This window comes from Microbacterium sp. YJN-G (assembly GCF_015040615.1).
GTDB lineage: Bacteria > Actinomycetota > Actinomycetes > Actinomycetales > Microbacteriaceae > Microbacterium.
The window spans coordinates 979435-1092093 of sequence record NZ_CP060402.1; the positions used below are offsets into that span (position 1 = coordinate 979435).

Here is a 112659-nt window from a genome sequence, read left to right on the forward strand (position 1 = left end):
CGAGCACACCCAGCTGGCCCTGGACACGCTGCGTGCGGCGGGATTCGACCCGCAGATCGTCCCGGACTGATCCGCGCGGTCGCGCGCGATCACGCAGACAGACGAGAACGGCGGGATGCTCCGGTGTGGAGCATTCCGCCGTTCTGTGTCGTGGTGACCGGAGGGCCGTGGGGATCAACCGGTGTAGGTCTCGACTCCGGTGACCTCGACCGAGATGGCGCGGCCGTTGGGTGCCTCGTAGCTGGTCTTCTCGCCGACCTTCAGGCCGATGATGGCCTGGCCGAGCGGGCTCGCCTCGCTGTACACGTCCAGGTCGCCGCCGGCGGCGATCTCACGCGAGCCGAGCAGGAACACCTCTTGGTCGCCGGCCACGAGCGCGGTCACGACGGTGCCGGGCTCGACGATGCCGCGGCTGGTGGGTGCCTCGCCGACCTTCGCGGTCTTCAGCAGCTGCTGCAGGGTGCGGATGCGCGCCTCCTGCTTGCCCTGCTCGTCCTTGGCCGCGTGATAGCCGCCGTTCTCCTTGAGGTCGCCCTCTTCGCGAGCGGCCTCGATGCGCTCCGCGATCTCGTCTCGGCCGACCGTTGAGAGGTGCTCGAGCTCTTCGACGAGCCGGTCGTAGGCCTCCTGAGTGAGGAACGGTACCTGAGCGTCTGTGGACACAGCGTGCTCCTTCGATGCGAGCCCCTTCAGGGGCTTGGGGGAATCCGGGCCGTCGTACCTGGCTCGGGGGATATGCCAAGACGCCCCGGCGTGGGCCGGGGCGTCGGTCATCTTGCGCAAGAGTCTAGGCGACCCAGCAGGTTCTCACCAAACTCGTCGTCGCCCTTGACACTGTCGGGATACGCACATCGACGGCCTGCGTGTGACTCTCGGTCGCCGGGATCTCGAGGATCTTCCAGCCCACGATCCCGAACTCCTGGTCCAGCGCCTCCAGCACGCAGACAACGTCGGATCCACGCGGAGCGGTGTACTGGAAGCGCAGGTCGACGCTGTGTTCGTCGGTCACGGTGAAGCCCAGATCATCGGCATCCACCGCATTCATCTGGGTCGTGACGGTCATCCATCCGAACACCCCCACGACGGCGACCGCGAGGATGCCGCCGATGATCCACGGCAGCCGGCGACGGCCGGTGCGGCCGTAGCGCTCATCGAGTTCGCGCGCGGTGGTCACGGCACTCCTGGTTCTCGGTCGGCGGATAGGCTGGTACTCCCAGGTTATGCGACCTGCGGAGGAAAGGCGGACCGATGCTCCCGTTCGGCGATCAGACCCCGATGCCGACCCCGGTGATGACCGTGGATCCCGATTCGGTGACCCCCGGTTTCGAGGGATTCGCGTTCATCGTCGTCATCGTCGCCGCCGTCGCGCTGCTCATCTGGGACATGAACCGCCGCATCCGCCGCGTGCGGTACCGGGAAGAGGTGCGCGCCGAACTGGATGCCGAGGAGGCCTCCGCGAAGGATGCGGGCGACGGCACCGCGGCGGGCGAGGGCACCGCGTCGGACGCGGGCACCGCATCCGACGAAGGCACGCAGGGCGACTCCCCGCGCGCCTGACGCTGAGCGGCGAGGCTCAGACGCCGACGCGCTTGAACGCGTCGAGGCTGATGCCCTGATCGAGGATCCGCTTCGACCACTCCTTGGCGCTGTGCAGGCTGTGGTCGCGGTAGTTGCCGCACTCCACGGCCGAGACGCCTGGCACGTCCTTCCATTCGGCGGGACCGGCGATGAACTCCAGACCGGCGCGCACGGCGGCGACGACATCGGCGACGGCCGGTTCGCCCCACATGATCAGGTGGAAGCCCGTGCGGCATCCGAACGGCGAGATGTCGATGACGCCGTCGATGTGATCGCGCAGCACGCTGGCCAGCGTGTGCTCGATCGTGTGCAGGCCTGCCGTGGGGATCTCACCCTCGTTGGGCTGCACGAAGCGCACGTCGAAGTTCGAGATCGCGTCGCCCTTGGGCCCGTGCTCGACGCCGATCAGGCGCACGTACGGCGCCTTGACGGCGGTGTGATCCAGGGTGAAGCTCTCGACATCGGCCATGGTGGTCCTCCAGTTCGTCGACAGTCAGGATGCCACGGAAGCGCGCCGCCGCGCGCCGGGATGACGCCGGATGCCGGTCAGCCGGGCAGGCCCAGCGAAGGGGAGTACGGGGCGAGCGAGATGAGCAGGCATGCCGTCCAGTGGCACAGGAACGCCAGCACTGTGCAGACGTGGAAGATCTCGTGGAAGCCGAAGTGCCCGGGCCACGGGTTCGGGCGCTTCATGGCGTAGATCACGGCGCCGATCGTGTACAGCACTCCGCCCACGCACACGAGCACCATCATCGCGACGTTGGCGATGACGAGATCGACCATGTACATCACAGCCGCCCAGCCGAGCACCAGGTAGAGCGCGACGTACAGCCAGCGCGGTGCGTTGATCCAGAACACCCGGAACAGGATGCCGAGCAGCGCACCGCTCCATACCAGGCCCAGCAGCAGCGCGCCCTTGCCCGGTTCGAGCGCGAGGACGGCGATCGGCGTGTAGGTGCCGGCGATCAGCAGCAGGATGTTCGCGTGGTCTATGCGCTTGAGCACCGCCTTGACCGTCGGGCCCCAGTTGAAGCGGTGATACACGGCGGAGTTGCCGAACAGCAGCAGCGAGGTCGCCATGAAGACCGCGGCTGCCCACTTCGCCGGCGTCCCCTGGGCGAGCACGATGAGCACGATTCCTGCGGCGACCGCGACGGGGAAGGTGCCCGCGTGGATCCAGCCCCGCCAACTGGGTTTGATCTCGACAGCGGCATCCTTCGCGGCCGCATCGAGCAGGGGGAGCTGGGGGACTTCGGGACCGTCGTCGGCTCGGGTGCTCACGTGCTCACTCTAGGCTCCGCCACATTCCGCGAGCCGTACATATGCTGGGCGCAGCCGGTGCCTTCGAGCCGGGGGAGGTAGCGTAGGCACGTGAGTGCACGAGAGAGCTCGGGGCGGGGGCCCCTCTATCGGCTGTACGGCAACCGTCTTCGTCGCCGGATCGATCCCGCATCCGTCCCGCACCACGTCGCCATGATGATCGACGGGAACCGGCGCTGGGCGCGTCAGCTCGGCTACGAGTCCGCCGCCGACGGGCACCGGGCCGGTGCGGCCAAGATGCGCGAGTTCCTCGGCTGGTGCGACGAGCTCGGCGTGCCCGTGGTCTCGCTCTACCTGCTCTCGGCCGACAACCTCACCAAGCGCGACTCGAAGGAGATCGGCGACCTCATCGAGATCATCGCCGAACTGGCCGACACCCTCGCCCGGCACGGCAACTGGCGCGTGCAGCGGGTGGGGCGGGCCGACATCCTCCCGCCCGAGCTGTCGCGCGTGCTCGATGACGCCCAGCAGCGCACGGCCGGGCACACCGGTCTGCACGTGAACCTCGCCGTCGGCTACGGCGGCCGCAACGAGATCGTCGACGCGGTGCGCAGCATCATCGCCCAGCACAACGCCTCCGGCGGCACCCTGGAAGACCTGGCAGCCCAGCTCACCCCCGAGATGATCGGCGAGCACCTCTACACGGGCGGTCAGCCCGACCCCGACCTCGTCATCCGCACCAGCGGCGAGCAGCGGCTCAGCGACTTCCTGCTGTGGCAGAGCGCGCACAGCGAGTTCTACTTCGTCGAGGCGCTCGGTCCTGACCTGCGCGAGGTCGACTTCCTGCGTGCGATCCGCGACTACGCCGACCGAGACCGCCGATTCGGGCGCTGATCGGAGAGACTGGTCGGATGAGCGCGCTGGATGACTACGTCGCCACGTTCCGCGGCGAGACCGGATACCTGAACTGGGCGGCCTTCGGGCCGCTGTCGCCGGTGGTGCGCGAGAGCATGCACGAGGCGGTCGAGACGCTCGGCGGCTGGCGTGCGCGCGAGCATCTGAGCGTGTACGGGCGAGCCGCCGACGCCCTCGAATCGCTGGCGCTGCTGCTGGGCGCGGAGCGGTCCGAGGTGGTGCTGCGCCCCAGCTCGACCGACGTCCTGCAGCACGCGTTCTACGGGCTTTCGGGCACGGTGATCGCATCTGCGTCGGAGTTCCCCAGCATCAGCCTGACGCTGCAGCGCGCGGCCGACGCCTCGCGCGGTGAGCTGACCGCACGCTGGATCGAGCCGGCCGATGGCCGGGTGACGACGGATGCCGTGGCCGCAGCGCTCGACGACGAGGTCACGGCCGTCGCGGTCAGCCATGTCGACTACCGCACCGGCTACCGGGCAGACCTGGCGGCGCTGCGCGAGCTGATCGGCCCCGAGCGGCTGCTGATCGTCGACGCCGTGCAGTCCTTCGGCGTGGTCGAGGAGGACTGGCAGTCCGCCGATGTCATCGCAGGGCACGGATACAAGTGGCTTCGCGCCGGACGCGGCACCGGCTTCGCCCGGTTCTCCGCACGGGCGCAGGAGCGGCTCCGCCCCGTGCTCAGCGGCATCACCGGCCTCGAGGCCGACGGACCGTTCAGCGGTCCGGTGCCGCCGCCTGCCCACAACGCCCGCGCGTTCAGCACGAGCGTTCCCGACCATCTCGCCGTCGCCCGGCTGGCGGCCGCGCTCGACGAGCTGCGCGCCGTCGGCATCCCGGGCATCGCACGACAGGTCGCCACACAGACCGACGAGCTGCTTGCGATCGCCGAGCGGCACAGCATCCGCGTGGCCGCCCCGCACGACCCGGGAAGCCGGGCCGGCATAGTCTCGCTGCTGCCCGACGACTCGGATGCCGTCGGCGCCGCTCTCGCGGCCGGCGGCGTGACAGCGACGGTGCGTGCCGGGGCCGTGCGCGTCGCGGCGCACGCGGGAACCAGCGCCGAGACGCTGCGGATGCTCGACGAGGCCCTCGCGCAGCGCTGACGTTCACCTGAGGTTGGGGCGAAGTTAAGCCGACACGCCCGCGTGTCGCATCCCGCGTCCTGGCCGCCGAGCCGTACGGTCAAGGCATCGGGCACCGCGCCCGATCGAGTCGGCCTCAGGTTCGCGACTCGTGGCCCTGGTCGACTCGCTGCAGAGCCGGGATTCTCCCGGGTAGGAGTGGATCGTGACCACACGTTCAGCGCAGCAGCAGTCCACCCGCAGGGCCGTCAGGACCGGAGCCGTGTCACAGGATGACACGGCTCTTCGCACATATGTGCTCGACACATCCGTGCTGCTCAGCGACCCGCAGGCCCTGTTCCGATTCGCGGAGCACTCCATCGTCCTCCCGGTCGTGGTGATCACCGAACTCGAGGCCAAGCGCCACGACCCCGAGCTCGGCTACTTCGCGCGCCGCGCGCTGCGTCACCTCGACGAGCTGCGCATCGAGCACGGGCGACTCGACTTCCCCGTCGAGGTGGGCGAGGGCGGCACCCTGCGTGTCGAGCTCGGACACGCCGACATGTCGATCCTGCCGGCCGGCATCCGCCTCAGCGACAACGACAGCCGCATCCTCGCCACCGCCGCCCAGCTCGCGCAGGACGGCCAGGACGTCACGATCGTGTCGAAGGACCTGCCGATGCGGGTCAAGGCCGCGTCGCTCGGCCTGACCGCCGAGGAGTACCTGGCCGAGCAGGCCGTCGACTCGGGCTGGACCGGGATCGCCTCAGTCGACCTGTCGGGAGACGACATGGCCGACCTGTACGAGAGCGAGGTCGGCCTGAGCGACGACGTGCGCGGCGTACCCGTGAACACCGGCCTCATCATCCACTCCGAGCGCGGATCGGCGCTGGGCCGGGTCGTCGGCGACGGCGAGTTCCGCCTGGTGCGCGGCGACCGCGAGGTGTTCGGCCTGCACGGCCGCTCGGCCGAGCAGCGCATCGCCATCGACCTGCTGCTCGATCCCGAGGTCGGCATCGTGTCGCTGGGCGGACGCGCCGGCACCGGAAAGTCGGCACTGGCGTTGTGTGCCGGACTCGAGGCGGTGCTCGAGCGGCAGCAGCAGAAGAAGATCATCGTCTTCCGGCCGCTGTTCGCCGTCGGCGGGCAGGAGCTCGGCTATCTGCCCGGCGACCAGGGCGAGAAGATGGGGCCCTGGGGGCAGGCGGTCTACGACACGCTCGGCTCGGTCGTCTCGGGCAACGTCCTCGACGAGGTCGTGGAGCGCGGGATGCTCGAGGTGCTGCCGCTCACGCACATCCGCGGCCGCTCGCTGCACGACGCGTTCGTGATCGTGGATGAGGCGCAGTCGCTCGAACGCAACGTGCTGCTGACGGTGCTCAGCCGCATGGGCCAGAACTCGCGGGTGGTGCTGGCCCACGACGTCGGCCAGCGCGACAACCTGCGGGTCGGCCGCCACGACGGCATCGCCAGTGTGATCGAGACGCTCAAGGGCCACGAGCTGTTCGGCCACGTCACCCTCACCCGGTCCGAGCGCTCGGCGATCGCCGCGCTGGTGACCCAGCTGCTGGAGGGCGGAGAGCTCAGCTGACCGCATCCGCCCTTCCCCGGTCTGCGGAGGTTGACCCGATCTGCTGAAGTATTTGCGAGAAACATCAGCAGATCGGGTCGAACTCAGCAGATCGGGTCAGGGGCGAGCTGTGATTCGACGCAGCGCGCTCATGATCGCCGACTGGACCGACGGCCAGTCGTAGACGATCTGCGCGTAGTCGAAGCGGAGTGTCTCGTATCCGAGGCGTGATGCGGCGGCGTCGCGCACCAGATCCTTGTGCCGCATCGACTCGCCGTCGTGGTTCTCCTTGCCGTCCGCCTCGAGGATCAGCCGTCCGCCGATCACGAAATCGACCTTCCCCACTCCGGTGATGACGACCTGGCATTCGAGCCGGATGCCGAGGATGTGAAGTCGCAGACGGAGAAGGGACTCCAGTCCGCTGTCGGCATCCGGCCTGGCCAAATCGACGAGCCAGCGAGCGGATGCCGGCAGACCGTCGCGAACTCTCGCCCGGGCGGTCTTCGAGAGCAGCCGCTTGCGCCACGCCGACTCGTACGCGGCGAAGAAGGCCTCGTCGCCCTGGCAGCGACGCAGATGCAGCAGGGCCGTGATCACGCCGGTGCGTCCGAGCGGTGGCCGGCCACGATAGAAGTGCGAGACGCACACGCACGCGTCGTGGGGGTGGGCGTGGCGATCGGCCCCGAGCCATACGTGCGGCACGGTCACCGGCTCGAGCACCCACACCCCCAGCAGTTGCAGCACACTCGCGCAGCTCAGTGCGCCACCGTGCGCGGTGGCGGCCCTGATATCGGCATGCAGCGGCGCGACGGCGAAGACACCATCGCGGATCCGCTCGATCTCTCCGCGCTGCACACACGACGACAGTGCCCGGCGGGTGAAGCCGAGCGTCTGGAGGTGTGCTCCGCGGGCGATGCCGCCGAGGATTCGGATGGTGTCAGAGGCTGAGAGCATGCCCAACAGCATGCTGAGTGCTGGGGCATCCGTCGGGCCCACATCCCAGGTGTTGTGAAGAACTCGGCGGATTCCGACGTCTGTGCAGAAAGAACGACGCCCCGATCTGCTGACCTTCGCCCGATCTGCTGACGAATCAGGTGAGAAGGTCAGCAGATCGGGACGGGCTCAGCAAATCGGGGCGCGGACGCGCGGCGGGTCAGCCGGCGTGCGTCATCGACAGCAGGTCGAGCTTCTGGTCGAGCACCTCTTCGGTGATCTCGCCGCGCTCGACGTAGCCGAGGTCGATCACGGCGTCACGCACGGTGATGCCCTTGGCGACGGCGTGCTTGGCGATCTTCGCGGCGGCCTCGTAGCCGATCACCTTGTTCAGCGGGGTCACGATCGACGGGCTCATGCCGGCGAAGGCGGCGGCGCGCTCGACGTTGGCCTCCAGGCCGTCGATGGTCTTGTCGGCGAGCACGCGCACGGCGTTCGAGATCAGGCGGATCGACTCGAGCAGCGCGGTGCCCATCACGGGGATGGCGACGTTGAGCTCGAAGGAGCCGGATGCTCCCGCCCAGGCGACCGTGGCGTCGTTGCCGATGACACGGGCGCAGACCATGAGCACGGCCTCCGGCACGACCGGGTTGACCTTGCCCGGCATGATCGACGAACCCGGCTGCAGGTCGGGGATGTGCAGCTCGCCGAGGCCGGTGTTCGGGCCCGAGCCCATCCAGCGCAGGTCGTTGTTGATCTTCGTGAGCGAGACGGCGATCGTGCGGAGCGCACCGGATGCCTCGACGAGGCCGTCGCGGTTGGCCTGCGCCTCGAAGTGGTCCTTCGCCTCGGTGATCGGCAGCTCGGTCTCGGCGGCGAGCAGCGCGATGACCTTCTGCGGGAAGCCCAGCGGGGTGTTGATGCCGGTGCCGACGGCCGTGCCGCCCAGTGGCACCTCGGCGACGCGGGGGAGCGCCGCCTGCACGCGCTCGATGCCCAGGCGCAGCTGGCGGGCGTACCCGCCGAACTCCTGGCCGAGGGTGACGGGGGTGGCATCCATCAGGTGCGTACGGCCCGACTTGACGACCTCCTTCCACAGCTCGGCCTTGGCCTCCAGCGCCACGGCGAGGTGGTCGAGCGAGGGGATGAGGGTGTCGATCAGCGCCTGCGTGACGGCGATGTGCACTGACGTCGGGAAGACGTCGTTCGACGACTGCGACGCGTTGACGTGGTCGTTCGGGTGCACGGCCGAACCGAGGATGCCGGTGGCGAGGTTCGCGAGCACCTCGTTCATGTTCATGTTCGACGACGTACCCGAACCGGTCTGGTACGTGTCGACGGGGAACTCGCGGTCGTGCTTGCCCGAGGCCACCTCGTCGGCGGCCTGCGCGATCGCGTCGGCGATCGCACCGTCGAGGGTGCCGAGCTCCTTGTTCGCGAGAGCCGCGGCCTTCTTGATGCGCGCGAGCGCGGCGATCTGCGCCGACTCGAGGCCCTTGCCCGAGATCGGGAAGTTCTCCACGGCACGCTGGGTCTGCGCGCTGTACAAGGCGTTCACGGGCACACGCACTTCACCCATGGTGTCGTGCTCGATGCGGAATTCGGTCTCGGTCACTTCTGCTCCTTTGAGAGTGAGGGGATGTCGGAATCGGCGAGGCCGACCTGTGCGATCGGGACGGCGCTGCCGTCGGTCAGACGGTACTTGGCGCCCACGATGGCCAGCCGGCCTTCGGCGACGGCGTCGCTGATGATCTCGGACGACGCCAGCAGCCCCAGGATGGTTCCGCGCAGGTGCTCGCGTCCGACCTCTTCGGGGTCGATGTCGTCGACGGATGTGCCGCCACCGTCCTTCAGGACGCGGCGTGCCGCCGGGACGATCGGCGCGATCAGCTTCCAGATCTTCGGCGGGATCGGCTCGGCGTCGATCGCCGTGCCGCGCACGGCCGCGGCGACCGCGCCGCACGAGTCGTGCGCGAGCACGATCAGCAGCGGCACGTCGAGCAGCGCGACGGCAAACTCGATGCTCGCCACGGCGGAGTCCGTCACCATCTGGCCGGCGTTGCGGGTGGTGAACAGGTCGCCCAGCCCGACATCGAAGAGGGTCTCTGCGGCGACGCGCGAGTCGGAGCAGCCCAGGAAGGTGGCGAAGGGGTTCTGCCCGTTCGCGATCTCGGCTCGGCGGTGCGCGTCCTGGTTGGGGTGCTGGGAGATGCCGGCGACGAATCGCCTGTTCCCCTCGATCAGCTTCGTCCAGGCCTCAGCGGGTGTGAGTGTCGTGGTCATCCGGCCTCCTTCAGGTCGCTCAACTGCGCGGTGAGTGATTCAGCAAGTTCCTTGGTGGAGTCCGCGGAGCGGGAGCCGTAGAGCAGCACGTAGTCGGGCCCGGCCTGGGTGCCGAGCGCATAGGTGACGTTCGCGGTACCGCGGTCACCCATGTCGAACACGTCCCAGGTGACGCCGTCGATCTCGGTCGTGCCCGTCGGTGCCATGCCGCCGGTGACCTGCGGGGCCCAGGTCACGTCGGCGTCGAACGCCTGCGCGACGCGGATGAACCCGCGCTCGCGCTCGCCGGAGGGCGCGAGCGTGATGTTCCACACCGTCACCGCTCCGCCTTCGAGGCCCGCGGCGTTGACCCGCCAGAAGTCGCCGAGCTCGGGCACGACGACGGGTCGCTCAGACGTCGACTCGACGTCGGCGGCGATCTTCGCCACGTCGATCAGCGGGCGCTCGGTCGGCTCGCCCCTCGGCACGGCGAAGACGATGACGGCGACCACGGCCACGGTGGCGATCAGCGCGGCGATGAGGTTGCGAAAGGTCTGGCTCGAGCGGTAGACCCGGCTGGACTCGGCCTTGCGATCGGCGGTCTCCTGCGGAGTCTCGGGGCGGCCGAGTCCGGCGACGACGCGGGGCTTCCTGCTCATTCCCCGTCTCCGGCGGATGCCGCATCACGGGCGGCGTCCAGACGGCGCTTCGCGCCCAGCAGCCACTCCTCGCAGCGGGCGGCGAGGGCTTCGCCCCGCTCCCACAGCGCCAGGGAGTGCTCGAGCGTCGGAGAACCCTGTTCGAGCTCGGCGACCACGCGCACGAGCTCATCACGGGCGGCCTCGAACGACAGCGATTCGACGGGGGAGTCGTTGGACGCAGTCACGCCTGCCATCCTACCGGCGCACGGAGAGAGCCCCCGCCGGGCCCCGAAGGCGCCCACTTCGCACGCCCCAGACCAGGTGCGGATGCCGTCGGCGGTGCTACTGCGCTTCCGGGACCTCTCCTTCGGAGCGGGCGCGCAGCGAGCCGTGCTCGACGGTCACTGTGAGCGCCGTCCCGGCCGGCGCCGTTGCGGCGTCGCGCAGGATGCGGCCGTCGTCGAGGTGCGCGATGGCGTAGCCGCGGGCCAGCGTGGCCGCAGGCGACAGAGCCCGCAGCGAGGCGCGCAGCTCGGCGGTCGCGCGCTGCGCGGCATCCATCCGCCGGCCGAGGGTGTCGCGTCCGCGGGAGGCCAGCAGGAAGATCTCCTGCGCCCGGTCGTCGATGATCGGATCGGGAGAGCGCAGCACCGGGCGCGAGCGCAGCTGTTCGAGCTGCGCGATGTCGTGACTGATGCGCTGGGTGAGCCGGCTCGTGGCGCGGGCGCGCAGCTGCGCGATCACGGCACGCTGCTCGCCGACATCGGGGACCACACGCTTGGCGGCATCCGTCGGGGTCGAGGCGCGCAGATCGGCGACGTCGTCGAGCAGCGGATGGTCGTTCTCGTGCCCGATGGCGCTCACCACCGGAGTGGTCGCCGCGGCGACCGCCCGCACCAGGCGCTCGTCGCTGAACCCGAGCAGGGTCTGCGGGTCGCCGCCACCACGGGCGATGATGATCACGTCGACCTCGGGATCGGCATCCAGCCGTGCCAGAGCCGCGAGCACCTCGGGCACGCACCGGTCGCCCTGCACGGCGACATGCTCGGTGCGGAAGCGCACCTGCGGCCAGCGCAGCTCGGCGTTGCGGTGCACGTCCTTCTCGGCATCCGACCGCTCGCCGGTGATGAGTCCGATGCAGTGCGGCAGGAACGGCAGAGTCTTCTTGCGCGCCGGATCGAACAGCCCCTCCTGGCGCAGCTGCGCGCGCAGGCGCTCGAGGCGCTCGAGCTGATCGCCGAGGCCCACGTGCTTCATGGCCGAGACGATGAAGCTGAAGTCGCCGCCCTTGACGAAGTAATCGGCCTTCACCGCCGCGACCACGTGGTCGCCCACGGCGAGGTCGCCCGGGATGCGGGGGCGCACGCTCGACCACACCCGGATCGAGATCTGCGCGTCGGAGCGGGTGTCCTTCAGCCGCGCGAACACGTTGCCGGCGCGCACGTTCCACGAGGTGATCTCGCCCTCGACCCAGACGGTGTTCCAGCGGGCGATGAAGTCGCGGATGGTGCCGTTCAGGCGTGCCACCGAGGTCGGAGCGTCGGCCGTCGAGTCGCGTGGCGCGACCGAGTCCGCGGGTGGCGGCTCACCGGGGATCGCGGATGCTTCGAAGACGGTCACGCTCTCCATTGTCGACGATGCCCCCGACGCCGACGGCATCCCGACCGCTCCCGACGGCATCCCGGCCACTCCCGGCCTTCGGACAGGTGCGATCGGTAGACTCGAGGGGTGACTTCCGCACCCGTCTCCCTCCCGCTTCCGCAGGTTCCCGGCCGCCGTCGCGCCGTCGAGCGCGCGCGTCTGGAGAACCGTCCCGTCGACGGTGACAAGCGGGTGCTGCTGGCGGCGCCGCGCGGATACTGCGCGGGTGTCGACCGGGCCGTCGTCGCCGTCGAGAAGGCGCTGGAGCGCTACGGGGCGCCGGTGTACGTGCGCAAGCAGATCGTGCACAACATCCACGTCGTCACCGAGCTCGAGCAGAAGGGCGCGATCTTCGTCGAAGAGGTCGACGAGGTCCCCGAAGGCGCGCACGTCGTCTTCAGCGCGCACGGCGTCTCGCCGGCTGTCGTGAACGCCGCCGCCGACCGCGGCCTGCACGCGATCGACGCGACCTGCCCGCTGGTGACCAAGGTGCACCGCGAGGCCGTGCGCTTCGCCCGCGACGACTACGAGATCCTGCTCATCGGCCACGACGGTCATGAGGAGGTCGAGGGCACCGCCGGTGAGGCGCCCGAGCACGTCACGATCGTGAACTCGCCCGACGAGGCCGACACCGTGCAGGTGAAGGACCCGTCGAAGGTCGTCTGGCTGTCGCAGACCACGCTCTCGGTGGACGAGACGATGGAGACGGTCAACCGGCTGCGCGCCCGGTTCCCCGAGCTGCACAATCCGCCGTCGGATGACATCTGCTACGCCACCCAGAACCGCCAGGTCGCGATCAAGAAGGTCGCGAAGGATGCCGATCTGGTGATCGTGGTCGGCTCGGCGAACTCGTCGAACAGCGTGCGCCTGGTCGAGGTCGCCCTGGAGTACGGCGCCAAGGCCGCCTACCGCGTCGACTACGCCGACGAGGTGCAGCAGGAGTGGCTCGACGGCGTGCGCACCGTCGGCGTCACCAGTGGCGCCTCCGTGCCCGAGGTGCTCGTGCGGGAGGTGCTAGAGGCGCTCAGCGAGGCCGGGTACGGCGACGTCGAAGAGGTGCGCACGGCCGAGGAGGACCTCATGTTCTCGCTGCCGAAGGAGCTTCGCCAGGATTCCGCCGGCAAGCGCGACGAGCGTGCGCTCGGCGGGCGCTCGTCACGCTGACGCGCGGCTAGCCGAAGCATCCGCTCCTCACGGCGTGGCCCAAGGCGCGGCCGCTAACGTGGATGCCATGAGCACCGACCGGCCGCAGTACGGCGAGTACGCGACTCCCGACGAGCAGAGGATCCGCGCGGGCCTGCCGCCCCTGGGAGCCGACCCCGCGCCTCCCGCCCCGCCGGCGCCCGTGCCTGCCCCGAGCGCAGCGCGGCCCGCGACGAGCGGAGCCGGTCGCCTCGTCACCTTCGCTCTGCTCGGCTTCGGCCTGTTCAACGTGCTCTCCTCCATCCCCGGGTTCCTCGATCTGCCGCGCACCCTCACCGAGTCGATGCGGATCCTCGGACTCGAGGGCGAGTTCACGAACGTCGCCGCCGCCCGCAACTGGGGCGTCATCGCCCTGATCGTGCTGATGGCCGGCTACGCCGCCACCGTCTGGCTCTCGGTGCGCAGGATGAGGGCCGGTGCATCGTCGTGGTGGGTGCCGCTGGTCGGATTCGTCGTGACGATGTTCGCCGTCTCGCTGTGCCTCTCGGTGCCCATGTTCGGCGATCCCGCCTTCACCCAGGGGATGCTCACGCCGCCGGCCGGATAGCTGCCATGTCGCGCACACCGTCGCCGGGTAGCCTCGAGGTGTGCCAGCAGATCAGATCGCGTTCCATGTGACCTACGCATCCGTCGACTCCGGCGACGGATCGGATCCGAGCGCCGACACCGAGCGCATCCTGCGCGATCAGCGCGTGCTCGCCGCCGTGCGCGGCTTCGACGGCGATGAGATGACCGTGCTCATCCCGGTCACCGAGAGCGGCGCGGTCGTCGCCCTCGACGACGGTGACCGGCTGCGCTTCGACCTCAGCGCGTCCGAGTTGGGCGGACTGTTCGCGGACCAGGGACTCGCCCTGCAGCTCGGCCTCACCGACGACGAGTTCGACGAGTTCGACGAAGAGGCTCTCGAAGCCGTCGACGCGGAACTCGAGCAGGAGTACGGCGAGGCGTTCGAACACCTCGACGACCCGGCCGACTCCCCGCACGAGCTGACCGGGTTCGGGATGCCGGAGGATGCCGACGACGCCGATGGCGACCTGTTCGCCCCCGAGCCGGTGCGCGTGGTGGAGTTCTCGCGGAGGGGGCCCTGGGCAGCGCGTGTGACTGCCCAGCTGCTGGACACCGAGGTGGCCTACCTCGAAGCCGGCACGTGGTCGGCGTACCGGTATCGCACGGACCGCGCACGCGGCGCCGTCACCGGCGGGAGCGACGACGCGCCCGTGATCGAGGTCAACATCCCGCAGCACGGCGAGCCATGGGTCGAGGTGACCGGTGAGCACGGCCTCGCCGCCGGGTTCTGGCCGAACGCCGAGCGCCTCACGCGCCCCGTGCTCGACATCGACGCGATCACCGTGCCCGAGAGCGCCGCACTGTACCGGCGGATGCTGAGTGAGGCGGACGGCGCCCGCGACGACCTCACCGCGCTGGGAATGGGCCAGGCGGTCGACGCCGAGGCGGCGCTGCAGGCCTGCCTGCCCGAGGCGCTCGGCGGCATCGCCGGTGAGGATGCCCGACTGCGCGCCTTCGTCGCCGCCTTCGGCGTGCCCGTCTCGCTCATCGACGCGGGATTCGACGAGAACGGGGCGGGGCGTCGCTTCGCCCCGCGCGGCTGGGCGCGCACAGCCGGCGACCTGCTGCTCGGAGGGATCATCGAGACGATCCCGCTGACCCGTCGCGACCGGCCGGTCGCGCGGATCGCCCGGTTCCTGCGCAAGCGCCCCGTGGTGGGCGCTGCCGTCAGCACCGCCGAACTCGCCGCGGGCGTGGCGCTCAGCGGCGGCCGGTCACGGCTCGGCCGCGGCATCGGCATCCTGCTGATCATCGATGCGATCGCCGACCTCGTCATCTGGACCATCCGGATGCGGCGGCGCTGAGCCGGTCGCAGGACTGAACCGGTCGCGGTACTGACCGACCGGCGGACGGATGCAGTCGGAGCGTGGCGGCTCAGCCGCCCCACACCGAGCGGGCACCGGCGTCGCCGGTCAGCACGGTCACCACGATCGTGCCGCCCGCCGCAACCACCGCGGCCGCCGCGACCGCCACCCCGACGGCCCTGGCGGCTGCGGGCTTCGTGCGGCGCAGCCGCGGCAGCATCCGGTCGGCGGCCTGCACCGCGACGGCGGCGACGAGCAGTGCGATCGTCCACGGGATCAGCATCAGCCCCAGTGCCTCGTGGGTGACGACGGACGGCGTTCGGCCGACCGTGTCGGCCAGCGCCTCACCGGCCAAAACGGTCAGCGGCACCAGACCCGCCACCAGCAGCGCGGCGATCGGCGGGGCGTAGCCGAGCCGGCGGCGCGCCACCGGCCACAGTGCGGCCAGCGCGACAGCGACGGCCGTGAGCGGCGTCAGCACGACTGCGGCGTGCACGAGCAGCGGATGCAGCGGCAGCCCGGCGATGCGGAACGCGTCGGTGTCGGCGAAGATGTCCATACGAGAAGAACGCGGTCCGCGCCTGTCCGGTTCACCGGTGAACCGAAGACCTCTCCGCCTCGTGCTCATCGTGAGGAGGCGTTCTGTGACCGAAGAGGACGATGAGCGGCTGACGGCCCTCTACGAGCTGCATGCGGGGCCGATCCGGCGGTATGTAGTGAGCATCACCGGCAGCACCGGGTCGGCGGACGACATCGTGCAGGAGACACTGCTGCGTGCGTGGCGCACGCCGCGGATCCTCGCGCAGGATCCGACGACGTCGCGGGCGTGGATGATCACGGTGGCCAGGCACATCGTGATCGACGAGGCCCGCAGTGCCCGGCGGCGGCATGAGCATCCGGTGGCCGAGATCCCCGAGCGTGCGACCGACGATCAGACCGACCGGTTGTTCGACGCGCTGCTGATCCAGGACGCGCTGGCCACGCTCAGCGCCGATCATCGGGACGTGGTGGTCTCGGCCTACTACCGGGGTCGCAGCGTCGCCGAGATCGCATCGGGACTGGGAATCCCCGAGGGCACGGTCAAATCGAGAATGCACTACGGGCTGCGGGCGCTGCGTCTCGCGCTGCAGGAGAGAGGGGTGACCCGATGAACCGGGATCACGAGCGGTACGCCTCATGGGATGCCGCCTACGCGCTGGGGGCGCTGTCAGGGGCCGAGCGCGCCGAATTCGAAGAGCACCTGGCCGGATGCGCACTCTGCCGCGAGGCCGTCGCAGAGCTGGGTCCGACAGTCTCCCTGCTGTCGCGGCTGAGTGCCGCCGATGCTGAGCAGGCCGGCGAGGTCACCGACTCGGGGTCGGTGCGCGTGCTGGCCGCCGCCCGCGAGAAGCGCCGTGCACGCCGGCGACTGGTGGTGTGGGCATCCGGGATCGCCGCGGCGGTCGTCGTCGCGACCGTCGTCTCGGTGTCGCTGCTCGCACCGCGCCCGCCGGTGGCGCTCGCCATGCAGCCGGTGGACGGCGCACCCGTCACCGCGTCGGTGGCGGTGACGACGGTGCCGTGGGGCACCAAGCTCGACATCGTCTGCGAGTACGACGGGTATCAGGCCGCCGGGGCGAAGGGACAGTACGTGCTGGCCGTGGTGAGCACCGACGGCACGACGACCATGCTGTCGACCTGGAACGTCGTGCCGGGCGCGACGGCCCGCCTCTCGGCCGGAACGGCGCTGCCCGAATCCGACATCCGCTCGATCGAGATCCGCGACGCATCCGGCACCGCGGTGGTGCGTCACGCGCTCGGCTGAACCGTTCGCCGCCCGGTCTCGTGTCACGGGGGCGGGCACGAACACGCGGCCCGCCTGACGAAAGGACGGCATCATGCGCAAGGCATTCGCGATCGGCGGCCTCGCCCTCGCACTCGTGCTCGCCGGCTGCGGAGGTGGCACGGCCGACACCGATCCGGGGATGGGTGATGACGGCGGATCCGGCTACGGTGCGCCGTCGTCCGAGTCCTCGTCCGAGGCGTCGGAGCCGGCGGCATCCGGGAGTGATCTCATGGTCGCCGACAGCTCGCTCGGCGAGATCGTCGTGACCGGCGACAGGATGACGGCGTACATGTTCGACAACGACACCCAGGGTGCGGACGCCAGCTCGTGCACGGGCGACTGCCTGACCAAGTGGCCGCCGATCCTCACCGAATCCGAGATGCCCGAAGTGGAGGGCGTGACCGGCGAGCTGGGCACGATCGAGACCCCTGAGGGCGACCTGCAGATCACGCTCGACGGCTGGCCGCTGTACACCTTCGCCGGTGACGCGGCCGCGGGCGACGTGAACGGCCAGGGCGTCGGCGGCATCTGGTGGGTGCTCACCCCGGCGGGGGAGAAGATCGAGGGCTGAGGTCCCGCCGATCCGGTGATCCGCCCCGTGCGGTCCGCAACGGGGCCGGCCGCACGGGGCCCGGTCACGAGTTCAGCGCACTCCCGGTCAGCGCACAGCCGGTCAGAGAACGGCGGCGAGGAAGTCCTTGGTGCGCTGCTCCTGCGGGGCCGTGAAGATCTGCTCGGGAGAACCCTCCTCGACGATGCGGCCGCCGTCGAACATCAGCACCCGGTTCGACACGTCCCGGGCGAACTGCATCTCGTGTGTGACGATCAGCATCGTCACATCCGTGTCGCGGGCGACGTCGCGCAGGATGTTCAGCACCTCGCCGACCACCTCGGGGTCGAGTGCGCTGGTGACCTCGTCGAGCAGCAGGATCTCGGGCTCCATGGCCAGGGCCCTGGCGATGGCCACCCGCTGCTGCTGACCGCCCGAGAGCTGCGTCGGGTGCGCGTCGGCCTTGTCGGGCAGCCCGACCATCTCGAGCAGTTCGCGGGCACGGGCGACGGCCTGCGCCTTCGGCACCCTCAGCACGTGCACGGGGGCCTCGATGATGTTCTCGAGCACGGTCATGTTGGGGAACAGGTTGAACTGCTGGAAGACCATGCCGATGCGCTTGCGCATCTCGTTGCGGTGCTTCTCCTTCAGCTCGACGCGCTTACCGCCGCGCTCGACGTGCGTGAGCGGCTGCCCGTCAATGAGGATGTAACCGCCGTTCGCCTCTTCGAGCGTCATCACCAGGCGCAGGATCGTCGTCTTCCCCGAACCGCTGGGGCCGATCAGGGTGACGCGGTCGCCCTTGCGCACGGTGAAGTCGAGGTCGTGCAGCACGGTCTGCTCGCCGAAGCGCTTCTCGACCCTGTCGAAGCGGATGGCTGGCACGACGCCGTCTGCGAGGGCGATGGCTCCGGTGTGGGTGTCAGGTCGTGTAGGCAAGGCGCTTCTCCAATCGCCCGATGAGCAGCGAGGTCGGGTAGCTCGCGACGAGGAACAGGATCCCCGCCATGGTGATGGCTTCGATGAACCGGAAGTGCGATCCGCCGTACAGCTGGGCGGCGCGCACCATGTCGGTGACGGTGATGACCGCGAGGAACGGGGTCTCCTTGAACATCGAGATGACATAGTTGCCGAGTGCAGGCAGCGTCGAGCGCAGCGCCTGCGGGATGACGACCGCCGACCAGGTGCGGCGGCGCGACATCGACAGGGCGGTCGCGGCCTCCCACTGCCCGCGGGGCACCGCATCGATCCCGGCGCGGTACACCTCGGCCATGTAGGTGGCGTAGTGGATGCCGAAGATGATGATGCCCAGCGTCAGCGGCGGCACGGTGACGAAGGCGTAGTACGCGAACAGCAGCTGCACGACCAGCGGGGTCATGCGGATGAAGTTCATCACGAAAGTCAGAAGCCCGGCGACGGGGCGGGGGGTGCTCTTGCGTGCCAGCGCGATGATGAGCCCCAGCACCGCGGCGATGAGGCTTCCGAGCACGGTCACGTAGAGGGTGACGGTGAGGAAGGCCCACAGCATGTCGGGGAGCGCGGCGAAGACGTGGTCCCAGTTCCAGATGACGCGTTCGTCGTTCATGCGCGATCCCCTTCCGCGTCGACGGTGGGCGCCGCGACCGCTTCACGCAGCCGGGTGCCCTGACCGAGGCGGTGCTTGGCGCGTGCTTCGAGGGCGTTCATGGCGAGCGTGAGGATGTAGGCGATCACGAAGTAGACGACCAGTCCCAGGGAGTAGGCGAAGAACACGTCGGTGTCGACGCGCAGCCGGTTCAGCTCGGCGGTGAGGTCGACGATGGTGATCAGGTAGACCACGGCGGTGCCCTTGAGCAGCTGGATCAGCAGGTTGGTCAGCGACGGGATCATCAGTGCCCACGCCTGCGGGAAGACCACGCGCCACATGCGCTGGGCGCGCGACAGGCTGAGCGCCGTCGTCGCCTCCCACTGCCCGCGCGGCACGGCGTTGATCGAACCGCGCACCACCTCGGCGCCGTAGGCGCCGTAGTTCAGACCCAGGCCGAGGATGCCGACCAGCACGGGCGGCAGTTCGAGGTTGAAGGGCGGCAGCGGAAGCACGAAGAACAGGAAGAACAGCTGCACCAGCAGTGAGGTGCCGCGGAACACCTCGATCACGATGCGCGCGAAGCCGCGCAGCACGATGTTCTCGAACCGGGCCAGCAGGCCCAGTGCGATGGCGATGGCGAACGCCAGCAGGGCGCCGCCCACCGTGAGCTCGACGGTGATCAGCAGACCGTCGAACAGGTAGGGCAGCGCCCGCTGGAGCGCCTCGAGATTCTCTGTCACGTCAGGGGAGGGGTGTCAGCCGAGGTCGCCCGCGCAGAGCTGCTCGGTGGTGAGGTCGGCGGGCGGCAGGTTCTCGGCGGTGAATCCGAACGGCTCGACCAGGTCGAGGTAGGCCTGCTCGTCGCCGGTGATCTTCGCCAGCTCCTCGTTGTAGGCCTTGAGCAGCTCGGTGTCCTCCTTGCGGAAGACGGTCGCTCCTGCGCCGATCTGCTCGACGCCGTCGATCTCCTGCACGAACGCCCCGGTGGTCTCGAGGTCGTCGCTGTCCTTGGTCATCCAGTTCAGCGACACGGCGGTCAGGGCGAAGGCATCCGCCCGGCCCGACTGCACCGCCTCGAGACCGGCGGTGGCGCTGTCGACCTTGATGACGTCGGTGATGCCGAGATCCTCGGCGTAGCCCTCTTCGATGGCTCCCGACTGCACGGCCAGGGTGACCTCGCCGTTCGCGGCGACCGAGTCGAGGTCGCTGAGGTTCTGCGGGTTGCCCTTCGGCACCGCCAGCGTGGTGGTGTACATGATCTCGGGGTCGCTGAAGGCGGCCTGCTTGCAGCGATCGGGCAGGATCGACATGCCCGCGCTGATGACATCCCAGCGGCCGGCGTTCAGGCCCGGGATGAGCGAGTTCCAGTCGACCTCCTCGACCTTGATGTCGTCGATGCCGAGGTTGCTGAAGATCTCCTTGTGCAGGGCGACGGTGGCGCCGGTCGGCTCGCCGTCCTCGACCCACGAGTAGGGGCGCTCGGATGCCACGGCGAGCGTGATGGTGCCGGACTCCTGCGCCTTCTCGAGCGTCGTCTGGGCGCCCTCGGCGGCGTCGCCTCCGCCGTTGCCGCCGTCGGCTGCCGAGCAGCCGGCGAGGGCGAGTGTGATCACTCCCAGTGCGGCGAGTGCGATTCGGGGCGTGCGCGTGCTCATGTTGCTCCTCCTGGTGACCGTGGGTCGCGGCCAGGGTGGGTCGCGACCGCGGAACACGATACGGGAGATTGTCTACCTGCGTACAATCGGACGTGCAGATTGTCGACAATGAGACAAAAATGTTGCCCCGGGTGCTGAGATGATCGCGGCAGTGCACAGGGGACAATTGAGAGACGACGCAACAGGCGTCCAGCGGATGAGGAGATCCATATGCCCCGTGACCTGCCGCGCTCCGTCGGCCGGGCGGCCGTGCTGCGCGTGCCGCGGCTGTCGACCGTCGACCTCATCGCGATCGAGTTGCGCAAGGCGATCTTCTCCGGAGCGCTCGCCGTGGGCGCATCACTCGGCGAGGTCGAGATCGCCGCACAGCTGGGGGTGAGCCGCGGGCCGCTGCGCGAGGCCGCGCAGCGGCTGGTGCAGGAGGGCATCCTGGTCGCCGTGCCCGGACGCGGCATGAGTGTCGCCTCGATCGAGGGCGACGACATCGCGGATGTCTACGAGATGCGGCTGGCCATCGAGGCCCAGGCGGCGCGACGCGTCGCGCGCACCGCGGATGTCGAGGCGCTGGGCCGGGTCAGGCAGGCTTTCGACGATCTGGCCGCAGCCAGCGAGGGCGACGATGCGCGCGCGATCGGCGATGCGGATCTGGAGTTCCACCAGGTGCTCGTCGATGCGGCCGGAAGCGAGCGGATGACCCGGGCGATGGCGACGCTGGTGATGCAGACCCGCATCGTGAGCTTCAGCGTCGTCGACGGCTACTCGGTGCGCCGATCGATCTCGCCGACGTACCAGGTGCTGCTGGACGCGCTGGGCGCAGGAGACGCTGAGGCGGCCATCGCGGCACTGGAGAAGCAGTTCTCGGATGCCGTGTCACGCCTGCGCGGCGATGTCGAGGTCGACACGGTCGAGGTCGACGTCGAGGAGTCCGGCCAGGTCTTCCAACCGATCGGCTCCGCTGAGCTGTCTCCCGGGTCCTGAGCGAGGCGTTCGGGACAACGACGAAGGCGCCGCCGGATGACATCCGACGGCGCCTTCGTCGTTCCGGATCACTGACGGCCGGGGAAGAGCACGGCGTGTCGAGCCTGCGACACGCCGTGCTCTCTTGGGGCTCGTCAGTAATAACGAATGTTCAGGCGAGACCGAGCTGGGTCAGCTCTTGGACTGGCCGTATGAGCCGAGCTGGCGGGTCGAGGCGACCACGCGGGCGGCCATCGCCGACTCGGCGATCTTGCCCCAGGCGCGCGGGTCGTACAGCTTCTTGTTGCCGACCTCGCCGTCCACCTTCAGGACGCCTTCGTAGTTCTTGAACATGTAGTCGGCGATCGCACGCGTGTACGCGTACTGCGTGTCGGTGTCGATGTTCATCTTGATGACGCCGTTGGCGACCGCGGTCGCGATCTCGTCGTCGCTCGAGCCCGAGCCGCCGTGGAAGACGAGGTCGAGCGGCTTCGCGCCGGTGTTGTACTTCTCGGCGACCTGCGCCTGGATCTCGCCCAGCAGCTCGGGGCGCAGCTTGACGCCGCCCGGCTTGTACACGCCGTGCACGTTGCCGAAGGTGAGCGCTGCGATGTAGCGGCCCTGCTCGCCCAGGCCCAGTGCCTGAACGGCCTGGTCGACGTCGGCGAAGGTCGTGTAGAGGGCCTCGTTCGAGCCCTCGTGCGCGACGCCGTCCTCCTCGCCGCCGACGACACCGATCTCGACCTCGAGGATCGCGTTGATGTTCTTCATGCGGGGGAGCAGCGTGCGGGCGATCTCGATGTTCTCGTCGAGCGGCACGGCCGATCCGTCCCACATGTGCGACTGGAAGATCGGGTTGCGGCCGGCCTTGACCTCTTCCTCGCTGGCCGCGATGAGCGGCTCGACGAAGCCGGGCAGGGCGTCCTTGGGGCAGTGGTCGGTGTGCAGTGCGACGGTGATCGGGTAGCTCTTGGCGACCTCGGTCGCGTAGCGGGCGAAGGCGAGCGCGCCGGTGGCGCGGGCCTTGACCGTGTGGCCGGCGAAGTAGTCGGCACCACCCGTGGTGACCTGGATGATGCCGTCCGAGCCGGCGTCGGTCAGACCCTGCAGCACGGAGTTGATCGTCTGCGAGCTGGAGACGTTGAAAGCGGGGTACGCGAAGCCACCGGCCTTCGCGCGGTCGAGCATCTCTGCGTACTGATCCGGAGTGGCGACGGGCATGGGTTCTCCTGCTTCTGTGTGCGGGGGTCATGCTCACTTTAGCCGCGCGGATGCAGGTTCTTCTCGGCTGTTGCGCGCGCCCCGGATCTCGTTCTTGAGATGCTGTAAAGAACGGCGAATCCTTCACTCGGAAAGCGGGAAAACTCGCCGATTCCGACCCTCGCGATGGTTAGGCTGACCGGCATGGTGAGCCTTACAGCCGATCTCAGCCCCCTTCGTCCCGACCGCAACCTCGCACTCGAGCTCGTCCGAGCCACCGAGGCCGCAGCGATCCGGGCCGTGCCGTTCATCGGCCGCGGTGCGAAGGAGGCCGCTGACGGCGCGGCCGTCGACGCGATGCGCGCGTTCCTCGGCACCGTCGACTTCCAGGGTCGCGTGGTGATCGGCGAGGGCGAGAAGGACAACGCCCCGATGCTGTTCAACGGCGAGGAGGTCGGCACCGGGCGCGGCCCCGAGTGCGACATCGCCGTCGACCCCATCGACGGCACCTCGCTGACCGCGGCGGGACGCCAGAACGCGCTGTCGGTGCTGGCGGTCTCGGATCGCGGCACGATGCTCGACGCCTCGAGCGTCTTCTACATGGACAAGCTCGTCACCGGCCCCGCGGGTGTCGGCGTGGTCGACATCCGGCTGCCGATCGGCGAGAACATCCGCCGCCTGGCCAAGGCCCTCGGCAAGCCGGTGGAGGAGATGGTGGTCTCGGTGCTGCACCGGCCCCGTCACGAGCAGCTCATCCAGGAGATCCGGGATGCCGGTGCCGGCACCCGCCTGATGAGCGACGGCGACGTCGCCGGCGGCATCAACGCGGCCCGGCACACCGCGCGCACCGACATGTGCGTCGGCATCGGCGGCAGTCCAGAGGGCATCGTCACCGCCTGCGCCATCAAGGCGCTCGGCGGTCACATCCAGGGCATCCTGTGGCCCCGCGACGACGAAGAGCGCCAGCGCGGCATCGATGCCGGGCTCAAGATGGACACGGTCTACGAGGCCGACGACCTCGTCAAGGGCAACAACACGATCTTCGTCGCCACCGGTGTGACCGACGGCCAGCTCGTGCGCGGCGTGAGCCGAGAGGGCGACTACCTCTACACCGAGAGCGTCGTGCTGCGCAGCGCCTCGGGCACCCTGCGTCGCATCGTCTCGGATCACCTCGTCTCGAAGTGGCTCTGAGCGACGCCTGAGCCGGCGCCGGGCGCCGCACGCGGCACTGACCGGGGCTACTGGCATTCACAGCCACGCCTGGCACAATGTAGGCGTACCGGCGCGCCTTCGCGCCGGCAGGCCAGGAACAGGAGATCGCGGGATGTCATCTCAGGAGCAGACCGGGACGTCGAGCCGCGCTCAGCACATCACCACGAAGACCGGTCGCATCCTGCGCATCACCGACGCGCAGATCGCCGCGATCGCGGCGCAGAAGTCGGCACCGACCGCTCAGCCCGGGTTCGATCCGGCCCGCCGCAAGGACGTCCTGTTCCGCGTGCGTCGTGCCGAGGGGCACGAGATCAGTTCGTGGTGGATGATCGGCGCCTTCCTGCTGACATCCGGGATCGTCGTCGCCCTGCTCTCGGGCGTGCCCGGCGGCGCCTGAGCATCCGGCGCAGCATCCGACAGCGCATCCGCCGCGGCATTCGTCGTTGAGGCGACCCGTACGGGTCGCCGGCGCCGGTCAGGCGACGGCGCGCTCGGGAGTGGACGCCAGGGGAGCCGTCAGCGGCACACTCAGGGCGGAGCCCAGGGCGTCGACGTCGCTCACGCCCGCACGGCGGGCAGCGTCGATGATGATCTGCGCGCACGCGCGGGCATCGGCGAGGGCGTCGTGGTGAGAGAACTCCCCGAAACCGGCGGCCGCGGCCGCCTTCGGCAGCCGGTACGAATCGAGATCGTAGGTCTTGCGGGCGACCGCCAGCGAGCACAGCGAACGATACGGCGGAGCCGCGATGCCGGTCGCCTCGCAGGCACGGCGCAGCACGTTGATGTCGAAGCCGGCGTTGTGGGCGACGAGCACGTCGCCCCCGGCGAAGCCGCACAGCCGGTCGAGCTGCTGCACCCAGGTGGCGGCGCCGATCACATCGTGCGCGCGGATGCCGTGGATGCGCGTGTTCCACTCGTTGAAGACGTCGTGGCCCGCGGGCGGACGGATCAGCCAGCCGGTCTGCGCGACGACCTCGCCGTCGCGGACGCGGACGAGCCCGACAGAGCACGCCGACGCAGGACTGGAGTTCGCTGTCTCGAAGTCGATGGCGGTGAAATCCAGTGGCACGACACCACTCTCGTGCGTGCGGGCGGGCCCAGCCGCCAGGCGCGCCGGGATCGCCGCATCCGCGACCTGCCGGTCACGCCCGTTCGGCGCCGACGATGCACCAGACCCGCTCGGTGTGCCGGTAGCGTGGCACGAGCCCGTGACTCTCGAGCACGGCGACCATCTCGGCCGGTGAGTGCGCGAAAGCCCGGTACTCGTGCCCGACCATCCGGCACCAGCTGTTCACCACGGCCACGCCGGTACGTGTGAACCAGTTCCGCGGCGGGTGGCTGAACACGATCGCCCGGCGCGCGTGATCCGCCGCCGCACCCAGCAGCCGGACGTAGTCCGGATAGCAGCAGACGACGCGGTTGAGCACCACGATGTCGGCGGGGTCGACGGCATCCGGGGTGGCGGCCAGGTCGACGCCCAGCACCCGCTCGGCCCGGGCGAGGAGCCCGGCATTCCGCAGCATCCGCCGCGCTTCGCTCTCGTACGCACCCGACAGCTCGAGGTTCGTCGCCTTCGCCGCCCCGCGCTTGAGGAGCTCGAGCTGGATGTCGCCGATCCCGCCGCCGACCTCGAGGACGGTCGCCCCCTCGACGCCGCCCCGGGAGACGAAGTCGACCATCCGCCGTGCCGTCGGCGTGAGGCCGTTGCGGTCGTAATCGCGCGCGAGCCTGCGCGCGAAGCGGTCACCGAACTCGCGATCGTATCCGCCGGGCGTGTGAGGTGCGCAGCAGTCGTCCACGGCTCCAGTATGAGCCGGGCGCGCGCCTTCCGACAGGGCTGCGTGTCGCAACGTGACGCGGGCGTTCCGGGCGCTGCGGTCGTAGCCGTTCGCCGGGGGAGGGCATCCGTCACCGGTAGACTCTTGCCCCGTGGCTCTCACCATCGGAATCGTAGGACTGCCCAACGTCGGCAAGTCCACCCTCTTCAACGCGCTGACCAAGAACGACGTGCTCGCGGCGAACTACCCGTTCGCGACGATCGAGCCGAACGTCGGGGTGGTCAGCCTGCCGGATGCGCGCCTGAACGTGCTCGCGGGCATCTTCGGCAGCGAGCGCATCCTGCCCGCGACGGTGTCGTTCGTTGACATCGCCGGCATCGTGCGCGGGGCGAGCGAGGGGGAGGGACTGGGCAACCAGTTCCTCGCGAACATCCGCGAGGCCGACGCGATCGCACAGGTCGTCCGCGGCTTCGCCGATGACGACGTCGTGCACGTCGAGGGCGCCATCAACCCGCAGAACGACCTCGAGACCATCAACGCCGAGCTGATGCTCGCCGATCTGCAGACCCTCGAGAAGGCCATCGTGCGTCTTGAGAAGGAGGTCCGCGGCAAGAAGACCGACCCGGTCGTCCTCGAGACCGCGAAGGCTGCGCAGGATGCTCTCGAGCGCGGAATCCTGCTGTCGGTGAGCGGGATCGACCTCGCGCCGGTCCGCGAGCTGGGTCTGCTCACCGCGAAGCCGGTGATCTTCGTCTTCAACGTCGACGAGTCGGTGCTGACGGATGCCGCGCGCAAGGCGGAGCTGGCGGCGCTGGTCGCGCCGGCGAAGGCGATCTTCCTCGACGCGAAGATCGAGTCGGAACTCATCGACCTCGACCCGGAGGATGCCGCCGAGCTGCTCGCCTCGACCGGGCAGGACGAGTCGGGCCTCGACCAGCTGGCGCGTGTGGGATTCGACACCCTCGGCCTGCAGACCTACCTGACCGCAGGGCCCAAGGAGGCTCGCGCCTGGACGATCGGCAAGGGCTGGAAGGCTCCGCAGGCCGCCGGCGTGATCCACACCGACTTCGAGAAGGGCTTCATCAAGGCTGAAGTCATCTCGTTCGAGGATCTCGTCGAGACCGGCTCGGTCGCCGAGGCCCGCGCCAAGGGCAAGGCTCGCCTGGAGGGCAAGGACTACGTCATGCAGGACGGCGACGTCGTGGAGTTCCGGTTCAACGTCTGATCGGCTTCAGAGGCTGGTGAGGTGGCCGGTATCGCTCACGCTCGCGACCGCCCACTCGCCGGCCGGGCGAGACTGGAGCTCGGTGATGCTGGCGTTCGCGATCGGGAGTCTCAGCCAGGCATCGGCCGGAGCGCCGAGCGCGTGGCTGACGAACGACCCGATGACGAACGCGTGCGTGACGGCGATGATCACCTGATCGCTAATCATCTCGGTGAGCTGACGCCACGCGACGGCGATGCCGTCACCATCGATGTCTCGCTCTTCGACGGGCGTCTCGTCGAGGAAGTCCCTGCGATGGGGCGGATATTCGCCCAGTCGCTCGGGCGACGGATGGGGAGTCCGGTCCTCGAGAAGGCTGGTCAGCTGCACCGGACTGTCAAGCGAATCGCCCAGTATTTCGGCAGTCTGGCGAGCCCGGCGACGAGGTCCGTACAGAATGACGTCAGCGCGCGTGTTCTCGAGCCGTGCGGCGAGCAGAGAGGCTTGTCGTCGTCCGGTGGCACTCAACGGCGGGTCTGCCGTCTCATGCCCCGTAGCCTGCGCATGTCTGATCAGGATGATTGTCGACATCAGGTCACGGTAACAGCGCGGTTGGCGTGGGATCCCGAACGATCGACACTCATGGCCGGACGATCAGTCACACCAATTCGCGCCATGCGTCGTGATGCCGAGCTCTGACGCCATCCGACGGAGCTCCGCTTCAACGTCTGGCCGCGCCCTCCGGTGGAGCCGGGTATGGCGTTCGGGCGTCACCGACGACAGGCTAGCCTGGGTCGTATGGACCGCAGAGACCTGGGTGACGCCGCAACGCTCGCTGAGGTCGACTCATCCTGGGTGATGCGCCTCACCGAACAGAGTCGCGAACTCCGACGCTCCCTGAAAGGAGCCCGCGGGATGCGGTTGATTCCCGGAGTCATCAGCGACCAGTTGGCAGGATGCGAGCTGAGCCGGGCGCCGCTGACTCTGCCGCCATCCGTCTTCGGTCCGGCGCTCAAGGACTACCGCGACGCGGCCCGACGCAGAGCTGATCGCGAACGAGACCGCGGCTCGAGGCGTCGTTGGTGGTGGCCGACCCGTTCAGGCGTCAGCACCGATGGTGGAACTCGCCGACGGTCGAGGGTCGCGTGACCCGGCGCCTGGTGGTGGTCGCTGGTCTTCCGGGAGTCGGGAAGACCAGCGTCGCTGAGGCGCTCGCCGAGCGATGCGGTACGGTTCACCTCTCCATCGACGTGATCGAAGAGGCGATCCTCGCCTGCGGGCTGCCGTTGGGCTGGAAGGTGGGCGTCGCCGCCTATGAAGCTGCCCGCGCGATGGCCGAACTGAATCTGCGGCTGGGACACGACATCGTGGTCGACGCGGTCAACGACAGTGATGCGGCGCGGCAGACCTGGCGAACAGCCGCCTCGCGAACCGACGCGCGACTCGACTTCGTGCACCTCATGCTCCCCGATGAGCAGGAGCATGAGCGGCGCCTTCAGAACAGGGAACGCGGCCTCGCGCATGTAGGCGAGCCGACCTGGGCTGACGTTCAGCGCCGTCGCGCCGAGTACGCCGTCTGGTCCGATGACGTGCTCGAGTACGACACATCGGCGCGAAGCATCGACGAGATCGCAGACGCGCTTGTCGCGCGGCTCAATGGCGCCGGGATCCGGCAGCGATCGGATTGACGTCTAGCGTTATTAACGAGTTCCGTCATATGCTGGTCGCGTGATCAGGTCGTTCGGGAACAAGGACACCGAGCGCGTCTGGCACGAGCAATACGTCAAGCGCATCGACCGTTCGGTGCAGCGAGCGACCCTGCGGAAGCTCGAACTCATCCACGCGGCGAAAGACGTCGACGACCTCCGGATTCCGCCTGGGAACAGGCTGGAGCGACTGGTCGGCGATCGTCGCGGTCAGTACAGCATCCGCGTGAATGTGCAGTGGCGGATCTGCTTCACCTGGAGAGAGGGAGGTGCCGAGGTTGTCGAACTCGTCGACTATCACTGACGGTGATCTGATCGAACCGATCCATCCGGGGGAGATCCTGATGGAGGACTTCATCGAGGGTTTCGGGATCACGCAGAACAGACTGGCCGTCGCCATCGGGGTACCGCCCAGGCGGATCAACGAGATCGTGCACGGCAAGCGTGGAATCACAGCCGACACGGCGGTTCGTCTGGCACGGTACTTCGGGACGTCCGAGGAGTTCTGGATGAACCTGCAGTCGAACTACGAGCTGCGCCTCAAGCGTCGTGCTCTTCGGGACACGATCGCCGCGATCACACCGTTGAAGGTCGCGTGAAGAGGATGTCGTCACAGGCCTTCCGAAAGCAGCGGAACTCAACGGAGGTCGGAATCCATGGCTGAGGACAGGACGGCTGCGCGCTGGCGTTCGCACCTCGATGAAGTGAATCGCACCATCGAGTAGGTGCGCGACGCATGTGCGTCGGATGGCCGCGGCGGTGGACAGCCTGCGCTCCGCGCTGCGCACCGCATCGACCGCGCGACCCCGCCGGGCGGCGCCGACGCGCGGCGCCGACGCGCGGCGTCTCGATCGACGTCGTCGGCTCAGCCGGCTGACACCGCCAGCCGACGCGCCTCTGCCAGCCAGGCCTGACGCTGCTCCGGCGTCGAGCCGCCAAGGGGAGTCGCCAAGAGGCGACCGACGGTCGCGTCGCCGAGGTAGGCACCGACGCAGCGTTCCCAGATGGATGCCAGCGGATCGCCGAAGAACTCGGTCTCGCGCTGCAGCGGGGTGTCACCGGTGTTGAGCACGACCAGCCGACGCAGCGGTAGCAGGCTCGTGGGCTCGCCGTCCGCACTCTGCAGTTCGTAGACGACCCCTGGAGCGAGCACGGGATCCATCCAGCCCGCCATGATCGCCGGTGGTTTGCCCCACCAGTTCGGATGCGCGACGACCAGCGTGTGCGCCGTCGAGAGGTCACGGCGGTACCGGGCCGTCAGGGCGTCCGCGCCCGCGGTGAAGGCGGATTCGCCCGCCTGCCGGGTGGTCGTCGCCTCAGCGGGATCGAGCACCGGGTTGAAGCCGTCGACGTACAGGTCGTGGACGACGACCTCGTGTCCGGCATCCGAGAGCGCCGCCGCGGCGGCCTCGCCGAGCGCGTGCACGAAGCTGCCCTGACGGGGATGGGCCACGACTACCACCGAATGCGTCACAGCCAGGACTCTACCCAGCCGACCCGGCGTCCGCGCGGTCATCCGGTGCGCAGCCGCGACCCACCCTCTAGATCACTCGAGTTGGCCTTCGATCACTTGAGCTGCCCGCGCACCTCTCCGCCCGGGTACGTCGCGGTGTGCACGTTGACGTACCAGCCGCTCGGGTCAGCCTGCACGCCGGCGAGGATCGCGGGATCCGAGACCGTGGTGCAGTCCTCGACGTGGAACGACGTGGCGTTCGGCACGCTGAGCGGGATGCGGATCGGGCCGGCCTCGCCGCGCGGAGCGCTGTGCACGTGTGCGGCGGCCGCAGGGACGGTCAGGCCGGTGACGTCGAGGGTGTAGCAGAACTGATCGCCCTCGATCATGTAGCTGAACATTCCGTGCCCGCCGCCCTTGGCATCCGTCGTCTCCTGTCCGTTGTTCAGCGGGATGGCCGGTGCGGCGCTCGCGGCGGCGGCACCGCCGACGGCGAGCAGCGCGATCGCGGTGACGGATGCGGCGCGCGTGACGATGTGCATGATGACTCCTGACTTCGTTGACACTGGATTCGTCGTCGGCGCCGGTGTGCGGCGTCGACACTGGGAACACGACGCCGCGCGCAGCAGGGTTCAGATCCCGATCCTGACAGGGACGCAGAGGCCGAGCGGATACGCTCGCGGCATGCGTCGATTCGCCGTTCTTCCTCTTCTCGCCATCGGCTTGCTCGCCGGCTGCTCTCAGGTCGCGCAGTTCGCCGGAGACGCCGTGGGCGTCGATGTGCAGCAGGTGTGCACCTCGTTCGACGACGTCTACACGCAGTACGAGGGGCTGCTCGATCAGGGCGACGTCACCGCCGATCAGGCCGCCGCGGCCCGGGATGACCTGGTGAGCACCCTGGAAGGCGTTGCGGATGACATCGGCGGTGAGGTCGGCGACCTCATCCGGTCGAATGCCGAGCGACTGGCCCAGACGGCCGACCCGACCGCACCCGAGGCGATCGAGGCCGTCGAGGCCGTGAAGACCTCGCTCGACCCGTTCTGCGGCTGAGACCCCTGCGGCTGAAACGCTGGGCTGAAACGCTGCCCGGCCCCCACCGCGCGGGTGGTCGCGCACGATGGGGGCCGGGGGTCTGTGATGCGTGGACTCAGCGCCGGATGACCTGCTCGAACCGGTCGTCGTCGACGCCGTCGAGGTCGACCCGCCGGCCCGGCGCGGTAACGCGGGGGAGCACATCGCGGGTGCCGGTGTCGCGGAACCGCTGCAGCGCCCACGTGCGCACCCCGGCTTCGGCCAGACGTGCCGACAGCTCGTCGAGGTCGTGCTCGTCCACCGCCGCGGAGTGCACGGTCGTGCGCACCTCGAGGCCCAGCGGCGCGTCGTCACCGCGACGCTGCTGTTCGGCGATGATCATCCCGAGGCTCTGCCAGGCGCGATCGCTCGCCCCCGGACGCCCGACGACCTGCTCGTAGTTCGCTGAGGTCGCCTTGATGTCGAGGCCGATCCAGTCCAGCTTCGGCAGCAGGCTCTCGAGACGGCTCGGATACGCACCACCCGTGTGCAGTCCGACGCCGAAACCGAGTCCGCGCACGGCGGCGACCGCATCGGGCAGCGCGTGCTGCATGGTCGGCTCGCCGCCGGAGAACACGACGCCGTCGAGCAGCCCGACCCGGCGGGTCAGGTGCTGCCACACCTTCGACCACGGCAGCGTGCCGGCGGTTCGCGGATCGATCAGGGCGGGGTTGTGGCAGTAGAAGCAGTCCCACGGGCATCCCTGCAGGAACACCGTGCTGACGAGCTTGCCGGGCCAGTCGACACTCGACAGCCGCGACATCCCTGCCACCCTCAGATCGACCGCACCACCGGCACGCTGCGCGCTCATGCTGACGGCACCAGTGCCTGGTCGAAGTACAGCCGCTCGGCAGCCTCGCCCTTCTTGCCGATGTTGAACGACGAGATCGGGCGGAAGTAGCCCATCACGCGCGTCCACACCTCGCACTGCTGGCCGCAGTCGGGGCACTCCTCGTGGTGACCCGACACGTAGCCGTGCTGCGGGCAGATCGAGAAGGTCGGGGTGACCGTGATGTACGGCAGGCGGAAGCCGGCCAGGCACCGGCGCACCAGCGTCTTGCACGCCTCAGCCGAGACCATCGCCTCGCCCATGTACAGGTGCAGCACCGTGCCGCCGGTGTACTTGCCCTGCAGCGCCTCCTGCAACTCCATCGCCTCGAACGCGTCGTCGGTGTACCCGACCGGCAGCTGCGACGAGTTCGTGTAGTACGGGTTCGCCTCGGTGCCGGCGTGCACGATCGCCTTGCCGAACCGCTCGATGTCCGACTTCGCGAGCCGGTACGTCGCACCCTCCGCGGGGCTGGCCTCGAGGTTGTACATGTTGCCGGTGGCCTCCTGGAACTCGACCATGCGCGCCCGCACGTGGTCGAGCAGAGCACCGACGAGCTCCTGTCCCTCATCCGAGGTGATGTCGGTGGTGTCGCGCGTGAAGTTGCGCACGAACTCGTTGAGCCCGTTCACCCCGATCGTCGAGAAGTGATTGTTCAGGTTGCCCAGGTACCGCTTGGTGTACGGGAACAGCCCGCCCTCGATGTGGTGATCGATCACGCGGCGCTTGGCCTCGAGGGTGTCGCGGGCGATCTCGACCAGCTCGTCGAGGCGGTGCAGCACAGCATCCATGTCACCGGAGTGCACGAAGCCGAGCCGCGCGCAGTTCACCGTCACCACACCGAGCGATCCGGTCTGCTCGGCGGAGCCGAACAGTCCATTGCCGCGCTTGAGCAGCTCGGTCAGGTCGAGCTGCAGACGGCAGCACATCGAGCGGATCATGTGCGGGTCGAGGTCGGAGTTCACGAAGTTCTGGAAATAGGGCAGGCCGTACTTCGCGGTCATCGCGAAGAGCTCGTCGACGAGCGGTCCGTCCCAGTCGAAATCCTTGGTGATGTTGTAGGTGGGGATCGGGAAGGTGAACGAGCGTCCGTCGGAGTCGCCCTGGCTCATCACCGCGATGAACGCACGGTTGATCACGGCCATCTCCTCGGTGAGATCGGCGTACGTGAAGTCGCACACGGCGCCACCGATGAGCGGGTGCTGCTCGGCGAGGTCGTCGGGAACGGTCCAGTCGAACGTCAGGTTCGTGAACGGGGTCTGCGTGCCCCAGCGCGAGGGGACGTTGAGGTTGAAGATGAACTCCTGGATCGCCTGCTCGACCTGCTCGTAGGTCAGTCCGTCCAGACGCACGAACGGGGCGAGGTAGGTGTCGAACGAGCTGAACGCCTGCGCGCCGGCCCACTCGTTCTGCAGGGTGCCCAGGAAGTTGACCATCTGCCCGAGCGCGCTGGTGAGGTGCTTCGGCGCGGACGATGCGATCTTGCCGGGGGCGCCGTTGAAGCCCTCCTCCAGCAGCATGCGCAGCGACCAGCCGGCGCAGTACCCGGCGAACATGTCCAGGTCGTGGATGTGCAGGTCGCCCTCGCGGTGGGCGATGCCCGCCTCGGGAGCGTAGACCTCGTCGAGCCAGTAGTTGGCGATCAGCTTGCCGGCTGAGTTGAGGATCAGGCCTCCCAGCGAGTAGCCCTGGTTGGCATTCGCGTTGACGCGCCAGTCGCCGCGCGAGAGGTATTCGTCGATCGTGCTTCCGACCTCGACCGTTCGCGGTTCGGGGCGGGATTCCGGTGTGCGCATGGTGTTCTCCTCGAGTTGTCGCGTTGTCTGCGCCCTTCCGACCACCGGTGCGCTCGACCACTATATGTAGTGGTCGACCGTCTTGAAAAGTCCATATGTAGGGTCGAAGCCGTGAAAAACCCTGTGGTGCAATCGCGTTTGTGAGGGTATGCAATCACGCGTGTCGTGCCCGGGATTCGCCGATTCCGGGTGTACAAGCGGTGCCTCGAGAGCGCCCGTGCAGGGGGTTCTGCGACGCCCCGGGTACGCTGGTCGATGGCCGCGTACGAGCCGTCAGCCGACCGGAAGTGACCCCACCACAGTGACTGAACCCAGCATCTTCGAGCCCGCGGGACGCGCCGTGCCCTTCGTCGAAGAGGGCGAGGGGCCGGTCACCCTGGCGCTGATCACGAACCGCGCTCTCGAGGCCGACGGCCTCGGCGTCATAGCGCACTACCTCGCCGAGGAGGCGGGGTTCCGCGTCATCCGCATCGGCGCGCGTGCCGCAGCCGACGGCATCACCGCATCCGACCGTGCCGCCGACGCGGCCGCGGTGCTCGCGCATCTCGGGATCGCCGACACCTGGATCGGCGGACACGGTCACGGCGGCACCGTCGCCCGCGTCTTCGCCGCACAGCACCACGAGCTCGTCAACGGCCTGCTGCTGCTGGGCGTGGAGGACGAGCAGATCGCCCTGGCCTCCGGCATCCCGGTCCTGATCATCCAGGCCGAGAACGACGAGGTCACTCACGCCGCTCACGCCGAGGCGCTGCAGGCGACGGCGCCCGAGCGCGCGAGCATCGCACGCATCGCCGGCGCCGATCACTACTTCCCCGCCACCCACCCGATCGAGACCGCGGTCGTGATCGAGGAGTACCTCGACTGGGATTGATCCGGCCGCGTCGACGGTGAGTCGGCGGGCTCCACGTCCTATGATCTGCTCATGAATCCGGTTCGGGAGTCGATCGCCCAGCTGGCGCCGGGCTACTTCGCGGCCGTGATGGGCACCGGCATCGTGTCGATCGGGCTGCACGACGTCGGCGTCGAGCCGCTGTCGATCGCAATGATGTGGATCGCGGCCGTGCTGTACCTGGTGCTGTGGGTGATGTACGTCTGGCGCGCGATCGCGTACCCGCATCAGGTCGTGGCAGATCTGCGGAACCCCGAGATCGCATTCGCCTTCTTCACCGTGGTGGCCGCCACCGACGTGCTCGGGGTGCGCCTGGCCAAGGAAGGGCTGATCGGCATCGCCGCGCCGCTGTTCCTGCTCGCCGCCGCGCTCTGGTTCGTGTTCGGCTACGTGCTGCCCTGGCAGGTGCTGATGACTCGCGACGGCAAACCCATTCTCGCCCGCGCGAACGGCACCTGGTTCATCTGGGCCGTGGCCAGCCAATCGCTGGCCGTCGGAATGGCGCAGCTGCGCCCCCATGCGGATGCCGTGGCCGCACCGTGGGTGGGCCTGCTCGCGGTGCTCGCGTGGTCAGTGGGCGCCATCCTGTACGCGGCGATGGCGATGCTCGTGCTGCTGCGCGTCGTGCACTTCGGCGTGACGCCGGTGCAGTTCGATCCGGCCTACTGGGTCGCGATGGGTGCACTGGCGATCGCGGTGGTGGCGGGGGCGGGCATCGTCGAGACCGGCCGGACGCCCATGGTGGATGCCGTGAGACCGCTGATCGCCGCGACCGTCGTGATCTTCTGGGTGTTCTGCCTATGGCTCATCCCGCTGCTGATCGGCGCGGGCTTCTGGCGTCACCTGGTGCATCGCGTGCCGCTGCGCTACGTGCCGACGCTGTGGTCGATGGTCTTCCCGATCGGCATGTTCGCGGTGGCCTCGATCTCACTCGGCACCGCCGATGAGCTTCCGGCGGCTGGCGCCGTCGGCCGAGTGGCGCTCGTCGTCGCCGTGCTCGTGTGGGCGGTCGTGTTCATCGCGATGCTGCACCGCGCGTTCCGCACGGTGTGGGACACGCTGCACCCGCGCTCCGTCGCGGTGAGCGCCTGAGACTCAGCTGCGCAGCGGCTTGTGCAGGAACACCTGCTCAGTGCCGTCGTCCTGCGGTACGCGCTCGCTGACCCGGTAGCCGCACGACTCGTACAGCCGCAGGTTCGCCTCGCTGCGGCTGCCGGTGAACAGCTCGGCCGCGGCAGCTCCGCTGCGCTGCTCGGCGACCTCGAGCAGCCGCCGTCCGATACCCTCGCCCTGCATGTCGGGGGCGATCGCGATCCGCCCGATGAGCAGCAGGTCGCCGTCGAGACTGCCCCGGATCGCTCCCACCAGTCGTCCGCCGATGCGCGCGGTCCAGCCGGCGCAGTCCGTCAGCTCGGCGCGGACGGCCTCGAGGGTCTGCGTGAGCGGCGGCATGTCGACGCTGCCGTAGATCTGCGCCTCTGAGACGAACGCGGCCCGCTGCAGCGTCATCACCTCACCGGCATCATCCGGTGAGATCGCGGCGATGACGAGGTCGTCATCGTCGATCCCTGCGACGTGGTCCTGATCCGGCATCCTCTGCTCCCTCTCTGCATGCTCTCGACCTGATGGCACCCTCAACGCGTACGCCGTCGCAGCACGGTAAATCAACCCCCTCGTGACCGCGCTCGACCCGATGTTAGCTTCGCTGCGCGCGTTCCCCCGAGCGCGCAGACCAGACGAACATCGCAGAATCCACGAGGTGATGAACATGGCAGACAAGCGCACGGCGAAGAGCAGCACGTCCGCGAAGAAGTCCGGATCGGCGAAGAAGACGGCCGGTGCCGAGACGACAGATCGTCAGAACGCCGAGAAGGGCTTCACGGCCTCGGCGACGCTCAGCCGCGACTTGCAGGCGGTGCTCGTCGACCTGATCGAGCTCTCGCTTCAGGGCAAGCAGGCGCACTGGAACGTCGTCGGCCGCAACTTCCGCGACATGCACCGCCAACTCGACGAGATCATCGCGGCGGCACGCGCCTTCAGCGACGATGTCGCAGAGAGGATGCGGGCGCTGCACGCCGTGCCGGATGGACGCAGCGCGACGATCGCGGGATCCACCACGCTGCCCGAGTTCCCCGCCGGCGAGGTGTCGACGACCGACACTGTCGACCTCATCACCCGCCGGCTGGAGGCGACGGTGGCCACCATGCGCTCGGTGCACGATGCCGTCGACGAGGAGGATCCGACCTCGGCGGACATCCTGCACACCATCATCGAGAAGCTCGAGCAGTTCGCCTGGATGGTCAGCGCCGAGAACCGCACGCCCGAGGGCTGACCTCATCCCCGCCGGCGTCCTGCGCCGAGCGGCCGAACACAGCAGAAGAGCCGCCGTCCCGAGGGGAGACGGCGGCTCTTCCGGTCTGTGACGGCCCGTCAGGCCGGCTGGGGGAGCAGCGTGAACGACACCGCCCCCTGCTCGTCGACGGCGGCATCGAGCACCTTGTCGTCGAGAGCCTCGGCAGCGGCCTTCTCGAGGAAGACGTGCAGGTCCTCGTCGCCGATGACCGCGTCACCGGGTTCGGCGGTCGGGACGATGGTCACCGCGAAGCGCGGCTCGGCCTCCGTACCCGACGAGTGGATGCGCAGTCCCGCATCCGGGGTCGTGGCCTGCTGGGCGACGATTGTCGCCGCGATCGTGTTGGCGTTCTCGGTCAGGGTGAGCAAGTCGCTCTCCTTCCGGTTGCGGGACACCGCACCGGCCAGCGCGGTGTCCGAGCCACGATTCCGCACTCGCCGGACGCATTCAACCTCAGCGCCGAACTCGGAGGGCATTCACAACTCCGGGCGGCTCAGCTCATCCCTCGCCGCATCAGCTGCGGCAGCCCGACCCACAGCAGCAGGATCACGATCAGGCCGATGGCCGCTGAGATCACCGCCATCGGCCTGCTCAGCGTGACGTCCAGGATCAGCGCCACCACGCCGACGGTGACCGCGCCGATCACGACGAGATTCACCTTCACCAGCCGGTTCGCCGTCCGCACCAGCTCCGGCTTGCGCTGCTCGTGGAAGAGGATGCGGTGCAGCCCCACCGGTGCCAGGGCGAGCACGGTCGCCGTCGCCGCCAGCAGCACCAGCACGATGTAGAGCGCGACCTGGACAGCATCCAGATCGAGGAAGCGCGGCTGGAAGGCGACGGCCAGCAGGAAGCCGGTGAGGATCTGCGTGCCGGTCTGCATCACCCGCAGCTCCTGCATGAGCTCATTCCAGTTGCGATCGGCGCGCTCGGCCGGGGTCTCATCGGGGCGCGGCTCTTGCGCGTCGCCGGCGGTCGCTTCGTCCATGTCCGGAACCGTACCGCGTGGGAGAAGGGATGGACAGCAGGCGCACACGGAACCCATCGGCCGAGGCGATCGGATGCTCCATCCCGGATGCCGTGCATCAGTCCCGGATGCCGCGAGTCACCATCTGCTGCGGACGTCCTCGGCCCAGCCGAGGATGCCGTCCGCCTCGATCCACTCGCCGTCGTCGGCTCGCAGCCTGCCCGACCAGTGCCCGAAGGCCTGGTTCGCCGTGGAGGCGACCAGCAGCAGCTCGGTTCTGCTCGAGCGCACATGGAACGGCGTGAACTCCAGCAGCATCCTGTCGTTGCGCACGTGCCACGGTGCCGACCAGTCATCGGCGTCGAACTGCCACTCCAGGGCGCCGGCGACCTTGTGCAGCCGCCCGTCCACGGTGAACGCGTTCTGCGAGACGCCGTGCCGGACCGCGAGGGGTCCGCAGCCACCCAGCTGCAGCCCGATCCGTCGTCGGCCGGCCATCCCGGCCCCCGCGCCCCAGTTCCCGTGCGTCCGGTACGGCAGGCGTCCGCGCAGATGATCCAGGATCGCCCACGACGAACCGGCCGGCACGTCGTACTCGACGCCGTCCACGCGGATCGTGCCGTGCGCCGGACGGTCGACGTCCTTCACGGTGTACTCGGCGTGGAACGGGCTGAACGGCGCCGCGGTGCCCATCGCCTCATGGCGGCTCGGACGTGTCGCGACGATGTCGACGTTCACCCGCGGGGTGCGCGCGAGCAGCAACGTGCCGGCGTCGGCATCCACGAACTCGAGGGTCGCGCGTCGTCCGCGTGATCGGGCGGGACCGTGCCCGAGTGTGCCTGGCAGTTCGACGCCCAGATCGAGCGGGCTGATCTCGAACAGGTCGACCTCCTCGCGACGAGCCCGATCGAGCACCCACACGCCGCGCACGTTGGCATAGTCGAGCGCGCCGATCGTGAGGGCGATGATGTGGGTGGGGGAGGTGATCGCCCAGTACTCCCAGCGCTTGTTGCGGCCCCAGCCGCGGGCGCCCTGCCCCACCCCGTCGGTGTCGATCAGCTGCCGCCGGGTCCAGCCGATGGCGGCCGGGTTCTGCAGTCCGCGGTCGTCGAGCAGCCGTACCGGGTCGGTGAGCTCGCGCTCGGACTCGTCGCTCATTGCACGCTCCGGACGGGGATGACGGTCACCGTCGCGAAGGCGATCACCATGGACGGCCGGAACGGCAGACCAGGCTGACGGGTCACCTGCAGGGTAGAAGCGGCGATGCTCACGAGCATCCTTTCGGGCGCGACGATGCGCCGTGGACCGGCATCGCGCGGGGGGCACGGCGCCGGAGTCGGGTCCTCTCACTGTACGTGCTGGTCGCCGCCTGCGGAACGGCGGGCCGGTGGAATGACGGAATGGCGGAATGACGGGCCGGTGTGGTGGGCGTCCAGTGTGGTGGCGGGCGATGCGGATGCCGTGGTCCGGCCCCGGCGCCTCCGGGGAGGCGTACGATCGAGGGATGGCTGAACAGAAGGCTCCCGGCCTCGAGGCGTCGTCATCGCCCGCGCTCACCGCGCCCCCGGGACTGCAGATCCTCGGCTCGGAGTCCGAGGTCGGGCTGTGCACCGACGGGTACTGCGTGCTGCCGCCCGCCGTGCCGGCTGCGCGCGCCGACTGAAGCCGCAGACTCCGCACTCCGCCCTTCCCGACTCCGCCCTCCCGCGCCGTCCGGTCCTCGCGCCCGGCGCCCCGGTGCGGCCCCGCAGCATCGCTGCGATCCACGCCGGGGCGACCCGGCGGCGCTCAGGAGGCCGGCGACGCCTGCGCACGCTCCCGACGCTCGCGGGATGCCGCGGCCAGCTGCGCGAGCGCGTCGACCGTGACATCCCACCCCATGCAGGCATCCGTGATGCTCTGACCGCGCACGAGACCTTTCGATCCCGTTGACACGTCGTGCTTCTGGGCGCCCGCGACGAGGTTGCTCTCGAGCATGAGGCCGGCGATCGCGCGGCCATCGGCCGCGATCTGCGCGGAGAGCTCGACGACCACCTCGGACTGACGGACATGGTCCTTGCCGCTGTTGCCGTGGCTGGCATCGACGATCAGCCGCTCGGTGAGGCCGGCGGCGGTGAGACGCTCCGACGCGCGGCGCACGTGCTCGGGGCTGTAGTTAGGGCCGTCGGCGCCGCCGCGCAGGATCACGGAGGTGTCGGGGTTGCCGGTGGTGCTTACCAGGCTGGCGCGCCCGTCGGATCCGATGCCGAGGAAGGCCTGCGGGGCGGATGCCGCGGATGCCGCGTCGAGTGCCACCTGCAGGCCGCCGTCGGTGCCGTTCTTGAACCCCATCGGCATCGACAGGCCGGATGCCAGCTGCCGGTGGATCTGGCTCTCGGTGGTGCGGGCGCCGATCGCACCCCACACGATGAGGTCGGCGGTGTACTGCGGGCTGATCGGCTCGAGGAACTCGGTGGCGCACGGCAGGCCCAACGATGACACGTCGCGCAGGAAGGCGCGCGCCAGGCGCAGCCCGGTCTCGATGTCGTGACTGCCGTCGAGGTGGGGGTCGTTGATGAGGCCCTTCCAGCCGACCGTGGTGCGCGGCTTCTCGAAGTAGGCGCGCATGACGATCAGCAGGTCGTCGCGGTGCTGCTCGGCCTCGGCGGCGAGCCGGCGGGCGTACTCGAGCCCGGCATCCGGGTCGTGGATGGAGCACGGTCCGACCACGACGAGCAGGCGGTCGTCCTCGCCGTTCATGACGGCCCGAACTTCGTCGCGGGCTCGGGTGATCATGGCGGCGAGATCATCGCCGACGGGTAACTTGGTGATGATGTCGGCCGGGGCCGGCAGCGTCGCGAAGCCGCTGACGTGCAGATCGGCGGTGCGGTCGAGTGTCTCGGTGGTGTGCATGGGGGTCCTGTCCTGGTCGGAGGCGGACCCTGCGCAGAGCCCGCCGAAACGGCACGGGGCTTTGCCCCGAAACGGCACAGGGCAGAGCGGATGCTCTGCCCTGTCGGCTCTGAAGGTGTCGGTACGCGCTACATCGGCGCCGGCCCCTCCAGAGCCGACTCGAAATACGCATACCAACGGGTGATCATGCGAACACACTACAGCACACGGGACCGGGCGGATCCCCGCCCGGTCCCGTGTGACGACCTGATCGTGTCGCGGGCTCAGTGGCCTGCGTGCCCGCCGCCCTCGCCGTCGTCCTCCGGCTTGCGGATGAGGAACGCTCCGATGATCGTGACGGTGGCGATGATGGCGCCGATCAGGATCGACGTCCGGGTGCCCTCGGCGACAGCCGCCGGGACCTCGGTTCCACCTCCCGCCTTGGTGACGGCTGTGAAGATCGCCATCATCACCGCGATGCCCGCGGCGCCTGCAACCTGCTGGATCGTGCCGATCACCGCGCTGCCGTAGGAGTAGAACTTCGGCTTGAGCGACGCCAGCGACGCGGTGAACAGCGGCGTGAACGACAGTGCCAGTCCGACCGACAGCAGCGTCTGCGCGACCAGGACGAGCCAGATCGAGCTGTCGACCGTGAGCGTGCTGATCAGCCAGAGCATTCCCGAGGCGAGGATCGAGCCGGGGATCAGCAGGATCTTCGTGCCGCGGCTGTCGTAGATGCGGCCGATCACCGGCCCGAGCAGACCCATCGCCAGTGCGCCGGGCAGCACGACCAGGCCGGCATCGAGCGCACTCAGCTCGAGCGCGTCCTGCAGGAACAGCGGGATGACGGTGATGCTGCCGAAGAACGCCAGCGACAGCAGGAACATCTGGGTCATCGACAGCGTGAAGTCCCGCGAGGTGAACACGCGCAGATCGAGCAGCGCATCGTCCTCGCGCTGCAGGATCACCTGACGCCAGAGGAACAGGCCGAGCCCGGTCACGCCCACGACGAGCGCGATCGCCATCGGCATCCAGCTCGTCCCGTTCTCGAGGCCGCCGATCTGGCTGAGACCGAACACGAGACCGCCGAATCCGAACGCCGAGAGCACGATCGAGAGGGCGTCGATCGGCGCGTGGGTGGTCTCGCCGACGTTGGTCAGCCAGCGCCAGCCGATGAACATCGCCACGAGTGCGATCGGCAGCACGACCACGAAGATCGCGCGCCAGCCGAAGTGGTCGAGCAGGAAGCCCGACATGGTGGGGCCGATCGCCGGTGCAAGCGAGATGACGACGCTGACCCGGCCCATCATGCGGCCGCGTGAGGCGGCTGGGACCAGGTTCATGATCGTCGTCATCAGCAGCGGCATCATGACCGCCGTACCCGACGCCTGCACGATGCGCGCGGCCAGCAGCATCGTGAAACCGCTGGCGAACGCGGCGACCAGGGTGCCGATCGAGAAGAGCGTGATGGCGCTGAGGAACATCTGCCGCGTGGTGAAGCGGCGCAGCAGGAAGCCTGTGATCGGGATGACGACGGCCATCGTGAGCATGAAGGCGCTGGTCACCCACTGCGCGGCGATCGGGGTGATGCCGAGGTCGGTGATCAGGTGCGGGATCGCCATACCCATCGTCGTCTCGTTGAGGATGGCGACGAAGGCGGCGGCCAGCAGCACCCAGATGACGGCCATGTCCTTGGCGGGGATGATGCCCGGTTCTGAGCGCTGCTGCACTCGAGAGGGGCCGGTTCGGATGGCGGACATGGTCCTCCTCAGGAGTGGTCTGTGGGATGCGATCCGCGACTGCGGCGGATCAGCCATTCAGCGTAACCGGTGCCTCCGACATTCCATTCCCCTCCGGCGCCCGATCCGCTGTCGGCGGATCGCACTAGCCTGAGGGGATGAGCATGGGCGGAGGCGGACGCGGCGCAGCGTTCCGTGGTGTCGACGAGGCGGCGCAGCGCCGTCTCAACGCCGAGGCGCCCCGCGTGCCGGGGTTGCGACGCCGGGTGATCGCGCTGTTCCTGCCCTACCGAGGGCGGCTCGCGCTCACCGCACTGCTCGTCGTGGTCGGCGCCGGTCTCGCCGTGATCCCGCCCCTGCTCGTGCAGCGGATCTTCGACGACGCCCTCTTCCCGCTCGACGGCGGCGGTCCGCGCATCCCCCTGCTGTCGACGCTGGTCGGCGTGATGATCGGGCTTTTCCTGCTGTCGGCTGTGCTCGGCGTCGTGCAGACCTGGCTGACCTCGACCGTGGGCAACGAGGTCACCGGCGACCTGCGCGTGAAGCTCTTCGAGCACCTGCAAGCGATGGAGCTGGCCTTCTTCACCCGCACCAAGACCGGCGTCATCCAGTCGCGACTGCAGAACGACGTCGGCGGGGTGTCGGGGGTGCTGACGAACACCGTCACGAGCATCCTGGGCAACACCGTCACCGTGGTCGCCTCGCTCGTCGCGATGATCCTCATCGACGTGCGGCTCACGCTCATCGCGATCGTGATGATGCCCATCCTCGTGCTCATCCAGCGCCGCGTCGGCCAGGTGCGCGCACGCATCGCCGGCGAGACGCAGGAGTCGCTGTCCGAGCTCACCAGCATCACCCAGGAGACGCTGAGCGTCTCGGGGATCCTGCTCTCGAAGTCGTTCAACCGGCAGCGCACCGAGTCGGTGCGCTATCAGGATGAGAACCGCAACCAGGTGCGCCTGCAGGTGCGCAGGGCGATGAGCGGACAGGGCTTCTTCGCAGTCGTGCAGGTGCTCATGTCGAGCGTCCCGGCTGTGATCTACCTGGTGGCGGGACTGTTCGTCAGCGGCGGGGCGACCGACATCACCGCCGGCGCGATCGTCGCGTTCACGACGGTGCAGGCGCGACTGCTCATGCCGCTGATGGGGCTGATGCGCGTCGCGCTCGACCTGCAGACCTCGCGGGCGCTGTTCGCCCGCATCTTCGAGTACCTCGACCTGGTGCCGCAGATCCGTGACACGCCCGATGCCATCGACGTCGCCGACGCCCCCGGGCCGCGCGGGCAGGTCGAGTTCGAGGATGTGATCTTCCGCTACCCGGATGCCGCGGACGACGCGCGCCCCACACTCGACCGCGTGTCATTCGTCGCCGAGCCGGGCAGTCATGTCGCGTTCGTCGGACCGTCGGGGGCGGGCAAGACGACCATCCTCTACCTCGCGCCGAGGCTGTACGAGGCGACCGCCGGTGCGGTGCGCTTCGCCGGTGCTGATGTGCGCGGACTGACCCAGGGGTCGATCATCGACGACATCGGCATCGTGTCGCAGGAGACCTATCTGTTCCACGCGACGGTCCGCGAGAACCTGCGCTACGCGAAGCCGGATGCCACGGATGCCGAACTCGAGGCGGCCTGCCGGGCGGCGAACATCCACCACATCATCACCGGGTTCGAGAAGGGCTACGACACCGTCGTGGGGGAGCGCGGCTACCGGCTCTCCGGCGGGGAGAAGCAGCGCATCGCGATCGCGCGCGTGCTGCTGAAGGATCCGCCGGTGCTGCTGCTCGACGAGGCCACGTCGGCGCTCGACACGGTCTCGGAGCGGGTGGTGCAGGAGGCGCTCGACGAGGCGGCGAAGGGGCGCACGGTGATCTCCATCGCGCACCGGCTGTCGACGGTGATGGGCGCGGATGCGATCCATGTGCTCGAGGGTGGACGCATCGTCGAGTCGGGCACGCACGCCGAGCTTCTCGCCGCCGACGGCCTCTACGCCCAGCTCGCCGCCCAGCAGGTCGCCGCCTCCCGCATCGACCCCCACGTCAGCGACGGCATCCCCACCTGAGCAGGGTGCTTCGACAGGCTCAGCAACCCATTCCTTCTGGGTCCCTGAGGCGCTCGAAGGGCCCCAGCATCACATTCCTGCTGGGTCCCTGGGCCTGCCGAAGGGCCTCAGCGACAGCGGCAGGGTGCTTCGACAGGCTCAGCAACCCATTCCTGCTGGGTCCCTGAGGCTCTCGAAGGGCCCCAGCAACCCATTCGTGATCAGTGCACCGACAGGCCGCCGTCGATGAACAGCGAGTGTCCGGTGACGTAACCCGACCCGGCCCCGGCGAGGAACACCGCCGCGGAAGCGAAATCCTCGGGCAGTCCGTTGCGGCCGATCATGGTGCGCGCAGCGAGCTCGGCGACCTTGGCGGCATCCTCCTGCAGGCGTGCGTTCAGCGGCGTGAGCACGAACCCCGGCACCAGGGTGTTGCTGGTGACACCAGTGCCTCCCCACGCCTCGGCCTCGGAGCGCATGAGCGACTCGACGGCTCCCTTCGACACCCCGTACACCCCGCTCGAGACGAAGGCGCGGTGCGCCTGCTGCGAGCTGATGTGGATGAGCCGCCCGTATCCGCGCTCGGCCATCCCGGGTGCGTAGCGCTGGCCGAGCAGGAACGGTGCGAGCGTGTTGACCGTGAGCGTGAGGTCCCAGTCCTGTTCGGTGATCTCCGCCATCGGCGGGCGGATGTTGATCCCGGCAGAGTTGACGAGGATGTCGGGCTCGCCGAACGGCACGACGGCCGCTTCGGCGACCTCCCGGATGCCCTCACGGGTGCTGAGATCGCCGACGACGCCGGCTGCGCGGCATCCGTCGTCCGTCAGCTCCCGCACGGTGTCGTCGATGCGCTCGCGACCGCGGGCGACGATCACGGTCGCCGCGCCGGCGCGGGCGAGCGCACCCGCGATCGCGCGGCCTATGCCGGAGGATCCGCCGGTCACGACGGCGGTGCGGCCGTGCAGCGAGAAGAGGGAGTCGAGATATCCGGTCATCGTGTCACCAGGCCAGCGCGGCGGCGAGTTCGGGGTCGGGGTTGACGTCGGCGTACTCGGGCAGCGCGCGCATGGCGGTCTCGAACTCGTCGAGGGCGGCGGAGTACGCAGGGTCGGGATGCTCGGCGGCGATGCGCCGCAGCGGAGGCAGATCCATGGCGACGATGAGGCTCAGTCGTGCCGCGACCGCCGCATCCTGTCCGGCGCCGCGCAGCACGCGGACCCCGCCGCGCAGTGCGGCGAGGTAGTCGCGCAGTACGGGCAGCCGGTCCTTTCCCTGCGTGATCGAGGTGCCTTCGGCGCGCACCCGCCAGCGCACGACGACGTCGGGGATGACGTCGAAGGTGCGCGCCTCGGTGTACATCCGCTGGGCGACGATCTGATCCTCGTAGGCGACGTTCTCGGGGAATCGCAGGTCATCCCAGACGCTCGCGCGGCTGAGTTTCGACCAGGCGACGATGTTCGCTGACGCGTCCGGATGCTCGGCGAGCGTCACACCCAGACGGCGCGGCGCGGTCGCCTGCGCCACCCAGGGCTGCACGCGGCCGACCCGGTATGCGCCGTCCACAGCACGGGAGCGCACATAGGCCCCCGCGACGAAGTCGCTGCCGGATTCCTCCAGCGTGTGCAGCCAGGCACTCAGCGCACCAGGGGTGAGCTCGTCGTCGGCGTCCAGGAAGCCGACGAAAGGCGTGTCCAGCCGGCTGAGACCGATGTTGCGGGCGGCGCCCAGCCCGCGCGCCTCGTCATGGTGCAGCACCTCGAAACGGGGGTCGGATGCCGCGGCATCCGCGAACACCGCACCGGTGTCGTCGTGCGAGCCGTCGTCGATCAGCACGGCGCGCCAGCGCTGCTCATCCTGAGCCCGGAGGGAGTCGATCGCGGCGGGGGCGTAGGCCGCGATGTCACGGCCGGGCACGATCATCGTCACGAGAGCGTCGGAGCCGGGCACGATCACGAGTCTAGAACGCGGGTGTCGCGCCGGGGCGCGTGTGACTGCGAGGCCTGCCCAGTCACGCCGCCAGCACCGCGCCGACCGAGGCGGCGACGAGTGCGGCGAGCTGAGCGGATGCTCCATCGGGAAGCGGTGCGCGGCCGAAGGTGAAGCGCACCGAGGTCTGTGCGGTCTCGGGCGGGATGCCGATGGCCAGCAGCACAGGCGAGGGCTCGTCGCTGCCCGCCGCGCATGCCGAGCCGCTCGAGGACACCACTCCGCGACGCTCGAGTTCGAGCAGCACCGCCTCGCCGCTGGTGCCCGCGAAGGTGAAGCTGGCGAGGTTCGGCAGGCGGTGATCGGGCGAGCCGGTGAGCGCGGCCTGCGGCACGGCATCCAGCACCCGTTCGATGAACTCGACCGTCGCAGCGCCGATCCGTGCGGCGAGTTGCTCGCGTTCGGCCTCGGCGAGTTCGAGGGCGGTGGCCAGGGCTACGGCACCGGCGACGTTCTCGGTGCCGCTGCGGCGGCCGCGCTCCTGTCCGCCGCCATGCAGCAGCGGCTCCAGCGGCACCCGGGAGCGCACGCCCAGGGCACCCACGCCCTTCGGCGCGCCGAGCTTGTGCCCGGCGATCGAGACGGCATCCGCCCCGAGTCCGCTCAGCGGCAGCCAGCCGGCGGACTGCACCGCATCCACGTGCACCGGCACGCCGTGCGTCCCCGCGACGGCGATGAGACCCGCCGCATCCTGCACGGTGCCGACCTCGTTGTTCGCGTGGCCGAAGCTGACCAGTGCGGGTGCGACCTGCGAGCCGTCCAGTGCGGCGGTGAGATCGTCCGGCGACACCGCCCCGTGCCCGTCGACGGGCAGCCGGGTCACCTGCACGTCATGGAAGCGGCGCAGGTGGTCGGCGGCCTCCAGGATCGACTCGTGCTCGATCGGGGTGGTGATCACCGCACGCCGCGACGGGTCGCGCTCGAGGCCGCCGAGCATGATCCCCTTGAGCGCGAGGTTGTTCGACTCGGTGCCTCCGGAGGTGAAGATCACCTCGCTCGCGCGCATCCCCAGCACCGCGGCCACCCGTCGCCGTGCGCCGTCGAGCGCCGCGGCCGCCGCCTCACCCGCAGTGTGGTGGCTCGACGGGTTGCCGAACACGTCCGTCAGGTACGGGCGCATCGCCTCGAGCACCTCCGGGCGCACGGGCGAGGTCGCGGCGTGATCGAGGTAGAGCATGCCGCGTCAGGCGATCCGCACGTCGAGCCCGAGATCCAGCGCGCGGGCCGAGTGCGTCAGCGCGCCCACCGAGATGACCCGCACCCCCGTCTCGGCGATGCCGCGCACGGTTTCGAGCGTGACCCCGCCGGAGGCCTCGGCCGTCGCACGGTCGCCGATCAGGGCGACGGCCGCGCGCAGGTCGTCGAGCGAGAAGTTGTCCAGCAGCACCGTGTCGGCACCGCCGTCGAGCACGGCCGGGATCTGGTCGAGCCGGTCGACCTCGACCACCACGTGCGTGGTGTGCGGCAGACGCGCGAGCGCGTCACGCAGCGCGGTCGCGAGATCGCGGCCGCCCTGGCGCAGCACCTCGAGGTGGTTGTCCTTGGCCATGACGGCATCCGACAGCGACCGCCGGTGGTTGCTGCCGCCGCCGCTGACGACGGCGTGGCGCTCGAACTCGCGCAGCCCCGGCGTGGTCTTGCGGGTGTCGGCGATGCGCGCACCGGTGCCGGCCACGGCATCCGCGTACGCCGCCGTGAGGGTCGTGATGCCGCTCATCCGCTGGGTGAAGTTGAGCGCCACGCGCTCGGCGGTGAGGATGCTGCGCGCCGGGCCCGACACCGAGGCGAGCGCGTCGCCCGCCTCGAAGCGGTCGCCGTCGGCTGCGTGCAGATCGACGGCGACGGCCGGATCGGTGAGGGCGAACGCGGCGGCGAAGACCTCGCCGCCGCTGAACACGCCGGGCTCGCGCGCGACGAGGTCGGCGGTCGCCTGCGCCTGCGCGGGCAGCAGCGCGGTGCTGGTGATGTCGCCCCACGGCGCGTCCTCCTCAAGGGCGGCGCGGACGACGCGATCCAGCGTGGCGGGGGTGATCATGCGGCTCCGATCAGGGCGGGGGAGAGGCGGAAGTGCGCGCCGAGCGAGTCGGTGCGGGCAAGGGCGGCGGATGCTGTCGCGCGGGCCACGATCAGCAGGTTCGCGTCCTCCTGCTCGGCGGGTGTGCGCGGTGCCGGAGCTTCCCACGCGTGCAGCGTGCGGACGGCGTCGGCGAGTCCGTCGTCGTCGCGCAGCAGCCCGACTCGCTCCCACATCAGCTGCTGCAGCGACTGACGCGAGAAGCCACGCATGCCGCCGTGCTGCTCCGCCCCGACCCGCTCTCCGCTCCCGCATGAAGTGCTCCCGTATGAGTTTGTGCCGCTGCGATCGCTCCCAGGCGGCACAAACTCATACGGGAGCGAGGTGTGGGTGAGGGAATCGGCGGCGCGGGCGCCGAAGACGGCGCCCTCGAGCAGGGAGTTCGACGCCAGCCGGTTCGCGCCGTGCACCCCGGTGCGGGCGGTCTCACCCACGGCCCAGAGCCCGGGCAGGGCGGTCCGCCCGTCGACGTCGGTGACGACGCCGCCCATCAGGTAGTGCGCGGCAGGCGAGACCGGCACCGGCTCGCGCGACCAGTCGATGCCGCGCCGGCGCAGTTCGGCGTCGATCATGGGGAAGCGGCTTGCGAGGGCTGCGGCGCCCAGGGCGGTCGCATCCAGCAACACGGGTGAGCCCTGCGCGAGCGCCTGCCTGGCCACGGCGCGGGCGACCACGTCGCGCGGCGCCAGCTCGCCGTCGGGGTGGTCGTCGAACACGAATCGCCGTCCGTCGGCATCCCGCAGCACGGCGCCGGCGCCGCGCACCGCCTCGGAGATCAGGAACGGCGAGTCGCCCGCGAGCACCGTGGGGTGGAACTGCACGAACTCCAGATCCGCCACCGGCGCTCCGGCGCGCAGCACCATCGCGATGCCGTCGCCCGTCGTGCCCGACGGATTGGTGGTGACCGGATAGAGCAGCCCCGCGCCGCCGGTGGCGAGCACGACGGCATCCGCGTCGATCGTCTCGCCACTGAGTAAACGGATGCCGACGAGACGGATGCCGTGCAGACGGATGCCGTGCACGGCATCGTCCGCGGTCACCAGGTCGGTGGCGAACGCCTGCTCGCGCACTCGCACGCGCGTGGAGTCGAGACGGGCGGTCAGCGCATCCGAGATCGCCCGGCCGGTCGCGTCGCCGCCGGCATGTGCGATGCGCGGCAGGCTGTGCGCCGCCTCGAGACCGCGTGCGATCGCGCCGTCGGCGGCACGATCGAAGGGCACGCCGGCACGGACCAGTGCGTCGATCGCCTCCGCCGCGCCGTCGACCAGCGCGGCGATCGCGAGCGGGTCGCCGTGGCCGTCACCGGCGTGCATGGTGTCGAGCGCGTGCAGCGCCGCCGAGTCACCGGGCCCGTAGGCGCCGGCGATCCCGCCCTGAGCGTGCACGGTGCTGCCCTCGCGGAGGCGTCCCTTCACGACCAGCTCGACCTCGTGGCCGAGCGCGTCGGCGCGCAGCGCCGCGGTGAGGCCCGCGACACCCGCCCCGACGATGACGACCTTCATCGCGGCTTCGCCGCCAGCATCCGGTCGAGGGCGAGGCGCGCCGGGGCGGCGACGTCGCCGGCGACCTGGATGCGGTTCTGCACGTGTCCGGCGACGAGCTCTTCGAGCACCCACGCGAGGTAGCCGGGGTGGATGCGGTACATGGTCGAGCACGGGCAGACGACCGGGTCGAGGCAGAAGATCTCGTGCTGCGGATGCTGTGCGGCCAGGCGGCGCACGAGGTTCACCTCCGTGCCGATCGCGAACGTGGTCGGCTCGATCGCACCGGCGATGGCCCGGCGGATGTAGTCGGTCGACCCGGCCTCGTCGGCGGCGTCGACGACCTCCATCGGGCATTCGGGGTGCACGATCACGCGCACCCCGGGGTGCTCGGCGCGCGCCTGGTCGATCTGGTCGACGCTGAACCTGCGGTGCACCGAGCAGAAGCCGTGCCACAGGATGACCTGGCTCTGCGCCAGCTCGTCGGCGCTCGAACCGCCCAGCGGCCGGCGCGGGTTCCACATCGGCATCCGCTCCAGCGGCACGCCCATCGCCTTGGCGGTGTTGCGGCCCAGGTGCTGGTCGGGGAAGAACAGCACGCGGCGGCCGCGCGCGAACGCCCACTCCAGCACGGTCACGGCGTTCGACGAGGTGCAGACGATTCCGCCGTGCCGTCCGACGAATCCCTTGATCGCCGCGGAGGAGTTCATGTACGTGACCGGGATGACGGGCAGCAGCCCGTCGGCATCCGGCTCATCGAGCGGGCCGAGCACCTCGGCGAGCTGCTCCCAGCAGTCCTCGACCTGGTCGATGTCGGCCATGTCGGCCATCGAGCAGCCCGCAGCCAGGTTGGGCAGGATCACCGACTGCTCGGCGCCCGAGAGCAGATCGGCGGTCTCGGCCATGAAGTGCACGCCGCAGAACACGATCGCCTCGGCGTCGGGATGCTCGAGTGCAGCGTTCGCGAGCTGGAAGGAGTCGCCCACGTAGTCGGCGTGCCGGACGACCTCTTCACGCTGATAGAAGTGGCCGAGCACGACGACCCGGTCGCCGAGGGCCTGCTTGGCGGCGCGGATGCGGTCGTGCAGCTCGTCCTCGCCGGCCTCGCGGTACTCGGCGGGCAGCTCGCCCTGGCGCGGTGCGCCGGTGGGGATGACGTCGCCCATCGACGACCCCGGGCCGTATCCCGGACGGCTGTCGAAGTCCCAGGGGCCGGCGGCGAGGTCGGTGGTGCAGGTCGATTCCGTCGAGGCGCCGCTGACGATCGCCTGCAGGGCGTGATCGACGGAGGGATCGAGCAGAGGGGTGGGGGACATCGGGCGCCGCCTTCTGGTCATTTCGACACTTAGTGTGCGGCAACAGATTATGTCGATCTGACCAGAAGTGCAATCGGGGTTACGCGCCCGACGATCGGCGGCCCGCTCAGGCGTCGGCGTTGTAGCGGTACAGCCGGGCCGGGCGATGCTTGCCGGTGCGGAACGACTCGGTCGGCACGAGCTCGTCTGAGCCCTCCAGCAGGCGGCGGAAGTTCGACGGGTCCAGGCGCCGCCCGAGCACCGCCTCGTAGACCTCGCGCAGTTCGGTGAGGGTGAACTCGTCGGGCAGAAGGCCAGCGGCGATGCGGCTGTACGCCACCTTGTTGCGCAGCCGGTCCAGGGCGTACCCGGCGATCCGGTTGTGGTCGAACGCCAGGTCGGGCAGGGCATCCGCGTCGAACCATTCGACGTTCTCGGGGGCGCCGGCGGCCGAGCGCTGGGCGTCGACGAGGTCCGAGCGCAGCAGCGCCCAGTACACGATCGAGATGGCCCGGCTGGGCGAGCGGTCGACCTCCCCGAAGGTGTACAGCTGCTCGAGATAGCTGGGCTTGAGCGCGGTGGTCTCGGCGAGGGTGCGGGATGCCGCGGCATCCAGGTCTTCCGCCGGATCCAGCCACCCGCCGGGCAGCGCCCACTGTCCCCGGTGCGGCTCGCGGGTGCGGCGCACGAGGGGCAGCATGAGACGGTCGCCGTCGGCGGCCGTGCGCAGGGAGAAGATCACGGTCGACACCGCGACGCGGATCGCGTCGTGCTCGCCTGTCGTGCCATTCACATCGATGAGCCTAGAGGAGCGCCTCGGCGGGGCCTCGGCGCACGGCGTCATCGTGCCTTCGGGGGCCGTGGCTGCCGCTATGCTGGAGGCCTAACTGAACACGGGCCCCACGACCTGCGCGGGAGAGCCCCGGTGATCGCAACCGGGCACCGAAGGAGCAAGCCTCCCCGCCAATCTCTCAGGTACCGCGTACCGCCCGGGTCGGGCCACTCTGAAAAGCGATTTCGGGCGAAGCAAGGAATCGGGTTGAGCGAGGGAGCATCAGCGACCGAGCCGGAACCCTGGTGAGCCGCACTCCGCGGGTCTCCCTTCGCTCTGAACTCCGCCGACGGTGAAAGCCCCTCACGGGCGAAACTCTCAGGCCGATGACAGAGGGGGAGTTCTCGGATAGCGTGCAGATGCACGTCATCCTTCCGATCCAACGGGAGAACTCCATGACAGAGGCTCGTTTCACTCCGCTGCGCGCGCGACATGAGGCGCTCGGCGCATCCTTCACCGACTTCGGCGGCTGGCAGATGCCGGTGCGCTACACGTCCGACCTCGCCGAGCACCACGCCGTGCGCCAGGCCGCCGGCGTCTTCGACATCTCGCACATGGCCGAGTTCACCGTCCGCGGTGCGGGCGCCGCGGCTTACCTCGACTACGCACTGGCCGGCCGCCTGTCGGCGATGAGCGTCGGCAAGGCGAAGTACTCGCTGCTGCTCGCCGAGGACGGTGGCATCATCGACGACGTCATCGTCTACCGGCTCGCCGACGACGACTTCCTGATCATCTCGAACGCGGGCAACCGCGACGCCGTCGCCGAGGCGCTGCAGGCGCGCACCGCCGGTCAGGATGCCGAGGTCGTCGACGTCTCCGACGACTACGCGCTGATCGCCGTGCAGGGCCCTGCGGCCGAGGCGATCCTCGCCGAGGTCGACGGGATCGCGGACGTCTCGATCCCGTGGCCGGAGCAGAAGTACTACTCCTGGGCGCGCGCGACGTTCGAGGGCACGCCGCTGCTGCTGGCGCGCACCGGCTACACCGGTGAGGACGGCTTCGAGCTGCTCGTGCCCGGCGCCGAAGCCGAGGCGTTGTGGGATGCCGTGCTCGCCGCCGGTGAGAAGTACGGGCTCGTCCCCGCCGGCCTCGCCGCCCGCGACACGCTGCGCCTCGAAGCCGGGATGCCGCTGTACGGTCACGAGCTCAGTCGCGAGACCAAGCCCGCACAGGCAGGACTCGGACGGGTCGTCGTCGCCGACAAGGAGCGCTTCGTCGGCAAGGACGCCGTCGCGCCCGCGGACGACGCCCGCGTGCTCGTCGGCCTCACCGCCGAGGGCCGCCGCGCCGGTCGCGCCGGCTACGCCGTGGTCGATGAGAACGGCACGGTGATCGGGGAGATCACCAGCGGCGCCCTGAGCCCGACGCTCGGCCACCCCATCGCGATGGCGTTCGTCGACCCGTCTTCCCGTGAAGAGGGGACCGCAGTATTCCTTGATGTGCGCGGGACCAGGATCCCCGCCACCGTGACCGCCCTGCCTTTCTACCGGAGGAAGAAATGACCGATCTGAACGCACTCAAGTACAGCGAAGAGCACGAGTGGGTCGCGCTCGACCCTTCGGCGGGCTCGGGGACCCAGATCGCGACGATCGGCATCACCGACTTCGCCGCCGACGCCCTCGGTGACATCGTCTTCGTCGAGCTGCCCGCGGTGGGCACCGAGCTGAGCCGCGGCGACGTGTTCGGCGAGGCCGAGTCGACCAAGTCGGTCTCGGAGCTGTACGCCCCCGTCTCGGGCACCGTCACCGAGATCAACGAGGCCGTCGTCGACGACCCGGCGCTGGTGAACTCCTCGCCGTTCGAGGGCGCCTGGCTGATCAAGGTCGAGGTCGCCGACGGCGCCACCGACGGCCTGCTCGACCGCGACGGCTATGTCGCGATCACGGGGGCATGAGAGTGACCTCATTCTCCGGCCGCCACATCGGGGTCACCGCTGAGGCGCGGCAGCACATGCTCGCCGCCCTCGGGATCGACGCCGACGCCCCCCTCAACCTCGAGCACGAGGAGCCGATCGAGGCGCTGATGCGCCAGGCCGTGCCCGCCTCGATCTACACCTCGGCCGGTGAGGACTCGGTCATCCCGGTGGCCGCCTCCGAGGCCGAGGCGCTGGCCGAGCTGCGCGCGCTGGCCGCACGCAACACCGTCAACCGCGCGATGATCGGCCTGGGCTACCACGGCACGCTCACGCCGTCGGTGATCCAGCGCAACGTACTCGAGAACCCGTCGTGGTACACCGCGTACACGCCGTACCAGCCCGAGATCTCGCAGGGCCGCCTCGAGGCGCTGATCAACTTCCAGACCATGGTCTCCGACCTCACCGGCCTGTCGACCGCCAACGCGTCGATGCTCGACGAGTCGACCGCGGTCGCCGAGGGCATGCTGCTGGCCCGCCGCGCTTCGAAGGCCGCATCGAACGTCTTCGTCGTCGACGCCGACGCGCTGCCGCAGACCAAGGCGCTGCTGCGCACCCGTGCCGACGCCGTCGGCATCGAGATCGACGAGCGCGACCTCGCAGGCGGCGCCGAGCTGCCCGACGACCTCTTCGGCGTCTTCGTGCAGTACCCCGGTGCATCCGGCCGCGTCTGGGACCCGTCCGCGGTGATCGACGCCGCGCACGTGGCCAAGGGCATCGCGGTCGTCGCCGCCGACCTGCTCGGCCTCACCCTGCTGCGCTCGCCCGGTTCGCTCGGCGCCGACGTGGCGGTGGGCACCACCCAGCGCTTCGGTGTGCCGATGGCGTTCGGCGGCCCGCACGCCGGCTACATGGCCGTCCGCGCCGGGCTCGAGCGTCAGCTGCCCGGCCGTCTCGTCGGCGTCTCTGTCGACGCGAGCGGATACCCGGCGTACCGGCTCTCGCTGCAGACCCGCGAGCAGCACATCCGCCGCGAGAAGGCGACCTCGAACATCTGCACCGCCCAGGTGCTGCTGGCCGTGATGGCATCCATGTACGCCGTCTACCACGGTCCCGACGGGCTGCGAGCCATCGCCGCCGACGTCGCCGCCAAGGCGGCGCTGCTGCGCGACTGGGTCGCCGAGGCGGGCGCCGAGGTCGTGCACGACGCGTTCTTCGACACGGTGAACGTGCGCGTCGCGGGTCGCGCGGAGGCCATCGTCCGCCGGGCGCACGACGAGGACGGCATCCTGCTGCGCCTCGTGGATGCCGACACCGTGGGCGTCTCGGTCGACGAGACCACCACGTTCACCGACCTGCACCGCATCGCGGTGCTCTTCGGCGGCAAGCAGGAGCGGGTGTTCGGATTCTTCGGCGCCGGCTCGGCCGGCGCCCTGCCCGAGGCGCTGCTGCGCGAGGACGAGTACCTCACTCACCCGGTCTTCCACGTGCACCGCTCCGAGACGGCCATGATGCGCTACCTCAAGCAGCTCGCCGACCGCGACTACGCGCTCGACCGCGGCATGATTCCGCTGGGCTCGTGCACCATGAAGCTCAACGCGGCCACCGAGATGGCGGCGATCACCTGGCCGGAGTTCGCGCAGCTGCATCCCTTCGCCCCGGTCGAGGACGTCGAGGGATCGCTCGCGATGATCGACCAGCTCGAGGCGTGGCTGGCCGAGGTCACCGGGTACGACGCGGTGTCGCTGCAGCCGAACGCCGGCTCGCAGGGCGAGCTGGCGGGCCTGCTCGCCATCCGCGGATACCACCACGCGGCAGGCGACACGCACCGTGACGTGTGCCTGATCCCGTCGTCCGCACACGGCACCAACGCGGCCTCTGCGGTGCTGGCGGGCATGAAGGTCGTCGTCGTGGCCACCGACGAGTTCGGCAACGTCGACCTCGGCGACCTGCGCGCCAAGATCGCCACGCACGCCGAGAACCTCGCCGCGCTGATGATCACCTACCCGTCCACGCACGGCGTGTACGAGGAGCAGGTGACCGACATCACCGCGGCGGTGCACGAGGCCGGCGGTCAGGTGTACGTCGACGGCGCGAACCTCAACGCGCTGCTGGGCTACGCCCGGTTCGGCGACCTGGGCGGCGACGTCTCGCACCTGAACCTGCACAAGACCTTCGCGATCCCGCACGGCGGCGGCGGACCCGGCATCGGCCCGGTGGCGGCCAAGGCGCACCTCGCACCGCACCTGCCCGGTCACCCGCAGGCGCAGAAGTCCGCGCACGCGTGCGGCCACGTGTTCGAGGGCGGCCCTGTCTCCGGAGCGCCGTACGGCTCGGCCGGCGTGCTACCGATCTCGTGGGCGTACGTGCGGATGATGGGTGCCGACGGACTGCGCGAGGCGACCGCCGCGGCCGTGCTGTCGGCGAACTACATCGCCGCGCGCCTGGCCGACCACTACCCGGTGCTGTACACCGGCGAGCAGGGCCGGGTCGCGCACGAGTGCATCCTCGACCTCCGCCCGCTCAAGGAGGCTACCGGCATCACCGTCGACGACGTCGCCAAGCGGCTCATCGACTTCGGGTTCCACGCGCCGACCATGTCGTTCCCCGTCGCGGGCACGCTCATGGTCGAGCCGACCGAGTCGGAGGACATCGGCGAGATCGATCGCTTCATCGAGGCGATGATCCTCATCAAGGCCGAGGCGGATGCCGTCGCCGCCGGCCGCTGGCCCGCGGACGACAACCCGCTGGTGAACGCGCCGCACACCGCCGCATCGCTCATCGCGGGGGAGTGGACGCATGCGTACACCCGCGAGGAGGCCGCCTACCCGGTGCGCTCGCTGGTCGCGACGAAGTACTGGCCGCCGGTGCGCCGCATCGACCAGGCCTACGGCGACCGCAACCTGGTGTGCGCCTGCCCGCCTGTGGAGGCCTTCGCCTGATCCGCCCCACCGCTTCGCCCCCGTCGCCGATCTCCGGCGCCGGGGGTGTTTCGGTTAAGGCTGAATAACAGTTGTGTCGCACTCCTGCATGTCGGAGGCATGAGATCTAGGATCGGAGCATGGACGCGTTCGACGGCGAGCGCGTGCTTGTACCCGTCCACAGGAGGACACAGTGAAGCACAACAAGAAGACACTCGCGGGCCTCTCGCTGCTCGCGGCGAGTGCCATGGCGCTCGCCGGCTGCTCGGGAGGCGGGGAGAACCCCGACACCGGAGACGACAACAACAGCGGTGCCGATGCCAGCGCGATCATCTCGGTCAACGGCTCCGAGCCGCAGAACCCGCTGATCCCGACGAACACGAACGAGACGGGCGGCGGCAAGATCCTCGACGCCATGTTCGCCGGTCTCATCGGCTACGCCGCCGACGGCTCCGTCTACAACGACGTCGCCGAGGAGATCACGGTCGATGACCCGCAGAACCTGACGGTGAAGATCCGTGAGGGTCTGACCTTCACGGACGGTGAAGAGGTCACCGCCGACAACTTCATCAAGGCGTGGAACTACGGCGCGCTCGCCTCGAACGAGCAGCTGTCGAGCTACTTCTTCGAGGACATCGAGGGCTTCAGCTACGACGCCGACTCCGAGCTGACGGGTCTGAAGCAGGTCGATGACTACACCTTCACCATCACGCTGAACAAGCCGGCCTCCGACTTCGCACAGCGCCTGGGCTACTCGGCCTACTTCCCGCTGCCCGACGTGGCGTTCGAGGACATCGAGGCCTTCGGTGAGAACCCGATCGGCAACGGCCCGTACATGCTCGACGGCGAAGGCGCGTGGAAGCACGACGTGGGCATCAACCTCGTCGTCAACCCCGACTACGACGGACCGCGCACGCCGGCCAACGGCGGCCTGAACATCGTCTTCTACGCCTCGCAGGACTCGGCGTACAACGACCTGCTCGGGGGCCAGCTCGACGTGCTCGACGCCATCCCGGACTCCGCGTTCGCGACCTTCGAGTCCGACCTCGGCGACCGTGCGGTGAACCAGCCGGCGGCCATCTTCCAGTCCTTCACCATCCCGGAGCGCCTCGAGCACTTCAGCGGTGAAGAGGGCAACCTGCGTCGCCAGGCGCTGTCGATGGCGATCAACCGCCAGGAGATCACCGACGTGATCTTCCAGGGCACCCGCACCCCGGCCAGCGACTTCACCTCGCCGGTCATCGACGGCTGGTCCGACTCGCTCAAGGGCAGCGAGGTCCTCGACTTCAACGCCGAGAAGGCCAAGGAGCTGTGGGCCGAGGCTGACGCGATCAGCCCGTGGAGCGGCACCTTCCAGATCGGCTACAACGCCGACGGTGGCCACCAGGCCTGGGTCGATGCGACCGTGAACTCCATCAAGAACACGCTCGGCATCGACGCATCCGGCGCACCGTACCCGACCTTCGCCGAGCTTCGCGGCAAGGTCACCGACCGCACCATCCAGACGGCGTTCCGCACCGGCTGGCAGGCGGACTACCCGGGTCTGTACAACTTCCTGGGACCGCTGTACGCGACCAACGCCGGCTCGAACGACGGCGACTACTCGAACCCCGAGTTCGACAAGCTGATCGCGGAAGGCATCTCGGAGACCGACCCTGAGGCGGCGAACGCGCTGTTCCAGCAGGCGCAGGAGGTTCTGCTGCAGGACCTGCCCGTGATCCCGCTGTGGTACTCGAACGTCGTCGGCGGCTACGGCGAGTCGGTGAGCAACGTCGAGTTCGGCTGGAACTCGGTCCCGCTGTTCCACCAGATCGAGAAGACGGCGGAGTAATCCCTTCGCGTCGGGGCGGTGGCCGCTGCCACCGCCCCGACGTCCGCCGTCGCGGCATCCGCCGGTGACCCGCCGTCGAGGATGCCGCAGTTCTCTGCCTTGAGTCGCGCGACCCGCACTCATACCCGAAGGGAGGTCGAGGGTGGCCTTTTACATCCTCAGACGGATCCTGCAGGCGATTCCGGTGTTCTTCGGCGCCACCCTGCTGATCTACTTCATGGTCTTCGCGATGCCGGGCGACCCCATCGCGGCCCTGTTCGGCGATCGACAGCCGAACCCCGCGCTGCTCGAGCGGCTGCGCGCCGAGTACCACCTCGACGAGCCGTTCGTCGTGCAGTACTTCTACTACATCGCCGGCATCTTCCGGCTCGACTTCGGTACGAGCTTCTCGGGACAGGCCGTGAGCGACATCCTCGCGCGGACGTTCCCGGTGACGCTGCGCCTGGCCGTCATGTCGGTCGGCATCGCCTTCGTGCTGTCCATCGTCATCGGGCTGTTCTCGGCGCTCGGCAAGGGCGGCATCTTCGACAACTCGATGCTCGTGCTCGCTCTGGTCTTCATCGCCGTGCCCATCTTCGTGCTCGCGTTCCTCGCGCAGTACTTCCTCGGGGTGCAATGGGGGTGGTTCCGGCCCACGGTCGGAGGCAAGAACGACTGGAACGACCTCTGGCTTCCGGCCTGGGTGCTCGGATTCAGCGTGTACGCCACCAGCATGCGGCTCACCCGCGCCTCGACGATCGAGACGCTCGGCCAGGACTGGGTGCGCACCGCCTACAGCAAGGGCCTGTCGCGCAGCCGCGTCATCCCCGTGCACGTGCTGCGCAACTCGCTCATCCCGATGGTCACCGACCTCGGCACCGTGTTCGGCGTACTCATGGTCGGCGCGACCGTGACCGAGGGCATCTTCAACGTGCCCGGCGTCGGCAACACGCTCTATCAGGCGATCATCCGCGGTGAGAACCCGACGGTGGTGTCGTTCGTGACCGTGTTCGTCGTGCTGTACGTGCTCATCAACATCGTCGTGGACCTGATCTACGGCCTGCTCGACCCGAGGATCCGCTATGTCACGACCTGACCGCAACGTGGAGCACTTCGTCGCTCCCGTCGACACCACATCGGTGCCGGTCGACGTGGTGCGCATCGAAGCCAAGCGCAGCAATCTGTGGCTGGACGCCTGGCGCGATCTGCGCAGTCGCCCGCTGTTCTGGATCTCGACGGCCTTCGTGCTGCTGGTGCTCATCGTCGCCCTCGTGCCCGGGCTGTTCACCCAGGTCGCACCCAACAGCGGGTGCCAGCTGGCCGACAGCAACGGCGGGCCCGAGTCGGGCCACCCGCTCGGGTTCACCCGGCAGGGCTGCGACGTGTACTCCCGCATCATCTGGGGCACCCGCACCTCGATCATCGTGGGCGTGCTGGCCACGCTGATCAGCACCATCATCGGCATCGTGATGGGTGCCTTCGCCGGCTACTACGGCGGATGGCTCGACTCCGTGCTCTCGCGCGTCGGAGACATCTTCTTCACGATCCCCTACATCATCGCGGGCATCGTCGTGATGTCGGTGCTGCCCGAGCGCAACGAGCTGGTGCTCGCCTTTGCGATCGGCGGGTTCGCGTGGGCATCGACAGCGCGCATCATGCGCGCCGAAGTGCTGCGCGTGAAGCAGTCCGACTTCGTCATGGGTGCAGAGGCCGTGGGCATGTCGCGCTTCAAGACGCTGCTCGTGCACGTGATGCCCAACGCCATGGCACCGGTCATCGTCGTCGCCACGCTGGCTCTCGCCGGTGCGATCGTCGCCGAGGCGACGCTGTCGTTCCTCGGCGTCGGCCTGGGCAGCGGCACCATGTCGTGGGGCCTGGACATCAGCCAGGCGCAGACCAACATCCGCACCGCGCCGATGGCGCTGTTCTGGCCGTCGCTGGCTCTGACCATCACCGTGCTGGCTTTCGTCACGCTCGGAGAGCTGCTGCGCGACGCCGTCGACCCGAAGGCGAGGGCACAGCGATGAACGAGCCCCTTCTCAGCGTGCGCGACCTGAAGGTCGCGTTCCGCAGCGGCAAGAAGTCCCGCGAGGTGCTGCACGGCGTCAGCTTCGACGTGTTCCCCGGCGAGACGGTGGCGATCGTCGGCGAGTCCGGCTCCGGCAAGTCGACGACCGTCGCGGCGATCATCGACCTGCTGCCGGGCACGGGCACCGTCACCGACGGCAGCATCCTGCTCGACGGCAAGGATCTCGCCAAGGCGAGCCGTGGCGACATGGAGCGGATCCGCGGCCGTGACATCGGCTACGTCCCGCAGGACCCGATGTCGAACCTCAACCCGGTGTGGTCGATCGGCTTCCAGGTCAAGGAGGCGGTGCGTGCGAACGGGCTGGCCCATGGCCGCAGGCAGATCCACGACCGCGCGGTCGAGGTGCTCATGCAGGCGGGGCTCAGCGACGCCGCACGCCGCATGCACCAGTTCCCGCACCAGTTCTCGGGAGGCATGCGCCAGCGCGCCCTGATCGGAATCGGCCTCGCGGCCGACCCGAAGCTGCTGATCGCCGACGAGCCGACCAGCGCGCTCGACGTCACCGTGCAGCGGGTCATCCTCGACCACCTGTCCGAGCTGACGGCCGAGCGGGGCACCTCGGTGCTGCTCATCACGCACGACCTGGGCCTGGCCGCCGAGCGCGCCGACCGGATCATCGTGATGAACCAGGGCGAGATCGTCGAGGCGGGTCGCAGCGACGAGATCCTCACCAACCCCCGCCACCCGTACACCCAGCGGCTGGTCGCCGCGGCGCCCAGCCTGGCCTCCCAGCGCATCGGCACGGGGGCTCAGGTGAATGAGCACGAGGAGGTCGGCGAGACGCCGCCCGCCGTCGTCGAGGTGCGCGAGCTCGTCAAGGACTACTCGATCCGCACCGGCGGACTGCGTCACGAGCACTTCCGCGCCGTGGATCACGTGTCGTTCTCGATCCCGCGCGGCAAGACGCTCGCACTGGTGGGGGAATCCGGGTCGGGCAAGTCGACCGTGGCGAAGATGCTGCTGCAGCTCGAGAAGCCCACCGACGGTGAGATCCTCATCGACGGGCACTCCACCAGCACCATGTCGCGTGGTGAGATCTTCAAGCTGCGGCGCCGGATGCAGCCGGTGTTCCAGGACCCGTACGGGTCGCTGGATCCGCTGCGCAGCATCGGCAACCTCATCTCCGAGCCGCTGCACGTGCACGGCATCGGCACCCGCGACGAGCAGCACAAGCGGTCGCTCGAGCTGCTCGATCAGGTGGCGCTGCCGCGTGAACTCGCGTGGCGCTACCCGAACGAGCTGTCCGGCGGCCAGCGTCAGCGCGTGGCCATCGCCAGGGCGCTGGCGCTCAAGCCCGACATCGTCGTGCTCGACGAGGCGGTCTCGGCGCTCGACGTGCTCGTGCAGGACCAGATCCTGCACCTGCTCGCCGACCTGCAGAGCGACCTGGGGCTGACCTACCTGTTCATCACGCACGACCTCGCGGTGGTGCGCGTCGCGGCCGACCTGGTCTGCGTCATGGAGCAGGGTCGCATCGTCGAGCAGGGCACGGTGGATGCCATCTTCGAGAGCCCGCAGGAGGAGTACACGCGCCGTCTGCTCGACGCGATCCCAGGTGCCGCGCTGCCGCTCGGTGGCGCAGGGCGCTGACGGAGCGCTCGTGATGGCGCAGCATCCCGGATCCTCCGGTCACACCGCTCCCCGGCTCCGCAGCCGGGGAGCGGTGGCCCTGTTCGTGCTGTGCGCGGTGCTCGCGATCGTGCTGCTCGGGGATGCCGTGATCCGCGCCGGCCTCGGCCAGGCGCTGCTGCTGGCACCGTGGCTGCTGCTGGTGCTCTGGGCGGTGTATGCGATCGGCGTGGCCTCGCACATCGAGGTGCGGCCCGACGGGGTCCTCGTGCAGAACGCGCTGCGGCGCACCTTCGCGCCGTGGGCGCGGGTCGAGCGCATCGTCATGCGCTGGCAGGTCGAGATCACCCTCGATGACGGCACCACCGTGACCTGCTTCGGTGGCCCTGCGCGGATGCGGCCCCAGCGGCTGGGTCCCGGGCGCACCCTGGAGGATGCCGGCGGCCAGGCAGACGACACCGTCGCCGCCCTGCGGCGCGCGAAGGCGGATGCCGCCGGCGCGGCGGGTGCCGATGGGCCGGTGCGTCGCGGCTGGGATGTGCCCGCGCTGGTCGCGCTGCTGGCGGTCGTCGTGTGGACGGTCGCGGCGGTGATGATCGCCTACGCCTGAGTGAGGACGCCTGATCGTCTGGGCCTGATCGGTCACGCCTGCCTCTGGCCGAGGAGCGGATTCACAGTCCGCTCTGGTTGGCTCGCACCATGAAGTGTCCCGCAGATGGTTCCACCCTGGTCATGAGCGAGCGCAGCGGCATCGAGATCGACTACTGCCCGCAGTGCCGTGGAGTCTGGCTCGACCGAGGTGAACTCGACAAGATCATCGAACGCTCGGCATCCGCCCCGCAGCCGCAGGTGTACCCCGCCGCAGACCGGTTCGCACCGCCTGCCCAGCAGCAGCGGTACGACGAGCAGCGCCATGACGAGCGCCGCTACGACGAACGTCCGCGTTATGACGACGACCGCGGCCACCGGCCGCAGCGTCGCAAGCGTGAGAACTGGCTGAGCGAATTGTTCGACTGATCCGTTCCTTCCGGCCGGTGGGTTCATACCCGCCGGCCGGCCGGCTCAACGGGCCGACCGGCTCACCGGACCGACCGTTTCACCGACCGGGCCGGCTCACAAGGTTGACGGACTCACCCCGGCAGGCCGAACAGGGCCGGCCAGGTCCCCGCCGCCCACGGGTACCCCACGAACGCCGCGGCGTCAATGAAGAAGTGTGCGACCAGGAAGGGCATCAGCCGCCCCGTGCGCGCGAAGAGCCACCCGAACAGCAGCCCCATCGCCAGGTTGCCCAGGAACGCGCCCGGTCCCTGGTACAGGTGATACGTCGCGCGCAGCACGCTGGTCGCGACGATGATCGGCCACGGACCCCAGCCGAGGTGCCGCAGCCGCGCGAACAGGTAGCCGAGCACGATGAACTCCTCCTGCAGCGAGGCCCGGGCGGCCGAGAGCAGCAGGATCGGCACCGTCCACCAGTGCGCGTCGAGCCCCGCCGGGTTGACGGCGACGAACCAGCCCAGCGCACGTCCCAGCAGATACAGCCCGAGCCCCGGGATGCCGATGGCGAGCACGAGCACCGCACCCCAGCCGGCATCCCGCCCGTAGCCGCGGCCGTCCAGGCCGAGCGCGGAGAGGTGCGGACGCTGGGTGCGCCAGAGCAGGAAGCACACCAGCAGCACGGGCACCACGGCGAAGCCGAGCGAGAGCAGCTGGTATATGAGGTCGAACACCTCGCGGTCGCTGCGTGACGGATTCAGCGTCGCGGTCTGCTCGGCGAGCGGAGTCTCATCGGTGAGCCGGTAGGCCAGCTGCACGATCGAGTAGATCGCCGACTGGCCCACGCCCAGCGCCAGGACGATGGCGATCTCCCACCACAGTCGCGTCCGCCCTGCGGGCGGCACGACGCGTTCGGGAAGGGTCACCTGACCGATCGTAGCCGTGCTCCCAGACACGCCACGCGGCCATACGTTATCCTGGAACGTCGGCATCCCGGCGCATCCCAACCTCCTCTTAGGACACTTGAATGGCGCACGCCCTCCGCTCTGACCTCCGAAACGTCGCAATCGTCGCCCACGTCGACCACGGCAAGACCACCCTCGTCGACGCCATGCTTCGTCAGACCGGCTCGTTCGGCGAGCACGCGCATGTCGAAGAGCGTGCGATGGACTCGAACGACCTCGAGCGTGAGAAGGGCATCACGATCCTCGCCAAGAACACGGCGATCACGTACAACGGCAAGCACACCGACGTCCCGGTGACGATCAACGTCGTGGACACCCCCGGCCACGCCGACTTCGGTGGCGAGGTCGAGCGTGCGCTGTCGATGGTCGACGGCGTCGTGTTGCTCGTCGACTCGTCCGAGGGCCCGCTGCCGCAGACGCGCTTCGTGTTGCGCAAGGCTCTCGAGGCCAAGCTCCCCGTCATTCTGCTGGTCAACAAGACCGACCGCGGCGACGCCCGCATCGCCGAGGTCGAGGAAGAGGCGCACGACCTGCTGCTGGGTCTCGCCAGCGACCTGCAGGACGACGTGCCCGACCTCGACGTCGACGCCCTGCTCGACGTTCCCGTCGTCTACGCGTCCGGCCGTGCCGGTGCGGCATCCCGCAACCGTCCCGCCAACGGCGAGCTGCCCGACAACGACGACCTCGAGCCGCTGTTCGAGGCGATCCTTGAGCACGTGCCCGCTCCGTCGTACGACGACGAGGCGCCGCTGCAGGCGTGGGTCACCAACCTCGACTCCTCGGCCTTCCTCGGCCGTCTCGCGCTGCTGCGCGTCTTCAACGGCACCCTGAAGAAGGGCCAGACCGTCGCCTGGGTGCGTCAGGACGGCACCACCCAGAATGCGCGCATCACCGAGCTGCTGATGACCAAGGCGCTCGAGCGCTACCCGGCCGAGTCTGCCGGCCCCGGTGACATCGCCGTGATCGCCGGTTTCGCCGACATCATGATCGGCGAGACGATCGCCGACCCCGAGGATGTCCGCCCGCTGCCGCAGATCACGGTCGACGAGCCGTCGATCTCGATGACGATCGGCACCAACACCTCGCCGCTGGTCGGCAAGGTCAAGGGCCACAAGCTCACCGCCCGCATGGTGAAGGACCGCCTCGACCGCGAGCTGATCGGCAACGTGTCGCTGCGCGTGAACGAGATCGGCCGCCCCGACGCGTGGGAGGTGCAGGGCCGCGGCGAGCTGCAGCTGGCCATCCTCGTCGAGAACATGCGTCGTGAGGGCTTCGAGCTCACCGTCGGCAAGCCGCAGGTCGTCACCCGCAAGGGCGAGGACGGCAAGGTGCACGAGCCCTACGAGCACCTCACGATCGACGTGCCCGAGGAGCACCTCGGCGCCGTGACCCAGCTCATGGCGAACCGCCGCGGCCGCATGGACAACATGATCAACCACGGCACGGGCTGGATCCGGATGGAGTTCATCGTGCCTTCGCGCGGCCTGATCGGCTTCCGCACCGAGTTCCTCTCGATCACCCGCGGCACCGGCATCGCCAACGCCATCTCGCACGGCTACGACGTCTGGGCGGGCTCGATCGTCGCCCGCCAGAACGGCTCGATCGTCGCCGACCGGTCGGGCGTCGTCACGCCGTTCGCCATGATCGCCCTGCAGGAGCGCATGTCGTTCTTCGTCAAGCCGACCGAAGAGGTCTACGAGGGCATGGTGATCGGCGAGAACTCCCGTGCCGACGACATGGACGTGAACATCACCAAGGAGAAGAAGCTCACCAACATGCGCTCCTCCACCGCCGACACCTTCGAGTCGATGACGCCGCCGCGCATCCTCTCCCTGGAGGAGTCGCTCGAGTTCGCCCGCGAGGACGAGTGCGTCGAGGTGACCCCGGATGCCGTCCGCATCCGCAAGGTGATCCTCGACCAGACCACGCGCGGCCGCGAGGCCTCGCGCCTGAAGCGCCAGGACGCGAACGCCTGACGGCATCCGCCTTTCGCCGAGACCCCCTCGCAGTGCCCAGACCCCTCGTGGGTCGCGTCACTACGAGGGGGTCTCGGCATTCACGAGGGGTTTCGGCGGGTGGGGGAAGTAACGAACGCATAACACATCCTCATGGGAGGATCGGCACGGCATTCCCGGGAACAGTCCACGCAATATCCAGGTCCGCGGCGGGTTCCGTCCAGATCGGCGGGTGAGAATCGATCCTCGTGCCCGGGAAACGCGCTCCCGATGAGCAGCCCCGAAGCGGGTCCGGGCCGACGACGACCCGAAAGTCGAACCCCTCCATGTCTGATACCCCTGACACCCGTGCGTCCCGGCGCGCCGCGGTGGCGCCCGCCCGCTCCGTGCTGCGTCGCCCTGCCATCGGCATCGCCGCAGGACTCGTGCTCGCCGCTGTCGCGGCCACCGGCCTCCTCGCCGCCCCCGCCCTCGCCGCCCCGACGGATGCCGACCTGCGCAAGGCGTCGGTGACCGAGCACGACGGGCGGATCGCACTGCGCAACGCCGTGTCGCTGAACGAGATCGTCGCCGCATCCGAGATCCCCGGAACGGACGCGCTGGCCGCCGTGGATATCGCGGATCTGAAGAAGGATGTGGCCGACCTCGCCGACCGCGGGGAGCTCACGGCCGATGAGCTCGCCGATCGCACCGACGACGTCGTGCGCCGCACCGTCATCGCGCAGCGCGAGACCGTCGCCCTGCAGAACGGGCTGACCGCAGCGAAGGAGGCCGAAGAGGCTCGCATCGCCGCCGAGAAGGCCCGCATCGCGGCCGAGAAGGCCGCCGAGGAGAAGCGCCGTGCGGCCGCCGCTCTCGCCGCTGCGAACACCGTCGACGGCGCCAAGGCGACTGCTCGCCGGATGGCATCCGACCGCTACGGCTGGGGCGAGGGGCAGTTCTCGTGCCTCGCATCGCTGTGGACCAAGGAGTCGGGCTGGAACTACCAGGCGTACAACAGCGGCAGCGGCGCCACCGGCATCCCGCAGTCGCTGCCCGGCAGCAAGATGGCCACCGCGGGTGCGGACTGGCGCACGAACGCCGCGACCCAGATCTCGTGGGGTCTGGACTACATCAAGCGCGCCTACGGCACGCCGTGTGCGGCGTGGTCGCACTCGCAGGCCGTGAACTGGTACTGAGACAGCGGCCGGCCTGCACAGATCCCTGCCGTGCTCGTCAGCGCAGTTCGCTGACGAGCACGGCACTGGTGCCGGCGGTCTTCGCCTCGAAGACGTGCGGTGCGTCTCCGGGGTAGGAGAGGTAGTCGCCCGGATGCAGCAGCTCCGGATGCTCGGCGGGCCCGATCAGCGCCTCGCCGGTGACGAGCACGACGTGCTCGGTCGTACCGGGGTGGTGGGGGAGGGAGCGCCGCGGTTCACCAGGCTCTGCCTGGATGAGATAGATGTCGCGCCGAGTCCCCGGCGCAGCCGCCGACAGCAGGGTCGCCAGATACGGGGATGCCGCAGAGGGCACCCCCGCGTGATCGCCGACGCGGATCAGGCGCGGCTCGGTCGTGCGCTCGTCCACGAGCGTGGCGAAGGGCACGCCCAGCGCGTCGCCGATCGCCCAGAGCGTCTCGACGCTGGGGTTGCCCGAGCCGCTCTCGAGCTGGGAGACGGTCGCCTTCGACACACTCGCGCGCCGGGCGAGCTCTGAGACCGAGATCCCGGCTGACTCGCGCTCGCGTCGGAGCGAGTGGGCGATGCGTTCGCGCAGATCCATGTCGTTCAGTATTGCAAACGATCGTTCGACTTGACGACCGGACGCGAAGTGTTCAGAATGATGGTCATGCGTTCAGTGAACCGAACAGTTCCGGTCGGGGTCGAGCGCGCACCGACGGGCGAGGTCTGGCGTGAAGGCCTCGGCGTGGCGATCGCCACGAGTGCCTACGGCATCTCGTTCGGCGCGCTGGCCGTGGCATCCGGCCTGGATGTCTGGCAGACCAGCGTGCTGAGCCTGCTCATGTTCACCGGCGGCTCGCAGTTCGCCTTCATCGGCGTCTTCGGCGCCGGCGGACTGGCCGCGCTGCCCTCCGCCGTCGCCTCGGCCGCGCTGCTCGGCGTGCGCAACGTCGCCTACGGCATGCGGATGTCGCCGATCGTCGGGGGCGGCTTCTGGCGCCGGGCGGCGGCCGCGCAGGTGACCATCGACGAGTCGACCGCCGTGGCCATCTCCCAGCAGGAGGCGCCGCTGCGCCGGCTCGGCTTCTGGATCACCGGCATCGGCGTCTTCGTCGGCTGGAACCTCATGACCCTCGCAGGCGCGCTGCTGGGCGACGTGCTGGGCGATCCGAAGTCGTGGGGTCTGGATGCCGCTGCCGCAGCCGCCTTCCTCGCCCTGCTGTGGCCGCGGCTGCGCCAGCGGCAGGCGATCGCGGTCGGCGTCGCTGCAGCCGTCGTCGCCGCCTCGCTCACGCCCGTGCTCATGCCGGGGCTTCCGGTGCTGGTGGCCGCCATCGTGGCGGTCGTGGTCGGCTGGTTCAACTGGCTCGGCAGGGCTGAGGCGCCGACGGCGCCTCAGCATCCGGATGCCGTGAAGCCGGACGCGGTCACGTCGGACGTGACGAGGGGCGAGCACTCATGAGCGTGTGGAGTGCGGTCCTGCTGGCCGCGTGCATCTGCGTGGCGCTGAAGGCCTTCGGTTACCTGATCCCGGCGCGGCTGCTGGAGGCTCCGCGCTCCGCGCGGATCTCGGACCTGCTGACGGTCGCCCTGCTGGGCGCGCTGGTCGCCGTGCAGTCGCTCGGCGCGGGTCAGGCCGTCGTCATCGACGCGCGTGTGCCTGCGGTTCTGGTCGCTGCCGGGCTGCTCTGGATGCGTCAGTCGTTCCTCGTCGTGGTCATCGCGGCTGCCGCTGTGGCTGCGCTGCTGCGCCTGGTCGGCTGGGCTGTTTGAAAGGTCGGACGGCTAGGCTGAGCCGGTGCGAAACGTGATCACCCGCGTGCTGTCCTGGCTGGCGGCCTTTCTGGTCGGCGCCGTCTACGGCGTCGCCGCGACGATCGCGCACAGCTTCGCTCTGGGGCCGGTGCCCGTCGGCCTCATCGTGGGTGCGATCGCCTGTGCCGCACTGCTCACCGCGCTGCGCGCCCTCACCGGCGACCGGTGGGCGGCACTCGCCGCCGGCGCGGGCATGATGGCGCTCATCCTGCTGATCTCCCAGCGCGGTCCCGGTGGATCGGTCGTCGTACCCGACACGCCGCTCGGCAACGTATGGATGTACGTGGCTGCGGCCATCGTCGTGCTCGTCGTGGCCTGGCCGGACTTCTCACGGCTGCGCGCACTGGCGCCGCCGTCGCACGATGGGCGGACCCGGGACTCCACCGCGTCGTAGACTGGAGGGGTGACGTATGTGATCGCCCTTCCCTGCGTCGACGTCAAGGACCGCGCCTGCGTCGACGAATGTCCCGTGGACTGCATCTACGAGGGTGAGCGGATGCTGTACATTCACCCCGACGAATGCGTGGACTGCGGCGCCTGCGAGCCCGTGTGCCCGGTCGAGGCGATCTACTACGAAGACGACCTGCCCGAGGAATGGGCCGACTATTACAAGGCCAACGTCGAGTTCTTCGACGAGCTCGGCTCGCCGGGTGGTGCGGCCAAGACCGGCGTGCTGCCCTTCGACCATCCGCTCGTGGCCGCGCTTCCCCCGCAGGGGGAGTGAGTGGGAGTCCGCGACCTCGCGAACTACCCGTGGGATGAGGTCGAGCCGTACCGCGCGCGTGCCACAGCGCATCCGGACGGCCTGGTCGACCTGTCGATCGGCTCGCCCGTCGATCCCACGCCCGAGGTGATCCGCGCGGCGCTCGCCGAGGCCACCGACGCGCACGCCTACCCGCAGACCGTGGGAACCCCCGCGCTGCGGGAGGCGATCGTCGACTGGTACGCGCGACGCCGCGGCGTTCCCGACCTCACCACCGCGAACGTGCTGCCGACCATCGGGTCGAAGGAGCTCGTCGCGCTGCTGCCCCTGCTGCTCGGCCTCGGCCCCGGCGACATCGTCGTGCATCCTCGGGTGGCGTATCCCACCTACGCCGTCGGTGCGACGGTCGCGGGTGCGACGCCGGTCGCCGCCGACGACCCGGCCGAGTGGCCGGAGGGTGCCAAGCTCATCTGGATCAACAGCCCCGGCAACCCCGACGGGCGCACCTGGAACGTCGACGAGCTGGCCGCGGCCGTGCGCAGGGCGCGCGAGCTCGGTGCCGTGCTCGCCGGCGACGAGTGCTACGCCGAACTCGGCTGGGAGGGATCCTGGGCCACCGAGCCGATCCCGTCGGTGCTCGACCCGCGCGTGACCGGCGGCACCCGGTCGGGGCTGCTCAGCGTCTACTCGCTCAGCAAGCAGTCGAACCTGGCCGGCTACCGGGCTGCTCTGGTGGCTGGCTGCTCGCGCATCATCGGCGACCTGCTCACCGCCCGCAAGCACCTGGGGCTCATGCCGCCGCTGCCCGTGCAGCACGCCATGGCCGTCGCTCTGCGCGACGACGAGCATGTCGCCGTGCAGAAGGAGCTGTACCGGCAGCGGCGCGCCCTGCTGGCACCGGCGCTGAAGGCGGCCGGCTTCCGCATCGACGGCTCCGAAGCCGGGCTGTACCTGTGGGCGACCGAGGGGCGCGATGCCTGGGAATCGATGGGACGGCTCGCCGACCTCGGCATCCTGGCCGGTCCCGGCCACTTCTACGGCGACCACTCGGCCGATCACGTGCGCCTCTCGCTCACCGCTCCGCTGGAGCGCGTGGCGCAGGCGGCGGAGCGGCTGACGGCATCCGGCGCCTGAGATTTGTCGGGATCGTGAGCCGAACCCGCCATCTCTTGGCGGATGTCACAGTAGGCCGGATGCGCCGCTAGGCTGTAAAGGCGATACGGCCGGTCAGCGGCAGGCGCCCTCGGCGCCGCACATCGTCCACCACGACACAGACGCAGCAGGAGGTTGGCGTGAGCGCAGCTCAGCCCGACAAGGCGACTCTCTCGATCGGTGACACGACCGCGGAGTTCCCTCTGCTGCCATCGACCAGCGGAGTGGGGAGCATCGACTTCTCCACGCTGACCCGGCAGACCGGTTACACCGGGCTGGACTACGGATTCGTGAACACCGCGTCGACGAAGTCGGCGATCACATTCATCGATGGTGACAAGGGCATCCTGCGCTACCGCGGCTACCCGATCGAGCAGATCGCGAAGAACTGCACGTACCTCGAGGTCGCCTGGCTGCTCATCTACGGTGAGCTGCCCACGGCTGACGAGCTGGCCGACTTCGATGAGCGAATCCGCCGCCACACGCTGCTGCACGAGGATCTCAAGCACTTCTTCTCGGCCCTGCCGCACACCGCGCACCCGATGTCGGTGCTCTCCTCGGCAGTCGCGGCGCTCTCGACCTACTACGAGGGCCAGACCGACCCGAACAACCCCGAGCACGTCGAGCTGAACATGGTGCGCATGCTCGCGAAGCTGCCGGTCATCGCCGCCTACGCGCACAAGAAGAGCGTCGGCCAGGCCTTCCTTTACCCCGACAACTCGCTGAGCTTCGTCGACAACTTCCTCAAGCTGAACTTCGGCGTGCTGTCGGAGCAGTACGAGGTCAACCCGGTCATGTCGAAGGCGCTCGAGCTGCTGCTGATCCTGCACGAGGACCACGAGCAGAACGCCTCCACCTCCACGGTGCGCCTGGTCGGTTCGACCGGTGCGAACCAGTTCGCCTCGGTCTCGGCCGGCATCCAGGCCCTCTCGGGTCCGCTGCACGGCGGCGCGAACGAGGCCGTGCTCACCATGCTCGGTCAGATCCGCGAGTCGGGTCAGAGCGTGCAGCGCTTCGTCGAGCGGGTGAAGAATAAGGAGGAGGGGGTCAAGCTGATGGGCTTCGGCCACCGGGTCTACAAGAACTACGACCCGCGCGCCAAGCTCGTCAAGGAGGCGGCCGACGAGGTGCTCGCCTCGCTGGGCGTCAGCGACCCGCTGCTCGACCTGGCCAAGGAGCTCGAGGAGATCGCCCTCGCGGACGACTACTTCAAGGAGCGTCGCCTGTACCCGAACGTCGACTTCTACACCGGCGTGATCTACAAGGCGATGGGCTTCCCGACCCGCATGTTCACCGTGCTGTTCGCGATCGGGCGTCTGCCCGGCTGGCTGGCGCAGTGGCGCGAGCTGAATCTCGACCCGCAGACCAAGATCGGCCGCCCGCAGCAGCTGTACGTCGGCTCGCCCGAGCGCGCGTACCCCGGGCGCTGAAGCGCGGATTCCAGACGCGAGAAAGCCGGCGATCACCCTCGGGTGGTCGCCGGCTTTCGTCGTCTCAGGATGCCGGCTCGGGATGCTGGCTCGGGATGCCGGTGCCGCCGCGTGGGCTTCGCGCGGAGATGTGCGCTTCGCGCGGAGATGTGCGCTTCGCGCGGACGTTCTGCGCAGATCCGTCCGCGGCAGGTGCAGAAATCCGCGGCAGGTGCTCGGTGCCGGCGGCGGGTTCGTCTGTGTTCGGGGGCCCATATGGCTGCCTCGTTCAGGCTGAGGCGGCCATATATGAGCCCGCGAACTCGAGGGCGGAGTCGGTCAGCGGCCCTGCGGGCGGCTGGCGCGGCGCGAGCCGGCCGGACGGCCCTGGCCCGCGGCACGTGCGCTGTTGTGCGCGGCGCCGGCGTGGCCCTGTCCGGCAGTGTGGCCCTGGCCCGCAGCGTGAGTCTGGCCGCCGGCGCGACGCGGCTGTGCGTGGCTCTGACCACCGGCGTTGTGCTGGCCGGTCTGCTCGCGGACCTGACCGGACTGACCGGCACCCGATCCAGCGCCACGTCCGCCGCTGCGACGGCGACGGCCGCCCGAACCGGAGTCAGCACCTGAGCCCTGGCCCGATGAGCCCTGTCCACCTCGCGACTGACCGCGACCGGACCGGCCCTGCGGCTGAGCCGAGCCGATGCTCTTGGCCCGCGGTGCGCCCTGCGGCTGCTTCACCACCGGCACGGACTTCACCTTCGCGGCACGATCGCCGACCAGCTCGTCGACGATGGCGGAAGTGGCATCCTCGAGTCCGACGGTGATCTGCGCCTTGCGCAGCAGGTCCTTCACGTCGCGGCGCTGCTCCGGCAGCATCAGGGTGACCACGGTGCCGGCGGCGCCGGCGCGTGCGGTGCGGCCCGAGCGGTGCAGGTACGCCTTGTGCTCGACGGGCGGGTCGACGTGGACGACCAGTTCCACGTCATCGACGTGCACTCCTCGTGCGGCCACGTCGGTCGCGACGAGCACGCGCACACCGCCGTCGGCGGGGTCGGTGCCGAACGCGGCGAGGTTGCGCTCGCGCGCGTTCTGGCCGAGGTTGCCGTGCAGGTCGACCGAGGGGATGCCGGCCGAGGTCAGCTGCTTGGCAAGCTTCTTCGCGTGGTGCTTGGTGCGGGTGAACAGGATGCGGCGGCCCATACCCGAGGCGAGGTCCTGCACCAGCTGCTTCTTGGCGTCCGCGTCGGCGGCGACGAGCACGCGGTGCGTCATCTCGCCCACCGGCACGCTGGCCTCGTCGACCTCGTGGCTGACCGGGTCGTGCAGGAAGCGCTTGGCGAGCGTGTCGATGCCGCGATCCAGCGTGGCGCTGAACAGCAGGCGCTGCCCGCGCTGCGGGGTGGCGGCGAGGATCCGGGTGACGCCGGGAAGGAAGCCGAGGTCCGCCATGTGGTCGGCCTCGTCGAGAACGGCGATCTCGACCGAATCCAGCGAGACGACGCCCTGCTTCATGAGGTCCTCGAGACGGCCGGGGCAGGCCACGACGATGTCCACGCCGTTGCGCAGCGCCTGCTCCTGCGGACGCTGGCTGACGCCGCCGAAGACGGTGGTGACCCGCATGCCGGCCGCCTCGGCGAGCGGCTTGATGGTCGCGGCGATCTGCGTCGCCAGTTCACGGGTGGGCGCGAGCACGAGGCCGCGGGGCCGCTGCGACTGGCGCTTTGATGACGAGGCCGACAGTCGCGCCACCAGGGGCAGCGAGAAGGCGATTGTCTTGCCGCTGCCGGTGCGGCCGCGGCCGAGCAGGTCGCGACCGGCGAGGGAGTCGGGCAGCGTGTCGCGCTGGATGGCGAACGGCTCGGTCTTGCCGTCGGCGGCGAGCACGTTCGCGAGGGCGGCGGGCACGCCGAGGTCGAGGAAGGAAGGCATGGTGTGTCTCCGGAAGAAGGCGCAGGGGTACTGCGGGAGGGGGCGACGGCGCGGGTTCGCGCATCGTTCCGCCGCTCGAGATGCCCGCTGCCGGATACCGGCGCGGAGGTGTTTCGACGACGCAGACGTCTCGCTTCGCGAGGAGCGTCGCATTCAGCCTAACAGTCCCGCCCCGCCCCGCCTGTACATACGCGGAGAAGGAGCGGGAGTCAGGCGTGCAGTGCCTCGTTGAGGGTGACGCCGACACCGGTGCGGCGCACGGCCTCGACAGCGCCGCTGAGCGAGTTGCGGCGGAACAGGATGCCGTCCGCGCCGGACAGCTCGGATGCCTTGACCGTCTGCCTGCCGCCATCGGGAGCGGGAGCGGCGTCGGCCAGCACCACTTTCGTTCCTCCGGTGACGTAGAGTCCCGCCTCGACGACGCAGTCGTCACCGAGTGAGATGCCGACACCGGCGTTCGCGCCGAGAAGGCTGCGCGCGCCGATCGAGATGCGATGCGAGCCGCCGCCCGAGAGGGTGCCCATGATCGAGGCGCCGCCGCCGATGTCGCTGCCGTCGCCGACGATCACGCCCTGCGAGATACGGCCCTCGACCATCGACGCCCCGAGCGTGCCGGCGTTGAAGTTCACGAAGCCCTCGTGCATGACAGTCGTGCCGGGGGAGAGGTGGGCGCCGAGGCGCACGCGCGACGGGTCGGCGATGCGCACTCCCTGGGGCTGGACGTAGTCGGTCAGGCGCGGGAACTTGTCCAGCCCCTGCACCTGGATGCCGTGCCGCTGCAGCCACGGCCGAAGGCGCGCGGCATCCGTGGGAAGCATCGGGCCGGCATTCGTCCACGCCACCGTGGGCAGGTGGCCGAAGATGCCGTCCAGGCTCAGCCCGTTCGGGCGTACCAGCAGATGCGAGAGCGCGTGCAGACGCAGGTAGGCATCCACGGTCGAGCCGACAGGCGCATCCAGGTCGATCGTGAGCTCGACGGGCTCGACGACGACCGCGCGGCGGTCATCCGGGCCGGTGGCCGCACCCCATGCGGGCGCTTCGGCAGCGGCATCCGGCTCGTCGAGCCCGACCTCCGCGAACCAGGCGTCCAGGACGGTCCCGTCGGATGCGATCGTGCTCAGGCCCCTGCCCCATACCGTGCGCGTGTTGCTCATCCTGCAACGCTAGCGCGAGCGGCCGTCCCGCCGCTGGACGTGTGACGGGCGACGACGTGCGCGCACCAGCACCTAGGCTGGAGGGCATGGTGCTCGATCTGACCGCATCCGCCACCGACATCACCCGCGTCATCTGCGACATACCGAGCGTCTCGGGAACCGAGGTCCGCCTCGCCGACGAGATCGAGCAGGCGATGCGGCTGCAGCCGCACCTCGAGGTGATCCGCCACGGCAACACCGTCGTCGCGCGCACGAACCTCGGGCGTGCGCAACGGGTCGTGATCGCCGGGCACATCGACACCGTGCCGATCAACGGCAACGTGCCCACCCGCGACGTTGAGCTGAACGGCGAACCGCACCTGTGGGGCCGCGGGACCGTCGACATGAAGGCGGGCGTCGCCGTGCAGCTCAAGCTCGCCGCTGAGCTCACCGACCCCATCGTCGACATCACCTGGATGTGGTACGACAACGAAGAGGTCGCCGAGTCGCTGAACGGACTCAAGCTGCTCGCAGAGGCGCGCCCCGACCTGTTCGCCGCCGACTTCGCCATCCTGGGCGAGCCGTCCGACGGACGGGTGGAGGGCGGATGCAACGGCACCATGCGCGCCGTCGTCCGCACGCGCGGCGTCCGCGCCCACTCAGCGCGCTCGTGGGTGGGTGAGAACGCCATCCACGCGGCCGCGCCCATCCTCAGCCGCCTCGCCGAGTACCGTGCGCGTGAGATCGACGTCGAGGGGCTCGGCTACCGCGAAGGCCTGAACGCGGTGGCGATCCGCGGCGGCATCGCGGGCAACGTCATCCCCGACCTGTGCGAGGTCGAGGTCAACTACCGCTTCGCGCCGAGCCGGACCGTCGCCGACGCCGAAGCGCACGTGCGAGCCGCGTTCGACGGGTTCGAGGTCGAGATCACGGATGCCGCAGCCGGCGCCCGCCCAGGACTCGACGCCCCGATCGCGCAGCGCTTCGTCGCCGCCGTCGGCGGCGAGGCGCACGCCAAGTACGGCTGGACCGATGTCGCCCGCTTCTCGGCCATGGGGGTTCCCGCAGTCAACTACGGTCCTGGCGACCCTCACCTCGCGCACCACGACGAGGAGCGCGTGCCCCTGGCTCAGATCGAGGCGGTCGAACACGGGCTGCGCGCGTGGCTCACGGCATCCTGACGTCCGGCATCCGTCACTGGGTGCGCCTGCCGATCGTCGGGCGCATCGCCGTCGTCTACCTGCTCGCCCGATTGGTGACCACCGGGTTCCTGCTGCTGGCATCCCAGGTGTCGACCGTGCAGTCGCGGTTCGGCTTCGATCCCGACCTGCGCAGCTTCGTGCTCGGCTGGGACGCGCAGTGGTACTGGTGGGTCGCCGAGAACGGCTACCCGTCGGTGCTGCCGCTGACCGCTGACGGTCAGGTGGGCGAGAACGCCTGGGCGTTCATGCCGGTGTACGCGTATCTTGCGAAGTGGGTCGGGTTCGGCGACTGGGGTGCAGGGGCGCTGTTCATCTCGCTGCTGGCCGGATATCTCGCCTGCCTGATGCTGCATCGTCTGCTGCACGCCCGCATCGGATCGAGGCAGGCGCTGTGGGCAGTCGCGTTCTTCGCGAGCGGACCGCTGGCCGCGCTGTTCCAGGTCGGCTACGCCGAGGCGCTGTTCACCCTACTGCTGCTCATCGCGCTGGATCTCGCCTCCCGCCACCGCTACCCGCTGCTGTACCTCGTGATCCCGGTGATGGGCTTCACGCGCCCCGGCATCCTCGCGTTCGCCCTGTACCTGGGGCTGCACGGCATCCTGCGCTGGATGCGGCGCCATGAGCAACCACTGCCCGCACGGCACATCGTGCACATCGTCGCGCTCGGGGCGCTGGCGACGGTTGTCGGGTTCTCGTGGCAGGTGGTCGCCGCGGTCGTCACCGGAGACCCGGCCGCGTACCTGAAGACCGAGCTGTCTTGGCGACGCAACTGGCTCGCCGACCCCAATCCGGAGTTCATCCCCTTCGAGGGGTTCGTCCGCGGTGCGGAGTTCTGGGCCGGTCAGGCCGGGCTGGCGGCGTGGATCGGCTGGATCGGCCTGGTCGTCGTCGTCGCGGGTGCGGTGCTGCTGCTGCTGCGAGCCCCGCAGGTGCGGCGGCTGGGCGCCGACATCCGGCTGTGGAGCGCGAGCTATCTGCTCTACCTGCTGGCGGTGTTCTTCCCTCAGTCGAGCACGCTGCGCCTGCTGATGCCGCTCACACCGCTGTGGGGCGCGCTGGCCGTGCCGCGGCAGCGCTGGTTCCGCGGGCTCATGCTGGGGCTGTGCCTGCTCGCGCAGTGGCTCTGGATCCTGTCGATGTACGGGCTCGCGCAGACGTTCTGGCAGGTTCCATAGCCCGTTCAGAGGTGGTGCACAGCGCCGCGCGCAGTGTTTGTGTCGCGGTGGCATGCTTCGGGCGCATGGTGACGATAAACTTGATGCATACCACCGAGGGAAAGGGAGCCACGATGGCAGCGATGAAGCCGAGGACCGGCGACGGACCGATGGAGGCTGTGAAGGAAGGGCGGCTCATCATCGTGCGGGTTCCGCTCGAAGGTGGGGGCCGTCTGGTCGTCTCCGTGAACGACGCGGAGGCGAAGGAGCTCCACGACGTGCTCGCCGCCGTCGTGAACGCGGCCTGACCCACGACACGAAGAGGGGCGATGGAATGATCCATCGCCCCTCTTCTCGCGTCCGGGCATCGGTGCCGAAGGCGCTGTGCCCCGGGTCTCAGGCCGAGACGCGGGAGAGCTGCAGCAGGCCCTCGCCGCTCGTGGAGAGCGCGGCGAGGACGGCGGGTGACTCCTGGGTCTCCTGCACGAGCGAACGGTACGCCGAGGTCACGGCATCCCGCTGCACCGGGTCGGCGACCCGGCCGCCGGCGAGTACGCGCGGAACGAGCACGAGACCGCCGGTGCGCACCAGGCGCAGGCCGTGCTCGACGTACTCGATCACGTTCTCGGCATCCGCGTCGATGAGCACGATGTCGTAGGCGCCCTCGTTCATGCGGGGCAGGACGTCAGCGGCGCGGCCGGTGATGAAGCGGGCCTTCGCCGCAGGGATCTTCGCCTCCGCGAAGGCCTGCCGGGCGGCGGCGAGGTGCTCGGGTTCGTTGTCGATGCTGGTCAGCACCGCCTGCGGGGCTCCGCGCAGCAGCCACAGGCCCGAGACGCCGGCGCCCGTGCCGATCTCGACGATGGAGCGCGCGGCCGAGGTCGCGGCCAGCACGGCGCACTGCGCTCCGATCTCCGGGCTGATCGGCGTCGCGCCGAGCTCGACGGCGTGCATGCGCGCGCGGGCGATGGCGGCGGGTTCCACGATGGTCTCGCGGGCGAATCGGGCGTTCGCGTCGTGCTCGCTCATGTGCTGCTCCTGAAACTCGGTCATTCCCAGCGTAAGCGCCGCCGGTGGATCACAACGGTAGGCGCGACGGGTAGCCTGGGGTCATGGAATTGGGGCTGACCTTCGACAAGCTGCTGCTGATCGGCCTTGTCGCTGTGCTCATCATCGGTCCCGAGCGGCTGCCGAAGGCGGCTGAGTCGTTCGCGAGGATCGTCCGTCGTGCAGGGGAGTACCTGCGCGACACCAAGAGCCGGATGCGCGATGAGCTCGGCCCCGAGATCGACGAGGTCGACTGGCGCAAGCTGGATCCGCGTCAGTACGACCCGCGGCGCATCATCCGCGACGCGCTCTTCGAGGAGCCCGGGTTCGACACCCCGCCCGCGCCCCAGCGCCCGGTGGTGACCGATCCAGTCGTCGCCGAGCCGCGTCCGGTCTTCACCCGTACCGCGTTCAGCCGCACCACCCCGCCGCCTTTCGACGTCGAGGCGACCTGATCCCGGTGGGCTTGCGGAACGAGTGACTCGCGCGGCTTCGGCGCGCGGCGCATCCGTTCAGGTGAGCCGCATGGGCAGCGGACGCCCGGCCAGGCCGCGCCTCCGATGCGAGATGTCCCGCGCCAGGGCGATGATCGCCTGCGCCGCCGCGTCGTCCGGCCGGTCGAGCACGACCGGCCGTCCGGCATCCCCGCCCTCCCGCAGTGCGGGGCTGAGCGGAATGGATGCCATCAGCGGCACGTCCTCCGCCGGCTGACCGTGGTCGCCCGGTTCGCTCAGCGCACGGGCCACCTCGGCGCCGCCGCCGGAGCCGAACAGGTCGATCACGGTCCCGTCGGGCAGCGTGAACGGGGCCATGTTCTCGACCACGCCGATCACGTGCTGACCCGTGCGCCTGGCCACCAGCCCGCTGCGGATTGCGACCTCGGCGGCCGCCTGCTGAGGGGTGGTGACCACGAGCACGTCGGCGTGCGGAAGGATCTGCCCGATCGAGATGGCCACGTCGCCGGTGCCAGGCGGCATGTCGATGAGCAGCACGTCGAGGTCGCCGAAGAACACGTCGGTGAGGAACTGCTGCACGGTGCGGTGCAGCATCGGACCCCGCCAGGCGACGACCGACTCACCCTCACGCAGGAACATCCCGATCGACACGGTCTTCACGTCGTGCGCGACGGGCGGCAGCATCAGGTCGTCGATGCGCGTCGGCTGGGTACCGGCTGGGATGCCGAGCAGGCCCGGGATCGAGAAGCCGTGCACATCGGCATCCACGAGTCCGACCCGCAGACCCTGCTGGGCCAGGGCGACCGCGAGGTTCGCGGTCACGGTCGACTTGCCGACGCCGCCCTTGCCGCTGGAGACGAGGATGACGCGGGTGAGCGAGTCGGGGCCGAACGGCATCTGCCGCACCGGCCGGCCGGCGCGCAGCTTCTCGGTGAGCGCCCGGCGCTCGTCGGGTGTCATCACGCCCACGTCGACGTTCACGTCGTCGATTCCGGGCACGGATGCCGCGGCTGCGCGCACGTCGCTCTCGATGCGCTGTGCCGCAGGGCATCCGACGATGGTGAGCGCGATGCCCACCTGTGCGGTCGTGCCGTCGACCTCGATGTCGCGCACCATGTCGAGGTCGCCGATCGGCCGGCGCAGCTCGGGGTCGGTCACGGCCGAGACGGCCGTGCGCACCTGGTCGGCGAGGGTCATGACGCGCCCTCGTCGTCGGCCGGCTGCTTCTCGAGGTCGGCGAGCAGCGCGCGCAGCTCCTGGCGCAGCACGTCGCGGGTGATGGTCTGCGCGGTGCGCTCCTCGAGGGCGAGGCGCAGCGCGACGATCTCACGCGCCAGGTACTCGGTGTCGGCGAGGTTCCGTTCGGCCCGCTGACGATCCTGCTCGATCTGCACGCGGTCGCGGTCATCCTGCCGGTTCTGCGCGAGCAGGATGAGGGGCGCCGCGTACGACGCCTGCAGCGACAGCATCAGGGTGAGGGCGGTGAACCCGAGTGTGGCGTCGTCGAAGCGCAGGTGACGAGGCATCAGCGTGTTCCACGCGATCCACGCCGCGCAGAACAGGGTGAGGATGACCAGGAACGCCGGGGTGCCCATCGCGCGGGCGACCCATTCGGTGAACCGGCCGAAGCGGTCGCGCGAGGGGGCCGAGGGGCGCGTCGCTCCGCTGCGGCCCAGGGGCGTGTCGAGGCGGGGGGAGCGGGCCATCATCGGGTCTCGCCCGTCTTCCCGGCGTGCTCGGCGTCGTCGGCGTCGTGCGTGCGCCAGTCGTCGGGCAGCAGGTGGTCGAGCACGTCGTCGACGCTGATCGCGCCGACGAGGCGGTGCGCGGCGTCGATCACGGGCAGCGACACGAGGTCGTAGCTGGCGAGCATCCGGGCGGCCTCGGCGGCGGATGCGGTGACCGCGACCGGTTCGAGGCTGTCGTCGAGGATCGCGCCGAGCCGTTCGTGCGGCGGGTAGCGCAGCATCCGCTGGAAGTGCACCACGCCCAGCAGGCGTCCCGTGGGGGTCTCGAACGGCGGCAGGGTGACGAACACGGCGGCCGCGAGAGCCGGATGCAGTTCGTGCCGGCGGATGAGGGCGAGGGCCTCGGCGACGGTCGCGTCGGCGGAGAGGATGATCGGCTCGGTCGTCATCAGACCACCCGCGGTGTCGGGGCCGTAGCGCAGCAGCATCCGCACGTCCTCGGCCTCTTCGGGCTCCATGAGTGCGAGCAGCTGCTCGAGCCGCTCGGGCGGCAGCTGCGCGAGCAGGTCGGCCGCGTCGTCGGGTTCCATCTCGTCGAGCACGTCGGCGGCGCGCTCGTCGCCGAGGCGGTCGAGGATGCCGACCTGCTCGTCCTCGGGCATCTCCTCGAGGGCGTCGGCGAGGCGCTCGTCGGGCAGCTCTTCGGCGACCTCGAGCAGCCGCTGCTGGGGAAGGTCGAGCAGGGTGGTGGCCAGGTCCGCGGCGTGCAGCTCGGAGTAGGTGGCGACCAGCTGCTCGGCGGACTGCGCCTCGCCCGCATGCTGTCGCTCGGTGACCTCGTTCCAGGCCGCGAACGTCGTCGGGCCCTTCGCGAACGGCGACGCGCTGGTCTTGGGCTTGCGCAGGAACAGCTGGGTGATGGCCCACTCGCCGTGCCTGTCCTGCTCGATGGCGGCATCCTCGACGACGGCGGTGCCGCTGCCGTCGGCGAAGCTCACCCGGCGGCCGAGGAACTCGGCGAGCACGCGAACCTCTCCCGGGCGCGGCTGGAACCGGCGCACGTTGATCAGCCCGGTGCTGATCACCTGGCCGGCGCGGATGGAGGTGACGCGCCCGATCGAGAGGAACACATGGCGGCGGCCCGGGATCTCGACGACCAGGCCGATCACGCGTGGTGCCGCGGTTTTCCTGTACACGACGACGACGTCCCGGACCTTGCCGAGCCGGTCGCCCACGGGATCGAAGACGGCGCAGCCGGCCAGCCGCGCGACGAAAACCCGGTTTGTGCTCACGTGCCCAGCGTAGTCCGCGTCCCTGCGGCGGCCGGTTCGGATGTCCGACCCGACGGGCACGATGGGACACGCGATGGGACAATGGGGCGATGAGCATGATGAATCGTCCGGCAAAGGGCAACGACCTCGGCGAGATGGTGGCGTCGACGCGCGACTACGAGGTCGCGCAGAAGACGGTGTCGAGGCTGATCGCCGGTGAGGTGCCGGCACGCGACATCGCCATCGTCGGCCAGGGCGTGCGCACCGTGGAGCGGGTGACGGGACGGCTCGGATACGCCGCCGCGGCGCGCTCAGGGGCGATCAACGGCGTGCTGATCGGGCTCGTGCTGTCGGCGGTGATGCTGTTCGGCAACCCCGACGCGCCGATCTCGCTCTTCCTGGGGTTCATCCTCATCGGCGTGGCGCTGGGCATGATCATGAGCCTGGTCACATATTCGATCGTGCGTCGGCGGCGCGATTTCGCCAGCATGACGCAGATGCTCGCCGATCATTACGAGGTGCGCGTGCAGCCCGGTTCGCTCGCGAAGGCCCGTCAGGTGATGGGCACAGAGCGTCCCACGACGACGCGTCCGCCCGTGGATCTGAGCGAGCCGCCGCAGTTCGGTGAGCGGCTGCCCGCTCCCGGGCCGGTGGAGAAGCCGCAGAAGCCGGAGAAGCCGGTGACGGATGCCGCTGCCGCGGCGCCCGTCGCACCTGCGGTGGCGGGTGCTGGCGTTGATGCCGGTGCTCCCGCGGGGTCGGCCGAGCCTGCGGCGGCTGAGTCCGACGCGGCCGGGCAGGGCGGGACGGCGTCGCCGGCCGCGACGGCCGAACCGTCCGGCGCGGGGCGCGACGGTACGGACGACGCCGGCTCCGGATCGCCTGAGACGAGGTGACGATGTCCGGCCGCGAGGCGACGGGCGTCTCGGCCTGGGCGCTCGGGCTGCTCGTGCTGCTTCCTGTTCCGCTGCTGGGTGCGCTCGCGGCGGGCGGGGCGATGGTCGCCGCCTACGGCTCGCTGTCGCGTCAGGGGCCGCTCGCGAAGGCGAATGCGGCGGCGGCGCGACGCTGGGGTGCGATCTTCCTGATCGTCTCCACGGGTCTGCTGGTGCTGCAGCTGGCACTGTCGGTGCCGCGCCTGTTCGGCACGCCTGAGCCGGTCGGCTTCCTGCCGCTCGGCATCCCGATCCTGCTGTACGCGACCGTGTGCCTGGTGCACCTCGTCGTCGTGATCGTGGCGACCCTGCGGGCGCGGCGTGGTGAGGTCGTGCGCCTACCGCTGGTCGGGGGCCGGTCATGAGCGTGACGGTCGCCCTCCCCTCCGGCGACGCGACGGTGTCGACGGCGTGGGAGGATGCCGCCGATTCGCGGGGCGTGGTGGCGATCGCGCACGGTGCCGGTGCGGGGATGGACCACCCGTTCCTCGTCGGGTTCGCAGCGGCGCTGCGCGAGAGCGGCTTCACGACGGTGCGGTTCAACTTCCCGTACGTCGAGGCGGGCAGGCGGATGCCGGGGCCGGCTGCGCACGCCATCCTCACGTGGCGTGCGGTCGTCGACCGCATCCGCGCGGATGCGCCGGGGGCGCCGGTGTGGGCGTGCGGCAAGTCGTACGGCGGGCGGATGGCGTCCATGGCCGTCGCCGACGGGCTCGAGGTCGATGGGCTCGTGTACCTCGGGTATCCGCTGCATCCGCCCGGGCGTCCCGACAAGCCGCGAGTGGAGCATCTGCCTGCCGTTCGCCCGCCGCAGCTGTTCGTGGAGGGTACGAACGATCCGTTCGTGCAGCCGCTGTCGCAGCTCGAGGAGGCGGTGGCGTCGTGTCAGGATGCGCGGATCGCGTGGTTCGAGGGCGGCGGGCACTCCTTCGAGGTGAAGGGCCGCAAGCGCCCGGCCGCTGAGGTGGGTGCGTCGGTCGCGGGCCCGGTCGTGCAGTTCCTCGGGGGTGCGCGGGAGTTCGGCTGACCGGGTGCGCTGCCACGACTGCGGTTGTCTCATGCCGGCGGGTGGTCTGAGGGCGGCGGCCTGTCGTGACACGATGTCGGAGTGACGGATCGCATCGCTCTCATCTCCGACGTGCATGGCAATCTCGGGGCGCTCGAGGCGGTGCTCGCTGACATCCATGGCCGGGGGGTCGAGCGGATCGTCAATCTCGGCGACACGGCGGGGAAGGGTCCGCGCGGCGAGGCGGCGGTGCGGCGCTGCCGGGAGGCGTGCGCGGTGAATGTCCGCGGCAACTGGGATGACTTCCTTCCCGGCATCGGTGACGATGCGTCGGAGGGGCTGGTCTGGTGGCGTGATGAGCTGTCGGCGGAGAGCCGGGAATGGCTCGCGTCGCTGCCGCTGAGCCATGATCTGTTGATGAGCGGGCGCCGCATCCGGCTGTTCCACGCTTCGGCCGAGAGCCCGCATGTGCGGGTGCACTTCCACCACAGCACCGAGGAGTTCGCCGGCATGTTCGCGAACACGGCGATGACCGGTGATGGTCCGGTGCCGGATGTGGTCGGCTACGCCGACATCCACGACGCGTACATCGAGTCCTTCGAGGGGCGGACGCTGTTCAACGTCGGCAGCGTGGGGAATCCGCTGGACGAGCCGACTCCCTCGTACGTCATCCTCGAGGGCGTTGCGGGCGGCGAGTGCGACGCGCCGTTCGGCATCCAGTTCGTGCGGGTGCCCTACGACATCGAGGCGGAGGTCGCGGTGGCGGAGCGGCTTCGGATGCCTGAGCGCGACGTCTGGGCTGTGGAGCTGCGCACTGCCCGGTACCGCGGGCGGCAGCTGTCCCAGTGACCCGGGGCGGGGTGACGTCAGATCGCGTCCCTGGCCTCGGCGCGTTGCGGGGAGGGCGATGTCGCCGGTTCGGCGTGGCGGTTCTGCGTGCTTCGCGCCCAGAGGCCGGTTCGCTTGGCGTAGACGGTGCGCAGGGAGCTGAGGATCTTGAGCAGCGGCGCCTCGCCGAAGCGGTGGTCTGCGCCTGGGACCAGCCGGGCGGCGAGGTCTGGGCGCTGATGCCAGAGGATCTCGCGGCCCATCGCGGCGTGCGGTGCGTTGGAGACGATCGCGATCGTGTCGGCGGTCTCGAGGTGCGGGATGGCGTGGGCGATGTTCTCCCAGGTCGAGCGGCTGGTCGTGTCGAGCGCGGTGGCGCCCACGTAGGAGTGGTGGTCGCGAGCGTGGCGCTGCATGATGGCGGCCTCGGAGGTGGTGCTGTGCACAGGGCCGCCGCAGAGGACGAGCAGGTTCTCGGCGCTGGGGTCGAGGGATCGGATGCCCGCGCGAACGCGGAAGCGGTTGACGAAGTTGGCGCGCTCGCCGCGGTTTCCGAAGCCGAGCACGACGACAGCGTGCGTGCGGGCTGGGAGGCGCGACGCGCCTTCGGCTGTCGCGCCGCCAAGCCAGAGGGAGGTGGTGTGCCGGTCGACCAGCACCGCCCATAGCCACAGGGCGGTCAGTCCGGCCGTGGCCGCCGTGAGGGCGGTTGTCAGGCGTCGGCGGTCGGGCACGACTGCCACGATAGCCGTCCGCGTTGTGCTGGGGTCGACGGCTGTCTGTCTCATCTATGTGCTGCGATGCGGCTGCCCTCGCTCATGTGGCCGTCCTCGCTCATTCGGTTGCCCTCGCTCATGTAGCCCCTCGCTCATGTAGCCCCCTCGCTCAGGTGGCCGCACTCGTTCACGCGGCGTCGGGGCGGAATCTCTTCGGCGGCGGGTCGATACCCGCCCACGCGGCGACGAGCGCGGCGCGGGGACGCAGAGTGATAGGCGGACTGCCGCCGGGCGGATGGAGCATGAAGTCGTCTCGGCCCGCGCGGCTGATGCGCCAGCCGCCGTGATGCAGCTGCACATGGTGGTATCGGCAGAGCAGGATCCCGCGGTCGATGTCGGTACGCCCCTGATCCGCATGCCATTCGTCGATGTGATGCGCCTCGCAGTACGAAGCGGGGCGGTCGCATCCTTTCCAGCGGCATCCACCGTCGCGAATCGCCAGTGCGATCCGCTGCCGGGGAGTGAAACACCGCTGCTCGCGCCCGACATCCAGCGGATTCCCGAAGGTGTCCACCGTCACGGCCACGGTCCCGGTCTCGCAGATGTGCTGGTCGACCGCGGTGAAGGGCAGCGACAGTCCGTAGTCCTCCGTGCGTGCGCTCGTGGCGTCGCCGGCGGCATCCATGACCTGGACGATTCGCACGCCGGCCTGACGCGTTCCGAAGACCTCGGCGGCCTCTGCGAGAGCTCCTGCGCGCAGCATGTCGATCAGCAGGTCGTAGCTCAGCTGATCGTTGGTCCGAGCATCCGCGGTCAGATCCCGGGCCTGCTCGGCCTCAGTCGAGTCGACGAATCGCGGCCCGCCTCGCCGGGGACGCAGCGCGGCGTCGCGGATCGTGCGGATCCACGCCGCACCGTCGTCCTCGAAGTCGATGTGCCCGCGTTCGATGCCGTCGGCATCCGTCCAGATCCGGAACGAACGCCTCTCATACCGTTCCGTGAAGCGACGCTCTGCGCCGTCCGGGTCGAGCTGATCGCGGATCGCACGGGCCTGGATCCGCAGCTCCTCGACCGTCCGCTGTGCAGCCTCTTCGATCAGCTGCTCAGCGGCCGCGGACCACGCCGCATGTGTGTCTTCGTCATCGCCGATGGGCTGCCCCAGACCGCGCAGGATCGTGTCCTGCTGCGTGGGGGAGATGCGCCCCTGCAGCATCGCGGCGGAGAGCACCGCGTGCCACGGCAGCTTCGCAGGTGGAGCATCCTGTGAACCCTCGTCGTCAGCGCCGGTGCTGAAGACGAATCCAGCATCGTCATCCGGCCCAGCATCGTCATCCGGCCCGGCACCACCATCCTCCGCGCCGTCGGCCTCAAGCAGCGACAGTCCGAGTCGCACCCGACGCTGTGCCTCGGCGTGACTGATCCCCGAGATGTCCTGCACGAGCCCTGCCGGTGTGCGGTGACCGCGCGATTGTGCGAACCCGTCCTGCCCGGCTTCCCGGCTCGAGCGGGCCGCGGTGATCCCTGCCCCGACGATGCTGATCGTCTCGACAACGCGCATCAGCTCGGATGCCGCGGTCACGGCATCCATCAGTTCGTCTGCGCCGAACGCCGACATCCGGGAGGGCAGCTCCGACGCCTCCGCATCCATGCCGAACAGGTAGCGCAGCGCGTCGACCTGGTGCTGGATGTCGGTGAGGAGGGCCATGAATCCATTGTGCGAGGGACCTCCGACATTCGAACGGAGATTCGATGACGATTGCGTCGATCCGGATAACAGAACGGTTACGAAAACCATCCGCTTCCAGTGACCCGATTCGAACTGACTGCGCCCCGACCTCCGTCACTCCACCACATCCTGATCACCGAGCACCCGCGCCACCGTGCTGCGGCCGAGTTCGGCCATGACCGGATTGCTCTGCTCGTAGTACCAGACCAGCCCCATCGCCTGCTGCAGCGCCCAGGCCGCGCCCCGACGCCACTCGTGATCAGACGCGCCGACGACCTCGCGCAGCCGCCCCCGCGCGCCATGGTCCAGCAGATGCCACGCGCACACGAGATCCAGCGATCGATCGGCCGGACCGAACGATGCCCCGTCGAGCACCCCGGAGAGCCGGCCGTCAGACACGAGCAGGTTTGCCGGGATCAGATCGCGGTGGCTCATGACATGTTCGCCGGCGACGGGCATCTCGCGCAGCACCTCCCACGCAGACGCCACCCCGGAGACGTCGACCTTCCCCGCGCTCTGGGCGAGGCAGTGCGCCATCCAGTCGTCATGGTCGCCGGGCTCACCACCGCGACCCTGCCCGTCGAAGACGCGCTCGCCGACGGGCACCGCCCTCAGCGCGAGGATCAGCGCCCCGAGATCCTCCGCGAACCCGTCCGACCCGGACTGGCCGAACGGGTCGGCGACCTCGCCCTGCACCCAGCTCTGCATCGACCATGCCGACGGGTACCGCTCGTCGCCGCCGCCGACGCCGAGCGGCACCGGCGACGGGAACGGCGACGATCGCGCGAACTCGGCGAGAGCGGCCGCCTCGGCCTCGAGGTCGGCACGGGAGGCGGATGCCAGCGGGAACCGCGCCGCGAACTCCTCGCCCACGCGGAAGATCGCGTTGACCGTCCCCGCGCCCGAGATCGCGCGCACCGGCAGCCCGGCCAGCTCCGGGAACTCGCGGGCGATCACCTCGCCCGCGAGTTCCTCGTCGACGACGAGCTGGCCGTCGTGCATCCGCGTCGTCACGCTACGGCTTGCCCTGATCCACCCACCGGTGGCCTCCCACGAACAGGTTGCCCACGCTCACCCCTTCAGCCGGGCGATCCAGGCCTCGACATCCTCGACGGTGCGGGGGATGTCGGCCGACAGGTTCACGGGGCCGTCCTCGGTCATCAGGATGTCGTCCTCGATGCGCACGCCGATGCCGCGCAGCTCCTCAGGAACGGTGAGGTCGTCGATCTGGAAGTACAGGCCGGGCTCGATGGTGAAGACCATGCCCGCCTCGAGGATGCCGTCGTAGTACATCTCGCGCCGCGCCTGCGCGCAGTCGTGCACATCGATGCCCAGGTGGTGCGAGGTGCCGTGCACCATGTAGCGGCGGTGCTGGCCGCCCTTGTCGGCATCCAGCGCCTCGTCCGCGGTGACCGGCAGCACGCCCCACTCGGCGGTGCGGCGCGCGATGACATCCATCGCGGCCTCGTGCACGGTGCGGAACCGCACGCCCGGCTTGGCGGCGGCGAACGCCGCATCCGCGGCCTCCAGCACCACTTCGTAGACGCGACGCTGCACGTCCGAGAAGGTGCCGTTGACGGGAAGGGTGCGGGTGATGTCGGCGGTGTACTGGCTGTCGACCTCGACGCCCGCGTCGATGAGGATCAGGTCGCCCGGCACGACGGCCCCGTCGTTGCGGGTCCAGTGCAGGTAGCAGGCGTGCGGGCCGGATGCCGCGATCGTGTCGTAGCCCTCCCAGCTGCCGTCGCTGCGGGCGCGCTGGTGGAAGACACCCTCGACGATGCGCTCGCCGCGCGGGTGCGCGACGGCGCGGTCGAGGTCGCGGATGATGTCGTCGAAGCCGGATGCCGTGACGGCCACCGCGTGACGCATCTCGGCGACCTCGAACTCGTCCTTGACCAGGCGCAGCTCGGAGACGAAGCGGGTGAGCTCCTCATCGGCGTCGACGGTCAGGTCGTCGTCTGCCGCCTGGAACGCGTCGATGTGCGCGGTCGCGACGGCGAGGTCGGCGGCCACTCCTTCCAGCGACGGACGCGGGCCGATCCAGAACTCGCCGATCGACGCGTCGGAGTAGAACTCGCTCGTGGTCCGGTCGGCCCGCTCGCGGAAGAACAGGGTCACGTCATGGCCGTCGTCCGTCGGCTCGAACACGAGCATCGAATCCGGCTCGGAGTCGTTCTCCCACCCGGTCAGGTGCAGGAACGCGGAGTGCGCGCGGAAGGGGTAGTCGGTGTCGTTGCTGCGCTGCTTGAGCGAGCCGGCCGGCACGACCAGACGCTTGCCGGGGAAGGCGGCGGACACCTTCGCACGCCGTGCCGCCGCGTACGCGGCCTGCGCGCGGGCCACGGGGATCGACTCGGGGCGATCGGCCCAGCCGGTAGAGATCGTGTTGAGGAAGCCCTGCGGGAAGGGCTGCTTGCGGGGGTTCTTCTCCTCGGCCTGTGGTTCGGCTGGGGCTTCGACGACGGCGTCGTTCTCTGCGCTGCTCATGCCCCCATTCTGTCATCGGCACGCTCGCGGCGAGGGGGAGAGCCCCGAGAATTCGGTGTTCTGCGGGCCGCGATGCCAGTCTGTCGCGGCATCCCGCACTCAGGTCGCGATTCGTCTCGGAATCGGCCGTCACCCGGCGCTCCAGGTCGCGATCCGTCTGGGAATGACGCTGGGAGAACGGGAAGAAGTGCGACCTGGGGGAGTGGGATGCCGTCCCGACGGCGGATCAGCCGGCGGGCTCGAGCTGCGCGACCAGCGCGCGGTGGTCGCTGCCACCGGCGTCCTCGAGGACGACGGTGCCGGTCGCCCGCCAGTTCTCGCTCGCCATGACGTGGTCGATCGGGGCGCCCACCAGGGCGGGGACATCGGCGGGCCAGGTGCCCATCATGCCGGTGCCGGTCGCGCTCGCCGCGTCGCGGCAGCGACCCATCGTGCCGCCCTCGCTGCCGAAGGACGCCATGTGATCCAGCGTCGCGTTGAAGTCACCGGCCAGGATGAAGTCACCCGCCGGACACTGGTCGGCGATCCAGTCGAGATCCTGCTTCCACCCGGTCATCGCCTCCTTGCGCGGTGCGACCGCGTGCACGGCGACGATGGTGGGACCCTCGCCGTCGGTCGGCATCGCCACCGCACTCGGCACCGAGCTGGTGTTGCTCGAGCCGTCGCGCGATGAGGCGATCACGGAGTAGTCGCCCAGATCGGCCGAGATCAGGATCGTCGTCTGCCAGGCCTGCGGCCCGTTGACCACGTCGGGGCGGATGTTCACGTGGTGCACCCACATCGGGTTGCCGGCGTCGCGCATCCGGATGGCGATCTGCTCACCGACCGCCTGGGAGGTCTCGGGCAGGGCGACGATGTCGGCATCCTGCTCGTCGATGACCTGCGCGATCCGATCGGCCGACACGGCCGCGCCGTTGGTGTTCCAGGTGAGCACGCGCAGCGCGGCATCCGTCTTCTCCGGCAGCGACCCGGGGCCCAGACCGCGCATCCAGCCGACGACGCCGGTCGCCGCCGCGCCGATCAGCGCGACGACGAGGACGGATGCTGCGAAGCCGCGCAGCGGCCTCGCGAGAAGCAGCAGCAGTGCGAGCACCGCGATCAGCAGGAGACCGGCCAGCACCAGGGCGCGAGAGGCGATGATCTGCGCGATGGGGAACGTGCCTTCGAGCTGGAAGAACTGCGGCCAGACGAGGATCGCCGTCGCAATGGCGAAGAGCACGGTGAAGAGGATTCCGACCAGACGAAGCATCGCCACGAGCCTAGGGGAATCTGCTGTGACGGCCCTGGCGGTACGCTCGGAGGATGACTCAGGCCGCCGACTCCCTCTTCACAGGGCCGAGCGACCTGCACCTGCATTCGAACCACTCCGACGGCACCGAGACGCCCGCCGAGGTGGTGCGCCAGGCGCACGCGCACGGCATCCGTACCCTCGCCCTCACCGACCACGACCGCACCACCGGCTGGGACGAGGCGGGCGACGAGGCCGTGCGGCTGGGGATGACGTTCCTGCCCGGCATCGAGCTGTCGGCGAAGCACGAATGGCGTAGTGTCCACGTGCTCGGCTACCTCTTCGATCCCGAGAATCCGGCCCTGCTGGCCGAGACCGACCGCATCCGGTTCGACCGCGTGGGGCGCGCCGAGCGGATCGTCCGCAACATCTCCCGCGACTACACCCTCGACTGGCTCGACGTGCTCGCCCAGACCACCCCGGATGCCACCGTCGGCCGCCCGCACATCGCCGACGCGCTCGTCGCGCGGGGGATCGTGCGCGACCGCACCGAGGCGTTCGACGGCATCCTGCATCCGCGCACGGGATACTACGAGCCGCACTACGCACCCGACCCGTTGACCGCCGTCCGCCTGATCACACGGGCCGGGGGAGTGGCGATCATCGCCCACCCCGTGACCTCGGGCCGAGACCGGATGATGCCGGTGCCGTTCCTGGAGCGACTCATCGACGAGGGCCTGGCGGGATTCGAGATCGATCACCGGGAGAACACCGTCGCAGGAAAGCGGCTGCTGCGGGAGCTGGCCGCCGAGCACGACCTCATCGTGACCGGCTCGAGCGACTATCACGGTGCGGGCAAGCCCAACCGTCCCGGTGAGAACACCACCTCCGACGAGATGGTGGCGCGGATCATCGACCGCGCCACCGGCACCGCCCCTCGGCGCGGATAGGGCGGCGCGGGTAACCCGGCGCGGCGCTCGGCCTGCCCCACTGCTGCCGCCGCCCCATGACGCGCCGAGGCCCCTCCCGACGGATCGGAAGGGGCCCCCGAGCAGCGATGTGGGTCAGGCGCCCGTAGGGGCGGCGCCACCGCTGCGACGACGGCGGCGGCGGCGCTGCGGCGCCGGCTTGCCGTCGCGGTGCTCGTGGGTGGCGTCACCGTCGTGCGTGCCCGCGCCGTCCGCGTCGCGGTCGACGGATGCGGGAGCGGAACCCTCGGATGCCGACTGCTCCGTGCCCTCGGCGAAGGTCGCACCGACCTTGTCGCCCTCCGAACCGCGACGACGGCGGCGACGACGACGGGTGGTGCCCTCATCGGTGCCCTCGGCGGCGGCATCCGCGGCCTTCTGCGGCTGACGCTGACGACGCTCGGATGCCGGCTTCTCGGCCTTCGGTGCCGTGCGCAGGCGGCCCTTGGTGCCCTCGGGGATGTCGAGGTCGCTGTACAGGTGCGGGCTCGACGAGTAGGTCTCGACGGGCTCGGGCTGGCCGAAGTCGAGCGCCCGGTTGATGAGGGCCCACTTGTGCAGGTCCTCCCAGTCGACGAACGTCACTGCGATGCCCGTCTTGCCGGCGCGGCCGGTGCGGCCGGCGCGGTGCAGGTACGTCTTCTCCTCGTCGGGGATGGTGTGGTTGATCACGTGCGTCACGTCGTCGACGTCGATGCCGCGGGCGGCGACGTCGGTCGCGACCAGCACGTCGCGCTTGCCGGCCTTGAACGCGGCCATCGAGCGCTCGCGCTGCTCCTGCCCCATGTCGCCGTGCACACCGCCGACGTTGAAGCCGCGGTCGCCCAGCTCATCCACCAGCTTCTGCGCGGCGCGCTTGGTGCGGGTGAAGATCACGGTCTTGCCGCGGCCCTCGGCCTGAAGGATGCGGGCGATGACCTCGTCCTTGTCGAGCGAGTGCGCCCGGTAGACGATGTGCTTGATGTTCGCCTGGGTGAGCCCCTCGTCGGGGTCGTTGGCCCGGATGTGGATCGGGTTGGTCATGAACCGGCGCGCGAGCGCGACGATCGGGCCGGGCATGGTGGCCGAGAACAGCTGGGTGTGCCGCACCGCGGGCACCTTCGAGAAGATCTTCTCGATGTCGGCGAGGAAGCCCAGGTCGAGCATCTTGTCGGCCTCGTCGAGCACGACCTCGGTCGCGTTCGACAGATCCAGCAGACGCTGGTTGGCCAGGTCGATCAGGCGGCCGGGGGTGCCGACGACGATCTGCGCGCCGGCCTTGAGCTGGTCGATCTGACCCTCGTAGGCCTTGCCGCCGTAGATCGCCACGACGCTCGTCGAGCGGTTCGAGGTGAGCAGATCCATGTCCTCGTACACCTGAACCGCGAGCTCGCGGGTGGGCACGACGATGAGGGCCTTCACCCCCGGCTCGGGGTTCTCGCCCAGGCGCTGCACGACCGGGATGCCGAACCCGAAGGTCTTGCCCGTTCCGGTCTTGGCCTGGCCGATGATGTCCTGGCCGGGAAGGCCGAGGGGGATGGTCTGCTCCTGGATGGGGAACGCGTCGACGATGCCCTTCGCGGCGAGTGCGTCGACGATGTCCTGATCGATTCCGAGATCAGCGAATGAGGTCACAGTATGTTCTTGCCTGTCCGGCGCGTGCGCGGCGGTGAGCCACGCGAGCGGCGCCTCGTTACGGATCCACGCCGTCAACTGCTGCCACAGGCGCGGGGCCCTGCTCCGATGGCAGGACAGTGACAGCCTACCCGAGGCGCGTCCTCTGCCCAGAGATCCGGTCAGCCGGGTTCGGCCCAGTAGTCTGGGCGGGTGGTCAACTGGTTCTGGAAGCGCAAGCCCCAGCGGCGCACGCTCACGCTGCGCAGCCGGGGCGACAGCGGCGACGCCACACGCGTCGACTTCGCTGAACTGGCCCCCGAGCTGAACCGGTTCCTCGGCCAGGCCGCCTATCTGCAGCTGGGCTACTTCGAGACGCTCAGCCGCAGCATCCGCGGTACGCCGGAGCTGGCCCGCAAGGAGGCGCTGTCGCGCGCCGCCGGCGCCGCCCTCGACAAGCACCACGCGATCGTGCAGCTGATCGCGCAGCAGGGGGAGGACCCCACAGAGGTGATGCTGCCGTTCCGCGAGCATCTCGACGCGTTCCGCCGCAAGACGATCGGCGAGCGGCAGGAGGAAACGCTGCTGGCGGTCTACCTCACCGCGGGAATGCTCGACGACTTCTACCTTGCTCTGGCCTCGAGCTACGGCGAGACCGGGCAGCAGGTCGCAGGGATCCTGCGTCAGCCCGACGCCGGCGGTGAGATCGTCGCGATCATCCAGCAGACCATCGAGAGCGACGACGAGTGGCGTTCGCTGCTGTCGATGTGGGGGCGCCGTCTCGTCGGCGACACCCTGCTGGTGTGCCGCGATGCGCTGCGCCCCGACCGGCTGAAGGCCGACGACAAGCGCATCGAGCCCGTCTACACCGAGCTGATGGGTGCGCACGCGCGCCGGATGGACGCGATGGGGCTCGCCTCGTAGCCGAGCGCTGCGCTCAGCGGCATCCGGCTGAAGCTGACGGCATCCGTTCTTGCCTGACGGCATCCGTCTTCGTCCGACGGCGTCCGTCGTCGCGAGACGACGCCATCGGGCGAGCCCGGGGTGGCGTCAGATGCCGAGCGCGCTCTTGGCCGCGGCGTCGCTGCGCACCCGCAGCATGGTGAGCGTCTGCGTGACGGCGAAGGCGATCAGCAGTCCGCCGCCGATGCTCGCGAGCCACAGCCACACGCTCTGCTCGCCGACGCCCGCCCATTGCAGAGCGGTGTATAGGACGGCGGCCACAGCGGTCGCGATGGCCGGCGTCACCGCCACACCGCGAAGCTCGCGGTGCGGCATCAGGAAGTGCAGGGCGACGCCCAGACCGCAGGCCGCGATCAGCGCGAGCAGGATGTACATGTCAGGCGACGAAGCCGACGCGGCGCGACTCCTCGGTGCCCAGCTCGATGTAGGCGAGGTTCGCGGTCGGGACGATGTACGAGCTGCCCTTGGCGTCGGTGAAGTTCAGGTGGCTGACGTTCTGCTCCAGCGCGGAGGTGACCTGCGCGCGCACCTCGTCGGCGCTGGCGGACGTGTCGAAGCTCAGTTCACGACCGGTGTTGACGATGCCGATGCGGATTTCCACGCGATCTCCTCCGTAGTGTGCGAACACGGCAACTCTACCGGGCGGTGCCGACGCCGAGCGCGGCGCGGGGCGCGATTTCGCCCTGGGCGCACAGCCGGGGGCGACGAGCGTGTCGGTCGGCGCCGCTACCGTGGATGACATGACAGAGGATGCCGCACAGCACGCCGTCGTGCACGCCGCCGCGACGGCATCCGGGGTCATCATCGGCGCGCCGGGCACCGGCAAGACCACCGCGCTCGTGGACCGCGTCGTCCACCTGCTCGCCGACGGCCTGCGGCCGGAGGAGGTGCTGATCCTCACCCCGAGCCGCCAGGCCGCGACCGCACTGCGCGACCGGGTGGGCGTGCGCACCGACCAGGCCACACCCGGGGCGCTGGCGCGCTCACTCGGATCCTTCGCATTCCAGATCGTGCGCGGTGCGATGGTGCGCGCGGGCGATGACCCGCCCGCGCTGCTCACGGGTGCGGATCAGGACCGCATCATCGCCGAGCTGCTCGCCGGCGACGTGGAGGACGGCATCATCGACTGGCCGGACGCCCTGAGTGCGCCCGCACGCGGCAGCAAGGCGTTCCGTTCCGAACTGCGGGCATTCCTCGCGGAGTGCACCGAGCTGGGCGCCGAACCGGCCGAGCTGCGCGACAGCGGCGACGACGCCTGGGCCGCAGCGGCAGAGTTCCTGCAGCAGTACCGTCAGGTGCTCGACGGCATGCGCGTCGCACACCGCGACGCGGCCGACCTCCTGGCGGAGGCGACCGCGATCCTGCGACACGCGGATGCCGCGACGCTGGGGCCGCTCGCGCAGCTGAGGGCCGTGCTGATCGACGACGCGCAGGAGCTCACCCGCGGTGGCGTCGATCTCGTACTCGCACTGCGTGACAGGGGAGTGGCCGTGATGGCGTTCGGCGACCCCGACATCTCATCGGGCGCGTTCCGGGGCGCGAGCCCCGAGCTGTTCTCCCGTCTGGCCACCGAACTCGGCGACGTGGTGGTGCTCGAGACGCCGCACCGGCAGGATGCCGCACTGACGGCGCTCACCCGCACGGTCACGCAGGCGATCGGCGTCGCGGGCCGGGTCGAGCACCGTCGCGCCCCCGTGCCGCAGGACGCGGAGGATGCGGATGCCGCGGATGCCGCTGATGCCGCTGATGCCGCCGTGACGAGCTTCGTGGCCGCGTCTCCGTATGAGGAGCTCGATCGCATCGCGGGCACGCTGCGCGACTGGCACCTCTCACACGGCGTGGCCTGGCAGGACATGGCGGTGATCGCCCACGACACCCGCCAGGTCGCGACGCTCGAGACCGAGCTGGCGGCGCGCGAGATCCCGACCAGGGCCGCCGGCGTGCAGCGGCCACTGGGCGACGAGGGCGTCGTGCGCGATCTGGTCGGCATAGTGGAACTGGCGCTGCTGCCGATCGAGGACCGCACTCCCGCGCGGCTCGAGGAGGCCATGCTCTCGCCGTTCGGAGGCATGGATGCGATCGGACTGCGCCGCCTGCGCGCGCGCCTGCGGCACCAGGAGCTGGCCGAGGAGGGGTCCACACCCGCCCGTGAGCTGCTGCGGCGCGCCATGATCGAGCAGCTGCCGCTCGCGCTCATCGACGCTCCGGAGGCCAGGGCCGCGTCGCGCTTCGCGAAGACCCTCGCCGAGATGACCGTCGCCGCCGACAGCGGCGAGACGATCCACGAGCTGCTCTGGCGGGCGTGGGACGCTGCGAGGGCGGTCGACGGACGCTTGCTGCAGACGGTGTGGCGCGAGACGGCGCTGCAGGCCACTGGCGGGGAGACCGCCCGGGCACTCGATGCGCTCGTGGCGCTGTTCGACGCGGCCAAGCGGTTCGTCGAGCGCACACCGCAGGAGAAGCCGGAGCGCTTCGTGCGCGACATCCTGGGCAGCGAGGTTCCAGAGGACACGCTGTCCACTCCCGACCGGCCGGGCCGGGTGACGCTGCTCACCCCGGCGACCGCGCTGGGCACGCAGTTCGACGCCGTGGTGGTCGCCGGCGTGCAGGACGGCGTCTGGCCGAACGTGCGCCTGCGCGGCGGCATGCTGCACACCTGGCGGCTGGCGGACGCCCTGATCGCGCAGCGCACGGGCGTCGAGATCCCGGCGCCGGGAATGCTCGACCGACGGCGCAGCGCCCTGCACGACGAGTTGCGGCTGTTCGTGCGCGCGGTGTCCCGCGCGCGCAGCCGGCTGCTGGTCACCGCGGTCGACGACGATGACCTGACCCCGAGCCCGTTCTTCGCGTTCCTGCCGCCGCCCGAGCCACCCGAGCGTCATCCTGCCGCCGAGCATCCGCTCACCCTGCGCGGTCTGGTCGCCAGGCATCGGCGCACGCTCACCTCCACCGCGCCCGACACCGCGAAGCGGCACGCCGCGGCGCAACTCGCGGTGCTGGCCCGCGAGGGCGTGCCCGGAGCGGCACCCGAGCAGTGGTACGGCATCGCGGCGCCCTCGACCGACACACCCCTGCGCGACCTCGCGATCGAGGCCGCCCGGGTGTCGCCATCGAAGATGGAAACGTTCGAGGAGTGCGGGCTGGGCTGGGTGATCTCGGCGCTCGGCGGCGACAGCGTGCTTCCGCCGGCGGCGGGCATCGGCACGATCATCCACGAGGCGATGGAGAAGAGCCCCGAGGGCGACCTGGAGCGGCTGCGGGCCGTGCTCGCCGAGCACTGGCCCGAGCTCGACTTCGAGACCGAGTGGATCGGGCGCAAGGAGCGCCGCCGCGCCGACCTGTTCGTCGACCGGCTGCACAGCTACCTCGGCGAGGTGCGGCGCGACGGCGGCCGGGTCGTCGCGAGCGAGGTGGAGTTCCGCTTCGCCGTCGAGGTGGCAGGCGAACCCGCCGACGGGGTGCCGGCGGTCGTGACCCTGCCGCCGGAGGCGGGGGCAGCCCCGGGACAGGCCGTGATCCATGGATTCATCGACCGGGTCGAGGTCTACCCCGCTGGGGCGGGCGAGCATCAGGATGCCCGCGGGCGGGGCTGGGCGCCCATGGAAGGTGGAGAGCGAGTCGTGGTCATCGACCTCAAGACGGGTAAGAAGGAGGCGAGGGAATCGGCGACGGACGGAAAGGTGACCGGGCACGCGCAGCTCGCCGCCTACCAGATCGCAGTGCAGCAGGGGCTTGTCGCCGGTGCCGATCCCGCAGCGCTCGGGGGTGCCCGTCTGGTCATGCTCGCCGACACCCTGGCCAAGAGCGACTACCGGGTCGCGCACCAGCACACCCTCGATGATGAGACGAGGGCGCAGTTCCTGCAGCGCGTGGCCGATACCGCCAGGGGCATGTCGGCGGGCAGCTTCACCGCCCAGGTCGAGGCGCACTGCGCCGACACCCAGGCACGCGTCAAGGACTGCCGCATCCATGCGATCCCGGCGGTGAGCGCATGACGCCCGCCGCCTCGACGGCGACCGACGTCGGCAGCGACGCCATCGGTGCCGACAGCGACGCCTTCGGCGCCGAGGCAACGGGCTCCGGCTCGGGTAACGGCTGGCCGCATCCGCCGCGCATCTCCGCCACCGACGTCGCGGCAGCCCTCGGACTGCCCACCCCGACGCCGGCGCAGCAGCGCGTGATCGAGGCGCCCGCGGCGCCCGCGCTCGTGGTCGCCGGCGCCGGAAGCGGCAAGACAGAGACCATGTCCGGCCGGGTCGTGTGGCTCGTCGCGAACGACCTCGTGCGACGCGACGAGATCCTGGGGCTCACATTCACCCGCAAGGCCGCCGGTGAGCTCGCCGAGCGCATCGGCGCCAGACTTGCGGTGATCGACGAGTACGGCCGCCGGGGTCTGCTCGGTCATCTGCCCGAGATCGTCGCCGCCGGCGATCTGCGCCGTGTCGACGACGCGGTTCCCGGGCGGCAGCGCGAGCTGGTGCGCTCACATGTGCTCGACGAGCTCGCCGCGCGATACCGCACCGGATGGGATCCGGCCACACCGCGCACCGCGGAGGATCTGATGATCCGGCCGCGGGTGTCGACCTACAACGCGTTCGCCGACGCCATCGTGCGCGAGCACGCGGCGCGCATCGGCCGTGACGCCGATGTGGCGATGCTGAGCCAGGCCGCGTCGTGGATGCTCGCCCGCGAGGTGGTGCTGCGCGCCGATCTGCCCGAGCTCGAGCAGATCGATTTCGCCGTCAACACCGTCGTCGACGCGGTGCAGCGGCTGGCGGGCGACGCGCTCGATCATCGCGCCGACCTCGACCGGGCCGGTCGGATCGCGGTCGACACGGCGGCGTCCTTCGACCTCTACCGCAGCGGCAACGAGACGATCGACAGGGCCGCGGCCAACCTGCTCGCGCTGCCGACCCTCGCCGCACTGGTGCGCGAGTACATCGCCGAGAAGCAGCGCAGGGGCGTGCTGGACTTCGCCGACCAGGTCAGCGGAGCCTACGACATCGTCGAATCCGCACCCGACGTGCGGGCAGAGCTGCGCGAGCAGCACCGCGTCGTGCTGCTCGACGAATACCAGGACACCTCGGTCATCCAGACGCGGTTCCTCGCCGAGCTGTTCCGCGACTCCGCCGTCATGGCGGTCGGCGACCCGCACCAGTCCATCTACGGCTGGCGTGGCGCGAGCGCCGACAACCTGTACGCGTTCTCGCGCTCCTTCGCCGGCGAGCAGCAGACGCGGACGTACAGTCTGATGACCAGCTGGCGCAACGACAGCAGCATCCTCGACATCGCCAACCGCGTGCTCGAGCCGCTGCAGCGGCCCGGCCTGGACGTGCCCCCGCTCGAGCCGCGCCCCGGCGCCGGCGCGGGAGTCGTCGACGTGCGCTTCGCGTTCACCGTCGACGATGAGGCCGCGGAGGTCGCGCGCTGGTTCGCCGAGCGCCGCGCCGTCCACGCCGCGTCGGCCGACCCCGGCGAGAAGCCGCACACCGGTGCGATCCTGTTCCGTTCCAAGCGGCACATGCAGACCTTCGCGGGGGCGCTCGCCGCCGAGGGCATCCCGCATCGCATCCTGGGACTGGGCGGCCTGCTCGCCACGCCCGAGGTCGTCGACGTCGTCTCGGTGCTGCGGGCCGTTCACGACCCGAACGCCGGGTCCGCACTCATCCGGCTGCTGGTCGGGCCGCGATTCGGCATCGGGGTGGCCGACATGGCGGCGCTGTACGACCTCGCCTCCGAGCTCTCCCGCCGAGACAGCGCGCTGCTGCCGCTGCCCGACGATCTGCGAGCCCGCATCCGCTCCTCCCGCGGGGCCGACGAGGCGGTCTCGATCGTGGACGCCGTGGATGTGGTGCGCAGCCTGCGCGACGACTACCGCCTGCTCGAGGGGATCACGCCCGAGGGGCGGGCTCGCCTGCGTGCCGCGGGCGAGATGCTCGAGCGGCTGCGCCGGGCGGCCACCCAGCCGATTCCCGAGCTGATCCGCATGATCGAGCTCGAGCTGCGACTGGACATCGAGTTGGCCACCAACGAGACCCGCGGACCGGCCCGCGTGGCCGCCACCCAGCTGCGCGCGTTCGCCGACGAGGTGCGTGCCTTTCTCTCGGCCGATCAGCGCGGCACGATCGGCAGCCTGATCGCCTGGCTCGACAAGGCCGAGAGCACCGACGAGCTCATGCCCCGCCCCGAGCCGCCCGAGCCCGGCGTCGTGCAGCTGCTCACCATCCACGGCTCGAAGGGCCTGGAGTGGGACGCGGTCGCGGTGGTGCGCATGGTCGACGACGAACTGCCCTCCCGCGTGAACGACACGTCTGGCTGGTTCGGTTTCGGGATGCTGCCGTTCGCGCTGCGCGGCGACGCCGATGCGCTGCCCGTCTTCGCGTGGTCGCCGCCCCCGTATGATCCGGCCGAGCCGGTGAAGAGCGTCAAGGCCGGCATCGCATCGCTGACCAGTTCGAGCAAGGCCGCGCCGGGAGCACTCACGGTCTTCAAGGGTGAGTACCGCGACTATCAGCGTCAGGAGGAGCGCCGGCTCGCCTACGTGGCGGTCACCCGCGCCCGCACCGACCTGCTGCTGACGGGCGCGCACTGGGCGGGGCAGAAGAGCCCCCGCACGCCGAGCCCGTATCTGCTCGAGGCCATAGACGTGCTCGGCCTCGAGCCGATCGGCACGGTGGACACCGACGACAACCCCTATGCGGGGGCGGGGATGACGACCCAGTGGCCGCTCGACCCGCTGGGCGGGCGCCGCGCGGTCGTGACGACGGCCGCCGAATTCGTGCGCGACGCCCTCGACCGTGCCGACGACATCGAACCGAGTGTCGAGCTCAGCCGCCTGCTGGCGGAGCGCGAGGCCCGGATGCGCGGTGTGGACGCCGCACCGCCGACCCGGTTGCCGGCCTCGCGGTTCAAGGACTACATCACCGACTTCGATGGCACACTGGGCCGCATCGTGCGCCCCATGCCGGAGCGACCGTACCGGCAGACCCGCCTGGGTACGCTGTTCCACGCCTGGGTCGAACGGCGCAGCGAGCAGGTCGGCGTCGGTGCGCGCATCGACGAGGGGCTGTGGGAGATCGATGACGACGCGCCGGAATCCGCGGACGTCTCCGCGGCTGATGCGGCGGATCTCGACAGGCTGCAGCAGACGTTCGAGCAGAGCGAATGGGCGTCGCTGCGCCCGATCGCCGTGGAGATCGAGATCGACTTCGCGTTCGCCGACGGGCACATCGTCATCTGCAAACTCGATGCCGTGTATCGCCGCGACGATCGCGGCGGACGCATCGAGATCGTCGACTGGAAGACCGGACGCGCACCGCGCACGGCCCAGGAGCGCGAAGAGCGGATGCTGCAGCTCGCGCTGTACCGCCTGGCGTATCACCGCCGGTTCGGGGTTCCGCTCGACGAGATCGACGTCGCGCTGTACTACGTCGCGGACGACCTCGTCATCCGCGGAGACCGGGTCTACTCCGAGGCGGAGTTGGTCCAGCGCTGGAGCGCGGCGCGCGCGGCGCGCTGAGCCTCCTCGGCGGAGTCGATGTCCGAAGGCTGAGCCGCGGAGGCGTCGTCCGTCCCTGTCTCGGCCTGGGGCACGCTGTGGTTCGATCCGCGCACGCCGGCGATGTCGGAGAGATCCTGCGTGGGCTGCTCCCACTGCGAGGAAGACGAGTCGTCGTCCTCGCGTGGGGCATCGTGCCCGACCGAAGGGGCGTCGTCCGCCTCCGTCGTCGCCTCGTCGGCCTCGCCGACTTCGGCATCCGATTCGTCTTCGCCCGGCCAGAGGTCCTCGGGGCGGTACGCATCGGTCTGCATCGACGTGTCGGCGACGGCCGGCACCGTGTCGGGGGTGCGATCGAGCACGTCGAGCGCGGAATCGACACCGCCCGTGTAGGCGGCCACGACACGCAGATCATCGCTGCGCAGTCCATCCGAGAGCGACTCCAGCAGCGCCGCCGCATCGTCGACGATGTCGGGGCGGCGCAGATCGTGCCCGTGCACCAGCCAGCGTGCGAACTCCAGCTCGGCGTGCAAGCGAGCGCGCACCCGCAGCGCGTCATCGGTGGCGCGGCCAGAGGCCGCGACGTAGGCGCCGTGGATGTCATCGGCGGCTTCGGGTGCGCCCGAGAGCCAGGCGAGATCCTCGGCCGGATCGCCGACGGTGAGTCCGCGCCAGCCGAGCATGCCGGTCACCTGCGGACCCTCGTCGGGGTCGTCCTCGAAGAGGAACGACGGCGCCTGGATCCCCGCGAGGATGACAGTCGCCTCGAAATGCCACAGCTCGTCGTCCGAGGCGGCATCCCGCCAGCGCGACGTCAGACGCGCGGGCACACGCCCTGTCGACGCTGCGCGATCGATCAGCTGCTGGATCTCGGCGCGGACGCCCGCGGCATCCCGCACGGTCAGCCCGGCCGCCCGCACGACGGATGCCGGCAGTGCATGCACCGCGGCGATGGCGGCTCCGACCGAGTGCGCCGCTCCGCGGCCACCGGGGATGTGCGCAGCGTCGATCTGGAACCCCGGCAGCAGATCGGCCACCAGCGCACGCGCCTCGCCGACGCGGGTTTCGCCGAGGTAGGTCGGAACCTGGAACGGTAGCATCTCCCGCGCGCCGGCGGTCAGGGCCCGCAGCGCTAGCGACTCCTCGGCCAGTTCCCGGGCCGCCACATCGTCCTCCGCGACGCGGATGACGAGCTCGCGCCCGTCGGCGAGAGTGGCGATCGCGGAATCGAACCTGCCGTCCCCGTCCGAGGTCAGGGCGCGGGCGCCGACGACCTCCGCCCCGGGCAGTGCGGCCGTGACCGCCGCCACTAGAGTGAAAGGTGAGCGTGCCATGTCCTCCAGGGTAGGCGCGCACCGCGGTCGGGACGCCCACGCCACGCCCGTGCCGCGGCAGAGGGGCTCTCACTCCGAACGGGAGCGCTGCGCGGAGTGCGGATGCCGAGAGGGAACACCGCGCGCAGTCCGTGGAGAGGCGAGCGCACCGCGCGAGAGCAGGAGGAGCACATGACCGCGAAGCGGGACATCCTCGACCGTGCGGCTGAGCTGCGCGTCGAGCCGGAGGTCATCGACCGGCTGCGAAAGGAACCGGGCACCCGGGTCGTCGTCGTCCGTGAAGGGCGGCTGCGGGTCGTGGACGACACCGTCGTGCGCACCGACGCCGGCAGCGTCGGCGAAGCCGACTGGGCGCTGCTCGGACGCGACCACGACGGCAGGGCGCTGCTGCTGGCATCCGTCCCGCCCGTCACCGACAGCATCGACAGCGCCCCCGAGGAGACCTGGCTGGGCCTGCGGGATGCCGGCGGTCGGCTCGACGCGCACGACGCCGACCTGTTCGTCACCGCGATCGCACTCGCCGCCTGGCTCGTCGACGTGCGCCACTGCCCGTCGTGCGGCACGGCACTCGAGCTGCAGCAGGCCGGCTGGTCGCGGCGCTGCGCGACCTGCAGCAGCGACCACTTCCCGCGCACCGACCCGGCGGTGATCGTCGCGGTGGAGAGCCCCGACGGTGAACGGCTGCTGCTCGGAGCCAACGCGAACTGGCGCGGACGGATGCACTCCTGCTTCGCGGGCTTCGTCGAAGCGGGGGAGTCGCTGGAGGACACTGTGCACCGCGAGATCGCCGAGGAGGCGGGTGTGCAGCTGCGAGACCTGCGCTACGTGTCCTCGCAGGCCTGGCCCTACCCGCGCTCGCTCATGCTCGGATTCCGTGCTGTCGCCGTCGACGAGCAGACGAAGCCGGACGGGGAGGAGATCATCGAGGTGCGCTGGCTGACCCGCGAAGAGATCGGCCGATCCCTCGCAGGCGACGGACCGGTCGGGCTGCCCGGACCCGCGTCGATCGCGCGGCGGCTCATCGTCGACTGGTACGAAGATGGCGCTCGCCGCGTGTCCGATATGCAGTCGGACGGGAGCACACCGGCGTGAGTGCGCTGGACGCCCTCGATGAGCGCCAGCGCGAAGCGGCATCCGTGCTGCGCGGCCCTGTGGCCGTGCTCGCCGGTGCCGGCACCGGCAAGACCCGCGTCATCACGCACCGCATCGCGCACGGCGTCGACACCGGCGCGTACACGCCCGCCCGCGTGCTCGCGCTCACGTTCACGACCAAGGCCGCAGGCGAGATGCGCGGCCGGCTGCGGGCACTCGGCGTCCGCGGCGTCACGGCACGCACGATCCACAGCGCGGCCCTCGCCCAGCTGAATTACTTCTGGCCGACCCTCGCCGGCGACACCGCCCCCCGCATCATCGACAACAAGGTGCGGATGCTGGGTCAGGCGGCCGACGCGATGGGCATCCGGCCCAGCACGTCGACGCTGCGCGACATCGCCTCCGAGATCGAGTGGCGCAAGGTGTCGATGCTCTCGATCGACCAGTACGCGCAGCAGGAGCGGCCGATCAGCGGCATCCGACCCGAGCAGCTGCTCGAGCTGCAGGCCCGTTACGAGGCGTTCAAGGACGACCGGCGCCAGCTGGACTTCGAGGACGTGCTGCTCGCCTGCGCGGGCATGCTCGAGACCGAGGACCGCGTCGCCGCGACGGTGCGCGAGCAGTACCGGCACTTCACCGTCGACGAGTACCAGGATGTGTCGCCGCTGCAGAACCGGCTGATCGAGCTGTGGCTCGGCGACCGCCGCGACATCTGCGTCGTCGGCGACGCCAGCCAGACCATCTACTCCTTCGCGGGCGCGCAGCAGCGGCATCTGCTCGAGTTCGAGAAGCGGTATCCGGACGCGACGGTGGTGCGGCTCGAGACGAACTACCGCTCCCGGGCGCCGATCCTCGCGGCGGCGAACGCGCTGATGAAGGGCCGCCCCGGCGCGCTCGAGCTCGTGCCGGCGGATGCCGCCACCGGCGGCGAAGCGCCCGCCGTGATCGCCTACGACACCGAGCGCGAGGAGGCGGATGGCGTCGCCGCGGCCGTCGCCGCGCGCATCGCCGACGGCGTCTCACCCGCCGACATCGCGATCCTCTACCGTGCGCACGCCCAGTCGGCAGTGCTGCAGCAGGCGCTCGCCGCCCGCGGCATCGCGACCAGCGTGCTCGGCGGAAAGCGGTTCTTCGACATGCCCGAGGTGCGGCAGGCGGTGCTCGCCCTGCGCGGCGCCGCGGTGGCGCCTTCGGATGCCGGATTCCTGCCGGCGGTGCGCGACGTGCTGCGCGGACTGGGGCTGACCGAGGAGCCGCCTGCCGCGGGCGGCGCGCAGCGCGACGGGTGGGAGGCACGCCGCGCGATCCTGCGGCTGGCCGAAGAGGCGCCGGAGGGGACGACGCTGCGCGTGTTCGCCGACGAGTTGATGGCGCGGGCGAAGGACCAGCACGAGCCGACCCTGCGCACGGTGACGCTGTCGACGCTGCACGCGGCGAAGGGCCTGGAGTGGCCGCATGTGCTGCTCGCCGGCTGGGCGGAGGGTGCCCTGCCGATCTCGTATGCGTCGACCTTCGAGCAGGTCGATGAGGAGCGGCGCCTGGCGTATGTGGGGATCACGCGGGCTGCGCGTACGCTGTCGATCTCGTGGTCGCGGAGCGCGGGGCGGGGGGAGCGGGCTCCGTCGCGTTTTCTCGCGGAGATCGGGACGACAGGTCGCGGCACCGGCATCCTGCGTGATACCGCACCGACCGCCAGACGAGCCGTCCGTCCGGACTGACCCGCACCATCACGCCGGCCGACGGCACCGGCGTGCGCAGCACGCGCGCGACCAGCTCGGCCGCGCGGGCGATCCGCGCCGTGCTGATGGCCGCGGGGCGGCCCACCAGCTGTGCGTGCAGCATGGGCCAGGCGGGATCGCGCAGGCACTCGTGCGCGTCGCGGCACGACAGGCATGGGGTGGTGCCGGGGATCACGAGCGGTCCGATCGTGGCGGCCTGCTGCTCGAACGCCACCGGGAGGTGCGGCAGGTCGTCGCGCAGGTACGGGGCGAACTGCAGCGCGGCCGCCGCGCCTTCGACGAGGACCACGGCGACGGCATCCGGGTCCTGTGCGGTCGTGACGTCCATGCCCTCGTCGAGCAGTGCCTGGCGCATCCGCTCGGGCGCGCGCGCATCGGAGACGTTCACCCCGTCGATCCAGACCGGCGGGGCGGGCGGCGGATCCGAGATCAGCACGGGCCGCAGGCGGGCGAGCAGCTCGCGGGCGGCGTCGCGTGGTGCTCCCACACCGTGCGCGATCACGTCGAAGGATGCCAGCCTGATGCCGGTCTGCAGCTGGGCCAGCAGCGGCTCGACCCACGCTTCTGCGGCGTCGATCGACAGCACGGCCTCGAGGCCGAACTGCACCGTGTCCTCATCGCGCCACAGCAGCGGGTAACGAGAGTCGAGGCGCGTGGTCGTCGGATCGGTCCGGGGGCTCATGCTCCCGATTGTGGGCGCTCCGCGCGCGCCGCGGGGCGCCTTCACGGGACCCGTGGATAACCCGCCGCAGATCCTCACCTGTGCAGGACGACTCCCGCAACGCACGTCCACGCCCCACGCCCCGTGACCCGACCGCCGAAACCCCTCATGAGCGTCCAGACCCCTCGTGAGCAACGCGATTCACGAGGGGTGTGGGCAATCAGGAGGGGTTTCGACGATCAGACGGGGCGGTCGCCCTCGGGGCGGTCGTCGTCGTCGTCCGGCGCGGCTGCGTCGGGGGCGGCGCCGAAGTCGTCGCCGTCGAGCAGGCGCGCGAGCGCCTCGTCGAACTCGTCCGCGGCCGGAGCCTCACCGCGCTGCGTAGCCTGCAGGCGCTCGATCAGCGCCGTCGGATCGTCGATGTCGCCGGACTGCGGCATGAGGTCCGGGTAGTCCCACAGCGAGTCGCGGGCGGCGACGCCGACGGCATCCGTGACCGCCTGCCACATCGCCGACGCCTCGCGCAGGCGCCGCGGGCGCAGCTTCAGCCCGACCAGCGCACCCAGCGCATCCTCGGCGGGCCCGCCGACCGCACGGCGGCGGCGCGCAGCCTCGGCCAGTCGCACCCCGTCGGGAAGCCGGGCGATCGCCTGGCTGGTGACGACGTCGACCCAGCCGTCGATCGTGGCGATGAGGTTCTCCAGTCGCGTCAGGGCCTCGCGCTGCGCGTCGGTCTGCGCGGGCAGCAGCGCGCCGCCCTCGATCGCCGCGCGCAGCTCTTCGGGGTTCGTGGGGTCCAGGCGCGAGGCGAGATCCTCGAGCGCGTCGATGTCGACGGTGACGCCGCGGGCGAAGTCGGTGATCTGCGAGAGCACGTGCAGGTGCAGCCATTTCGCGTGCCGGTACAGGCGCGCGTAGGCGAGCTCGCGCACCGCGAGATACAGGGCCACCTGATCCTCGGGGATCTCGAGGCCTTCGCCGAAGCCGGCGATGTTCTGCGGGATCACCGCGGCGGTGCCTGCGGGCAGGACCGGGATGCCGACGTCGCCGCCCGAGACGACTTCGAGCGAGAGACGCCCCAGCACCTGACCGAACTGCGCCGCGAACAGCGAACCGCCCAGGCCGCGCATGAGCTGGCCTGCGCCCTGCACCATGCCGCGCATCTCCTCGGGCACCTGGGTCTCCAGCGCGCCGGTGAGCGCGTCGGCGATCGAGGTCGACACGGGGGAGGCGATCTCCTTCCACACCGGCAGGGTCTTCTGCACCCAGTCGCCGCGGGTCATCGCCTGCGGGGCCGAGGCCAGCTCCGAGATCGTGGTCGCCTCGCTCAGCCAGAGGTTCGCCAGCGCGAAGGCCTCCGCCAGCGACGACTGCGCGGTCGCGGTGATCCCGAGACCCTCGCGGTTGGCGATGTGCAGCGCCTGACGTTCGGCGTTCTGCCACGGGTCTCCGCCGAACATGCCCTGCATCTGCGACATGAAGCCCTGCATCTGCGCCGGGTCGATGGGCATGCCCTGCATGCCCTGCATGCCCGAGAGCGCCTCGCGGAGAGCCTCCGGGTCGATCTGGCCGCCCGACATCATCCGGCGGAGCATCTCCTCGAAGTCCGAAGGGTCCTGTTCGTCGTCTGCCATGCGCTTCGCCCTCTCAGCATGCCCGTAGCGTGTGCGCTCTACGCTAGTCACACGATCCTGTGCCCGGACCCCGCCGGCCCCGGATTCCAGTACGCCGCTCGCGAACGCCCGGAGGTCACTTGTCATCACGCCGCAGCAACGGCACGGTCACCGGGATCGTCGCGCTGAGCGTCGCCCTGGTCGCTCTCGTGGTCCTCACCTTCGTGCCGACCCAGTACGTGATCCAGCGTCCGGGTCCGGTGTTCGACACGCTCGGTACCGCCCGGGATGCCGACGGCACCGAGGTGCCGCTGATCGAGGTGAGCGGGGCGGAGACCTACCCGACCGGCGGCGCGCTCGACCTGACCACCGTGCAGGTGGTCGGCAACCGCGAGCGCACCCCCACCTGGTTCGAGCTGGCACTGGCGTGGTTCGACCGGACGCGTGCGGTCGTGCCGATCGACACGGTGTTCCCGGAGGGTGTCACCTCCGAGGAGCGCGATGAGCGCAACACCGCCCTCATGATCGACTCGCAGCACGAGGCGACGGCCGCCGCCCTGAGCGAGCTCGGTTACGACGTCGGCGCGACCGTCGAGGTCGTCGACGTGATCGAGGGCTCGCCCGCCGAGGGCGAGCTGGCCAAGGGCGACCGCATCCTCGCGATCGACGGCACGGCCGTCGACTCGGCCACGCTCCTGCGCGATCGGATCCAGCAGGCCGAGGGCGCCGAGGTCGAGCTCACGGTGCAGCGCGGTGCCCAGGAGCGCACGGTCGCCATCGCGCCGGAGAAGACGACGGATGCCGCAGGCGACACCGTCTGGCTGATCGGCATCACCCTCACCACCGACTACGACTTCCCGATCGACGTCCGTCTGCAGCTCGACAACGTCGGCGGCCCGAGTGCAGGGATGATGTTCGCGCTCGGGATCATCGACACGCTCACCCCCGGTGAGATCAACGGCGGCGAGAACATCGCAGGCACCGGCACGATCGACGCCGCCGGCGAGGTCGGTCCGATCGGCGGCATCCGGCAGAAGCTGTACGGCGCGCGGGATGCCGGGGCGACCGTCTTCCTCGCACCGGCCGATAACTGCGGCGAAGTCGTCGGGCACATTCCCGACGGGCTGGACGTCTACCGCACGGCGACCCTGGAGGAGTCCCTGGAGATCCTCGAGGTGATCGCGAACGACGGCGACACCTCCGTGCTGCCGGTGTGCACGGCATCCGCGAACTGACGCGGACGCACCTGCCGCGTCCGCGCTGAGCGGAACCTCGCGTCCGCGGTGAGCGGAACGCGGAGGCCCTGCATAGCCGGCCTGCATAGGATGGGACGGTGACCACCTCCGCAGCCCGCCCTCCGGCCACGCCCAGCACCTCCCGCCGAATCCTCGCCGTCTCGGTGGGGATCATCGCCGCGCTGATCGCCGCGTTCTTCGTGTTCGCGTCGCTCTACACGGAGTTCCTCTGGTTCGATCAGCTCGACTTCGCGTCGGTGCTGACGACGCAGTGGATCGCCACCGTGTCGATGTTCGCGATCGGCTTCCTCGGGATGGCGGTGCCGCTGTTCGTCTGCATCCAGCTCGCCTACCGGCTGCGCCCGGTGTACGTGCGGCTGAGCTCGCAGCTCGACCGCTACCAGGAGGTCATCGAGCCGCTGCGCCGGCTGGCGATGTGGGGCATGCCGGTGTTCTTCGGCATCTTCGCGGGCTTCGCCGCCGCCGGCAACTGGAAGACCGTGTGGCTGTGGGCCAACGGCGTCACCACGAATACCCTCGACCCCGAGTTCGGCGTCGACACCGGCTTCTACCTTTTCGCGATGCCGTTCTACTCGATGCTGCTCGCGTTCGTCTCGGCGGTGCTGCTGCTGAGCCTGATCATCACCGCACTGGTGTCGTACCTGTACGGCTCGGTGCGCATCGGCCAGCGCGAGCTGCGCATCTCGAAGCCGGCGCGCATCCAGCTCGCCATCCTCGCCGGTCTCTACCTGGCAGTGCAGGCCGTGAGCCTGTGGCTCGACCGCTACCTCACGCTCGTGCAGCCCGAGGGGCGCATCACGGGTGCCGCGTACACCGGCGTGAACGCGACCATCCCGGGTCTTGCGATCCTGTCGATCATCGCCGCGGTCGTCGCGGTGCTGTTCTTCGTCACCGCCATCATCGGCCGCTGGCGCTTCCCGCTCGCAGCGACCGCGCTGCTGATCGTCGCCTCTCTCGTGGTCGGTATGGGCTACCCGTGGGTGGTCACAACCTTCCAGGTGAAGCCGAACGAGAACGCCTACCAGGCGCCCTTCTACGAGCGGAACATCAAGGCCACCAAGGAGGCGTACGACTTCGCCGACATGGAGGTCACCTCGTTCAAGGCGACCACCGACACCGCCGCCGGCCAGCTGCGTGCGGATGCCGAGACCACCGCCTCGGTGCGCATCATGGACCCGGCCATCATCGGCCCCACGGTCCGTCAGCTCGAGCAGTACCGCTCGTACTACCAGTTCGCACCCGAGCTGGACGTCGACCGCTACGAGATCGACGGCAAGACGCAGGACACGGTCGTCTCGGTCCGCGACCTCGACATGTCCAAGCTCGGCGGCGGTGACAGCTGGAACAACCGCGTCGCGGTGTACACCCACGGCTACGGGCTGGTCGCGATGGCGGGCAACGAGCGCACCAGCGACGGTGAGCCGGTGTTCCTCGAGCGCGGCATTCCGACCGCCGGCTTCCTCACCGAGAGCGAGAAGTTCGAGCCGCGGGTGTACTTCGGCGAGACCTCGCCCGAGTACTCCATCGTCGGCGCCCCCGACGGCGAGACGCCGGTCGAGATCGACTACCCGCGCGGCCAGGACGGTGCGAGCGACACGAAGACCACGTTCACCGGTGACGGCGGTCCGCGTGTCGGCAACACCTTCATCAAGCTGCTGTACGCGCTGAAGTTCCAGTCCGAGCAGATCCTGTTCTCCGACCTGGTCAACTCCGAGTCGCAGATCCTCTACGACCGCGACCCGCGCACCCGCGTGCAGAAGGTGGCGCCGTACCTGACGCTGGACCGCGACCCGTACCCCAGCGTGGTCGACGGACGGATCGTGTGGATCGTCGACGGGTTCACCACCAGCTCGGCGTACCCGTACTCGAAGACGGTGAGCATGCAGGATGCGATCGCCGATTCGAACACTCCCGCGTCGGCTGTTTCGTTCGACAACATCAACTACATCCGCAACTCGGTCAAGGCCACAGTCGACGCCTACGACGGATCGGTGAAGCTGTACGCCTGGGACGAGGAGGACCCGATCCTCAAGGCCTGGCAGAAGGTGTACCCGAGCACGGTCCAGCCGATCAGCGAGATGTCCGGTGACCTGATGAGCCACGTGCGCTACCCGACCGACCTGTTCAAGGTGCAGCGGGCCATGATGGGCGTCTACCACGTCGATGACGCGGGGTCGTTCGCGCAGGAGGACAACCGCTGGCAGACGCCGGAGGACCCGCGCAGCAAGGACCGTCTGCAGCCGCCGTACTACCTGTCGATGAAGATGCCCGGTCAGGACAAGGCGCGCTTCTCGATGTTCTCGACCTTCATCCCGGCCGACGCGCAGGGTGAGAGCCGCGAGGTGCTGATGGGCTACCTCGCCGTCGACTCCGACGCCGGCTCCGAGGAGGGCGTGAAAGCCGAGGGCTACGGCAAGCTGCGGCTGCTCGAGATCGACACGTCGACCACGGTCCCCGGCCCCGGGCAGGTGCAGAACACCTTCGAC

111 protein-coding genes and 1 riboswitch (2 of these 112 cut by a window edge) are annotated in these 112659 nt (G+C 70.0%); of the genes, 57 read left to right on the forward strand and 54 right to left on the reverse strand.

Going from position 1 to position 112659, the window contains the following annotated elements:
* A protein-coding gene (gene ilvA / locus H7694_RS04525; protein ID WP_193598355.1) for a threonine ammonia-lyase crosses the window boundary here: on the forward strand, positions 1-70 show its 3' end. It extends 1160 nt beyond the left edge of the window; only the last 70 of its 1230 coding nucleotides appear in the window; its start codon lies beyond the left edge, outside the window; its stop codon occupies positions 68-70.
* Positions 71-174: 104 nt separating this feature from the next.
* Here the strand turns inward: ilvA and greA are convergent, their stop codons facing one another.
* Positions 175-663 (reverse strand): transcription elongation factor GreA, encoded by a 489-nt coding sequence (gene greA, locus H7694_RS04530; protein ID WP_193598356.1) that lies wholly within the window; start codon positions 661-663, stop codon positions 175-177.
* A gap of 124 nt (positions 664-787) precedes the next feature.
* Positions 788-1174, reverse strand: coding sequence for a DUF4307 domain-containing protein (locus H7694_RS04535; RefSeq protein WP_193598357.1), 387 nt, complete (start codon positions 1172-1174; stop codon positions 788-790).
* A gap of 74 nt (positions 1175-1248) precedes the next feature.
* Between H7694_RS04535 and H7694_RS04540 the strand changes: the two genes are divergently transcribed.
* Positions 1249-1557, forward strand: a complete 309-nt coding sequence (locus H7694_RS04540; RefSeq protein ID WP_193598358.1) for a hypothetical protein — start codon at positions 1249-1251, stop codon at positions 1555-1557.
* 16 nt (positions 1558-1573) lie between these two features.
* Here the strand turns inward: H7694_RS04540 and H7694_RS04545 are convergent, their stop codons facing one another.
* Positions 1574-2047: an S-ribosylhomocysteine lyase gene (locus H7694_RS04545; RefSeq protein WP_193598359.1), complete on the reverse strand. Its 474-nt coding sequence runs from the start codon at positions 2045-2047 to the stop codon at positions 1574-1576.
* Between the two features lie 77 nt (positions 2048-2124).
* On the reverse strand, positions 2125-2859 hold the full coding sequence (gene trhA, locus H7694_RS04550; RefSeq protein ID WP_193598360.1) for a PAQR family membrane homeostasis protein TrhA: 735 nt from the start codon (positions 2857-2859) through the stop codon (positions 2125-2127).
* Positions 2860-2949: 90 nt separating this feature from the next.
* Here trhA and H7694_RS04555 point away from each other — a divergent pair, with 90 nt between their 5' ends.
* From H7694_RS04555 to H7694_RS04565, 3 genes are all read left to right on the forward strand, one after another.
* Positions 2950-3732, forward strand: a complete 783-nt coding sequence (locus H7694_RS04555; protein ID WP_193598361.1) for an isoprenyl transferase — start codon at positions 2950-2952, stop codon at positions 3730-3732.
* A 17-nt stretch (positions 3733-3749) separates the two neighbouring features.
* Positions 3750-4856, forward strand: coding sequence for an aminotransferase class V-fold PLP-dependent enzyme (locus tag H7694_RS04560; protein ID WP_193598362.1), 1107 nt, complete (start codon positions 3750-3752; stop codon positions 4854-4856).
* A gap of 184 nt (positions 4857-5040) precedes the next feature.
* Positions 5041-6405, forward strand: a complete 1365-nt coding sequence (locus H7694_RS04565; RefSeq protein ID WP_193598363.1) for a PhoH family protein — start codon at positions 5041-5043, stop codon at positions 6403-6405.
* 96 nt (positions 6406-6501) lie between these two features.
* Here H7694_RS04565 and H7694_RS04570 read toward each other — a convergent pair whose 3' ends face one another.
* The 6 genes from H7694_RS04570 to xseA all read right to left on the reverse strand — a co-directional run bounded on the left by H7694_RS04570 (position 6502) and on the right by xseA (position 11849).
* Complete coding sequence (locus H7694_RS04570; RefSeq protein WP_193598364.1) at positions 6502-7338, reverse strand: endonuclease domain-containing protein; 837 nt, start codon at positions 7336-7338, stop codon at positions 6502-6504.
* A gap of 199 nt (positions 7339-7537) precedes the next feature.
* On the reverse strand, positions 7538-8932 hold the full coding sequence (locus tag H7694_RS04575; protein ID WP_193598365.1) for a class II fumarate hydratase: 1395 nt from the start codon (positions 8930-8932) through the stop codon (positions 7538-7540).
* A complete protein-coding gene (locus H7694_RS04580; protein WP_193598366.1) occupies positions 8929-9600 on the reverse strand; it encodes a carbonic anhydrase in 672 nt (223 codons plus the stop codon). The genes H7694_RS04575 and H7694_RS04580 overlap by 4 nt, the downstream gene beginning before the upstream one ends.
* Complete coding sequence (locus tag H7694_RS04585) at positions 9597-10238, reverse strand: DUF4245 family protein (RefSeq protein ID WP_193598367.1); 642 nt, start codon at positions 10236-10238, stop codon at positions 9597-9599. Before H7694_RS04585 ends, H7694_RS04580 begins: the two co-directional genes overlap by 4 nt.
* The gene (locus tag H7694_RS04590) at positions 10235-10474 is read right to left on the reverse strand and encodes an exodeoxyribonuclease VII small subunit (RefSeq protein ID WP_193598368.1); all 240 of its coding nucleotides are present in this window, start codon (positions 10472-10474) and stop codon (positions 10235-10237) included. The genes H7694_RS04585 and H7694_RS04590 overlap by 4 nt, the downstream gene beginning before the upstream one ends.
* 88 nt (positions 10475-10562) lie before the next feature.
* Complete coding sequence (xseA, locus tag H7694_RS04595; RefSeq protein WP_193598369.1) at positions 10563-11849, reverse strand: exodeoxyribonuclease VII large subunit; 1287 nt, start codon at positions 11847-11849, stop codon at positions 10563-10565.
* A gap of 171 nt (positions 11850-12020) precedes the next feature.
* Here xseA and H7694_RS04600 point away from each other — a divergent pair, with 171 nt between their 5' ends.
* The 3 genes from H7694_RS04600 (at position 12021) to H7694_RS04610 (ending at position 14935) form a co-directional block, all read left to right on the forward strand.
* A complete protein-coding gene (locus H7694_RS04600) occupies positions 12021-13025 on the forward strand; it encodes a 4-hydroxy-3-methylbut-2-enyl diphosphate reductase (RefSeq protein ID WP_413782934.1) in 1005 nt (334 codons plus the stop codon).
* A gap of 67 nt (positions 13026-13092) precedes the next feature.
* Positions 13093-13611 carry a DUF6264 family protein gene (locus tag H7694_RS04605; protein ID WP_193598371.1) on the forward strand — a complete coding sequence of 173 codons (519 nt, stop codon included), beginning with the start codon at positions 13093-13095 and terminating at the stop codon, positions 13609-13611.
* A 40-nt stretch (positions 13612-13651) separates the two neighbouring features.
* Positions 13652-14935 carry a hypothetical protein gene (locus H7694_RS04610; RefSeq protein ID WP_193598372.1) on the forward strand — a complete coding sequence of 428 codons (1284 nt, stop codon included), beginning with the start codon at positions 13652-13654 and terminating at the stop codon, positions 14933-14935.
* A gap of 70 nt (positions 14936-15005) precedes the next feature.
* Here H7694_RS04610 and H7694_RS04615 read toward each other — a convergent pair whose 3' ends face one another.
* Positions 15006-15494, reverse strand: a complete 489-nt coding sequence (locus H7694_RS04615) for a DUF2231 domain-containing protein (RefSeq protein ID WP_193598373.1) — start codon at positions 15492-15494, stop codon at positions 15006-15008.
* An 85-nt stretch (positions 15495-15579) separates the two neighbouring features.
* On the opposite strand from H7694_RS04615, the gene H7694_RS04620 reads away from it, so the two are divergent.
* From H7694_RS04620 to H7694_RS04630, 3 genes are all read left to right on the forward strand, one after another.
* A complete protein-coding gene (locus H7694_RS04620) occupies positions 15580-16086 on the forward strand; it encodes a sigma-70 family RNA polymerase sigma factor (RefSeq protein WP_227468288.1) in 507 nt (168 codons plus the stop codon).
* Entirely contained in the window at positions 16083-16739 is a 657-nt protein-coding gene (locus tag H7694_RS04625; RefSeq protein WP_193598375.1) for an anti-sigma factor family protein, read from the forward strand. Before H7694_RS04620 ends, H7694_RS04625 begins: the two co-directional genes overlap by 4 nt.
* A gap of 73 nt (positions 16740-16812) precedes the next feature.
* Positions 16813-17331 carry a hypothetical protein gene (locus H7694_RS04630; RefSeq protein WP_193598376.1) on the forward strand — a complete coding sequence of 173 codons (519 nt, stop codon included), beginning with the start codon at positions 16813-16815 and terminating at the stop codon, positions 17329-17331.
* A gap of 102 nt (positions 17332-17433) precedes the next feature.
* Here the strand turns inward: H7694_RS04630 and ehuA are convergent, their stop codons facing one another.
* The 4 genes from ehuA to ehuB are packed head-to-tail and all read right to left on the reverse strand — an operon-like array spanning position 17434 to position 20532.
* The gene (gene ehuA, locus H7694_RS04635; RefSeq protein WP_319805278.1) at positions 17434-18216 is read right to left on the reverse strand and encodes an ectoine/hydroxyectoine ABC transporter ATP-binding protein EhuA; all 783 of its coding nucleotides are present in this window, start codon (positions 18214-18216) and stop codon (positions 17434-17436) included.
* A gap of 16 nt (positions 18217-18232) precedes the next feature.
* On the reverse strand, positions 18233-18895 hold the full coding sequence (gene ehuD, locus H7694_RS04640) for an ectoine/hydroxyectoine ABC transporter permease subunit EhuD (RefSeq protein ID WP_193598377.1): 663 nt from the start codon (positions 18893-18895) through the stop codon (positions 18233-18235).
* A complete protein-coding gene (gene ehuC / locus H7694_RS04645) occupies positions 18892-19617 on the reverse strand; it encodes an ectoine/hydroxyectoine ABC transporter permease subunit EhuC (RefSeq protein ID WP_193598378.1) in 726 nt (241 codons plus the stop codon). The genes ehuD and ehuC overlap by 4 nt, the downstream gene beginning before the upstream one ends.
* A gap of 15 nt (positions 19618-19632) precedes the next feature.
* Positions 19633-20532, reverse strand: a complete 900-nt coding sequence (ehuB, locus tag H7694_RS04650) for an ectoine/hydroxyectoine ABC transporter substrate-binding protein EhuB (protein ID WP_193598379.1) — start codon at positions 20530-20532, stop codon at positions 19633-19635.
* Positions 20533-20742: 210 nt separating this feature from the next.
* Here ehuB and H7694_RS04655 point away from each other — a divergent pair, with 210 nt between their 5' ends.
* On the forward strand, positions 20743-21510 hold the full coding sequence (locus H7694_RS04655; protein WP_193598380.1) for a GntR family transcriptional regulator: 768 nt from the start codon (positions 20743-20745) through the stop codon (positions 21508-21510).
* Between the two features lie 171 nt (positions 21511-21681).
* Here the strand turns inward: H7694_RS04655 and fbaA are convergent, their stop codons facing one another.
* Positions 21682-22710 (reverse strand): class II fructose-bisphosphate aldolase, encoded by a 1029-nt coding sequence (gene fbaA, locus H7694_RS04660; RefSeq protein WP_193598381.1) that lies wholly within the window; start codon positions 22708-22710, stop codon positions 21682-21684.
* A 183-nt stretch (positions 22711-22893) separates the two neighbouring features.
* On the opposite strand from fbaA, the gene glpX reads away from it, so the two are divergent.
* Together glpX and H7694_RS04670 are read left to right on the forward strand one after the other, a co-directional pair.
* The gene (glpX, locus tag H7694_RS04665; RefSeq protein WP_193598382.1) at positions 22894-23880 is read left to right on the forward strand and encodes a class II fructose-bisphosphatase; all 987 of its coding nucleotides are present in this window, start codon (positions 22894-22896) and stop codon (positions 23878-23880) included.
* Between the two features lie 133 nt (positions 23881-24013).
* Positions 24014-24298, forward strand: a complete 285-nt coding sequence (locus H7694_RS04670) for a hypothetical protein (protein ID WP_193598383.1) — start codon at positions 24014-24016, stop codon at positions 24296-24298.
* A 78-nt stretch (positions 24299-24376) separates the two neighbouring features.
* On the opposite strand, the gene H7694_RS04675 is transcribed toward H7694_RS04670, so the two are convergent.
* The gene (locus tag H7694_RS04675) at positions 24377-24970 is read right to left on the reverse strand and encodes a 3'-5' exonuclease (protein WP_193598384.1); all 594 of its coding nucleotides are present in this window, start codon (positions 24968-24970) and stop codon (positions 24377-24379) included.
* A 73-nt stretch (positions 24971-25043) separates the two neighbouring features.
* Positions 25044-25700, reverse strand: a complete 657-nt coding sequence (locus H7694_RS04680; RefSeq protein ID WP_193598385.1) for a class I SAM-dependent methyltransferase — start codon at positions 25698-25700, stop codon at positions 25044-25046.
* A gap of 130 nt (positions 25701-25830) precedes the next feature.
* Between H7694_RS04680 and ychF the strand changes: the two genes are divergently transcribed.
* Positions 25831-26904, forward strand: a complete 1074-nt coding sequence (gene ychF, locus H7694_RS04685) for a redox-regulated ATPase YchF (RefSeq protein WP_193598386.1) — start codon at positions 25831-25833, stop codon at positions 26902-26904.
* Between the two features lie 6 nt (positions 26905-26910).
* Here the strand turns inward: ychF and H7694_RS04690 are convergent, their stop codons facing one another.
* Entirely contained in the window at positions 26911-27474 is a 564-nt protein-coding gene (locus H7694_RS04690) for a histidine phosphatase family protein (RefSeq protein ID WP_193598387.1), read from the reverse strand.
* A 554-nt stretch (positions 27475-28028) separates the two neighbouring features.
* Between H7694_RS04690 and H7694_RS04695 the strand changes: the two genes are divergently transcribed.
* Genes H7694_RS04695 through H7694_RS04705 form a run of 3 tightly spaced genes read left to right on the forward strand, consistent with a single transcriptional unit; the run spans position 28029 to position 29188 of the window.
* Positions 28029-28571 (forward strand): AAA family ATPase, encoded by a 543-nt coding sequence (locus H7694_RS04695; RefSeq protein ID WP_227468289.1) that lies wholly within the window; start codon positions 28029-28031, stop codon positions 28569-28571.
* Positions 28572-28611: 40 nt separating this feature from the next.
* Positions 28612-28893: a type II toxin-antitoxin system RelE/ParE family toxin gene (locus H7694_RS04700; RefSeq protein WP_193598389.1), complete on the forward strand. Its 282-nt coding sequence runs from the start codon at positions 28612-28614 to the stop codon at positions 28891-28893.
* Complete coding sequence (locus H7694_RS04705) at positions 28886-29188, forward strand: HigA family addiction module antitoxin (RefSeq protein WP_413782935.1); 303 nt, start codon at positions 28886-28888, stop codon at positions 29186-29188. Before H7694_RS04700 ends, H7694_RS04705 begins: the two co-directional genes overlap by 8 nt.
* 266 nt (positions 29189-29454) lie before the next feature.
* Here the strand turns inward: H7694_RS04705 and H7694_RS04710 are convergent, their stop codons facing one another.
* Positions 29455-30063, reverse strand: coding sequence for an NAD(P)H-dependent oxidoreductase (locus H7694_RS04710; protein ID WP_227468290.1), 609 nt, complete (start codon positions 30061-30063; stop codon positions 29455-29457).
* A 92-nt stretch (positions 30064-30155) separates the two neighbouring features.
* Complete coding sequence (locus H7694_RS04715; protein ID WP_193598392.1) at positions 30156-30584, reverse strand: CHRD domain-containing protein; 429 nt, start codon at positions 30582-30584, stop codon at positions 30156-30158.
* Positions 30585-30726: 142 nt separating this feature from the next.
* On the opposite strand from H7694_RS04715, the gene H7694_RS04720 reads away from it, so the two are divergent.
* A complete protein-coding gene (locus H7694_RS04720) occupies positions 30727-31092 on the forward strand; it encodes a hypothetical protein (RefSeq protein ID WP_193598393.1) in 366 nt (121 codons plus the stop codon).
* 97 nt (positions 31093-31189) lie between these two features.
* On the opposite strand, the gene H7694_RS04725 is transcribed toward H7694_RS04720, so the two are convergent.
* Both H7694_RS04725 and H7694_RS04730 read right to left on the reverse strand, forming a co-directional pair.
* The gene (locus tag H7694_RS04725) at positions 31190-31924 is read right to left on the reverse strand and encodes an anaerobic ribonucleoside-triphosphate reductase activating protein (RefSeq protein ID WP_193598394.1); all 735 of its coding nucleotides are present in this window, start codon (positions 31922-31924) and stop codon (positions 31190-31192) included.
* On the reverse strand, positions 31921-33738 hold the full coding sequence (locus tag H7694_RS04730; protein WP_193598395.1) for a ribonucleoside triphosphate reductase: 1818 nt from the start codon (positions 33736-33738) through the stop codon (positions 31921-31923). Before H7694_RS04730 ends, H7694_RS04725 begins: the two co-directional genes overlap by 4 nt.
* A gap of 301 nt (positions 33739-34039) precedes the next feature.
* Between H7694_RS04730 and H7694_RS04735 the strand changes: the two genes are divergently transcribed.
* On the forward strand, positions 34040-34609 hold the full coding sequence (locus H7694_RS04735; protein WP_227468291.1) for an alpha/beta fold hydrolase: 570 nt from the start codon (positions 34040-34042) through the stop codon (positions 34607-34609).
* A gap of 51 nt (positions 34610-34660) precedes the next feature.
* Positions 34661-35719, forward strand: a complete 1059-nt coding sequence (locus H7694_RS04740; protein WP_193598397.1) for a tellurite resistance/C4-dicarboxylate transporter family protein — start codon at positions 34661-34663, stop codon at positions 35717-35719.
* Positions 35720-35722: 3 nt separating this feature from the next.
* Here H7694_RS04740 and H7694_RS04745 read toward each other — a convergent pair whose 3' ends face one another.
* Positions 35723-36220, reverse strand: coding sequence for a GNAT family N-acetyltransferase (locus tag H7694_RS04745; RefSeq protein WP_193598398.1), 498 nt, complete (start codon positions 36218-36220; stop codon positions 35723-35725).
* Positions 36221-36395: 175 nt separating this feature from the next.
* On the opposite strand from H7694_RS04745, the gene H7694_RS04750 reads away from it, so the two are divergent.
* Entirely contained in the window at positions 36396-36959 is a 564-nt protein-coding gene (locus tag H7694_RS04750) for a Dps family protein (RefSeq protein WP_413782926.1), read from the forward strand.
* Between the two features lie 98 nt (positions 36960-37057).
* Here H7694_RS04750 and H7694_RS04755 read toward each other — a convergent pair whose 3' ends face one another.
* The 3 genes from H7694_RS04755 to H7694_RS04765 form a co-directional block, all read right to left on the reverse strand.
* The gene (locus H7694_RS04755; RefSeq protein ID WP_193598399.1) at positions 37058-37348 is read right to left on the reverse strand and encodes a Fe-S cluster assembly protein HesB; all 291 of its coding nucleotides are present in this window, start codon (positions 37346-37348) and stop codon (positions 37058-37060) included.
* A gap of 125 nt (positions 37349-37473) precedes the next feature.
* A complete protein-coding gene (locus H7694_RS04760) occupies positions 37474-37965 on the reverse strand; it encodes a DUF6328 family protein (protein ID WP_193598400.1) in 492 nt (163 codons plus the stop codon).
* A 117-nt stretch (positions 37966-38082) separates the two neighbouring features.
* A complete protein-coding gene (locus tag H7694_RS04765; protein WP_193598401.1) occupies positions 38083-39102 on the reverse strand; it encodes a DUF2804 domain-containing protein in 1020 nt (339 codons plus the stop codon).
* 346 nt (positions 39103-39448) lie between these two features.
* Here H7694_RS04765 and H7694_RS04770 point away from each other — a divergent pair, with 346 nt between their 5' ends.
* Positions 39449-39607: a hypothetical protein gene (locus tag H7694_RS04770; RefSeq protein ID WP_193598402.1), complete on the forward strand. Its 159-nt coding sequence runs from the start codon at positions 39449-39451 to the stop codon at positions 39605-39607.
* Between the two features lie 125 nt (positions 39608-39732).
* On the opposite strand, the gene H7694_RS04775 is transcribed toward H7694_RS04770, so the two are convergent.
* Both H7694_RS04775 and H7694_RS04780 read right to left on the reverse strand, forming a co-directional pair.
* A complete protein-coding gene (locus H7694_RS04775; RefSeq protein ID WP_193598403.1) occupies positions 39733-40836 on the reverse strand; it encodes a 3-deoxy-7-phosphoheptulonate synthase in 1104 nt (367 codons plus the stop codon).
* Between the two features lie 263 nt (positions 40837-41099).
* Positions 41100-42575 (reverse strand): MDR family MFS transporter, encoded by a 1476-nt coding sequence (locus tag H7694_RS04780; protein WP_193598404.1) that lies wholly within the window; start codon positions 42573-42575, stop codon positions 41100-41102.
* 137 nt (positions 42576-42712) lie between these two features.
* Between H7694_RS04780 and H7694_RS04785 the strand changes: the two genes are divergently transcribed.
* Positions 42713-44611 carry an ABC transporter ATP-binding protein gene (locus H7694_RS04785; protein WP_193598405.1) on the forward strand — a complete coding sequence of 633 codons (1899 nt, stop codon included), beginning with the start codon at positions 42713-42715 and terminating at the stop codon, positions 44609-44611.
* A gap of 200 nt (positions 44612-44811) precedes the next feature.
* Here the strand turns inward: H7694_RS04785 and H7694_RS04790 are convergent, their stop codons facing one another.
* The 7 genes from H7694_RS04790 to H7694_RS04820 form a co-directional block, all read right to left on the reverse strand.
* On the reverse strand, positions 44812-45585 hold the full coding sequence (locus tag H7694_RS04790) for an SDR family NAD(P)-dependent oxidoreductase (RefSeq protein ID WP_193598406.1): 774 nt from the start codon (positions 45583-45585) through the stop codon (positions 44812-44814).
* Between the two features lie 4 nt (positions 45586-45589).
* Positions 45590-46537 carry a glycosyltransferase family 2 protein gene (locus H7694_RS04795; protein ID WP_227468292.1) on the reverse strand — a complete coding sequence of 316 codons (948 nt, stop codon included), beginning with the start codon at positions 46535-46537 and terminating at the stop codon, positions 45590-45592.
* Positions 46538-46598: 61 nt separating this feature from the next.
* Positions 46599-47753 carry a cysteine desulfurase family protein gene (locus tag H7694_RS04800; RefSeq protein ID WP_193598407.1) on the reverse strand — a complete coding sequence of 385 codons (1155 nt, stop codon included), beginning with the start codon at positions 47751-47753 and terminating at the stop codon, positions 46599-46601.
* Positions 47754-47759: 6 nt separating this feature from the next.
* Positions 47760-48611 (reverse strand): carboxylating nicotinate-nucleotide diphosphorylase, encoded by an 852-nt coding sequence (gene nadC, locus H7694_RS04805; RefSeq protein ID WP_193598408.1) that lies wholly within the window; start codon positions 48609-48611, stop codon positions 47760-47762.
* Positions 48608-50152 carry an L-aspartate oxidase gene (gene nadB, locus H7694_RS04810; RefSeq protein WP_193598409.1) on the reverse strand — a complete coding sequence of 515 codons (1545 nt, stop codon included), beginning with the start codon at positions 50150-50152 and terminating at the stop codon, positions 48608-48610. The genes nadC and nadB overlap by 4 nt, the downstream gene beginning before the upstream one ends.
* Positions 50149-51447, reverse strand: a complete 1299-nt coding sequence (gene nadA / locus H7694_RS04815) for a quinolinate synthase NadA (RefSeq protein WP_227468293.1) — start codon at positions 51445-51447, stop codon at positions 50149-50151. Before nadA ends, nadB begins: the two co-directional genes overlap by 4 nt.
* Before the next feature lie 106 nt (positions 51448-51553).
* Positions 51554-52219, reverse strand: a complete 666-nt coding sequence (locus tag H7694_RS04820) for an NUDIX hydrolase (RefSeq protein WP_413782927.1) — start codon at positions 52217-52219, stop codon at positions 51554-51556.
* Between the two features lie 109 nt (positions 52220-52328).
* A riboswitch (glycine riboswitch) is annotated at positions 52329-52424 on the forward strand.
* Positions 52425-52653: 229 nt separating this feature from the next.
* On the opposite strand from H7694_RS04820, the gene gcvT reads away from it, so the two are divergent.
* The 9 genes from gcvT (at position 52654) to H7694_RS04865 (ending at position 63516) form a co-directional block, all read left to right on the forward strand.
* Positions 52654-53760 carry a glycine cleavage system aminomethyltransferase GcvT gene (gene gcvT / locus H7694_RS04825; RefSeq protein WP_193598412.1) on the forward strand — a complete coding sequence of 369 codons (1107 nt, stop codon included), beginning with the start codon at positions 52654-52656 and terminating at the stop codon, positions 53758-53760.
* Positions 53757-54152, forward strand: coding sequence for a glycine cleavage system protein GcvH (gene gcvH / locus H7694_RS04830; RefSeq protein WP_193598413.1), 396 nt, complete (start codon positions 53757-53759; stop codon positions 54150-54152). The genes gcvT and gcvH overlap by 4 nt, the downstream gene beginning before the upstream one ends.
* Positions 54149-57052, forward strand: coding sequence for an aminomethyl-transferring glycine dehydrogenase (gene gcvP / locus H7694_RS04835; RefSeq protein WP_193598414.1), 2904 nt, complete (start codon positions 54149-54151; stop codon positions 57050-57052). The genes gcvH and gcvP overlap by 4 nt, the downstream gene beginning before the upstream one ends.
* Positions 57053-57224: 172 nt before the next feature.
* Complete coding sequence (locus tag H7694_RS04840; RefSeq protein WP_193598415.1) at positions 57225-58862, forward strand: peptide ABC transporter substrate-binding protein; 1638 nt, start codon at positions 57225-57227, stop codon at positions 58860-58862.
* Between the two features lie 142 nt (positions 58863-59004).
* Positions 59005-59937, forward strand: coding sequence for an ABC transporter permease (locus tag H7694_RS04845; RefSeq protein WP_193598416.1), 933 nt, complete (start codon positions 59005-59007; stop codon positions 59935-59937).
* Positions 59924-60868 carry an ABC transporter permease gene (locus H7694_RS04850; RefSeq protein WP_193598417.1) on the forward strand — a complete coding sequence of 315 codons (945 nt, stop codon included), beginning with the start codon at positions 59924-59926 and terminating at the stop codon, positions 60866-60868. The genes H7694_RS04845 and H7694_RS04850 overlap by 14 nt, the downstream gene beginning before the upstream one ends.
* Complete coding sequence (locus H7694_RS04855) at positions 60865-62520, forward strand: dipeptide ABC transporter ATP-binding protein (RefSeq protein ID WP_193598418.1); 1656 nt, start codon at positions 60865-60867, stop codon at positions 62518-62520. The genes H7694_RS04850 and H7694_RS04855 overlap by 4 nt, the downstream gene beginning before the upstream one ends.
* 13 nt (positions 62521-62533) lie before the next feature.
* Positions 62534-63109, forward strand: coding sequence for a PH domain-containing protein (locus tag H7694_RS04860; RefSeq protein WP_227468294.1), 576 nt, complete (start codon positions 62534-62536; stop codon positions 63107-63109).
* Between the two features lie 89 nt (positions 63110-63198).
* Positions 63199-63516, forward strand: a complete 318-nt coding sequence (locus H7694_RS04865) for a zf-TFIIB domain-containing protein (protein WP_193598419.1) — start codon at positions 63199-63201, stop codon at positions 63514-63516.
* Positions 63517-63629: 113 nt separating this feature from the next.
* Here the strand turns inward: H7694_RS04865 and H7694_RS04870 are convergent, their stop codons facing one another.
* Positions 63630-64418 carry a CPBP family intramembrane glutamic endopeptidase gene (locus tag H7694_RS04870; RefSeq protein WP_227468295.1) on the reverse strand — a complete coding sequence of 263 codons (789 nt, stop codon included), beginning with the start codon at positions 64416-64418 and terminating at the stop codon, positions 63630-63632.
* Positions 64419-64519: 101 nt separating this feature from the next.
* On the opposite strand from H7694_RS04870, the gene typA reads away from it, so the two are divergent.
* Positions 64520-66433: a translational GTPase TypA gene (gene typA / locus H7694_RS04875; RefSeq protein WP_193598421.1), complete on the forward strand. Its 1914-nt coding sequence runs from the start codon at positions 64520-64522 to the stop codon at positions 66431-66433.
* A gap of 305 nt (positions 66434-66738) precedes the next feature.
* On the forward strand, positions 66739-67590 hold the full coding sequence (locus H7694_RS04880) for a phospholipase (RefSeq protein ID WP_193598422.1): 852 nt from the start codon (positions 66739-66741) through the stop codon (positions 67588-67590).
* A 37-nt stretch (positions 67591-67627) separates the two neighbouring features.
* Here H7694_RS04880 and H7694_RS04885 read toward each other — a convergent pair whose 3' ends face one another.
* Complete coding sequence (locus H7694_RS04885; protein WP_193598423.1) at positions 67628-68173, reverse strand: helix-turn-helix domain-containing protein; 546 nt, start codon at positions 68171-68173, stop codon at positions 67628-67630.
* A gap of 66 nt (positions 68174-68239) precedes the next feature.
* Here H7694_RS04885 and H7694_RS04890 point away from each other — a divergent pair, with 66 nt between their 5' ends.
* The 6 genes from H7694_RS04890 to H7694_RS04915 all read left to right on the forward strand — a co-directional run bounded on the left by H7694_RS04890 (position 68240) and on the right by H7694_RS04915 (position 72672).
* Positions 68240-69034, forward strand: a complete 795-nt coding sequence (locus tag H7694_RS04890; protein WP_193598424.1) for an AzlC family ABC transporter permease — start codon at positions 68240-68242, stop codon at positions 69032-69034.
* Complete coding sequence (locus H7694_RS04895) at positions 69031-69345, forward strand: AzlD domain-containing protein (RefSeq protein ID WP_193598425.1); 315 nt, start codon at positions 69031-69033, stop codon at positions 69343-69345. Before H7694_RS04890 ends, H7694_RS04895 begins: the two co-directional genes overlap by 4 nt.
* Positions 69346-69370: 25 nt before the next feature.
* Positions 69371-69781, forward strand: a complete 411-nt coding sequence (locus H7694_RS04900) for a histidinol dehydrogenase (RefSeq protein ID WP_227468296.1) — start codon at positions 69371-69373, stop codon at positions 69779-69781.
* Between the two features lie 9 nt (positions 69782-69790).
* Positions 69791-70111 (forward strand): ferredoxin, encoded by a 321-nt coding sequence (gene fdxA, locus H7694_RS04905; protein WP_193598426.1) that lies wholly within the window; start codon positions 69791-69793, stop codon positions 70109-70111.
* Positions 70112-71224 carry a succinyldiaminopimelate transaminase gene (dapC, locus tag H7694_RS04910; RefSeq protein WP_193598427.1) on the forward strand — a complete coding sequence of 371 codons (1113 nt, stop codon included), beginning with the start codon at positions 70112-70114 and terminating at the stop codon, positions 71222-71224.
* A gap of 158 nt (positions 71225-71382) precedes the next feature.
* Positions 71383-72672, forward strand: coding sequence for a citrate synthase (locus H7694_RS04915; RefSeq protein WP_193598428.1), 1290 nt, complete (start codon positions 71383-71385; stop codon positions 72670-72672).
* A gap of 318 nt (positions 72673-72990) precedes the next feature.
* Here H7694_RS04915 and H7694_RS04920 read toward each other — a convergent pair whose 3' ends face one another.
* Positions 72991-74577 (reverse strand): DEAD/DEAH box helicase, encoded by a 1587-nt coding sequence (locus tag H7694_RS04920; RefSeq protein ID WP_193598429.1) that lies wholly within the window; start codon positions 74575-74577, stop codon positions 72991-72993.
* 209 nt (positions 74578-74786) lie between these two features.
* Entirely contained in the window at positions 74787-75731 is a 945-nt protein-coding gene (dapD, locus tag H7694_RS04925; protein ID WP_193598430.1) for a 2,3,4,5-tetrahydropyridine-2,6-dicarboxylate N-succinyltransferase, read from the reverse strand.
* An 86-nt stretch (positions 75732-75817) separates the two neighbouring features.
* Here dapD and dapE point away from each other — a divergent pair, with 86 nt between their 5' ends.
* The 3 genes from dapE to H7694_RS04940 all read left to right on the forward strand — a co-directional run bounded on the left by dapE (position 75818) and on the right by H7694_RS04940 (position 78374).
* Positions 75818-76891 (forward strand): succinyl-diaminopimelate desuccinylase, encoded by a 1074-nt coding sequence (gene dapE / locus H7694_RS04930; protein WP_193598431.1) that lies wholly within the window; start codon positions 75818-75820, stop codon positions 76889-76891.
* Complete coding sequence (locus H7694_RS04935) at positions 76873-78087, forward strand: hypothetical protein (RefSeq protein WP_227468297.1); 1215 nt, start codon at positions 76873-76875, stop codon at positions 78085-78087. The genes dapE and H7694_RS04935 overlap by 19 nt, the downstream gene beginning before the upstream one ends.
* Before the next feature lie 113 nt (positions 78088-78200).
* Positions 78201-78374, forward strand: a complete 174-nt coding sequence (locus H7694_RS04940; protein ID WP_120229198.1) for a DUF3117 domain-containing protein — start codon at positions 78201-78203, stop codon at positions 78372-78374.
* An 88-nt stretch (positions 78375-78462) separates the two neighbouring features.
* Here the strand turns inward: H7694_RS04940 and H7694_RS04945 are convergent, their stop codons facing one another.
* A complete protein-coding gene (locus H7694_RS04945) occupies positions 78463-79095 on the reverse strand; it encodes an O-methyltransferase (protein WP_193598432.1) in 633 nt (210 codons plus the stop codon).
* An 83-nt stretch (positions 79096-79178) separates the two neighbouring features.
* On the opposite strand from H7694_RS04945, the gene H7694_RS04950 reads away from it, so the two are divergent.
* A complete protein-coding gene (locus H7694_RS04950) occupies positions 79179-79568 on the forward strand; it encodes a twin-arginine translocase TatA/TatE family subunit (protein ID WP_193598433.1) in 390 nt (129 codons plus the stop codon).
* A gap of 57 nt (positions 79569-79625) precedes the next feature.
* Here H7694_RS04950 and H7694_RS04955 read toward each other — a convergent pair whose 3' ends face one another.
* The 3 genes from H7694_RS04955 to H7694_RS04965 are packed head-to-tail and all read right to left on the reverse strand — an operon-like array spanning position 79626 to position 82548.
* The gene (locus H7694_RS04955; protein WP_193598434.1) at positions 79626-80765 is read right to left on the reverse strand and encodes an Mrp/NBP35 family ATP-binding protein; all 1140 of its coding nucleotides are present in this window, start codon (positions 80763-80765) and stop codon (positions 79626-79628) included.
* Positions 80762-81274, reverse strand: a complete 513-nt coding sequence (locus tag H7694_RS04960; protein WP_193599079.1) for a DUF1003 domain-containing protein — start codon at positions 81272-81274, stop codon at positions 80762-80764. Before H7694_RS04960 ends, H7694_RS04955 begins: the two co-directional genes overlap by 4 nt.
* Positions 81274-82548 carry a magnesium transporter MgtE N-terminal domain-containing protein gene (locus tag H7694_RS04965; protein ID WP_193598435.1) on the reverse strand — a complete coding sequence of 425 codons (1275 nt, stop codon included), beginning with the start codon at positions 82546-82548 and terminating at the stop codon, positions 81274-81276. Before H7694_RS04965 ends, H7694_RS04960 begins: the two co-directional genes overlap by 1 nt.
* 89 nt (positions 82549-82637) lie before the next feature.
* On the opposite strand from H7694_RS04965, the gene H7694_RS04970 reads away from it, so the two are divergent.
* The 4 genes from H7694_RS04970 to H7694_RS04985 all read left to right on the forward strand — a co-directional run bounded on the left by H7694_RS04970 (position 82638) and on the right by H7694_RS04985 (position 85317).
* A complete protein-coding gene (locus H7694_RS04970; protein WP_193598436.1) occupies positions 82638-83423 on the forward strand; it encodes a general stress protein in 786 nt (261 codons plus the stop codon).
* A gap of 2 nt (positions 83424-83425) precedes the next feature.
* Positions 83426-83827: a DUF4870 domain-containing protein gene (locus tag H7694_RS04975; RefSeq protein ID WP_193598437.1), complete on the forward strand. Its 402-nt coding sequence runs from the start codon at positions 83426-83428 to the stop codon at positions 83825-83827.
* Positions 83824-84489, forward strand: coding sequence for an alpha/beta family hydrolase (locus H7694_RS04980; protein WP_193598438.1), 666 nt, complete (start codon positions 83824-83826; stop codon positions 84487-84489). The genes H7694_RS04975 and H7694_RS04980 overlap by 4 nt, the downstream gene beginning before the upstream one ends.
* 81 nt (positions 84490-84570) lie before the next feature.
* Entirely contained in the window at positions 84571-85317 is a 747-nt protein-coding gene (locus tag H7694_RS04985; RefSeq protein WP_193598439.1) for a metallophosphoesterase family protein, read from the forward strand.
* Between the two features lie 17 nt (positions 85318-85334).
* On the opposite strand, the gene H7694_RS04990 is transcribed toward H7694_RS04985, so the two are convergent.
* From H7694_RS04990 to H7694_RS05010, 5 genes are all read right to left on the reverse strand, one after another.
* A complete protein-coding gene (locus tag H7694_RS04990; RefSeq protein ID WP_227468298.1) occupies positions 85335-86030 on the reverse strand; it encodes a YdcF family protein in 696 nt (231 codons plus the stop codon).
* Positions 86031-86199: 169 nt separating this feature from the next.
* Positions 86200-87717: a DUF222 domain-containing protein gene (locus tag H7694_RS04995; protein ID WP_193598440.1), complete on the reverse strand. Its 1518-nt coding sequence runs from the start codon at positions 87715-87717 to the stop codon at positions 86200-86202.
* A gap of 135 nt (positions 87718-87852) precedes the next feature.
* Positions 87853-88752 carry a phosphotransferase gene (locus H7694_RS05000; protein ID WP_227468299.1) on the reverse strand — a complete coding sequence of 300 codons (900 nt, stop codon included), beginning with the start codon at positions 88750-88752 and terminating at the stop codon, positions 87853-87855.
* Positions 88753-88809: 57 nt separating this feature from the next.
* On the reverse strand, positions 88810-90228 hold the full coding sequence (locus tag H7694_RS05005; protein WP_193598441.1) for an aminopeptidase P family protein: 1419 nt from the start codon (positions 90226-90228) through the stop codon (positions 88810-88812).
* A gap of 226 nt (positions 90229-90454) precedes the next feature.
* Positions 90455-91477, reverse strand: a complete 1023-nt coding sequence (locus H7694_RS05010) for an endonuclease/exonuclease/phosphatase family protein (RefSeq protein ID WP_193598442.1) — start codon at positions 91475-91477, stop codon at positions 90455-90457.
* Positions 91478-91530: 53 nt separating this feature from the next.
* Here H7694_RS05010 and H7694_RS05015 point away from each other — a divergent pair, with 53 nt between their 5' ends.
* Positions 91531-92406, forward strand: coding sequence for a PHP domain-containing protein (locus tag H7694_RS05015; protein WP_193598443.1), 876 nt, complete (start codon positions 91531-91533; stop codon positions 92404-92406).
* Between the two features lie 114 nt (positions 92407-92520).
* Here H7694_RS05015 and H7694_RS05020 read toward each other — a convergent pair whose 3' ends face one another.
* Positions 92521-94038 carry a DEAD/DEAH box helicase gene (locus tag H7694_RS05020; protein ID WP_193598444.1) on the reverse strand — a complete coding sequence of 506 codons (1518 nt, stop codon included), beginning with the start codon at positions 94036-94038 and terminating at the stop codon, positions 92521-92523.
* 192 nt (positions 94039-94230) lie between these two features.
* On the opposite strand from H7694_RS05020, the gene H7694_RS05025 reads away from it, so the two are divergent.
* Positions 94231-94941 carry a ferritin-like fold-containing protein gene (locus tag H7694_RS05025; RefSeq protein ID WP_193598445.1) on the forward strand — a complete coding sequence of 237 codons (711 nt, stop codon included), beginning with the start codon at positions 94231-94233 and terminating at the stop codon, positions 94939-94941.
* A gap of 126 nt (positions 94942-95067) precedes the next feature.
* Here H7694_RS05025 and H7694_RS05030 read toward each other — a convergent pair whose 3' ends face one another.
* Together H7694_RS05030 and H7694_RS05035 are read right to left on the reverse strand one after the other, a co-directional pair.
* On the reverse strand, positions 95068-95355 hold the full coding sequence (locus tag H7694_RS05030) for a hypothetical protein (protein ID WP_193598446.1): 288 nt from the start codon (positions 95353-95355) through the stop codon (positions 95068-95070).
* Between the two features lies 1 nt (position 95356).
* Positions 95357-95581, reverse strand: a complete 225-nt coding sequence (locus H7694_RS05035) for a DUF3107 domain-containing protein (protein ID WP_193598447.1) — start codon at positions 95579-95581, stop codon at positions 95357-95359.
* A gap of 139 nt (positions 95582-95720) precedes the next feature.
* Between H7694_RS05035 and H7694_RS05040 the strand changes: the two genes are divergently transcribed.
* Positions 95721-98975: an ATP-dependent helicase gene (locus H7694_RS05040; protein ID WP_193598448.1), complete on the forward strand. Its 3255-nt coding sequence runs from the start codon at positions 95721-95723 to the stop codon at positions 98973-98975.
* On the forward strand, positions 98972-102499 hold the full coding sequence (locus tag H7694_RS05045) for an ATP-dependent DNA helicase (RefSeq protein WP_193598449.1): 3528 nt from the start codon (positions 98972-98974) through the stop codon (positions 102497-102499). The genes H7694_RS05040 and H7694_RS05045 overlap by 4 nt, the downstream gene beginning before the upstream one ends.
* Here H7694_RS05045 and H7694_RS05050 read toward each other — a convergent pair.
* Entirely contained in the window at positions 102445-103812 is a 1368-nt protein-coding gene (locus tag H7694_RS05050; protein WP_193598450.1) for a phosphotransferase, read from the reverse strand. The genes H7694_RS05045 and H7694_RS05050 overlap by 55 nt on opposite strands.
* 171 nt (positions 103813-103983) lie before the next feature.
* Here H7694_RS05050 and nudC point away from each other — a divergent pair, with 171 nt between their 5' ends.
* A complete protein-coding gene (gene nudC / locus H7694_RS05055; RefSeq protein WP_193598451.1) occupies positions 103984-104904 on the forward strand; it encodes an NAD(+) diphosphatase in 921 nt (306 codons plus the stop codon).
* On the forward strand, positions 104901-106622 hold the full coding sequence (locus H7694_RS05060) for an ATP-dependent helicase (protein WP_193598452.1): 1722 nt from the start codon (positions 104901-104903) through the stop codon (positions 106620-106622). The genes nudC and H7694_RS05060 overlap by 4 nt, the downstream gene beginning before the upstream one ends.
* A 921-nt stretch (positions 106623-107543) precedes the next feature.
* Here H7694_RS05060 and H7694_RS05065 read toward each other — a convergent pair.
* Positions 107544-108938, reverse strand: a complete 1395-nt coding sequence (locus H7694_RS05065; protein WP_193598453.1) for a zinc-dependent metalloprotease — start codon at positions 108936-108938, stop codon at positions 107544-107546.
* Between the two features lie 119 nt (positions 108939-109057).
* Between H7694_RS05065 and H7694_RS05070 the strand changes: the two genes are divergently transcribed.
* On the forward strand, positions 109058-110152 hold the full coding sequence (locus H7694_RS05070) for a PDZ domain-containing protein (RefSeq protein WP_193598454.1): 1095 nt from the start codon (positions 109058-109060) through the stop codon (positions 110150-110152).
* A gap of 98 nt (positions 110153-110250) precedes the next feature.
* Positions 110251-112659: the 5' portion of a UPF0182 family protein gene (locus tag H7694_RS05075; RefSeq protein WP_193598455.1), read on the forward strand. It continues 513 nt past the right edge of the window; the window shows 2409 of its 2922 coding nt (coding positions 1-2409); the start codon lies at positions 110251-110253; its stop codon lies off the right edge, out of view.

What these genes read in the sequence shown, in the direction of transcription:
- H7694_RS04540 (WP_193598358.1), top strand. Translation starts at nt 1,249, where the DNA reads ATGCTCCCGTTCGGCGATCAGACCCCGATGCCGACCCCGGTGATGACC.
- H7694_RS04545 (WP_193598359.1), bottom strand. Translation starts at nt 2,047, where the DNA reads ATGGCCGATGTCGAGAGCTTCACCCTGGATCACACCGCCGTCAAGGCG.
- H7694_RS04560 (WP_193598362.1), top strand. Translation starts at nt 3,750, where the DNA reads ATGAGCGCGCTGGATGACTACGTCGCCACGTTCCGCGGCGAGACCGGA.
- H7694_RS04570 (WP_193598364.1), bottom strand. Translation starts at nt 7,338, where the DNA reads ATGCTCTCAGCCTCTGACACCATCCGAATCCTCGGCGGCATCGCCCGC.
- H7694_RS04580 (WP_193598366.1), bottom strand. Translation starts at nt 9,600, where the DNA reads ATGACCACGACACTCACACCCGCTGAGGCCTGGACGAAGCTGATCGAG.
- H7694_RS04585 (WP_193598367.1), bottom strand. Translation starts at nt 10,238, where the DNA reads ATGAGCAGGAAGCCCCGCGTCGTCGCCGGACTCGGCCGCCCCGAGACT.
- H7694_RS04590 (WP_193598368.1), bottom strand. Translation starts at nt 10,474, where the DNA reads ATGGCAGGCGTGACTGCGTCCAACGACTCCCCCGTCGAATCGCTGTCG.
- xseA (WP_193598369.1), bottom strand. Translation starts at nt 11,849, where the DNA reads ATGGAGAGCGTGACCGTCTTCGAAGCATCCGCGATCCCCGGTGAGCCG.
- H7694_RS04605 (WP_193598371.1), top strand. Translation starts at nt 13,093, where the DNA reads ATGAGCACCGACCGGCCGCAGTACGGCGAGTACGCGACTCCCGACGAG.
- H7694_RS04615 (WP_193598373.1), bottom strand. Translation starts at nt 15,494, where the DNA reads ATGGACATCTTCGCCGACACCGACGCGTTCCGCATCGCCGGGCTGCCG.
- H7694_RS04625 (WP_193598375.1), top strand. Translation starts at nt 16,083, where the DNA reads ATGAACCGGGATCACGAGCGGTACGCCTCATGGGATGCCGCCTACGCG.
- H7694_RS04630 (WP_193598376.1), top strand. Translation starts at nt 16,813, where the DNA reads ATGCGCAAGGCATTCGCGATCGGCGGCCTCGCCCTCGCACTCGTGCTC.
- ehuD (WP_193598377.1), bottom strand. Translation starts at nt 18,895, where the DNA reads ATGAACGACGAACGCGTCATCTGGAACTGGGACCACGTCTTCGCCGCG.
- ehuB (WP_193598379.1), bottom strand. Translation starts at nt 20,532, where the DNA reads ATGAGCACGCGCACGCCCCGAATCGCACTCGCCGCACTGGGAGTGATC.
- H7694_RS04655 (WP_193598380.1), top strand. Translation starts at nt 20,743, where the DNA reads ATGCCCCGTGACCTGCCGCGCTCCGTCGGCCGGGCGGCCGTGCTGCGC.
- fbaA (WP_193598381.1), bottom strand. Translation starts at nt 22,710, where the DNA reads ATGCCCGTCGCCACTCCGGATCAGTACGCAGAGATGCTCGACCGCGCG.
- glpX (WP_193598382.1), top strand. Translation starts at nt 22,894, where the DNA reads ATGGTGAGCCTTACAGCCGATCTCAGCCCCCTTCGTCCCGACCGCAAC.
- H7694_RS04670 (WP_193598383.1), top strand. Translation starts at nt 24,014, where the DNA reads ATGTCATCTCAGGAGCAGACCGGGACGTCGAGCCGCGCTCAGCACATC.
- H7694_RS04690 (WP_193598387.1), bottom strand. Translation starts at nt 27,474, where the DNA reads ATGTCGACAATCATCCTGATCAGACATGCGCAGGCTACGGGGCATGAG.
- H7694_RS04715 (WP_193598392.1), bottom strand. Translation starts at nt 30,584, where the DNA reads ATGCACATCGTCACGCGCGCCGCATCCGTCACCGCGATCGCGCTGCTC.
- H7694_RS04720 (WP_193598393.1), top strand. Translation starts at nt 30,727, where the DNA reads ATGCGTCGATTCGCCGTTCTTCCTCTTCTCGCCATCGGCTTGCTCGCC.
- H7694_RS04725 (WP_193598394.1), bottom strand. Translation starts at nt 31,924, where the DNA reads ATGAGCGCGCAGCGTGCCGGTGGTGCGGTCGATCTGAGGGTGGCAGGG.
- H7694_RS04730 (WP_193598395.1), bottom strand. Translation starts at nt 33,738, where the DNA reads ATGCGCACACCGGAATCCCGCCCCGAACCGCGAACGGTCGAGGTCGGA.
- H7694_RS04740 (WP_193598397.1), top strand. Translation starts at nt 34,661, where the DNA reads ATGAATCCGGTTCGGGAGTCGATCGCCCAGCTGGCGCCGGGCTACTTC.
- H7694_RS04745 (WP_193598398.1), bottom strand. Translation starts at nt 36,220, where the DNA reads ATGCCGGATCAGGACCACGTCGCAGGGATCGACGATGACGACCTCGTC.
- H7694_RS04750 (WP_413782926.1), top strand. Translation starts at nt 36,396, where the DNA reads ATGGCAGACAAGCGCACGGCGAAGAGCAGCACGTCCGCGAAGAAGTCC.
- H7694_RS04760 (WP_193598400.1), bottom strand. Translation starts at nt 37,965, where the DNA reads ATGGACGAAGCGACCGCCGGCGACGCGCAAGAGCCGCGCCCCGATGAG.
- H7694_RS04765 (WP_193598401.1), bottom strand. Translation starts at nt 39,102, where the DNA reads ATGAGCGACGAGTCCGAGCGCGAGCTCACCGACCCGGTACGGCTGCTC.
- H7694_RS04770 (WP_193598402.1), top strand. Translation starts at nt 39,449, where the DNA reads ATGGCTGAACAGAAGGCTCCCGGCCTCGAGGCGTCGTCATCGCCCGCG.
- H7694_RS04775 (WP_193598403.1), bottom strand. Translation starts at nt 40,836, where the DNA reads ATGCACACCACCGAGACACTCGACCGCACCGCCGATCTGCACGTCAGC.
- H7694_RS04780 (WP_193598404.1), bottom strand. Translation starts at nt 42,575, where the DNA reads ATGTCCGCCATCCGAACCGGCCCCTCTCGAGTGCAGCAGCGCTCAGAA.
- H7694_RS04785 (WP_193598405.1), top strand. Translation starts at nt 42,713, where the DNA reads ATGAGCATGGGCGGAGGCGGACGCGGCGCAGCGTTCCGTGGTGTCGAC.
- H7694_RS04790 (WP_193598406.1), bottom strand. Translation starts at nt 45,585, where the DNA reads ATGACCGGATATCTCGACTCCCTCTTCTCGCTGCACGGCCGCACCGCC.
- H7694_RS04800 (WP_193598407.1), bottom strand. Translation starts at nt 47,753, where the DNA reads ATGCTCTACCTCGATCACGCCGCGACCTCGCCCGTGCGCCCGGAGGTG.
- nadC (WP_193598408.1), bottom strand. Translation starts at nt 48,611, where the DNA reads ATGATCACCCCCGCCACGCTGGATCGCGTCGTCCGCGCCGCCCTTGAG.
- nadB (WP_193598409.1), bottom strand. Translation starts at nt 50,152, where the DNA reads ATGAAGGTCGTCATCGTCGGGGCGGGTGTCGCGGGCCTCACCGCGGCG.
- nadA (WP_227468293.1), bottom strand. Translation starts at nt 51,447, where the DNA reads ATGTCCCCCACCCCTCTGCTCGATCCCTCCGTCGATCACGCCCTGCAG.
- gcvT (WP_193598412.1), top strand. Translation starts at nt 52,654, where the DNA reads ATGACAGAGGCTCGTTTCACTCCGCTGCGCGCGCGACATGAGGCGCTC.
- gcvH (WP_193598413.1), top strand. Translation starts at nt 53,757, where the DNA reads ATGACCGATCTGAACGCACTCAAGTACAGCGAAGAGCACGAGTGGGTC.
- gcvP (WP_193598414.1), top strand. Translation starts at nt 54,149, where the DNA reads ATGAGAGTGACCTCATTCTCCGGCCGCCACATCGGGGTCACCGCTGAG.
- H7694_RS04850 (WP_193598417.1), top strand. Translation starts at nt 59,924, where the DNA reads ATGTCACGACCTGACCGCAACGTGGAGCACTTCGTCGCTCCCGTCGAC.
- H7694_RS04855 (WP_193598418.1), top strand. Translation starts at nt 60,865, where the DNA reads ATGAACGAGCCCCTTCTCAGCGTGCGCGACCTGAAGGTCGCGTTCCGC.
- H7694_RS04860 (WP_227468294.1), top strand. Translation starts at nt 62,534, where the DNA reads ATGGCGCAGCATCCCGGATCCTCCGGTCACACCGCTCCCCGGCTCCGC.
- H7694_RS04865 (WP_193598419.1), top strand. Translation starts at nt 63,199, where the DNA reads ATGAAGTGTCCCGCAGATGGTTCCACCCTGGTCATGAGCGAGCGCAGC.
- typA (WP_193598421.1), top strand. Translation starts at nt 64,520, where the DNA reads ATGGCGCACGCCCTCCGCTCTGACCTCCGAAACGTCGCAATCGTCGCC.
- H7694_RS04880 (WP_193598422.1), top strand. Translation starts at nt 66,739, where the DNA reads ATGTCTGATACCCCTGACACCCGTGCGTCCCGGCGCGCCGCGGTGGCG.
- H7694_RS04885 (WP_193598423.1), bottom strand. Translation starts at nt 68,173, where the DNA reads ATGGATCTGCGCGAACGCATCGCCCACTCGCTCCGACGCGAGCGCGAG.
- H7694_RS04890 (WP_193598424.1), top strand. Translation starts at nt 68,240, where the DNA reads ATGCGTTCAGTGAACCGAACAGTTCCGGTCGGGGTCGAGCGCGCACCG.
- H7694_RS04895 (WP_193598425.1), top strand. Translation starts at nt 69,031, where the DNA reads ATGAGCGTGTGGAGTGCGGTCCTGCTGGCCGCGTGCATCTGCGTGGCG.
- H7694_RS04920 (WP_193598429.1), bottom strand. Translation starts at nt 74,577, where the DNA reads ATGCCTTCCTTCCTCGACCTCGGCGTGCCCGCCGCCCTCGCGAACGTG.
- dapD (WP_193598430.1), bottom strand. Translation starts at nt 75,731, where the DNA reads ATGAGCAACACGCGCACGGTATGGGGCAGGGGCCTGAGCACGATCGCA.
- dapE (WP_193598431.1), top strand. Translation starts at nt 75,818, where the DNA reads ATGGTGCTCGATCTGACCGCATCCGCCACCGACATCACCCGCGTCATC.
- H7694_RS04940 (WP_120229198.1), top strand. Translation starts at nt 78,201, where the DNA reads ATGGCAGCGATGAAGCCGAGGACCGGCGACGGACCGATGGAGGCTGTG.
- H7694_RS04945 (WP_193598432.1), bottom strand. Translation starts at nt 79,095, where the DNA reads ATGAGCGAGCACGACGCGAACGCCCGATTCGCCCGCGAGACCATCGTG.
- H7694_RS04950 (WP_193598433.1), top strand. Translation starts at nt 79,179, where the DNA reads ATGGAATTGGGGCTGACCTTCGACAAGCTGCTGCTGATCGGCCTTGTC.
- H7694_RS04955 (WP_193598434.1), bottom strand. Translation starts at nt 80,765, where the DNA reads ATGACCCTCGCCGACCAGGTGCGCACGGCCGTCTCGGCCGTGACCGAC.
- H7694_RS04960 (WP_193599079.1), bottom strand. Translation starts at nt 81,274, where the DNA reads ATGGCCCGCTCCCCCCGCCTCGACACGCCCCTGGGCCGCAGCGGAGCG.
- H7694_RS04970 (WP_193598436.1), top strand. Translation starts at nt 82,638, where the DNA reads ATGAGCATGATGAATCGTCCGGCAAAGGGCAACGACCTCGGCGAGATG.
- H7694_RS04975 (WP_193598437.1), top strand. Translation starts at nt 83,426, where the DNA reads ATGTCCGGCCGCGAGGCGACGGGCGTCTCGGCCTGGGCGCTCGGGCTG.
- H7694_RS04980 (WP_193598438.1), top strand. Translation starts at nt 83,824, where the DNA reads ATGAGCGTGACGGTCGCCCTCCCCTCCGGCGACGCGACGGTGTCGACG.
- H7694_RS04995 (WP_193598440.1), bottom strand. Translation starts at nt 87,717, where the DNA reads ATGGCCCTCCTCACCGACATCCAGCACCAGGTCGACGCGCTGCGCTAC.
- H7694_RS05005 (WP_193598441.1), bottom strand. Translation starts at nt 90,228, where the DNA reads ATGAGCAGCGCAGAGAACGACGCCGTCGTCGAAGCCCCAGCCGAACCA.
- H7694_RS05010 (WP_193598442.1), bottom strand. Translation starts at nt 91,477, where the DNA reads ATGCTTCGTCTGGTCGGAATCCTCTTCACCGTGCTCTTCGCCATTGCG.
- H7694_RS05015 (WP_193598443.1), top strand. Translation starts at nt 91,531, where the DNA reads ATGACTCAGGCCGCCGACTCCCTCTTCACAGGGCCGAGCGACCTGCAC.
- H7694_RS05030 (WP_193598446.1), bottom strand. Translation starts at nt 95,355, where the DNA reads ATGTACATCCTGCTCGCGCTGATCGCGGCCTGCGGTCTGGGCGTCGCC.
- H7694_RS05040 (WP_193598448.1), top strand. Translation starts at nt 95,721, where the DNA reads ATGACAGAGGATGCCGCACAGCACGCCGTCGTGCACGCCGCCGCGACG.
- H7694_RS05045 (WP_193598449.1), top strand. Translation starts at nt 98,972, where the DNA reads ATGACGCCCGCCGCCTCGACGGCGACCGACGTCGGCAGCGACGCCATC.
- H7694_RS05050 (WP_193598450.1), bottom strand. Translation starts at nt 103,812, where the DNA reads ATGGCACGCTCACCTTTCACTCTAGTGGCGGCGGTCACGGCCGCACTG.
- nudC (WP_193598451.1), top strand. Translation starts at nt 103,984, where the DNA reads ATGACCGCGAAGCGGGACATCCTCGACCGTGCGGCTGAGCTGCGCGTC.
- H7694_RS05065 (WP_193598453.1), bottom strand. Translation starts at nt 108,938, where the DNA reads ATGGCAGACGACGAACAGGACCCTTCGGACTTCGAGGAGATGCTCCGC.